We start from the raw sequence: 82,937 nt of genomic DNA, 5'->3' as shown, positions 1-82,937 counted from the left end.
GGATGATCCCTTGGCAAAGAACGTCGCCGCTTCTCGCAAAAAATCGCGTTCCTTCTTCACCCGCGCCAGTTCGCGCTTGAGTTGCACAAGTTCCTCATCCCGAGGCGTCCCGGTGCCGCTGAAGGCCACCTTGCCCTGGCTCTGGGCTTCCCGCTTCCAACGGGTCAGCAAGTTGTCCCGGACCCCGAGCTCCCGGGCCACCTGGGCACAGCTCACCCCAGGCTGACTAGCCTGCTCAACCGCACCGCGCTTGAACTCCGCACTGAACTTCCTTCGCTTCGACATGAACACTCCTCATGGCCCTGCATCGGCCTTCTCGTAAGTGTCCGTGAAAACGGGGGTGAACCCCCTCGACCGATTCCACGTCCAGCGGCTTGCGGTTGATGGTGTTGACGATGGGGCGCAGCAGGGTGTTGGCTGCCAGCACGAACAAGGCACCTAATACTGCCTCCACGATCAGGTCGGCACCCGCTGCCGCACCGACTGCCGCTGACCCCCATAGGGTGGCGGCGGTGTTCAGGCCGCGCACATTGCCCTCTTCGCGCATGATCACGCCCGCACCGAGGAAGCCGATGCCGGACACCACATAGGCCATGACATGCACGGCCCCATCGTGACCGTGCAGCCGATTGGCCAAATCAACGAACAAGGCCGCGCCCACGGCCACCAGTACGTTGGTGCGCAGGCCCGCCGTGCGTTGCCGGTACTGCCGCTCGAAGCCGATCAGCCCACCGAGCACGAAGGCTGCGGCCAGGCTGATCAGGGTGTCGAGCAGGGAGGTCAGGTTGATGTTTTGAATTGCCTCCATGCTCGCCTCCTTATTGCCAGCCGTAGCGGCGGAAATAGATGCCCTTCATGGCCTGAGTCAGCCCCATGTATGCCAGCAGGATCATGGGCAGAAACACGAAGTACAGCGGCGGCAGGGCTTGCAGCTTGAAGTAGTGCGCCAACGGCCCCATCGGCAGGAAGATGCCGATGGCCATGATCACCGCCGTCATCACCAGCAGCGGCGTCGCTGCCCGGCTCTGGATGAACGGGATTTTCGGCGTGCGGATCATGTGCACGATCAAGGTCTGGGTCAGCAGGCCGACGATGAACCAGCCGGACTGGAACAGCGTTTGCTCGGCGGGTGTGTTGGCGCTGAACACGAACCACATCATGGCGTAGGTGGTGATGTCGAAGACCGAGCTGATCGGCCCGAAGAACACCATGAAGCGGCCCACATCGCCCGGCTGCCAGCGCTGCGGCTTCTTCAGCAGTTCGTCATCCACATTGTCGAAGGGGATGGCGATCTGGGAGATGTCGTACAGCAGGTTCTGCACCAGCAGGTGCATCGGCAGCATCGGCAGGAAGGGGATGAAGGCCGAGGCCACCAGCACCGAGAACACATTGCCGAAGTTCGAGCTGGCCGTCATCTTGATGTACTTGAGCATGTTGGCGAAGGTGCGGCGGCCTTCCAGCACGCCCTCCTCCAGCACCATCAGGCTCTTTTCCAGCAGGATGATGTCGGCGGCTTCTTTGGCGATATCCACCGCCGTGTCCACCGAGATGCCGATGTCGGCTGTGCGCAGCGCCGGCGCGTCATTGATGCCGTCGCCCATGAAGCCAACGACATGGCCGTTGGCTTTGAGTAGGCGCACGATGCGCTCCTTGTGGGAGGGCGTGAGCTTGGCAAAGACGTTGTGGCTTTCCACGGCTTCGGCCAGCACCTTGTCGCTCATGCGCTCGATGTCGCTGCCCAGCAGCACGCCCTGCTGATCCAGCCCGACCTCGCGGCAAATCTTGGCCGTCACCAGCTCGTTGTCGCCGGTCAGCACTTTGACGGTGACGCCATGCTCGGCCAGTGCTTTGAGCGCAGGCGCGGTCGATTCCTTTGGTGGGTCGAGGAAGGCCACATAGCCGATCAGGGTCAGCTCGCGCTCATCGGAAATGCCGTAGGTGTCTTGGGTCGGCGGTACCTCCTTCATCGCCACTGCCACCACGCGCAGCCCCTCTTCGTTCAGCGCGGCGGTGACTTCGCGGATGCGGGCCAGCAGATCGGGCGTCAGCGGCTCCACGGCGTCGCCATGGCGCACCTGCGTGCACACGCTCAGAATTTCTTCGACAGCGCCCTTGGTGATCAGCTCGTGGTGGTCCTCGCGCTCACTTACCACCACCGACATACGGCGGCGGTTGAAGTCGAACGGGATTTCATCGACCTTGCGGTAGTTGTTGGCCGGGTTCAGTTCCTGATGCACTTCCACGTGTTCGAGCACTGCCACGTCCAGCAGATTTTTCAAGCCGGTTTGGTAGTAGCTGTTGAGGTAGGCCGCTTCCAGCACCTCGTCGGACTCCTCGCCCCAGACATCCACATGCCGGGCCAAGAAAATCTTGTCCTGCGTGAGCGTGCCGGTCTTGTCGGTGCACAGCACATCCATCGCACCGAAGTTCTGGATCGCGTCCAGGCGCTTGACGATGACCTTCTTGCGCGACAGGATCACCGCGCCCCTGGCCAGCGTTGAGGTCACGATCATCGGCAGCATCTCGGGCGTGAGGCCCACCGCGATGGACAGCGCGAACAGCAGCGCTTCCATCCAGTCACCTTTGGTGAAGCCGTTGATGAAGAGCACCAGCGGGGCCATCCCGAACATGAAGCGGATCAGCAGCCAGCTCACCTTGTTGACGCCGGACTGGAATGCCGTGGGTGCGCGGTCGGTCGCCGTGACGCGGGAAGCCAGCGCGCCGAAGTACGTGGCGTTACCGGTGCCGAGCACCACGGCCGTGGCCGAGCCGGACACTACGTTGGTGCCCATGAACAGGATGTTGTCGAGTTCCAGCGGGTTGATCGCCTTGGCGTCGCGTTGGGTGGCGAACTTCTCCACCGGCATCGATTCCCCGGTCATGGCGGCCTGGGCCACGAACAGATCCTTGGCGCTGAGCACGCGGCAGTCGGCAGGGATCATGTCGCCCGCCGACAGCACAATCAGATCGCCAGGCACCAGCAGCTTGATCGGCAGCTCGATGCGCTTGGCATCTTTCACATGCAGATGCGCGCCGTAGTACTGCTCGAAGATCGGCGCGGCATCCTCGGACAGATCACGGCGGATGACGGTGGCCGTGTTGCTGACCATGGCCTTGAGCGCATCGGCGGCCTTGTTGGACTTGGCTTCCTGCCAGAAGCGCAACAAGGTCGAGAGCACGACCATGGTGCCAATCACCACGGTGGCCTTCATATCCTCGGTAAGGTAGGAGATGACGGCCAGCAGCGTCAGCAGCAGGTTGAACGGGTTCTTGTAGCAGTGCCACAGGTGGGTCCACCAAGGCAGCGGCTTCTCGTGCTCAACCTCGTTCAGGCCGACGCGGGTCCGAACGGCCTCGGCCTGCGATTCGGACAAGCCATCGGCGTGGCTGTCCAGTTGCCGCAGCAAGGTGGCGGGGGCAGCCGTCGCGGCGCTGACCAGGGTCTGGGTCAGCTCTGGCGGCACTTCGCGGCTGACGCCGGTCTGCGCGAGGGTGTCCAGCAGCGCCAGGCGGCGGAAGTGTCTGGCGAGGTGACGGGTACGCAGGAAGCCTGCGAACAGCTCTTTCAGCAGTGTGAAGTTCATTCTTGTTCTCCGGGGCGGCCTGCCCGATCCACACTGTTGAAAGCGTGCTCAGGCAGGCAGCCGATATTCAGGGTCTGGCATAGTTTGCTAAGGTTTTGTGACGGTCATGGCATCACGGCAGGAACGGCACCGACAGCAGGCGCAGGCCGATGGAAAACCATCGTTCGCCGCCGCCGTTGCGGTTGCCGTAAGTCGCATCGAGCTGGATGCGATCCGGCACCAGCCAGTTCGAGTTGATGAAAGGGCTTGCCCTGGTTCTGACCGAAGGTCTCGGCGATCAGCCAGGTGCGTTCAGTGAGCTGGGCTTCGGTGCCCAGGCCCCAGGTCAAACGGTTGCGCCGGGTCTCCCCCTCGCGCAGCCAGCCCACATTGGTATGAACGACCACGGCATCGTCGCGGAAGGAAAAGCTGGTCGGCACATAGGCATACCAGTCGCGGGTATCCGCTTGCGGGTGGCGAACCGTACCGGCGGCCAAACCAATGCCCCAGCCATTGCTGTCCATGGCTTTGAACAGGGTCTTGCCCTGCATGACGACATCTGTGGTTTTGGCACTGCCCGCTTCGCGGGTGGAGGCTCCGCCCAAGGTCAGCTCCAGATTGCCGGTGAAATTGCAGGCCGGAAGCGCCCAGAATTCGGTGCTGTCCGGGTTCTTCTTGACCCAGCTTTCGAGCTGGCACGCCTTGGCATCGACGATGCGGGCGTCGTCGGTAATCATGGGGCGTGCCGCATGGGCGGTGCTGCCTGCCAGCAAAGCGGCACTCAGCAGCGCCGAGCGGAGTGGCGGGTAGGCCGCGCCGAAGCGGCCGGGGTGTCGGAAACGGGTCATACGCACAGCGTTCTCCTCTTGGATCGAGGCGAAGCCCTGTCGCGTGCACGGCTCATCGCGTGGCACCTTGGTTGATGCACACGGCAAGCGATGTTCGTGGCCGATCACCCTGGGGCGATCAGCCAATCAGTCGTCTGGGAGGCGAATGACGTGCAGCGGATGCTGCGACGGGTTGCCGCCTCTCGCGTTCGGCGAGACAGCGGCAGGGAGAACCTGCGCGTTATCTTGCCGAGAGGGTGCCGGCGCTTAAAACCGGCTGACTACTGTTACTCGAACAAGTGCCCACTTGGGAACTCCGCAGTTGATGAAGGTCGTAATTCTACTCTCACGGCATTGACTGGACAATTCCCGAACCCAAGAGGTGGAGCAAGCTTCTCCTATTTGCCATAGTGCAGTGCACTTTTGAAAATGTGTGCAATCGCCTTCTGAAAACGACACCGGTGGCCATCACCATGCTGAAATAGCCCGGCGACAGGTTCTCGGTGGACGCGCGGACGTGCTGGAGCAGGGCAGGCATGGCGGTTCTCCCGTGGCGGGCTTGGGCGGTGGATCGGTGCCGTGGGGAGGCTGATCGAGACTAGTGGCGGGGGCGTGCAGGCCGTTTGATCGGGATCAAGTCGGGGCATGCGGATGTTGCCGCTCACACCAGCAGCGCCACCGCCTTCACCTGCGCCCACAGCGGCATGCCCGGTTGCAGCCCCAGCCGTTCCACCGAGCGGTGCGAGATGCGCGCCAGCAGCGCCTGGCCCTGCACCTCCAGCCGCGCCTGCACCTGCCCGCCGGGCAGGTCGGACAGTGCCACCAGCGTGGCCGGCAGCAGGTTGAGCAGGCTGGAATCATCGTGCCGGCCCAGCGCCAGGCTGACGTCGCGGGCCTGGATGCGCACCCGCAGGCGGGTGCCGGGCGGGTGCGCGCCGCCGTGCGCGTGCAGGGTGCCGGCCGACGTGTGCAGCGAGAGCAGGCCGTGCGCATCGCGCGCGCTGACTTCGGCTTCCAGCACCACCCCGGCATCGTCGCGCAGCGCCAGCGGCAGGTCGTCGCGGTTGAGCACGTCCAGCGCGGGCCCGGCGGCGCTGACCCGGCCGGCGTCGAGCAGGATCAGATGGTCGGCCAGGCGCGCGACCTCCTCGATCGCGTGGGTGACGTACAGCACCGGGATGCCGGCTTCGCGGCGCACCGCTTCCAGGTACGGCAGGATCTCGGTGCGACGCGGCGCGTCCAGCGCGCTCAGCGGTTCGTCCAGCAGCAGCAGGCGCGGGTTGCTGACCAGCGCGCGCGCCAGCGCCACCCGCTGCCGTTCGCCGCCGGACAGCGAGTCCGGCTTGCGCGACAGCAGCGGCGCCAGCGCCAGCCGCTCAATCCAGCGTTCGAGCAATTCCGGCGCGGCGCGGGCGCGCTTCCAGCCGAAGCGCAGGTTGTCGACGACCGACAGGTGCGGCAGCAGCGCGCTGTGCTGGAACACCATACCGATCCCGCGCCGATGCGCCGGCAGCGCGCTGCGTGCGTCCTGCCAGCAGGCCTCGCCCACGCGGATTTCGCCGTGTGCGCGTGGCTCCAACCCGGCGATGGCGCGCAGCAAGGTGCTCTTGCCGCAGCCGGACGGGCCGAACACCACGCTGCAGCCGCTGCCCGGCAGGCGCAGGTCGAGGTCCATGCGGAAATCGCCGCGGGCAAGCCGCAGCGCAATGTGGATATCGTCGGCGCGCTCAGCCATGCGCCACCGCCGTGCGTCGGCCCAGCCACTGCATCAGCAGCAGCAGCGCGAACGAGAAACCCAGCAGCCCGGCCGCCAGCACGTGCGCATCGGCATAAGCCATGCCTTCCACCTGGTCGTACAGCAGCACCGACAGCACCCGCGTCTCGCCCTCGATATTGCCACCCACCATCAGCACCACCCCGAACTCGCCCACGGTATGGGCGAAGCCGAGCAGGCTGGCGGTGATCAGCGACGGCCGCGACAGCGGCAGCACCACGCTGAAGAAGCGATCCAGCGGCGAGGCGCGCAGGGTGGCAGCGGCCTCCAGCAGCGATGGCGGCAGCGCGGCGAAGCCCGCCTGCAGCGGATGCACCACGAACGGCAGCGAGTACAGCACCGAAGCCAGCAGCAGGCCTTTGAAGGTGAACGCCAGCGTGCCCAGCCCCAGCGCGGTGGTGAGCTGGCCGACCGGGCCATCGGGGGCGAAGCCGATCAGCAGGTAGAAGCCCAGCACCGTCGGCGGCAGCACCATCGGCAGCGCCACCACCGCGCCCACGGGCGCGCGCCAGCGCGAGTGCGTATGCGCCAGCCACCACGCCAGCGGCATGCCCATCACCAGCAGGATCAGGGTGGTCAGCCCGGCCAACTTCAGGGTCACCCAGCTGGCGGCCAGCCAGGCCGGCGCGGCGGCATCCATCGCGGATCAGTCGTAGCCGAAGGCGCGGATGCGTTGCTTCGCTGCCGGGCTTTGCAGGTACATCAGGAACCCGCGCGCGGCCGGATTGCGTTCGCCGCGCTTGAGCAGCACGGCGCTCTGCACGATCGGCGCATGCCAGCTGGCCGGCACCTCCCAGCCGGAACCGCGGTGGGTCTTGCGCGCTTCCTGCACCAGCGAGCGCGGCAGCAGGCCTAGCGGCGCGGCGCCGCTGACCACGAACTGGGCGGCCTGGCCGACGTTTTCGCCCAGCACCAGCCTGGGCCGCAGCTCTTCCCAGCGGCGCAGATAGTCCAGCGACTCGCGCGCCGCCGCGCCGTACGGGGCAAGTTCGGGATTGGCGATTGCCAGCCGCTCGACTTCGCCCTTGCGCAGCAGCGCTTCGCCGTCCTTCACCCGCGCAGGATCGCGGCTCCACAGCACCAGCCGGCCGATGGCGTAGTCGTGCAGGGTGTCGCCGTCGGCCAGGCCTTCTTCCACCAGCATCCGCGGCGTTTCCGCATCCGCCGACAACAGCGCGTCGAACGGCGCGCCGTGGCGGATCTGCGCATACAGCTTGCCGGTGGAGGCGGCGCTGACCTCGATCCGGTGCCCGCTCTGCATGCCGTAGGCGGCTGCCAGCTGTTTGGCGGCGTCGGCGAAATTGGAGGCCACCGCTACCCGCGCCACCATCGGTGCGGCCGGCTTCCTGGCCCGGGCCTGGGCCTGCGCGGCGATGGGCAGGAGGCCAGCAAGCGCCAGCAGCAGGCCAACGAAGCGGTTGCGGGACATATCCGTTCCTTGGGGATGAACGGCGCAAGTGTAGGGCAAGGCCATGCCGGCGAAGCGCGCGCGGCCGGCGGATGCGCGCACCGCTGGGCCGCCGCCGCATGGCCTTATAATTCGCGGTCCCCGTTTTCCCGTCGAAGGCCACGCCGCGTGTTCGAATCCCTGACCCAGCGCCTGTCCGGCACCGTCGAGCGCCTGCGCGGCCGCGGCCGCCTGACCGAATCCAACATCAGCGAGGCCGTGCGCGAGGTGCGCATCGCGCTGCTGGAAGCCGACGTGGCGTTGCCGGTGGTGCAGGCGCTGATCCAGCGCATCAAGGTGCGCGCGCTGGGCCAGGAAGTGATGCGTTCGCTCAGCCCCGGCCAGGTGCTGGTGAAGATCGTGCGCGACGAGCTGGCGCTGGTGATGGGTTCGCAGGCCGCGGAGCTCAACCTCAACGTGCCGGCGCCGGCGGTGATCCTGATGGCCGGCCTGCAGGGCGCAGGCAAGACCACCACCGTGGCCAAGCTCGCCAAGCACCTGAGGGACAAGCGCAAGAAGAAGGTGATGGTGGTCAGCGCCGACGTCTATCGCCCGGCCGCGATCGAGCAGCTGCAGACGCTGGCGGGGCAGGTGGGCGCGGTGTTCTTCCCGTCGCAGGCCTCGCAGAAGCCCGAGGCCATCGTCAGGGCCGCCATCGACGAGGCGAGGAAGACCTTCGCCGACGTGCTGATCGTCGATACCGCCGGCCGCACCAGCATCGATGACGCGATGATGGCCGAGATCAAGGCGTTGCACGCCGCGGTCAATCCGGTCGAAACCCTGTTCGTGGTCGACTCGATGACCGGCCAGGACGCCGCGGTCACCGCCAAGCACTTCGGCGAGGCGCTGCCGCTGACCGGCGTGGTGCTGACCAAGACCGACGGCGACGCCCGCGGCGGTGCGGCGCTTTCGGTGCGTTACATCACCGGCAAGCCGATCAAGTTCGTCGGCGTGGGCGAAAAGCCCGACGGTCTCGACGTGTTCCACCCCGACCGCGCCGCCGGCCGCATCCTCGACATGGGCGACGTGCTGTCGCTGGTCGAGCAGGTCGAGGCGCAGGTCGACCAGGACAAGGCCAAGAAGCTGGCCGAGAAGGTCGCCAAGGGCAAGAAGTTCGACCTCAACGACATGCGCGACCAGCTCGAGCAGATGCAGAACATGGGCGGCCTGTCCGGGCTGATGGACAAGCTGCCGGGCGTCGGCCAGCTGCCGGAGCACGTCAAGCAGCAGGTCACCGGCAAGGAAGTGCCGCGGATGATCGCCGTCATCAACTCGATGACCAAGAAGGAACGCCGCAATCCCGACCTGCTCAACGGCTCGCGGCGCGCGCGCGTGGCGCGTGGCAGCGGCCAGACCCCGGCCGACGTCAACAAGGTGCTCAAGCAGTACCAACAGATGGAAAAGATGATGGGCAAGCTGGGCCGCGGCGGCATGAAGGGCATGATGCGCGGCCTGTCCGGGATGATGGGTGGGCGCGGCGGGCTGCCGTTCCGCTGATCGCCTGATGGACAAGGCCCGGCACTTCCACACGCTGCACCGGGCCGGCCGGCCACTGCTGCTGCCGAACGCCTGGGATGCCGGCAGCGCGGCACTGTTTGCCGGGATGGACTTCGCCGCCATCGCCACCACCAGCGGCGGGCTGGCGTGGTCGCTTGGCCATGCCGATGGCGAGCAGCTGCCGCTGCGGGAACTGCTGGCGGCCGTGCGCCGGATCGTGCGCGTGGTCGACGTGCCGGTGACGGTGGATTTCGAAGCCGGTTTTGGCACCACGCCCGCACAGGTGGGTGAGAGCGTGCGCGCGTTGCTGGACACCGGCGCAGTGGGGTTGAACCTGGAAGATGGCATCGCCCACGCCAGCCTGCGCAGCCTGGACGATGCAGCGGCGCGGATCGCGGCGGCGCGGTCCGCGGCGGAGGGGGTGGGCATTCCCGCCTTCATCAACGCACGCGTGGATGGCTGGATCGTCGGCGGGATGACCGCGGATGCGCTGTTCGAAGACGGCGTGCGCCGCGCCCGCGCCTATCTGGACGCCGGTGCCGACGGCATCTACCCGATCGCGCTGGCCGAGCCGGCCACCATCGGCGAGTTCTGCGCTGCGGTTGCCGCGCCGGTGAACATCGGTGCGCGTCCGGGCCTGCCGGATCTGGCCGCGCTGGGCCGGCTGGGCGTGGCGCGGGTCAGTACGGCGACGCGGCTGGCAATGCTGGCGCTGTCGGCCGCGCGCGATGCCGCGCAAGCCATGCGTGATACCGGCGGTTTCGATGTGCTGGCGTCAGGCGTTAGCTATGACGATGTGCAGCAGTGGTTTGACTGAGTCGCACGGAGGGAAACACCCATGTCGCAACGCCTCGATTACAAGGCCGCGTCCGCGGACGCCTTCAAGGCCATGCTGCAGCTGGAACACCAGGTGCATAAAAGCGGGCTGGAGCCGCTGCTGCTGGAGTTGGTGAAGTCGCGCGCCTCCCAGCTCAACGGTTGCGCTTGGTGCCTGGACATGCACAGCAAGGACGCGCGGGCGCTGGGCGAAACCGAGCAGCGCCTGCACCTGCTCGTCGCCTGGCGCGATGCCCCCTGCTACAGCGAGCGCGAGCGCGCAGCGCTGGCGTGGACCGAAGCGCTGACTCGGCTGGCCAGTGCCGCGGACGTGCCGGACGAGGTGTATGCGCAGGCACGCCGGCACTTCGATGAAAAACAGCTGGTGGACCTGACCCTGGCCATCATCGCCATCAACGGCTGGAACCGCCTCAATGTCGCCTTCCGCACCCGCGTCGGCGACTACGTCAGCCCGCACGCGCCGGCCGGCTGATCCCGCACGCCATTGCCAATCATTCGCAGCGCTGCCGGAAGCCTGCGGTTAAGCTTCGCCGTCGCGTCGGGGGACGCATGCATGGGGAGGCTGCAATGTTCGAAGGGGAATCCGGTACGCCGGAGCATGTATCTGCCGCGCCTGCGGAAACGCCGGTGGTTCGCCAGCAGCCGGAGTTCTCCGGCCGCGTCGGCGAGTATTTCGGCATCTGGTTCGTCAACCTGCTGTTGGGCATTGTCACCCTGGGCATCTATTCGGCCTGGGCGAAGGTGCGCACCGAGCGCTACTTCTACGGCAATACCCGGCTGGCGGGTTCCAGCTTCGATTACCTGGCCGACCCCATCGCCATCCTCAAGGGGCGTCTGGTCGCCTATGCGGTGGTGATCGCGCTGGCCCTGTCGTCGCATTTCCTGCCGCTGCTGTACGCGGTGATCCTGCTGGCGCTGGGTGCGCTGATGCCGCTGATCATCGTGCTGGGGCTACGCTTCCGCGCGCGCAATTCGGCTTGGCGCGGCTTGAGCTTCCGCTTCGACCGCACGGGCGGCGCGGCCTACGGCCCGTTCCTGGGCTGGCCGATCCTCAGCGGCCTGACCGCCACCCTGCTGTATCCGCTGATGAAGCTGCGGCAGCACGAGTTCGTTGTTGCCGGTCACGGCTTCGGGCGCCAGCGCTTCGTCTACGCCGGCGATGCCGGGCGTTACTACCTGCCGTACCTGATCGCGCTGGGAATCGGCGTCGGCCTGATGGTGCTGTTCTTCCTGGTCTTCGGCGCGGTGATCGCGGCCGGTGTGGTCGCCGGCAAGGGCGAGGCCAATGGGGCCGGCGGCGCGGCGCTCGGGGTCGGCATGGTGGCGGCGCTGCTGCTGCTGTACGCCGGCATGTTCGGCGTCGGCATCTTCCTGCGGGTGAAGTTCGCCAACCTGCTGTGGAACAGCGCGCGGCTGGGCCCGCACCGCTTTGAATCCACCCTGCGCGTGCGCGACATGCTGTGGATCTACTTCAGCAACCTGGTCGCCATCGTCTGCACCCTGGGCCTGGCGGTGCCGTGGGCGATGATCCGGCTGGCCCGCTACCGCGCGGCCCACTTCGCGGTGTGGGTGGAAGGCAATCTGGAGGAATTCGTGCGCGACAACGAGCGTGACCACGGCGCCACCGGCGCGGAGCTGGTTGATGCGCTCGACGTGGGCGTCGATCTGGGCTTCTGATGGCGCTCGCCGCGCACTGCTACGACGGCCAGTCCAGCCGCATGCGCGCGGCGCGGCTGGACTGCGCCGACGGGTTCCTGCAGCTGGCGTTCGAGGACGGCCAGTTGCAGCAGTGGCCGCTGGAAGCGGTGCGGATCCGGCCGCGGCTGGGCAATACCCCGCGGGTGCTGCAGCTGCCCGATGGCGGCCGCGTGGAAGTGGCGGACAGTCCCGAGATGGAGCGCTGGTTCCCGGATGGCGGTAGCCGCATCGAAGGCTGGGCCGACTGGCTGGAGCGCCGCCGCGGCGCGATCCTGGGGTCGGCGCTGCTGGTGCTGGCGGCGACCGTGCTGTTCCTCCGTCACGGCATGCCGTGGCTGGCGCGCGAGGCCGCCGAGCGCATGCCGGCGGCGGTCGAGCGGCATGTCAGCGAGCAGGTGGTCGTGCTGCTCGCGCGGCTGCATTTCGACCCGAGCAAGGTGCCGGCCGCGCGGCGGACGGCGCTGGTGCAGCGCTTCCGGCAGCTGGTGCGGGGCGAGCCGCGTTCGGAGCAGATGCGGATCGTGTTCGTCGACGCGGAGGGAATCGGGGCGAATGCATTCGCGCTGCCGGACGGGCGCATTTTCGTCACCGATCAATTGCTGGAACTGGGCGGCAGTGACGACGAGGTGCTGGCCGTGCTCGCCCACGAGGCCGGGCACCACGTGCACCGGCACGGCATGCGCAGGGCCTTGGAGCAGTCTTCGGTTTTCGTCGTTGCCGGCTTGCTGTTCGGCGACGCCTCGGGCTCGTCGCTGGCGGTGTCGATTCCGGCCACGCTGCTCGGCAGCGGATTTTCCCGCGGCCACGAGCGCGAGGCCGACGCCTACGCGTTCGACCTGCTGCGCCGGCACGGGCAATCGCCCAGGACGTTCGCCGCGATGATGCGGCGGCTGTCGGCGCAGTTACCGGAGGCGCTGGAAAAAGGCCCGATGGGTTACCTGTCCACCCATCCGCCCAGTCCCGAGCGGATCGGGGCGGCCGAACAGGCGGCCATGAACGCTGAAGCGGGGGCGGCTTCCCCGTAGCGGCCGGTGCGGCTATACTTGGCGGCTTACCCGGCCATCCCGGCCGCTGGGCAACACCGAGAAAGCACCATGGTCAAGATCCGCCTTACCCGTGGCGGCGCCAAGAAGCGCCCCTTCTACCACATCATCGTCACCGACAGCCGCAGCGCCCGCGATGGCCGCAACATCGAGCGCGTGGGCTTCTACAACCCGGTGGCGCAGGGCCAGGAAAAGCGCATCGAGCTGAATGTCGAGCGCATGAAGTTCTGGCTCGACAACGGCGCGCAGCTGACCGACAAGGTCGCCGACCTGTACAAGCAGGCCGCCAAGGCCGCCTGACGGTTTCGGGTCGCGTAGCGCGGCCCGTTGCATCGAACGCATGAACGCACCGGACGCCGGCCAGCGGAAGAATCCAGAACGGATGATCCCGATGGGCCGGTTGCACGGTGCGTTCGGCGTGCGCGGTGAAGTGAAGCTGGAAAGCTACGCCGATCCGCTGCGCGCCATCGCCCGCTACCAGCCGTGGACGCTGCGCGACGCGCGCGGCAACGAGCGGCTGTGCGAGGGCGCGAAGGTGCGCGAGGGCGTCAAGGGACTGATTGCCATCTTGCCGGACGTGGAAGACCGCGACGCCGCCGATGCGCTGCGCGGCACGGAAATCCTGGTGCCGCGCTCCGCGCTGCCGCCGCCGGCGCCGGGTGAGTATTACTGGATCGACCTGGAAGGCCTGCGCGTGGTCAATCTGGATGGCGCGGATTTCGGCGTGGTCTCGCACCTGTTCAACAACGGCGCCAACGACGTGCTGGTGGCGCAGGGCGAGCGCGAGCGGATGATCCCGTTCGTGCAGCCGGCGTACGTGCATGGCGTGGATTTCGATGCCGGCGTGGTCACCGTCGACTGGGACGCGGACTTCTGAGGCGGATGCCGATGCGTTTCGACATCGTCAGCCTGTTCCCCGAATTCGTCGCCCAGATCGCCGCGCATGGCGTGGTGGGGCGTGCCGGCGAGCGCGGGCTGCTGTCGCTGCACGGCTGGAACCCGCGCGACTACGCCGAGGGCAATTACCGCCGGGTCGATGACCGCCCGTTCGGCGGCGGCCCGGGCATGGTGATGATGATCGACCCGCTGCGCGCGGCGATCCGCGCGGCGCGCGAGGCCGACTCGGCCCCGGCGCGGGTGGTCTACCTCAGCCCGCAGGGCGGCCGGCTGGACCAGCGCAAGGTCCGGGAGCTGGCGGCACTGCCGCGTCTGCTGCTGCTGTGCGGCCGCTACGAGGGCGTCGACGAGCGCCTGCTGCAGGCCGAGGTGGACGAGGAGATCTCCATCGGCGACTACGTGCTGTCCGGCGGTGAGTTGGCCGCGGCGGTGCTGGTGGACGCGGTGGCGCGGCTGCAGGAGGGGGCGCTGAACGACGCCGAATCCGCGGTCCAGGACAGTTTCGAGGGCGACGGCCTGCTGGATTGCCCGCACTACACCCGGCCGGTCGAGCACGCGCTCGGCGCGGTACCGGAGGTTCTGCTGTCCGGCAACCACGCCGGGATCGCCCGCTGGCGCCGGCAGCAGTCGCTGGGCCGCACCTGGCTGCGCCGCCCGGACCTGCTGGACGAGGCGGCGCTGTCGAAGGCCGATCGGGCGCTGCTGGATGCATTCCGCGCGCGCTGGCTGCAGGCGGTGGGCGAACCTCCCGCAGGCGACGCCTGACCCCGGCACCGCGGCTGGATTTCCGCTACAATGCGCGGCTGGGCCCTGCCCATGTACCACGCTGCACCGAGCCATGACGCGGGTCCACGTGCACTCGCGCAACAACGACACCAACAGGCGCGTGCCAATGCACGCAACAAAAATCCAAGGTTGATCCCATGAACAAGCCCTCGATCCACACCCTGCTGCAGGACTTCGAAACCGCGCAGATCTCGCGCAAGCTGCCCGACTTCGGCCCCGGCGACACCGTCGTCGTCAACGTCAAGGTGAAGGAAGGCAACCGCGAACGCGTGCAGGCCTACGAAGGCGTTGTCATCGGCAAGAAGAACGCCGGCCTGAACTCCGCGTTCACCGTGCGCAAGATTTCCCACGGCTTCGGCGTGGAGCGCGTGTTCCAGACCCACAGCGCCGCCATCGACTCGGTGGAAGTGAAGCGCCGTGGCGCCGTGCGCGCCAGCAAGCTGTACTACCTGCGTGGCCTGGAAGGCAAGAAGGCGCGCATCAAGGAAGACCTGGCCGGCAACGCCAAGGCGCGTGCCAAGGCTGCTGCCGAAGCCGCCGCCGCCGAGTAATCCGGCGCAGCTTCCGCACGACGGCCACCTTCGGGTGGCCGTTTGCGTTTCCGGGGCCGCAAGATCACGCCATGCCGATACAGATGCCAGACGAAGCCGCCAGCGTCCGCCTTGACCTGTGGCTGTGGGCGGCGCGCTTCTTCAAGACCCGCGCGTTGGCCAAGCAGGCCATCGATACCGGCAAGGTGGAGATCGGCGGGCAGCGCGCCAAACCCGCGCGCGGGGTGCGGGTGGGCGACGCGCTGCAGGTGATGCGTCTGGACGAACGCTTCGAAATCGAGGTGCTGGCGCTGTGCGATGTGCGCGGCCCGGCCAGCATCGCGCAGACCCTGTATCGCGAATCCGAAGCCTCCCGGCTCGCGCGCGAGCAGGCCCGCGCGCAGCGCGCCGCCGAGCGCGCCGGATACCACCCGCCCGACACCAAACCCGACAAGCGCGCGCGCCGGCTGATCCGCGCGCTGGGCGATATCGACGCCTCGTGACCGTTGCGCGCACGGCGGTCGCGACCGCTATGCTGCGGGGCCTTTTTTCGCGTATCGCCCGATGACGCAGCGCGCCACCCGTCTGCTGCAGCTGCTGGATGATCTCCGGCGCCGGCGCCGCCCCGTTCGCGGCGCGCAGCTGGCGGAGCAGCTGGGGATCAGCCTGCGCACCCTGTACCGCGATATCGAAGCCCTGCGCGGGCAGGGCGCCGACATCGCCGGCGACCCCGGCATCGGCTACCTGCTGCGCCCCGGCTTCCTGCTGCCACCGATGATGTTCTCGGAAGAGGAGCTCGAGGCGATGGTGCTGGGCACCCGCTGGGTGGCCTCGCATGCCGATCCCGAGCTGGCGGTGGCGGCGCGCGGCGCGATGGACCGCATCCTCGGCATCCTGCCGGAGGCCCTGCGCCTGCAGGTGGAAACCGGCGGCCTGTTCGCGCCGGACTGGTGCCCGAAGACCCCCGAACCCTGGCTGCCCACGCTGCGTCGCGCCATCCGCGAGCAGCGCGTGCTGCACCTGGCTTACGCCGATGCCGGCGACCGGGTCTCGCAGCGCACGGTCTGGCCGTTCGCGATGGCCTTCCTCGACGACCGTCGCCTGCTCGCGGCCTGGTGCGAGCTGCGCGGCGACTACCGCCATTTCCGCGCCGACCGCGTGCTGGGACTGGAGGATGCCGGCCGGCACTACCCGCAGACGCGGCATGGCCTCCTGCAGCGCTGGCGCGAACACGAGCGAATCCGCCAGCGCGATTGAGGGCTGCTGCCAGCAGCTGTCAGCAGGGCCCGCGCAGACTGCGCGTCCACCCAACCCAGGACCCGCCATGACCCCACAGCTGCGCTTCTACACCAACCCGATGTCGCGCGCCCGCATCACCCGCTGGATGCTGGAGGAAACCGGCCTGCCCTACGAGGAAGTGCAGCTGGAATTCGGCACCAGCATGAAATCGCCGGAATTCCTCGCCATCAATCCGATGGGCAAGGTGCCGGCGCTGGTGCATGACGGCATTGCGATCACCGAGAACGCCGCGATCTGCCTGCACCTGGCCGACCTGTTGCCGGAGCTGGGCCTGCTGCCGCCGCCGGGCACGCCGGAGCGTGGCGCCTGCTATCGCTGGATGCTGTTCGCCAGCCCGCTGGAGTTCTTCATCACCGCGCGCCGCCACGGCACCATCGCGCCGTCGATGGAAGCAGGTTACGGCAACGAGGCCGACCTGCTGCGCACGCTGGAAGGCGCGGTGGCGGGCAAGCGATATCTGGTCGGTGACCGCTTCACCGTGGCCGATCTCTACATTGCCGCGTTCATCGGTTACTACATCCAGATTGGCGAGCTCGAGCCCAAGCAGGTGCTCCAGGACTACGCGATGCCGCACCTGCAGCGCGCCGCTGCCCGGCGTGCGAACGACCGCGACGACGCGCTCGCAAGGCCGGCATCGAAGCCGGCGCAGGACGAAGCCCACTGAAGGCGTGCACTCGCCCGGCCGGCTTCCCGTGCGCGGGAAGCCGGCTGGCGTAGGCGTGCGGGTGCCGCACCGGCTCCGCGCGCAGGACAGCGGCGTGGTGCCGCTGCGGAATGGATTAGGCGGAATGCGCTAGGCCCGGCGGCCGCGGTTAGTGCTTCCAGCAAATGGCGGTGCGTGCCGTGCATTGCCAACATGCGCTGGAAGCACTGGAGGCAAGGAGCCGCGCCATGGCCGTTACGGTATTGAGGATGGGGTCGAAGGGAAGCGAGGTAAGGCGCCTGCAGGAGGCGCTCAACCGCAAGTTGCCGGGCTGCAATCTCCGCCCGGACGGCGACTTCGGCAACAACACCCGCAATGCCGTGCGTCGCTACCAGGACCAGGCCTGGCTGGTGGTGGACGGCGAAGCGGGCCAGTGCACGCAGAACGCGCTGTTCGATGCGGAAGCCTATCCGCCGGCCCGCCACCAGCGCACCTTCATCCCCCAGCCCACCAACAGCACCTGCTGGGGCCATGCTCAAGAGCAGCAGCGTCGCCGCGGTGAAAGCGGCGACGCCTGCCGACATGTGGGATGACGCCAACGGCCTGTACAACCAGTCGGACGTCGCCAACTGGGTACCGCAGACCGAGCGCTATGCGCGGGTGCATGGCTTGCGTTCATACCCGCCGGCGTCGTGGATGCCGCAGGCCTTCGCGGCGATGGTGCGGCAGGGGCCGTTGATGGTGGATACGCTGTGGAATCCTGGCGGTTACCTGCAGCGGATTCCCGGCGGCTACCAGGGCAGCCCGGGGCACATGACCCTGGTGGTGGGGATCCGCGGCGACAACGATCCGACCGGGCGCGGCACCTCCCTGATGGTGTACGACCCGTGGGAGCCGAACATCGGGCGGCAGTGGCGGGTGAGTTATCTGCGCTGGGTCTCCGAGGTCAGCACCCGCACCTACCGGCTGTTCCAGTGAAGGGACGGCAGGTCACGCCCCGGTTTCCCGCGCCGGCAGCTCCACGTTGCGCTGGAACTCGAAGATCAGTCGCGTTTCGATATGCGCCACTTCCTCCCGCTCGGTGAACGCGGTCAGGGTGAAGTTGCGCAGGTGCTCGCTGTCGCGTACGCCGACGTGGGCAAGGAAGTCGTCGGCTCCGGCCACGTGGTAGCAGGCCAGCACCTCGGGCAGGCCCAGCAGGTGTTGGTGGAAGCCGTCGACCAGTGCACGCGAGTGCCGGGCCAGCCGCACCGAGATCATCGCCTGCAGACCCACGCCCATGGCTTCGGGTGCGATCTCGGCGTGGTAGCCCAGCAGGATCTTCGCCTCGCGCATCCGCCGCACCCGCTCCAGCGCGGTGGATGGCGCGATGCCGACCTTTTCGGCCAGATCCTTGTTGGGCAGCCGCGCATTCTTCCGCAGCAGGCGCAGGAGGGCGTAGTCGATTCGGTCCAGCATGGCGATTTCCTGCCTTGGCAAAATATCCTTCGGCGTGACTGTTTCATGCCGAACAGGGTTCTAGGATAGCGGGATCCCATCGCACCCGAGGCCGCCATGCACCGTTTCCAGACCACTGCCGTCCACGCCGGCCGCGAGGACTTCGGCGACCTCTGCGTGCACGCGCCGCCGCTGGACCTGTCCACCACCTATCCGATCGCCGACCTCGACGTCGGCAGCGCCAGTTTCGATGCGCTGGTCGGCGGCCACGCCAGCGCCGCCAACCCGATCTACGCGCGCCTGCACAACCCCACCGTGGCCCGCGCCGAAAACGCCATCGCCGCGCTCGAGGGCACCCAGGCCTGCGTGGCCTACGCCTCCGGCATGGCGGCGATGACGGCCGTGCTGCTGGATCGCGCCCAGCACGGCAAGCACGTGCTGGTGGTGCGCCCGCTGTACGGCACCGCCGACCACCTGCTGGCCACCGGCATGTGCGGGCTGGAGGCGGAGTTCGTGAAGGCCGAGGACATCGCCGCGCGTCTTCGCCCCGATACCGCGCTGGTGGTGATCGAAACCCCTGCCAATCCCACCCTCAACCTGGTCGACATCCGGGCGGTGGTCGCGGCTGCCGGCAGCGTGCCGGTGCTGGTGGACTCCACCTTTGCCACCCCGGTGCTGCAGCGCCCCGCGGAGCTCGGCGCGGCCTATGTGCTGCACAGCGCCACCAAGTTCCTCGGCGGCCACGGCGACGTGATTGCCGGGGTGGTCTGCTGCGATGAAGCCCGCGCCGCGCCGCTGCGCACCGTGCGCGCGGCCACCGGCGCGCTGTTGCACCCGCTGGCCGCCTACCTGCTGCACCGCGGCCTGCCCACGCTGAAGCTGCGGGTGGAAGCCGCGCAGGCCAATGCGCAGGTGCTGGCGCAGCGGCTGAGCGAACACCCGGCGGTGTCGAAGGTGTTCTATCCGGGCCTGCCGGGCGCGCACGGCGCGCACCTGGTCGGCACCCAGATGCGCGGGCCAGGCTGCCTGATGGCGTTCGAATTGCGCGGCGGCCATGACGCAGCCGCCAAGGTGATGGCGTCGGTGAAGGTGATGACCGCGGCGGTGAGCCTTGGCTCGGTGGACAGCCTGATCCAGCATCCCGCCGGCCTGACCCACCGCATGGTGGACGAGCAGGTCAAGGCCGCCACCGGCATCACCGCCGGCCTGCTGCGCCTGTCGGTGGGGATCGAGGACGTGGAAGACCTGTGGGAAGACCTGGCGCAGGCGCTGGCGGCCAGCGCGGCCTGAGTATCAACACAGGCCGACGCCCCGCGCCGGCGCCGGCGACTCAGCTGAACCGGCGACCGACCGGTGGCAGTACGACAATCAGCAGCGTCGCCAGCGGCCCGCCAAGCAGCGAGCCCAGCCACCAGCCGAAGCCGCTGCGGCCCTTGGATTGGGCCAGGCCGGCATTGATCAGTGACAGGGTTCCCCAGCCGACGAAAAAGCTGGAACCTGCTTGCGGAAGGGGCATGCGTTGCGCTCCATTCGGGGAGGACGTGCGGGGTGGGGTGCGCGGACGGGGAGGTCCGCGCACCCAGCGGGGCGTCAGCGCCCGCCGCCGAGCAGCCCGCCGCCGATCTTCATCAGATCGCCCAAACCCAGCTGGCCGTCGCCGTCCTGGTCGAGCACGGCGCCCAGCAGTCCGCCGCCGAGGCCGCCGGCCTGCCGCACCTGCGCGTGTTCCTGGCCGAGGATGTCGCCCAGCGCCTGCGGCGATGCCGCTTCCTGCTGGCCGCCGAACATGCGCTTGGCCAGGTAGGCCATGACGATGGGGGCAAGGATCTTCAGCAGCATCTGTGCCTTGTCCCCGCCCAGCCCGGTGGCCTGGCCGAGGCCGCTTTCCGCACGCGGCAGTTGGCCGCCGAAGATGTGGCCGAGCTGGCCGAGGCCGTCGGTCTGGCGGCCCTGCTGGCCACCCAGCACCGCGCCGAGGACGTCGCCGAGCCCGCCGCCGCCGTTGTGGTCGCGGCCCAGCGCGCCGAACAGGGCTTCCGCGCCGCCCGGCTGGGCGGTGTTGCGGCCCATCGCGCCGAGGATCATTGGCAGCGCGGCGGCAATCGCCCCCGAGGTCTGCGCGGGGTTGGTGCCCAGTTGCTGGCTGATCTGCTGCAGGGCGGGGCCGGAGAGCTGGGAAAAGAGGTCATCGGTCAGGGACGGCATGCGGGACTCCTGCGCGGTCGCCGGTTGGCGGGTGCGGCTAGGGTAACCCCGCAACGGAAACGGCGGCAGGCGAACCTGTCGGCGTCCAGGCGGGATGGTGAAGTCTTCAGCCCAGGCTGTTCGGGGATTGCTCGCCGGCGAAGGCGCCGAGCTTGCGCAGGGCGGCCTCCACCCCGGCGCCGTAGGCCGGGTCGGCCTTCGTGCAGTTGTCCACGTGACGGCGCTTGATGAAGTCGGGCGCGTCGCCCATGGCACGGGCGGTGTTGTCGAACAGCAGTTGCTGTTTTTCCGGCGTCATCAGGCGGAACAGGTCGCCGGGCTGCTTGAAGTAGTCGGCATCGTCCTCTCGGTAGTTGAACCAGTCGGCGAGGTCGCCGCTGATCTTCAACGGCGGTTCGCGGAACTGCGGCTGCTCCTGCCACTGCTGGAAGCTGTTGGGCTCGTAATGGGGCATGCCGCCGTAGTTGCCGTCGACACGGCCGATGCCGTCGCGGTGGTTGCTGTGCACCGGGCAGCGTGCGGCGTTGACCGGGATCTGCTGGTAGTTGGTGCCCAGCCGATAGCGCTGCGCATCGGCGTAGTTGAACAGCCGCGCCTGCAGCATCTTGTCGGGCGACACGCCGATGCCCGGCACCAGGTTGCTGGGCGCGAACGCACTCTGCTCGACGTCGGCGAAGAAGTTCTCCGGGTTGCGGTTGAGCTCGAACTCGCCGACCTCGATCAGCGGGTAGTCCGCTTTCGGCCACACCTTGGTGAGGTCGAACGGGTGGTAGGGGACCTTCTCGGCGTCGGTCTCCGGCATTACCTGCACGTACATCGTCCACTTCGGGAAGTCGCCGCACTCGATGGCGTCGAACAGGTCGCGCTGGTGGGTCTCGCGGTCGTTGCCGATCGCTTCGGCGGCCTCGGCGTCGGTGAGGTTCCTGATGCCCTGCTGGGTGCGGAAGTGGAACTTCACCCAGAAGCGCTCGCCGGCTTCGTTCCAGAAGCTGTAGGTATGGGAACTGAAACCGTGCATGTGGCGGTACGACTTCGGAATGCCACGGTCGCTCATCACGATGGTGATCTGGTGCAGTGCCTCCGGTAGCAGCGTCCACCAGTCCCAGTTGTTGGTAGCGCTGCGCAGGTTGGTGCGCGGGTCGCGTTTGACCACCTTGTTGAGGTCGGGGAACTTGCGCGGGTCGCGGATGAAGAACACCGGGGTGTTGTTGCCCACCATGTCCCAGTTGCCTTCCTCGGTGTAGAACTTCAGCGCGAAGCCGCGGATGTCGCGCTCGGCGTCCGCCGCGCCGCGCTCGCCGGCCACCGTGGTGAAGCGGGCGAACATTTCCGTCTTCTTGCCGACCTGGGAAAAGATCGCGGCGCGCGTGTACCTGGTGATGTCGTGGGTGACGGTGAAGGTGCCGAACGCGCCGGAGCCCTTCGCGTGCATGCGCCGCTCCGGGATCACCTCGCGCACGAAGTTGCCGAGCTTCTCGTGCAGCCACACGTCCTGCGCAAGGAGCGGGCCGCGCGGGCCGGCGGTCAGGCTGTTCTGGTTGTCGGGCACCGGCGCGCCGAAATCGGTGGTCAGGAAGCTGGGCTTGGGGGGATCGGTGGGCTTGCGCATCGCACTGGCTCCGTGGCGGGTGATGCGGCCACTCTAGGAGCCCTGATCGATCTTGGGAAATCGATTGGCGGGATCGGCGCCATCGATGCTGGCTATGCGCCAGAAGTGGGGGTCAATCTGCGCCTGGCCCGTCGATGCGCCGGCTCCAGTCCTCCACCGCGCCCTGTTCCATGCGCCGTTCGATCAGCTTGCGGTGCGATGGCACCAGCGGCAGTGCCAGCGCGGGTTCCAGCTGGGCCGGATCGAGCACGCGCCGTGACAGCAGTTCGCCCAGGCGCTGCAGCGTCCAGCCCGGATGCGGGCGTTCGGCCAGCGCCAGCACGTCGCCGGCGCGCGCCGTGCCGGGCCGCAGCACGCGGTAGTACCAACCAGTGCGGCCGGTGGCCTGCACCCGGCGGGCCATGTCGGCCACGCCGAAACGGTCGTTGAGCTTCCAGCACGGTTGCCGGCCCTGGCTGACTTCCAGCAGCGCATCGCCCAGCGCGAAGCGGTCGCCCAGGCAGACCTCGGCTTCGGTCAACCCGCGCGTGCTGATGTTTTCGCCGAACGCGCCGGGCGACTCCAGCAGGGCCAGGGCACCGAGGTCATCGCGCCAGAGCGCGTAGTGATCGAAGGCGTAATGGTGCACCGCCTTGTCCACGCCGCCGTGCACGCGCGGGTCGCCCTGCTCATCGCCTTCGATGCCCAGCTCACCGATGCGCACCTTGCCAGCCAGCGGTCGCTTGTCGATGGCGCTGCAGGAGCCGGGTCGCGTGTAGGCGCGGGCCTTGCCGGTCAGCAGCGCTTCGACAATCACAGTGGGCGCAACGCTCATGCCAGCGCCTTCAGCCGGTACAGCGCTTCCAGCGCCTGCTTCGGGGTCAGCTCGTCGGGATCGATGCCGGCCAGCGCGTCCAGCGCGGCGCTGGAGGGCGCGAACAGGCCGAACTGCTGTGGCTGGTCCAGCGCCGCTGCGCTCAGCGGGACGTGCGGCGCATCGCGGCTTTGCGCTTCCAGCTCAGCCAGCCGCGTTCTTGCCTGCTGCAGCGCTGCCTTCGGCAGGCCGGCAAGCGCCGCCACCTGCAGGCCGAAGCTGCGGTTGGCCGGCCCGGGGCGCACCGCATGCATGAACACCAGCGCCTCGCCGTGCTCCACTGCGTCCAGATGCAGGTTGGCGATGCCGCTGCCGGGCTCGGCCAGCGCTGTCAGCTCGAAGTAGTGGGTGGCGAACAGGGTGTAGCTGCGGTTCGCCGAGGCCAGCTGCCGCGCCACCGCGTCGGCCAGGGCCAGACCATCGTAAGTCGAGGTGCCGCGTCCGATCTCGTCCATCAGCACCAAAGATTCTTCGGTGGCGTGGTGGAGGATGTAGGCGGTCTCGCTCATCTCCACCATGAAGGTGGACTGGCCGCGGGCGAGGTCGTCGCCGGCGCCGATGCGGGTGAGGATGCGGTCGATCGGCCCCAGCTCCGCCTTCGCCGCCGGCACGAAGCTGCCGATGCAGGCCAGCAGCACGATCAGCGCGTTCTGGCGCATGAAGGTGGACTTGCCGCCCATGTTCGGGCCGGTGATGACGTACATCCGGGTGGCGTCATCGAAGACGAGGTCGTTCGGCTCGAACGGCGCGTCGCGAAGCGCTTCCACCACCGGGTGGCGACCGCGTTCGATGCGGATGCCGGGGTCGTCGTGCAGCGTCGGCCGGCTCCAGTCCAGCGCCTGCGCGCGCTCGGCGAAACCGGCCAGCACGTCCAGTTCGCTCAGCGCCAGCGCGCAGTGGCGCAGCGGTTCCAGCACGGCGTTCAGTGCGTCCAACACCCCTTCGTACAGCAGCTTCTCGCGCGCCAGCGCCCGCTCGCGCGCGGACAGCACCTTGTCCTCGAAGCCCTTCAGCTCCTCGGTGATGTAGCGCTCCGCGCCGGTCAGGGTCTGGCGGCGGGTGTAATGCACCGGCGCCTTGTCGCTCTGGCCCTTGCTGATCTCGATGAAATAGCCGTGCACGCGGTTGTAGCCGACCTTGAGGTTGGCGATGCCGGTGGCCTCGCGCTCGCGCGCTTCCAGGTCGATCAGGAACCGGTCGGCATTGGTCGAGAGCTGCCGTAGTTCGTCGAGTTCGGCATCAAAGCCCTCCTCGATCACGCCGCCGTCGCGCGCCAGCAGCGGCGGCTGGCCGACGATGGCGGCGCGCAGCATGCGCGCGGTGTCTTCGTGTTCGCCGAGTTCGGCGTGCAGCGCGGCCAGCCGCGGCGAATCCAGAGGAGCGAGGATCCCGCGCACGGCCGGCAGCAGCGACAGTCCGTCGCGCAGGGTGGACAGGTCGCGGGGGCGGGCGCTGCGCAGGGCGACGCGTGCGAGGATGCGCTCCATGTCGCCAAGGCTGCGGAAGGCCTCGCGCAGGGCGTCGTCCGCGCGATGTTCGATCAGCGTCTGCACCGCGTGGTGGCGTTCACCGACCACCCGGCGGTCGCGTAGCGGGCGATGCAGCCAGCGCCGCAGCAGGCGCCCGCCCATCGGCGTGACGGTGGAATCCAGCACGCCCAGCAGGGTGGCTTTGACATCGCCGTCGACGCGCGAATCCAGCTCCAGGTGGCGGCGCGTGGCCGCGTTCATGGCGATGGCCTCGGAGCTGGTCTCCAGCGCGATGCTGCGCAGGTGCGGCAGCCGCTGCTTCTGGGTTTCCTCGATGTAGCCCAGCACCGCCGCGGCGGCGGCGATCGCCAGCGGGCGCTCGTCCAGGCCGAAGGCGGTGAGGTCATGCACGGCGAAGAACTGCAACAGCTGGCGGCGGCCTGAGTCGGCGTCGAACAGCCACGGCGCGCGCCGGCGCAGCCCGCGCGATTCCAGCGCGCAGGCGGGCCAGCCGTCCTCGTCGGCGAGCAGCGTTTCCGCCGGCTGCAGGCGCGCCAGCTCGGCCTCCAGCGCATCCTCGCCGACCACTTCGTTGGCGCGCAGGCGGCCACTGGCAAGGTCGGCCCAGGCGAGGCCGTAACCGTGCTTGCCGCGGCTGATCGCCAGCAGCAGGGTGTCGCGGCGTTCGTCCAGCAACGCTTCGTCGGTGACGGTGCCGGGGGTGACGATGCGCACCACCTTGCGCTCCACGATGCCCTTGGAGGTCGCCGGGTCGCCGATCTGCTCGCAGATCGCCACCGACTCACCCAGCGCCACCAGCCGTGCCAGATAGCCTTCGGCGGCGTGGTGCGGCACCCCCGCCATCGGGATCGGCTGGCCGGCCGAATTGCCCCGCTGGGTCAGGGTGATGTCGAGCAGCCGCGCCGCCTTGCGAGCGTCATCGAAGAACAGCTCGTAGAAGTCGCCCATGCGGAAGAACAGCAGCACGTCCGGGTGCTCCGCCTTGGCGGCGAAGAACTGCTTCATGAGCGGGGTGTGTTCCGCGGCTGGCGCGGGTTTCCTGGATTGTTCTTTGGTGTCGGGCATGTGCCGCGGTTGCCGGGATCGAAAGGTGGCTGCGCATTCGCAGCAGGGGGCAGCCATCTTAGTGGGCAACGCCGGCGAAGGGGACGGCTGCGCGCCCGCCACAAGGCGCGGGCTTGCCGGATCGGCGCGGCTCCGCGAGGACTTCAGCCGCGCGGCCGGCGCGGCCGCACCGAGACGTGGCGATGGTCGGGCACGTGCCAGCGCCAGGGGAAATCGGTGGCCTTGCTGATGCCGATGCGCGGGCCCGCGATGGGGTGTTCCGGCGGCGGCGTGCCGTCGCCGACGATGCGGATGCCGCGATCGCCCAGCACCAGGTCGGCGCCATCCAGTTCGCGGGTGATGCCGAACGCCTGCGACAGCTTGCCCGGGCCACTGGCCAGGTCGGTGTCGCGGCGGGCGGCGGGTCGCGCCGCCCGCATGGCGTCGATGCCGCGCAACGGTTCGGCGGCGCGCAGCAGCACGCCCACGCCTTCGCCCACTTCGCCGCAGACGGCGTTGCTGCCCCAGTGCATGCCGTAGCTGAAATAGACATACAGGTGGCCGGGCGGGCCGAACATGGTGGCGTTGCGCGCGGTCTGGCCGCGGAAGGAATGCGCGGCCGGGTCTTCGTGGCCGGCATAGGCCTCTACTTCGACAATGCGGGCGACGCGTCCGTCGGCCCGCACCAGCAGCTTGTTGAGCAGTTCCGGCGCCACCAGCGCGGGATGCCGGCGGTAGAACGCGCGTGGCAGCACCGTCCAGCTGTCTTCAATGGAGTGCGGCACGGTCCACCGTGGTGGCGGCGAGGGCGTCGGGTTGCTGCCGCGGGTTCGCGGCTGGCCCCGCTTCCGGACAGGGCTGGCCGTCGCGGCGATCGATGTCCGCGAACACCCGCTGCATGTCCTGGCGGAAGCGCGGCATCTGCGCAGCGATGACGTCTAGCCGGGCGCCGAGGTCGGATCTGCTGGTCATGAGGGCCTCCTTTTGTTTGCGCACGAGTGTATTGCCACCGTGCGCGGAGATGGTTCACGAGGCATTGACGGGTGCGGCGCTGAGCGCAGACCGATGCGCTCCGCACACGTCCTGCGATCCGCTCCCGTCCACTACCGCGGGCGCGCACGCGGCGGCTGTTCGCCCTGTTGCAGGTGTGCTAGCGTCCTTGCCATGCGGCCATACCCCCACGTGGCCGCGGCAACAGGCAGCTATCCATATCGATTCAATCGAAACCACCAGCTGGGGGGAAGGTCATGCTTCGCAAGCAACCGCAACGTAGTCCGCTGTCCATGGCAGTCATCGCCGGACTGGTCTCCACGCTCGCCCTGCCTGCCTTCGCGCAGGATGCCGCCCCGGCGGCAAAGCAGGAAGCCAAGACCCTCGATACCATCGTCGTCACCGCGCAGAAGCGCGAAGAAGTCATGCAGGACGTGCCGATCGCGGTCACCGCACTGTCCCAGCAGACCCTGCAGGACACCGGCGTCCGCGACATCAAGGACCTGCAGATCCTGGTGCCGGGGCTGACCGTCACCAGCACCCAGAGCGAGACCATCACCACCGCGCGCATCCGCGGCATCGGCACGGTGGGCGACAACGTCGGCCTGGAATCCTCGGTGGGCGTGGTGATCGACGGCGTGTATCGCTCGCGCAACTCGACTGGCTTCGGTGACCTCGGGGAGCTGGAGCGCATCGAGGTGCTGAAGGGCCCGCAGGGCACCCTGTTCGGCAAGAACACCTCCTCCGGCGTGATCAACGTGGTCACCCGCAAGCCGGGCTTCGAGCGCTCCGCCGACGGCGAAGTCACCTTCGGCAATTATTCCGCGCTGGGGCTGGCCGGTTCGTTCAATACCCCGCTGGGCGACTACGCCGCGCTTCGCGTGTATGCCGCGCATCGCAACCGCGATGGCTGGATGTCGGTGAAGACCGGCGCCGGCCCGCGCAGCGAGGATCGCGACTACGACCAGGACTTCGACACCTTCCGGGCGAAGCTGCTGATCGCCCCGACCGACAACGTGGAGATCATCCTGTCGGCCGATTCCACCCGCCGCGACGAGAACTGCTGCACCGCCGTGCAATTGGTCAGCGGCCAAAGCTCGACCCTGATCAACGCGCTGGCCGGCGGCGGTGCCATCGCCCCCACCGGTCAGGCCGATCCGTGGTCGCGCATTTCCTACAGCAACCGCAGCACCGCGCAGAAGATCAGCGACCGCGGCGTGCAGGCGGAGGTCAACATCGACCTGAACATGCTGGGCGGGACCAGGCTCACCTCGATCACCGCCGGCCGTGACTGGGACGCGGTCAACGGGCGCGACTTCGACTTCACTACCGCCGACATCCTTTACATGGATCCGAAGGAGGACGAGTCGTACGCGCGCTTCAAGAACTTCAGCCAGGAATTCCACCTGACCGGCGCCACCGACAAGGTCGACTGGCTGTTCGGCGGCTTCTATACGAAGGAAACCATCAACCGCACCGAAAGCTACCGCATCGGCGCGCACTACGAGCCCTACCTGTCGATCGGGTTGCTGTCGATGATCAACCCGGCGCTGGCGGCGCTGCCAAACGCGGCGACCTTCCTGGCCAATGCCACCGGCAAGCCCTACGGCACCACGTTCGCCGGGCTGGGCTCCCTGGATCGCTACACCCAGGATGCCAAGAGCACCGCGCTGTTCGGCAACACCACCTGGCACGCCACCGAAGCGCTGGATTTCACCCTGGGCCTGCGCTACACCCGCGAGACCAAGGACCTGCACTCGGTCTACAGCAACCCCAACGGCAGCCCCGGCTGCGCCTCGTATTTCGGCCCCACCGGGGTCAGCGCCGCTGCAATCGGCCGCATTGCCGCTGCCCTGACCGCGCGCGGCGTGCCGTTTGCCTCGCTGCCGGCCGCCAACCAGCAGGCGCTGATCAGCAACATCGTCGGCTACAGCTGCCTGCCGTGGGCCAACGCACTGCATAACGGCCGGGTCACCGACCAGTCGCGCAGCGAGAACGAATGGTCCGGCACGGTGAAGGCGGCCTACCGCTGGAACGAGCACGCCATGACCTACCTGTCGTACGCGCGTGGCTACAAGGCGGGCGGCTTCAACATGGACCGCGTGCAGTCGTCCACCGGGCTGTCCAGCGGCGGTGCCGGCATCACCCCGGTCAACGACACGTCGTTCCCGGGTGAATTCGTGGACAGCTGGGAACTGGGCGCCAAGACCACCTGGGCCGGCGGCAACCTGCTGCTCAACGCGGCGCTGTTCCACCAGACCTACAGCGATTTCCAGCTCAACAGCTTCCTCGGCACCAGCTTCGTGGTGCGCTCGATCCCGGAAGTGGTCTCCAAGGGCCTGGACGCCGAGCTGCTGTGGCAGGCCACGCCGGGCCTGATGCTGCAGGCTGGCGCGATGTACGCCGACACCAAGTACGGCAACGACATCCCGGGTGCGGACTTCACTTATCCGGGCGCGCTGTACAAGCTCCCGGGCGCGCAGATGAGCTTCGCGCCGAAGTTCTCCGGCTCGCTGTCGGCGACCTATGAATGGGACATCGGTGCGAATCTGGAAGGTCGCTTCAACATCGGGGCCAAGTACATGTCCAGCTACAACACCGGCTCCGACCTGGACGCCGAGAAGGCCCAGGACGCGTACACGGTGGCGAACGCACGCCTCGGCATCGGTTCCCGCGACCGCAAGTGGCAGCTGGAGCTGTGGGCACAGAACCTGTTCGACGAGGACTACGTGCAGGTCGGTTTCGACGGCCCGCTGCAGGCGCTGGGCACGCCCGAGCCGGGCAACCCGAAGAACACCTACAACGCCTTCCTCGGCGCCCCGCGGATGTACGGCGCCACCCTGCGGTTCCGCTTCTGAGGCCAGCCGCCAGCGATCCAGCCCACCGGCCCGCGCAAGCGGGCCGGTTTTGTTTTCGGCCGCGGATGCGCTACAACGCCCGCAGGTCTTCCTCCGGTTCCGTTGATGACAGCCCCCACCGACGCCGAGCTTGATGCCCTGTCCCGCGCCACCGGCGAGCGCCTGCTGGCGATGCGGCACATGCTGGTCACGGCCGAAAGTTGCACCGGTGGCTGGATCGCCAAGTGCATGACCGACGTGCCGGGATCCTCCGGTTGGTTCGATTGCGGCATGGCGGCCTACAGCTACGAGGCAAAGCAGGCGCTGCTGGGCGTGCGCCCGCAGACGCTGGAGGAGTTCGGCGCGGTCAGTCGCGAGACCGTGGTGGAAATGGTGTCCGGTGCGCTGGTGCATTCCGGTGCGACCATCGCGGTAGCGGTGACCGGCATCGCCGGACCCGGTGGCGGCAGCGAGGACAAGCCCGTGGGCACCGTCTGGATCGGCTGGAAACGCCGTGGTGGCTACGCCCGCGCCGAAATCTTCCATTTCGAGGGCGACCGCGACGCGGTCCGCCGCCAGACCGTGGCCGCCGCCCTGCGCGGCTTGGAGTCGCAGCTGGCCTGACCGGGCGTTGACGGCCGGGGTTGTTAGTAGTATTACTACTAACCATGAGCCTGACCGAAACCCAGCGCGCCATCCACGCATTTCTCGCCGAGCGCATCGAAGCGGACGGCTTCGCCCCCTCGCAGGCGGAGATCGCCCGTGCCTTCGGCTTCAAGGGCGTGCGCGCCGCCCAGTACCACCTGGAAGCCCTGGAATCGGCCGGCATCGTGGAGCGCAGCCCCGGCCGCGCGCGCAGCCTGCGCCTGCTGCAGCTGCCCGGCGGCCCGCGCCAGCTCGACCTGCCCGCCAACGACGATGCCTTGCAGCTGCCGGTGTTGGGACAAGTGGCCGCCGGCGTGCCGATCGGTGCCGATATCGGCAGCGACCAGATGGTGCTGATGGACCGCGCGCTGTTTTCGCCCACGCCGGACTACCTGCTCAAGGTGCGCGGCGACTCGATGCGCGACGAAGGCATCTTCGACGGCGATCTGATCGGCGTGCACCGCACTTCCGAGGCCCGCAGCGGCCAGATCGTGATCGCCCGCATCGACGACGAGATCACGGTCAAGCTGCTTCGGATCGGGCAGGGCCGGATCCGCCTGCTGCCGCGAAATCCCGATTACGCACCGATCGAGGTGAAGCCGGGGCAGGACTTCGCCATCGAAGGCCTGTACTGCGGCCTGGTCCGCCCCAATGCGTGAAGCGCCGAGCCGGCGGCAGGGCATTCCCCGATGCCCGGCGTGCGGTGCGGATGCGATTTTCATCCTGCGGTCCGGCGCGTCGCAGTCCGTGCGACCGGCCCCGCCTAAGCTGACCCCAATCCAGAGATCACCGACTTGAGGAGCACCACGATGGACGAGAACAAGAAGCGCGCGCTTGCGGCGGCCCTGGGCCAGATCGAACGCCAGTTCGGCAAGGGTTCGGTGATGCGCATGGGCGACCGCACCGTGGAAGCGGTGGAAACCATCGGCACCGGTTCGCTGATGCTGGACATCGCGCTGGGCATCGGCGGTTTGCCCAAGGGGCGCGTGGTCGAGATCTACGGGCCGGAGTCCTCGGGCAAGACCACCCTGACCCTGCAGGCCATCGCCGAGTGCCAGAAGGTCGGCGGCACCTGCGCCTTCATCGATGCCGAGCACGCGCTGGACCCGATCTATGCGCAGAAGCTGGGGGTGAACCTCGACGATCTGTACCTGTCGCAGCCGGATACCGGCGAGCAGGCGCTGGAGATCGCCGACATGCTGGTGCGCTCAAACGCCGTCGACATGGTGGTGGTGGATTCGGTGGCCGCGCTGACCCCCAAGGCCGAAATCGAAGGCGAGATGGGCGACCAGCTCCCCGGCCTGCAGGCCCGCCTGATGAGCCAGGCGCTGCGCAAGCTGACCGGCAACATCAAGCGCAGCAACACGCTGGTGATCTTCATCAACCAGCTGCGCATGAAGATCGGCGTGATGATGCCCGGCCAGAGCCCGGAAGTGACCACCGGCGGCAATGCGCTGAAGTTCTACGCCTCGGTGCGGCTGGACATCCGCCGGATCGGCTCGATCAAGAAGGGCGAGGAGATCATCGGCAACCAGACCCGGATCAAGGTGGTCAAGAACAAGCTGGCGCCCCCGTTCAAGCAGGTGGTCACCGAGATCCTGTACGGCGAGGGCATCAGCCGCGAGGGCGAACTGATCGAAATGGGCGTCAACGCCAAGCTGGTGGACAAGGCCGGCGCTTGGTACAGCTACGACGGCGAGCGCATCGGTCAAGGCAAGGAGAACGCCCGTCAGTACCTCAAGGAGAACCCGGCCTCTGCCGCAAAGCTCGAAGCCGCACTGCGCGAGCAGTTCGTGCCGGAAGAGTCCTCGCGCGACGAGGGCGGGGCCGCCGAAGAATGACCGGGTCGGGCGGCGGTGACGACGGGGTAGCCTCGTCAGCGCCGAAGCGTCGCCGCCGCCCGGAGCCCACGCCCCTGCAACGCGCGCTGGGCCTGCTGACCCGGCGCGAGCATTCCAGGCTGGAGCTGGCGCGCAAGCTCCAGCAGCGCGGGGTGGAGCGCGCCCAGGCCGACGTCGCCATCGGCAAGCTGACCGAGGCAGGCTGGCAGGACGACGGCCGCTTTGCCGAATCGCTGCTGCGCAACCGCGCCAGCGGGGGCTACGGCCCCGCCTATATCCGCGCGGAGCTGGCCACTCACGGTCTGGGCAGCGAAATCATTGCCGCCGTCATGGGGGGGTTCGAGAGCGATTGGGTCGAGAACGCCCGCGACCTGCTGCAGCGCCGCCATCCGCAGGCGCTGGCCGGCGATCGCGACGCCCGCCGCAAGGCCGCGGATTTCCTGCTGCGCAGGGGCTTCGGGATGGAGCATGTGCGCGCGGCAATGGAGGCCGAACAGGGCTGATCGCCTGTAAACTTGCGGCCTTGGGTTGCCAACTCGGTTTCGCGGCTGCATCTTGAGCGGTTCGCGGGCGCAGCGCTGCCCGCCACCTCCCCGATGCCCGCATGAACACTCCAGCCAAGACCACCTCCGAGATCCGCCGCGACTTCCTCGATTTCTTCGCCTCCAAGGGCCACACCATCGTGCCGTCGGCACCGCTGGTGCCAGGCAACGACCCGACCCTGCTGTTCACCAATTCCGGCATGGTGCAGTTCAAGGACGTGTTCCTTGGCGCGGAGAAGCGCAGTTACGTGCGCGCGGCGGACGTGCAGCGCTGCCTGCGCGCGGGCGGCAAACACAACGACCTGGATTCGGTGGGCTACACCGCGCGCCACCACACCTTCTTCGAGATGCTCGGCAACTGGTCGTTCGGCGATTACTTCAAGAAGGACGCCATTGCCTGGGCATGGGAGCTGCTGACCGAGGTCTGGAAGCTGCCGAAGGAGCGCCTGCTGGCCACCGTCTACCACACCGACGACGAGGCCTATGCGATCTGGCGCGATGACATCGGCTTGCCGGAAGACCGCATCATCCGCATCGGCGACAACAAGGGCGCGCCGTTCGCTTCCGACAATTTCTGGCAGATGGCCGATACCGGCCCCTGCGGGCCGTGCAGCGAGATCTTCTACGATCACGGCCCCAGCCATTTTGGCGGCCCGCCCGGTTCGCCGGATGAGGATGGCGACCGCTACATCGAGATCTGGAACAACGTTTTCATGCAGTTCGACCGCGGCGCGGACGGCACCCTGACGCCGCTGCCCGCGCCCTGCGTGGACACCGGCATGGGCCTGGAGCGCATCACCGCGATCCTGCAGCACGTGCATTCCAACTACGAGATCGACCTGTTCCAGGCGCTGATCAAGCATGCCTCCCGGCTCACCGGCACCGCCGACCTGGAGAACAAGTCGCTGCGCGTGATCGCCGACCACATCCGCGCCTGCGCGTTCCTGATCGTCGATGGCGTGCTGCCGTCGAACGAAGGGCGCGGCTACGTGCTGCGCCGGATCATCCGCCGCGCCCTGCGCCACGGCTGGATGCTGGGCGTGCGCGAGCCGTTCTTCCACAAGCTGGTGGCGACCCTCGACGAATTGATGGGCGAGGCTTACCCGGTGCTGCGCGAAGGCCGCGCCACCGCCGAGCGCGCGCTCAAGGCAGAGGAGGAGCGCTTCGCCGAGACGCTGGATTCCGGCATGAAGATCTTCGAGGACGTGGCTGGCCGGGTCGGCGACAACGTCATCCCCGGCGTCGATGCGTTCCGCCTGTACGACACCTACGGCTTCCCGCTCGATCTGACCCAGGACATGGCCCGCGAGCGCGGCATGTCGGTGGACGTGGCCGGCTTCGATGCGGCGATGGAGCACCAGAAGGAAACCGCCCGTGCCGCCGGCAAGTTCGGCGGCGGCGTGCAGCTGCCGGCGGATCTGGTCGCCAAGCTCGCGCCCACCGTGTTCCTCGGCTACGACGAACTGGCCGCAGGCAGCCTGCACGTGCTGGCGCTGCTGAAGGCCGGCAAGCCGGTGGAAGTGGTGGAAGCCGGCGATGACGCCATCGTCATCCTCGACCGCACGCCGTTCTACGCCGAATCCGGCGGCCAGGTCGGTGATACCGGCGACCTCGACGGCGTTGAGAGTCGCTTCAACGTCGCCGACACGCTCAAGCTGGCCGGCCAGTTCCACGGCCACGCGGGCCGCCTGCAGTTCGGGCGCCTGCGCGTGGGCGACCACCTGCGCGGCGAAGTCGATGCAAGCCGCCGCGGCGCCACCATCCTCAACCACAGCGCCACCCACCTCCTGCATGCCGCCCTGCGCAACGTGCTGGGCACGCATGTGCAGCAGAAGGGCTCGCTGGTTGCGCCGGACCGGCTGCGCTTCGACTTCTCGCATTTCCAGCCGATGACCGCGGCTGAACTGGCCGAGGTCGAGCGCCGCGTCAATGCCGAGGTGCGCGCCAACCACGAGGGCGAAGTGCGCCACATGGGCATGCAGGAAGCGCTGGATTTCGGCGCGATGGCGCTGTTCGGCGAGAAGTACGGCGAACATGTGCGCGTGCTGCGTTTCGGCCCGACTTCCACCGAACTGTGCGGCGGCACCCATGTCGGCCGCACCGGCGACATCGGCCTGTTCAAGATCGTGTCCGAAGGCGGGGTGTCTGCCGGCGTGCGCCGCATCGAGGCGGTGACCGGGCAGGGCGCGCTGGATTTCGTGGCCGAGGAAGAGCATCGCCTGCACGAAGCCGCGCACCTGCTGGGCGGCAACGCCGCCGATCTTTCCGGCAAGCTGCATGCGCTGCTTGACCGCCAGAAGAAGCTGGAGCGCGAAGTCGAGGCGCTCAAGGCCAAGGCCGCTTCCAACGCCACCGGCGACCTCGCCGCGCAGGCGCAGGAGATCGCTGGCATCAAGGTGCTGGCGGTGCGGCTGGAAGGCTTCGACGCCAAGGCCCTGCGCGACGCGATGGATCGGCTCAAACAGCAGCTGGGCGATGCAGTCGTGGTGCTGGCCGGGACCGAGGGCGGCAAGGCCGCCCTGGTGGCGGGCGTCAGCGGTGCGGCGCTGGGCAAAGTCAAGGCCGGTGATGTGCTGGGCGAAGTCGCCCGCCGGATCAACGGCAAGGGCGGCGGCCGTCCGGACATGGCGCAGGGCGGCGGCGAAGACGGCCCCGCGCTGGTCGCCGCGCTGGAAGGCGTACCGACCAGGGTACGCGAGACCCTGCAGGCGTGAGAGCTGCAGTACTTGAGTTGGGTTGTGGATCCCGAAACCGCACCAGTATCATCGGGTAGACTGGATGTCTGTGCTCCCGTATGGTCGGCAGCGCATGAATACCAGCGACAGGGGAGTTGCGCGATGTTGATCTTGACCAGACGGGTAGGTGAAACCTTGATGATCGGTGATTCGGTAACCGTCACCGTGCTTGGGGTGAAAGGCAACCAGGTCAGGATCGGCATCACCGCACCCAAGGACGTCGCCGTGCACCGCGAGGAGATCTATCAGCGGATCCAGGGCGGCGAGGACAACCGGGACGAAGAAAAATCGTCCTGAGGTTTGCCGGATCGGCTTGTTACCTGTATTCTTGCCGGCTCGCGTTTCGCCTCACGGAGACTTGCCCGAGAGGCCGAAGGGGCTCCCCTGCTAAGGGAGTATGGGGTCAAAAGCTCCATCGAGGGTTCGAATCCCTCAGTCTCCGCCACTTGCGGCGAAACGCGAAAAACCTGCGCTGACACGGAAGTTTCCGTTGACGTGCAACTAGTGGATCTGCATAATTCCGCTTCTGCGCCCGTAGCTCAGTTGGATAGAGCACCAGGCTACGAACTTGGGGGTCGGGAGTTCGAATCTCTCCGGGCGCACCATCCAAAAAGCACAAGGGTCAATGAGTTAGCGCTCGTTGGCCCTTTTGCTTTTGGGGCGCTTGGGGCATTCCGTGCCACATCCGTGCCATGTCCGTGCCATGTTCTTGGGGCGGTCGTGTCGGGTCAGGTGAACAGGGGTCATTTCGCTTGGTGGTTGCTTGGCATGAGATCGCAACGCCAGATCCTCGGACATGATTTCCAGTTTTCCGCATTCGTCCTGCGAAATGGATCGCACCGTCGGCCACTGCGCCTCATCCAAAACCTCATCGGGCCGAAAACGTCCTCGACAAGCTGCGCGCCACGGGCGACACGATCAATTGGCGATAGCTTCCCAGGAACGAGCCGGGAACCCGAGAGAGTCCGAGCTTCGTGAAGGCCACGGTGTGGCGCGAGACCCAGCCCTCTCTTCGTGAGACCCACATCATGTCGCCATGATCGGCGATCGGGACTAGGCCGAACTGGGGTTGTCATTGTTCGCCAAGCTGCACCGGCAGAACTGGAGCCGCTATCGGGTTTCGTCCACGTCGTCGTCTTGGCTTACGCCGGGGTTATCCGGAGTGCGGGCTCCAAAAAAGGCTTTCATATAAGCCATTTTGCTTGATAAGGCTTATAAAAAATCCTATATTGGACGCATGGCAAAGCCAATCGTCCGCACCTATTCCCGCTACAGCCTGCATGCGCTCAGCTTGCTGGGGGGCTTGCTGCGTGCCGCGCGGATCGAGAAGAAGATGGGGGTGCAGGTATTGGCCGAGCGCGCCGGGATTTCACGCGATATGTTGCGACGGATCGAAAAAGGGGATCCGCGCTGCGAAATCGGCGTGGCATTCGAGCTGGCCGCCATCCTCGGGGTACCGCTGTTCGAGCCGGACCTGGGAGCACTGCACAAGCGCAACCGTGAGATCGAGGATCGATTGGCGCTGTTGCCCAAAGCCGTGCACGCGCCACGCGGGGAGGTGAAGGATGATTTCTGATCCCGGCAGCGCCCCGCGCGAGGCCTATGTCTGGACCTGGCTGCCGGATCGGGCCGAACCGGTGGTGGCCGGGCGGCTGGCCACCACACCACTGGGACTGCAGTTCAACTACGGTCGCAGCTACCTTGCCCGCGAGGACAAGCTGCCGCTTTATTTGCCGGAACTGCCGCTCCAGCCGGGTCTTCTGCCCTTGCCAACCGGTCTGTCCATGCCGGGCTGCCTGCGTGACGCCGCGCCGGATGCTTGGGGGCGTCGCGTCATCCTCAATCGTCTGCTGGGCCGCGCCGGTCGGGATGCAGATACGGCGGTGCTGGACGAGCTGAGCTATCTGTTGCAGTCGGGGTCAGACCGGATCGGCGCGCTGGACTTCCAGGTGTCGGCCACGCAATACCGCTGCCGTGAGGGAGGCGAGGCCTCGCTGGAAGAGTTGCTTGAAAGCGCTGTGCGGGTCGAGCAGGGGCTGCCGTTGTCCCCGGCGTTGGCGCAGGCCATCCAGCACGGTACCGAAATCGGCGGCGCGCGCCCGAAAGCAACGCTTGATGGGGGCGGGCGCAAGTGGATCGCCAAGTTCTCCAGCAGTACCGACGTGATGCCGGTGGTGAAGGCCGAGTTCATGGCGATGCGCTTGGCGGCTTTGGTGGGCTTGTCCGTGGCCCCGGTGCAGCTGGTGCAGGCGGCAGGCAAGGACGTATTGCTGGTTGAGCGTTTCGACCGCGAGCACCATGCGAGCAGCCACTGGCGGCGGCGTGCGCTGGTGTCCGCGCTGACCTTGTTGAGCCTGGACGAAATGATGGCGGCGTATGCGAGCTATGAGGAGCTGGCAGACATCGTCCGGCACCGTTTCACCGAACCGCGGGCCACCCTGCGCGAACTGTTCGCGCGCCTGGTGTTCAACATCCTGTGCGGCAATACCGATGATCACGCGCGCAATCATGCTGCGTTTTGGGACGGCCGGCAGTTGGTACTGACGCCCGCCTTCGATATCTGCCCGCAACCGCGGGCGGGACAGGAGGCTACCCAGGCGATGAAAATCCTTGGCGACAACCGATTCAGCCGGCTGACGGTGTGCGTGGAAGCCGCTGCACGCTTCCAACTGTCAGCCGAGGAGGCCCGCGGCATCATCGATGCGCAGTTGCAGGCACTGCGGCGGCATTGGCCGTCGGTGTGCGACGAAGCGAGACTGGGTGAAGCCGAGCGCAACGCCTTTTGGGGGCGTCAGTTCCTCAATCCATTCGCTCTGCAGGACTACATGGAAGGTTGAGGGAGCCGCCCGCACTACGGGAGAGGGGGCGGCTGGGTGCCGGCGTCAATTAGAGTTCGAGAGGCCCAACCCGCAGCGGCTGAGTTTCTACTGAACTCTGGTCGGTCCAATTACCCCCGGCGAAGCCGCGCACCTCAATGCGGGTGGCGCTTGAGCGACACCGGTTCGTCGCGATAGCGCCAAGTCATCCACATGCCGACCGCAATCGCGTAGCAGATGTTGGGGATGAAGGCGCGATCAAGCGTGGTGATACGCGTGGTGAGCGCGATGAAATTGGTGTACGCGGCCTGCGAAAGCGTGAACGCGGCGACGATCAGCATGAAGCGGATCGGGATTGGCTGGCGTGTTCTCAGCGCCAGTACGGTGCCTTCGGATACCAAGATGCCAACCAGTACCGGCATCACGCCGCCCATCATCACCATCCACAGCAGGCTGTCCTGTTGGTGCATGCGCACCATCATGTCTGCAAAGGTGACATGCAGTGGGCGGCACAAAAGGAAGATCAACAACCCCGTACTGAAGGCCATCAGCCTGACGTAGCGTTCGTTGCCTACCGTCGCAAGGATCACCTTGAACGATACCCATGTCTGCCCGACGATTGTCATCAGGATCAGCATCTGCTGGATGATGGTGAAGGCGTCCCACTTCACGGCGCGGCGCAGTTCTCGGGCAACGGCGCCCGAGCATACGTGGCTATACCTTGGTTGGGAAGCATGGCACCATCGGCCGCGCCAACGGAACGTCGCGTCAGGGAGGGCGCACCGATGAATGCCGCGAAAGTCGTATTCTTGCTTGTCCTACTCGTTGCCGCGTTGCTGGCTGGCGCGTATCTATCGGGCTTGTTTGTCGGGTTGCTCATCGGTGTGGATGTGCCGCTTGGACCCAAGACCTGGTGGTCGTACTGGCAAGCCATAGACACCGTGCGCATGCAGCCGTATGTCACCAAGGTCAAGGTTGCGGGGGCGCTGGGTTTCGGCAGCACGATGGTGGCCTGGTTAGGGTTTCTGATCTTGGCGTTCAAGCGTCAGCAGAAGTCTGCGCATGGCGAAGCCCGCTTCGCGAGCCGGGGCGAAGTTGCACGCCATGGATTGCTCGACGACAAACCCGGTACCGGCATCGTGGTTGGGCGCCTGGGCGGGAAGCTGGTGACGTTGCCGGGCCAGCAATTCGCCATTTTGGCTGCTCCGACGCGCTCGGGTAAGGGCGTCGGCGTGGTGATTCCCAATCTCCTGGAGTATCGCGACTCGATCGTGGTGCTTGACATCAAACAGGAGAATTTTCGGCTCACGTCGGGCTGGCGTCGGGAAATCGGGCAGAGCGTTTACCTTTTCAACCCGTTTGCCGAGGATGGGCGTACGCATCGCTGGAATCCGCTGAGCTATGTTTCCCGCGACCCGGCATTCCGCGTATCCGATCTGCTTGCCATCGCGGCAATGCTCTATCCGGATGTCGGTGAAGAGCAGAAGTTCTGGGTCAGTCAGGCGCGCAACGCATTCCTCGCCTTTACGCTTTATCTGTTCGATTTTCACGATCACGAGATCGCCAGCGGGTTGCCCGCTGCCAAGGCGACGTTCCCTACGTTCGGGCATGTCTATCGGGTTTCGACCGGTGACGGCCGCGATCTCAAGGCTCAGTTCAAGGAGATGCTGGAGCGCCCGTTCGTCAGCCCGGCATGCCGCAATGCGTTCGCGGGTCTGGTGTCGCAGGCCGAGGAGACCTTCGCGTCCATCATCGGAACGTTCAAAGAGCCACTCAACCCCTGGATCAACCCGGTGCTTGATGCGGCCACGTCCAGCAATGATTTCTGGCTGACCGACCTTCGCCGCAAGCCCATGACGATCTACATCGGCATCACGCCAAACAAGTTGGCGGAAGCGCGTCTGATCGTGAACCTCTTTTTCAGCCAGCTGATCAACGTCAATACACGTGAGTTGCCTCAGGACAACCCGGCACTGAATCATCAGTGCCTGCTGTTGATGGACGAGTTCACCAGCATCGGCAAGGTGGACATCATTGCCAACGCGGTCAGCTACATGGCGGGTTACAACCTGCGTCTGCTGCCCGTCATTCAGTCGATGGCGCAGTTGGACGCCACCTATGGTCACGAGACTTCACGGACCTTGATCACCAACCACGCGATGCAGGTGATCTTCGCGCCGCGCGAGCAGCGCGACGCCAACGACTATTCTGAAATGCTCGGCTACACCACGCAACGCAAGCGAAACCTGAGCCGATCGCGTGGTGCCAATGGGAGCGTTACCCTCACCGACGTCGAGGAGCGCCGCGCGCTCATGCTCCCGCAAGAGCTCAAGGCGATGGGGCGAGAGAAAGAGGTCATCCTCTGCGAAGGGCTGGCCAACCCGATCATGGCCCAGAAAATCCGCTACTACGAGGATCCGCATTTCACCGAGCGCCTGCTCCCGGCCGTGGATGTGGAGCCACTTGCCTTCATGCAGCGCATCAACCGCACGTTCTGAGCCCCTTGATGGGCCCAAGACTACTTGGCGGTCGCGATGTGACGCAGGGGGTTGAAATGTGACGTAGAGCGTTGCATCATTGCGAAAATTGGACGCAGCGCACTGTCTTTCCAGCTGCCGTTCACCCCTTCTTAAGCAATGCGCGGGAAAGGAATCCTCCGTTGAAGTCTCTTTTGCTATCGCTAGCCACGCTGTTTGCGATCTCCGCATGGGGGGCAGACGCCCAGCAGAAGCCCGCCCCGCCTTGCATGGGGGCTTCGATGGACAAGGGCTGTTACACCGAACTCAGGGATTCCAGCGGCAAGTTGTTCCGCGACGACGATCCATTCCTGTTCTGCGAGGACGGGATGAAGGAGCGCCCACGTGCGTGGAACCCGGTCTCGCCCGCACAGGGGATATGGGCGCCCACGCCAGGCTATTGCCCGTACCCGCTGCAGACCTGTCCCTATCCGCTGACGATGCTGAGGGGGTGGTCACAGCGGGAAATTGATGGCGTCTACCTGTTTATGCGCGTGTGTCCCGCAGCCGGGGGCACGGGCAAGTGGGAAGGGAATGGGCGTCCCGAAAACACGCCGCATAGCCACTGAGTCGACAAGCGTAGCCAAGCTTTGAAGGGGAAGTACACGTGGGGTTCTACCGTAGTGTTTTACCGCTGGTGCTCGCACTGGCGGCCAGCGCATGCCAGACCCAACCGCCGCCGGAATTCCACGGGCGTTGGCGTCCGGTCAACAGGTTGCCTGAGAAGACGCAGGCGATTCCGCTCAATCCAGCTTACGTGTTCTACGCCACGCCTGTGGACGGCACGCTGAAGGCGCTGCTGACTCGCTGGGCGCGTGACAGTGGGCTTCAGCTTCGTTACGGCATCAGCACTGACTTCTCACTGCACGCGCCGGTGGCACAACTGCATGCAGTCACGGTGGATGACGCGGTGAGCCAGTTGTCTGCCATCTATGCCGAGCAGGGCATAGCCATCACCACGTCAACGGGCGCCATCGCGGTGGACGCTCGCCCAACGGCGGCCTCCAACTGAGGCAGGGCGCAACGGCGGCGCAATGGCCGTCGCATCACCGGAATGGGCACTATGTTGAAGCGCAAAACCACGGGCGAAGCGATCGATAAGGCGGTCAAGCGCTCCTTAGATTTCGAGAACACCATCGCCGACATGGCCCGCCGCAGCGAGAAGCGCGCTTGGCGCGTCGCGGGTGCGTCACTGGTGATGTCTTTTGTCTTGGCGGGCGGCGTCATCTATTTGATGCCGTTCCTGGAGCGGCGTGAGCCGTACCTCATCATGGCCGATGCATACACCGGCACGGCCTCCGTTGCGCGGCTTTCCAGCGGCAGCGACTTCGTCAACATGCGCGCCAGTGAAGCGGTCAACCGGAGCAACATCGTGCATTACGTGCTGGCGCGCGAGTCCTACGATTCCGGGGCTATAAGCGAACGCGACTGGCGGACCGTTTACACGATGTCGGCGCCGAAGGTGCGAGAGCAGGTTCGCACTGAACGCAATCCCTCCAATCCACAGAGCGCTGCCGCGATGTATGGCCCGAACCGGGCGTTGCGCGTTCGCATCCTCAGCGTCACCCCGCTGGGCGCCTCGCAGGGGCGACCGCCGACCAGCGCAACGGTCCGGTTCCAACGCGTCTTGTTCGAGAAGGCATCGGGTAACACGCGCGTACTCGACAACAAGATCGCGACGATGGAATTTGAATACAAGCCTGACATTCGCATGAACGACGCGGACAGCGTCGAGAATCCGCTGCGTTTCCAGGTCACCAGCTACCGCGTCGACAACGATGCCTCGACTCTGGTGCCAACCGAAACAGCCTTGGCCCCAGCGGTTGCTTCGCCGCTCCCGGCTGCTCCGTCGGTTGAACCCGTCGGCCAACCCATCGACCCGGCAGCCCTCCCGGCAACCGCTGCTCCCGCCACCGTAAACAGGTCCCCGGCGCCGGCCGTGGCCACCGAGTCCCCATGATGAGTGCGATGAAAGCAACGAGGCTCGCCTCGGTCCGCCTGCTGCTGTTGCTAGCCATGGTGGCTGGCACGGCCAATGCCCAGGTGATGAAGGAATACATGCATGTGCCGGACGGCATCTACGCCGTACGCACCGGGCTTGGCATCACCACGATGATTGAGCTGAGCCCAAGCGAAACCGTTCTGGATTACAGCCTGGGTTTCAGTAGCGGCTGGGACGTGAGCCGCCGCGACAACATCTTCTATCTGCGCCCCAAGAATGTGGACGTCGATACCAACCTGCTGGTGCGCACGGAAACCCACTCTTATGTTTTTGAGCTGAAGGTCGTTGCGACCGACTGGCGTGACCTGGAACAAGCCAAGCGTGCCGGGGTCAATTACAAGGTGATCTTCAAGTACCCGGCCGATGCGCGCTTTGTTGCCAAATCGGAGGACAAGCCGGCGATGCTCAATACCGGCATCCAAGCCGGCCGCGTGTACAGCTTCGACTACGAGTATGCGACCTATTCGCGTGCCGCTTGGCTGATTCCGGCGCACGTCTATGACGATGGCCGATTCACCTATATCCAGCTCAAAGACATGCGCGGCCTGCCTACCGGCAGCTTTCCAGCGGTGTACGCGAGAGAGAAAAAGCGTTCGGAAGAGTTCCTGCTCAATACGACGGTAGAGGGCAACACCATCATCGTTCATGGGATATATCCCTACATGGTGATGCGTCAGGGAGACAACGTGATTGGCCTGCGTAGAGGGTTTCTGAAATGAGCAACAACTTCCCTCCGGATTACGATGAACCCGCGCGGGGTACACAGTCCGCCGGCGATCAACGGTCGCCCGCCGCGGACGGCAATCCGTATATGCGCCAGGGCGAGCAGGCAACACCCGACCTTGACGCAGCGGCGCCGACCCTGACCGTCAACGAAGTCCGCCAGCTCAACCGGAAGGCCATGCTCTTCCTTGGCGGGATTGTGGGTCTGCTTTTGTTGATGGCGTTCTGGTTCATGAGCTCGTTGTCCAATCGTGAAAAGGCAGCGCCGAAGAAGGCAGGCGCCGAAGTGGTCACGACGCCGGATCTTCCACAAGCGACGCCGCAGCCCGCGTTGGTGGAGCCGGCACAGCCAATCGACGTGGTCCAGAACGCGCCGCCGTTGCCGCCGCCGCCGCAGAGTTCATACGATGATGATTACGGCGATGACATGGGTGCGTCGCGCGCGCCGCCACCGCCGCCCAGCCTGACCGAACGGCGTATCGCCGATGGCGGCGGGCAGGCAGGCCAGGGGAGCGGCGCGACGCAAGGGATGGTGCCCGGCATGATGCAGCCAGCGGCGCCCATCCAAGCTGAAGTGACCAAGCCCCGCACCGTGGCCAAGCTGCTCAACAACCCGGATGCGCTGATGGCGCGAGGAACCTATATCCGCTGCGTTCTGGAGACGCGGATCGTTACCGATGTGCCGGGTTATACGTCTTGCCTGGTTGCGGAGCCGGTGTACTCGGTCAACGGCCGGAGCCTGCTCTTTCCCAAGGGCACCAAGCTGCTCGGCCAGTATGGTGGTGGGGGTGGTGGCGCCCGGGAACGGGTAGCCGTGGTTTGGGATCGCGCCATCACGCCGCAGGGCGTCGACGTGACCATGGCCAGTCCGGGCATCGACAACCTGGGTGGCGCGGGTCATCCGGGCCAATACGACGCCCATTGGGGCAGCCGCATCAGCTCCGCCATTTTGATCAGCATGGTCAGTGACCTGTTCAAGTACATGGGCGAGAAAAATGGTCCGACCACCGGCGTGGTCTACCCCCAGTCCGGTGTGGTGATCGAGCAGCCGTACCAGAGCAATACCGCTCAGACCGTTCAGCAGCTGGCCCAGCAAGCGTTGCAGGAAGGCGCCAATCAAAGGCCGACGATCACCATCAACAATGGTTCGATCCTGAGCGTCTACGTCTCCCAAGACGTCGATTTCACCGGCGTGCTCCGCAGCCGTTGATGCAGACTGATCATCGGCATGGATGAAGACATTTCCCCGGTCGCAAGGATCTCCAACGAGTTCCTGGAGTACCAGTACGCGGTGTTGGGCGTGCAGGATTTCCTGCGCTCGGAACGAGTGACGGAAATCTGCATCAACCGACCGGGTGAGTTGTATCTGGAGACACTGGATGGCTGGGAGCGGGTCGACGTGCCGACGCTGACTTTCGAGCGGGCCCGGCAGTTCTGTACCGCGGTGGTCAATGAAAGCAATACCGGTCAGCGCATCACTGATGCGGATCCGATGGTGTCACTGACCTTTCCTACCGGACAGCGCGCGCAGTTTGTCATTCCGCCGGCCTGCGATCCGGGCAAGGTATCGATCACCATCCGCTTGCCGGCGCGGCAGACGCGGAGCCTTGAGCAGTACGAGTCCCAGGGGTTCTTTGCAGAGATCCTTGAGGGGCATCGTCAATTGAGCGAGCACGACGAGCATCTACTGCAGCTGCGCGCGCGGCGCGAGTACGGTGACTTCTTCCGCCATGCCGTCGCCTACCGTAAGAATGTGGTGGTCGCCGGTGCGACGGGCAGTGGCAAGACCACTTTCATGAAGTCGCTGGTGGATCACGTCTCCGCGCAGGAGCGCCTGATCACCATCGAGGACGCGCGCGAGCTATTCATCTCGCAGCCCAATGTGGTGCACCTGCTCTACTCAAAGGGTGGCCAGAGCGCCAGCAACGTCACCGCAAAGTCATGCATGGAAGCGTGCCTCCGGATGAAGCCGGACCGCATCATCCTGGCCGAGCTGCGCGGCGATGAAGCGTTCTATTTCATCCGCAATTGCGCGTCCGGCCACCCCGGCTCCATCACCAGTTGCCATGCGGGGAGCATCGAGCAGACCTGGGACCAGATGGCGCTGATGGTGAAGGCCTCGCCGGAAGGTGCTGGTCTTGAATTCAGCACCATCAAGCGGCTGCTCATGCTGACCATCGACATCGTTGTTCATATCAAGGCGCATGCAGGTCGTCGCTTCATCACCGGCATCGACTTTTCGCCCGATCGCGCTCTGGGCGGCGCTGGTGGGGCTTTGCAATGACAGGTTCGCAAAACGCGCTGTCGCACTTGCGTACCAGCGGACGTGGCTCGAAAAGGACCAAGAGAAACGGGGAGGGGAGATGTTGCCGGGAATGGAATTGATGGGTTGCGCGTTGGAAGTGCCTGCCAATGTGATGCACCACGTCGTCAAGGTGGAGTCGTCCTACAACCCCTTTGCGATTGGGGTGGTGGGCGGCCATCTGGCGCGTCAGCCGCGCAATCTGCCTGAGGCCATTGCCACCGCCGAGATGCTCGAAGACCGGGGTTTCAACTTCTCGCTGGGCCTCGCGCAAGTCAATCGCCACAACCTCAAGAAATACGGCATCACCAGCTATCGCGCCGCATTCCAGCAATGCCCCAACCTGCTGGCGGGTTCGCAAATTCTGCGCGAGTGTCATGGTCGTGCCGGAGGGCAGTGGGACAAGGCTTTCAGCTGCTACTACTCCGGCAACTTCACCACTGGCTTCCGCCACGGCTATGTGCAGAAGGTGCGGCAATCGATGCTTGCCCAGCATGGACCTGAAGCGCCGTCGCTGGCCATTCCTGTCGTGGATACGCGCAAACCCGCCGGCAAGGCCCTCGGGGCGCCGGCGAGCCGGGCGGTAGCCGTTCCCAACCGCGCCATGCAGGCAGGCCTCGCCGGTACGCCGGGCGACAGCCTCCTGCAGCGGCGCATGCAGGTCGGCGTCGCGTCCACGCCCCCCGTTGCTGAGGCGCCTGCGCCCGTTGCGACCGCGGCTGCGGACGTTGGAGTACCGGCACCTCCCGCTGTCGCCGTCTTGACGTCCTCAGCACCAGCGCAACCCGTTCCCCCCAACCCACGTCCATCGAATCCCGATTCGGCGTTCGTGTTTTGATCCCTGGCCCACCACCCAAGCGAAAGGAAACTGCAATGAAGAATCGTAAGAACTCCGTTGGCCGCAAGCTCAAGCTCGCCTCTCTCCTGATCCTGTTGGCCTACCTGGTCCTGCCTGCGGTCGCCATGGCGTTTGGTCAGGATCCGTCGCCGGGTGGTACCGAAGCGCAAGCCAAGCTGTGCGGCGTGATGGGCAATGTGCATTCGATCCTGAAAGTCGCATCCATCCTCATCGTGACTGTCGCCATCATCTTCGCCGGCTATCAGATCGCATTTGCCCACAAGCGCATCTCCGACGTCGCTCCGATTCTCATCGGCGGCCTGCTCATTGGTGCGGCTGGCCAGTTGGCGGTGATGGTCATCGGCAATGGTGATTTCAGCCAGGATTGCGGCACCGCGATGGTGATGCCCGCCGATCAGGTCTGGAATGCGTAAGCACACCGTATTTCGCGGTTGCACACGGCCCCCCATGTTCATGGGGGTGCCGTATGTGCCGTTCTTTGTAGGCGCGGGTAGCGTGCTGCTACTGGCGATGTACAGCGGCCAGCTATTGCTGCTGCTGCTGGCGCCCGCCGTCATCTTTGTGATGCGGATGATGGCCAAGCGTGACGAGCTGATCTTCCGCCTCTTGGGGCTGTCCATTCTATTCCGCATGCGGGCACGCAACCTGCGTGAACACGGCGGTCTGCTGGTACTCAACCCCAATCCCTACCGGGAAAAGCCGGCTCGGAAGAGCTGACCAACCCACCAGGAACACCTTTCTTCATGTTCAGCCCGGATACTTCGACCAGCGAGTTCCTCCCGTTCTCGACCCATGTGTCGCCCACCGTGGTCAAGACCACCGATGGTGATTTCATGGTGTCCTGGGAACTGGCGGGCATGCCCTTCGTTGGGCGGCTCGAGGAGGAGTTGGAACACAAACACGGCGTGTTCAACCGGCTGTTGCAAACCTTGCGTGCACCGGATTTTTCCAACGTGGCGTTTTGGGTACACGACGTGCGTCGCCGTCGCACCATCGGTGATGGCGGAAAATTTTCCGCCGTGTTCAACCAGGACCTGTCCGACCGCTACTACAAGCGCTTGTCCGGCGAACGCATCATGCAGAACGAGCTGTTTCTGACAATGATGTATCGGCCAATGCCGGAGGGTAAGCGCCTTCGTGAGAAGACCGCGGACATCAGGCGTTTGGCCGCGTTGCAGCAGGATGCCATCGACAAGCTCGACGAGATGTCGATCAACCTCGAAACCGTACTTCGCGACTACACGCCAAGGCGTTTGGGCATGTACGAGGCCGAGAACGGCGTGGTGTTCTCGGAGTTGCTGGAACTCTACGGTTTCATCCTCAACCGCGTGGATGAACCGGTCCCGGTGCTGGATGCGCCAGTGCGCAACTACTTGCCGGTCAGCCGCCACATGTTTTCCAGCAAGAGCGGTGATTTCGTCGTCAACACGCCGGACAATCGCAACCACTTCGGCGCCATCCTGAACATCAAGGAATACGCCGAGGGCACCTATCCGGGCATTCTCAACGGAATGAAGTATCTGGATTTCGAGTACGTCATCACCCACTCGTTCAGTCCCAAGGGGCGACACGACGCGCTGAAGACCCTTGAACGCACCCGCGGCATGATGATCTCTTCGGGCGACAAGTCGTTCACCCAGATCGAAGAACTCACCCACGCCATGGACCAGCTGGCCTCCGGCAACTTCGTCCTTGGCGAATACCACTTCATCGTCACTGTTTACGCTGACAGCCAGGAGAAGCTGGCGCAGCAGATCGCACAGACCCGCGCCGAGCTGTCCAACGCGGGGTTCGTCTCCTCCAAGGAGGACATTGCGGTTGCTTCGTCGTTTTTCTCGCAGTTCCCGGGCAACTGGAAGTACCGCACCCGGCTGGCCAACCTCAGTTCCCTTAATTTTCTGGGGCTGTCGCCGCTGCACAATTTTGCCACCGGCAAGCGCGACCAGAACCCGTGGGGTGAGTGCGTCACCACCCTGCAGACGACGAACGGCCAGCCCTACTTCTTCAATTTTCATGCCACCCTGCCGGGCGAGAACTCGTTTGGCGAAAAGGCCATCGGCAATACGATGGTCATCGGCAAGTCGGGTACGGGCAAGACCGCCCTCATCAATTTCCTGCTCAGCCAAACGCAGAAGCTGGACCCCGCGCCCACGATATTTTTCTTCGACAAGGATCGCGGCGCCGAGATTTTCGTGCGCGCCTGCGGGGGCAACTATATGACCCTGCAGAACGGGGAGCCGACCGGGTTCAATCCGTTCCAATGCGAACGCACGGAAGCCAATGCCCAGTTTCTAGCAGATCTGGTGAAGGTGCTGGCCGGCAAGCCCACTTATACCGCGCGCGAAGAAGAAGACATCTTCCGAGCCGTCGCGGCCATGCTGGACATGCCCATGCATCTGCGCAGCATGAGCAACTTCCAGAAGAGCCTGCCCAACCTGGGCGATGACGGCCTGTACGCTCGGCTCCGCAAGTGGACGCAAGGCAACTCGCTGGGTTGGGTTTTCGACAACCCGCGCGACACCATCGATCTGACCCGCGCCAACATCATCGGCTTTGACTACACCGAGCTCATCGAGAACGAAGAAGCGCGCGTGCCGGTCATCAACTATCTGATCTACCGGTTGGAATCACTGATCGATGGGCGTCGGCTGATCTACGTGATGGACGAATTCTGGAAGATCCTTGATGGCAAGGGCGGCCTCAAGGAGTTTGCCAAGAACAAGCAGAAGACGATCAGAAAGCAGAATGGCCTGGGTATCTTCGCCACGCAAAGTCCCGAGGATGCGCTGAAGAGCGATATCTCCGCGGCGCTCATCGAGCAGACCGCAACCCTGGTCCTGTTGCCCAACCCCAATGCGAGCCGCGACGACTACGTGGAAGGTCTCAAACTGACGGACGCCGAATATCAGGTGGTGGTCAATCTGGATGAGCGTTCACGCGCCTTTTTGGTAAAGCAGGGGCATGCGGCCAGCATCTGCCAGCTCAACCTGCGCGGCCTGGACGACCAGCTTGCGGTGATTTCCGCCAGTACCGACAACATTGAAGTGCTTGACCGCGTCACCGCACAGGCCGCCATGGACGCAGGGATTGGCGTGGACGAATTGCAACCCCGGCAGTGGTTGCAAGATTTCTATGACCAGCGAAAGGGATCGGGCAAGACGCCGCGCATCCTGCGCGTGCCGCGCGCCATCCTGTCCAACCCAGTCACCACCCACGATGCAGTCTGACCAGAATTCCGGAGGAAAGACATGACCCGTACCGCCCAATCCAAACCTGCAAACCACCCGCGCCGTCCCCAGCGAGCCCTGCGCACTGCTTTGTCGATGTTGATGGGTGCCGCGCTGACGGTCAGCCTGTCCGCTTCCGCCGACTGGCGCGTCTACGACGATGACGTGCATGACGAACTCAAGGAAGTCAACAAGAAGCTTGATGCCAGAAACAAGGTGGGGCAAGGCGATTTTGAGCAGAATCCCACGATTGGCGAGCAACAGGGACGTTACAAGGATCCGCCGCGCATGTTCACCCAAGCCGAGCAGGACTCGATTTCCCAGGTGAGCATGACCGAGGGCGATCGTTGCCCCGAGCCCCCAACCCCGGAAGCCCCTGATGTGGAAAACGTGTCGATTCCCTCGGTACCATCAAGTGCCAACGGGATTGCGCAGCAGCAATGGACGATATGCAAGGAGTTGCTGGAAACCGAGAAGGCCCAGTTCAAGTACAACGTGATGATGAGTGACTTGGCGCAGAAGCGCTTCGATCGCCTGCAGGTCATCCAGCGTGAGCGCAGGAATAACATCGACGATGACAATGCGGGGCGGATCGAAAGCAACACCAACAAGATCCTGGCGTTGTTGACGTTGATTCAGATCGATCAGCAGCAACAGAAAGCCTACAACGACGCCTACACCGCCCGCATCGCCTATCTCCGGGCAATGCAGAATCGCTTGGGACAGAAAGCCTTCAAGGGCACGGGAGGCGAGGGCGTCGTAGGTCCCGGTGGCTCGGCGAACCACCTGGCCGGCGATATCGCCGCCTTCAGCGTCATGCAATTGGCATTTTCGGATGGGTCGCCCATTCATGCTGCGCGTCGCGACTAAACACTTGGGCATGCCTCGCAGCCACCTGGAAAAAATATAATGGAAAGCATAGGTCAGTGGCTGTTCTTCAAGCTGATATTCGATTTCATTGATACGGAAATCGAGACCTTCCGTCACAACCTGATGACCGGGCTGATCGAATGGATCCTCCTGTTCGGAACGATCATGATCACGGTCTGGATCATTTTCCAGGGGTGGCTCATCGTCACCGGCCGCTCGCGCGAGCCGATGATGGCGTTGGTGACCCAGGCCATGAAGGTGGTGATGATTACCCTGCTGGCCACCAGCTTCAGCTTTGGCGGACAGAGCATTTCCAATCTACTGAGTAACACCTTGCCCAAGGCCGTCACCGGGCTGGTGAGTACCGAAGAGGACAATCCGGCGGTCGAGATTGACCGCAATCTCGCCTATATGCAGCTGATAACAGGCTTGATGGACGGTTACGCCGCCACGTCCAGCGGCGAAGGCTGGAAGGAGCAGATCGACAAAGCATCCAACATGAGCGCAATCGGCGTGGCAGGACCGGCGGTCATCGGTGGTGCGCTGCTGCTCACCTACAAGGTCGCCTTGGCTCTGTTCGTTGGGTTGGGGCCATTGTTCATCCTGACGCTGCTATTCAATAGCACCAAACCCATGTTCACCAAATGGCTGACATACGGGATAGGCACGATATTTTCGCTGGCCGTGCTTTCGTTCATGGTGGCCGTGGCCATGAAACTGGTGGGTGTCGTGGCGGTCGCGATGTTCGTCAAGTACCAGATCATCATGGCTACCTCGGCGGGCGTGGGTTCCGCCGGCATTAGCAGCGTGGCCATGCAACAAGCCGGCTTGGGGGTCATCTTGACCGTATTGCTCATTGCCACCCCGCCCATTGCGGCGATGTTCTTCCAGGGCACGTTGGCCAACTTCTCTGCGTATTCGCAGTTTGGACAGGCGCAGGCGAGGGATTCGGCGGGGAATCCGGTGGGGGTGGGCGCGGGGGGGGCGCGACAACCAGCTTTGGATCCGAAGGCGGCTGATGGTGGCAGCGTGCCTAATATTCATAACCGGAGCGTCGGATGAGCGGATTAGATACGGGATTTGGGATTATCGCGAGCCCGTTACTCAGGGTCTATACGAGTTCGCTGATACTAGTGGGTGCGCTCGGCTCGACTTTCCCCGCAAACTCGCAAGCGCCGCCTCCTGGGCGGGGACCTTGCGGTATGGGGGCGCCTATCAACGGTAGCTGCGGCTCGCCCTCAAATGCCGGAAATAGACAAATTGCGGCGCCCGCCGAAGTATGGCGCAGCCGCTACGGTGCTATTGCCAGGGATGCGGACGGTAATACTGTTTCTACCAAGGACCAAGAAAGTCGGAGAATTGCGAGGCGGAAGGTCCTGGAGGAGTGTGGAAAGGGTTGTGAGATTATCGCGGAAACTCGAAATTCATGTTTGGGAATTGTCAACGGCTACGGTCGCTTGTACTCCGGCGGAGCGGCTGACCCAGAGGCGACACGTAACCTGCTTCTGTCAAATTGTGCTTCGGATAGTCGACCAAGCTGTGAGGTGGTGTACGTGGGCTGTAGTTATCCTGTGCGTGTGCGCTAGTCTCGTTTTTTTAGGCCGAAAGGTTGGATGAAATGATATATCTCTTGCAACATAAGCATGGGTAAATCAGGAGCTCCGTTGCGACTGTTCTCCAGCCATGCTTGCGGTTTGGAAGGGGATGGATATGAGGGATGCGAAGATGCGCTTGGCTTCTATTTTATTCGCCGTCGGGCTCGCGGTTACCCTGGGTGCCTGTGATGCGCCAGCTGGGCGCGTCGATACCGCTTCGACGCAAGCGGCGTCCAAGTCCGGGGTTCGTGGCGCAGGAAAGCAAGAAGGAAGGGTCATGGAAAACGCCATGAACGAAGATGCGAACGCTTTGGTGGAAGAGCAGCCGCCGTCGGTGCCCACCATTCTCTATCTTCTCTACGGTCAGGATGGGGATGGCGCGCACGCTTACGAGATCGCCAACCACATGCGGGTGTCGGTATGGGGACACCATGCGCTGCGCGTTGGGGGGCGGCAGTTCTATACAGCTTTTGCGCAGGATACCCCGGCCAAGTATGGCAACCCACCTCAACCTGAAGATCCAGCGGAGGGTGTAATGCTCTCGGCAGCGACCTTCGAACTGGTTCGCCCTGGTACGGAGAAGCCTTGGAAATTCGTGGGCGGTGAACGGTCTGTGGGGATGTATGGTTCGTATGGTCGCGAGATCCGGATTGATCCGTCGCGCCTCATGGTAGAGCACAGGGTTGACGATAAGCGTTTGTTGCTCGCGATCCCCACCGTACAAACCTCACTTGCCGGGGATTCCGAAGATTTCGAAATGTCGTTGTTCTCATTCGATCTGCCTGACGATAGTGCAGAACGCAAGCATGCGTGGCGCTATCTCGGAAGTGTATTGACCGGCGTTGACAATTCCCGGCTCTGCAAAACCAACCCCAAGGCCGACTGCACCAAATGGTCCGGCACATTTGAGGTCGTTCCTGCTCCCGGCAAAATGCCGACGCTGCGGGTGGTCAAAAAGGGCACGACCATCGACGACGCGACCGGCAGCATCCGGACTGTGGGTGCCAGCGATACCTCGGTGTACGTGTACGACCAGGAAGAGAAGCACTATCGCTACAAGTGAATTGGTATTGTCTTGCTGACTGCCTGTATCTGGCGCAAGGACGCGCCCTGTCGGCTCCCACGCGGCCATGGCCGTTCAAGCAGGAGCTGGTGATGAAACTGAAGTTTGAAGTGCAAGAACTGTCCCGGATGGAGGTGGTCCGTGGCTGATCCCGTGATCGTAAGGGTGACGCTACCCACCGACCAGCGCCGCACGTACCAAATGAGTGACGGCAGTATCGTGGTCCGCGATGGCGGTACGGTTGCATGGCGCAATAACAACCCCGGCAATCTCAAGTTCGAGTACAAGGGAGATGCCGACCAGACCCACAACGTATCCCGGTCCAGGGAACAGGCCTTGGCCTCCGCGCAGCGCCGCTATGACGGCGTAGTGGATCTTGATCAGTGGGGCAACGCCATTTTCGCAACGCCCGAGCAGGGCCGGGCAGCCAAGATCAAGCTGCTGACCAACAATGGCGACCTGACTGTCAGGGAATTGTTGCCGAAGTATTCGACGGCCGATTATTCCGGTAATACCAATCATGCTGCGCAGGAGCGGGCGATCTACGCGGTTGGTGACGCCCGTGGAGTGAACCTGCGGGGCAAGCAGATTTCCCAGATGACGCCCACCGAGATTTCTGCACTCGCCGACGGTATCGGCCAGTTCGAGGGCTTGCGTGTTGGAACCGAGTCGGTGATTCGTGGGCCCACGGCACAGGTTGCGGCAGTCGCCAAGCCGGTGTTATCGCAGGAGGGGACTGGCCAGAGCCCAGGCATCCAGCTGACTGCCGCGTATGCGATGGGTGTGAAGTACGACGATGTGAAATACGCAATCAATGTTCCGGGACATCGTTTGTATCACGCGGGCGTCAGCGGCAAGAACCTGTCACAGGGCTATATCGACTGCTCCGGCTGGGTTAGCAACCTGCAAAACGCGACCATGGAGGAGATTAACAAGAAGGCCGGGCGTACCGTATTTTCGAAAGCCGATATTCTGGATCCGCACATGGTTGGGTCCGGCGGCATAGTGAAGCTAGGTTACGACCGCGCCAAGATCCTGCTCAACGACGCTCAGGTCCGCGCCGGTACAGACCTGAAAGAGGGCATGGTGATTGGCGTGGACAGCGGCCGCACGCGGCATGAACACTGGAAGGGCATCGACCATATCGTGATGGTGGTGCGGGATCCCCAGAGCGGTGCCCTGCTGGCCAGCCAGTCCTCCGGCAGCAAGGGAGTACACACCATGCCGCTGACCGAGTACCTGCGGGGCGTGCCTGCGAGCTACACACTCGTGGCCAGCGACCCGTTGGCAAAGGCGCGTGGGCTGTTGCAAGGCAAGGTGGAGTCGCGTGACCAGATGTCTGAGAATCAGGCCGTCACCGGCCGCGCGCAGCAGGCCGCCCCCGTGAGCGCAGGCGCGCGTGGTGGCGTCCTTGATCGCAACGACAGTGGCCGGGCGGTGATTGAGCTGCAGCAGCGCCTGAGTGCATTGGGATATGACGGAAAGGACGGCTATCAACTGCGCGGTACCGGCAATTTTGGTGTCAACACCGAGAACGCCGTACGCGAGTTCCAGCGTGCACACGGCCTGGCGGTGGACGGGATCGCCGGACCCAAGACCCTGGCGGCGCTGGAGCGAAGTGTCGCGCACCCCCTGCTGTCCGAGCGAGCGCACCCCAACAACGGGCTATATCAGGCGATCGCCAGTCAACTGCCAGCCGGTACGCGGCGGGAGGTGATCGCCAACGTGGTTGGGCAAGCTACGGTGAATGGCATCACTGACGCCTCGAAGCTGCGCGATATCGTCCAGTTGGACAACGGCGCCCTGCTGGTGCGCGGCACCACGATTGGCACGGCGACACGCGTGGATCTGGACGCGCCCACCCCTGGGTTCCAGGCCATGAGCGAGCAACTGTCACGCGAGTCGGCCCAGCGCCTGCATCAGGCCGCCGAGCAGGAGCAGAGGCGCCAGCAACAGCCGGCATTGCAACCGGCCGGTCAATAAAAGTGGCCATGGGCCCGGAAAACCGGGCCCATTTTCCTTCACGCGCCATTTTCAATCAGGTGCAGTCGTAGCGCGCATCAATCAATTTTCTATTTCCCGCCCCGCGATGATCTCAATGCTCCCAGCCTCACGCATCTTCATGATCAGCGTCGTCATTGCGCTGCTGGCCGCCTGCGCCGCCGACGCCGTACCGCCCAGAAACCGACCCAGAATGACCGCCATGAACGAGCCGCTGATCGTCGGCCCCACCGATGGGAATTTCACCTATACCAACGAGCCGCAGTTGACCAAGTTGGGGCCGCACCGGTTCATGATCCCGGCCAACTACTTCACGGATCAGATCGGTCCGGACTTTCAGGGCGGAGCGATATTGGAACTGGTGTGGCCCAAGCTGGAAGCGGCCCCGCCGGGCTGGACGCGGATCACGAATGCCCTGCAACAGGCGCATCTGGTACGAGCAAATCTGGACTACATCGACAAATGGCCATTGCAGAACGCCATGGACAGCTCGTTGCGCACCGGCTCAGAGGATCCGATCCTGCGCCAGGATCCAACGGACAACATCGATTACCGCACCCGCAGGGAAGACGTGTTGGGCCTGGAACGCTGGGTGGTCAGCGAAGAAGACAAGACGCGCTACCTCAAGCTGACCGAAGGGCAGCGCGATCGTTACGGATTGCCCGCAGATCCCTGGGATTTCGAGGATTGGTATCTGCGGCGGGATTCGCATGGTCATGTACTGACCCATATAGAGTGCGCTCCGGCGACCCAGCCTGATGGCTTGATCATCGTGAATGATTCCTTGATCCGAGAGGACACCACCCGGGTAGCTCTATGTTCGCACGCGTTCTCTGTTCCGAAATACGGTGTGTCGCTCAACGTCACCTATCCCCGCGTCGTGATGCATGAGTGGGAGCACATCGAAGCGCGCTATCGAGCAGTGATGGATCGGTACTACATCGGCACTGAGCGCAATGGTGACAAACCATGAACGGATTATCTTGGAACGGAGTTCTGCCCCAACCGCCACGGATTCTCATCACCTTGGTTGCAGCCGCGATTCTTGCCGCCTGCGCCGCCGACGCCGTGCCCCCCCAAAGCAAACCCCGAATGACCTCCATGAACGAGCCGCTGATTGTTGGCCCCACCGACGGGAATTTCACCTATACCAACGAGCCGCAGTTGACCAAGTTGGGGCCGCACCGCTTCATGATCCCGGCCAACTACTTCACCGATCAGATCGGTCCGGATTTCCAGGGCGGAGCGATATTGGAACTGGTGTGGCCCAAGCTGGAAGCGGCACCGCCGGGCTGGACGCGCACCACGAACGCCCTGCAGCAGGCGCATCTGGTAGTAGCCAACCTGGACTACATCGATAAACGGCCTTTGCAGAACGCGATGGACAGCTCGTTGCGTACCGGGTCGAATGACCCGATCCTGCGCCAGGATCCAACGGACAACATCGAGTATCGCACCCGCGTGGACGACGTACTGGGTCTCGAGCGCTGGGTGGTGAGCGAAGAGGACAAGGCGCGCTATCTCAAGCTGACTGAAGGGCAGCGCGATCGGTACGGATTGCCCGCGGATCCATGGAATATCAAGGATTGGTATCTGCGCCGGGATGCGCAAGGTCATGTGTTGACCCGCATGCGCTGTGATCCGCTAGCCAAGCCAGATGGCTTGGTCATTCAGGGCGACACCTTGGTCAAAGACGGCAACCCGCGGGTAGCGCTATGCACGCATACATTCTCGATCCCAAGCTATGATGTGATGTTAGTCGTGGACTATCCTCGCGTCGTGATGCATGAGTGGCAACGCATCGAAGCGCGCTACCGGGCACTGATGGATCGGTACTACATCGGCACCGAACGCAATGGTGACAAACCATGAGCGGTTTGACGCGGAAGGATTTGAACATCCTCAAGCACTATGCGTACAAAGCTGAGAACCGTGAGCTTTACTGGAATTACCTCGCCCAACTGCCGGGCAACGATGGGTACGGATTGCTGGCCTTGGGCGTTGTCCGCAACGACAACATGCCCGGTGCCGTCGCCAATGCCTATGCGCAACACAACGGCGGGCGCAGGCTGAGCGAGCGCGAGTGGGAAGCCTTCGGCCAACAGCTCATCAGGGAGGACTTTGAACGCAGACGCATACAACTGGAGGACAACGGCAACCCAAAAGCGGCCCTGAATCTGCCAGTCAAGGACGTTCAGCGCGTACACGACAAGACGTTCACCGATCGCAACCTCGAACGCGACGCCTGGACCCCTCGTCGTCTGCTGGAAGCCGCGCGCAAACAGGGCGGTGAGCAGGCCGCAGAACATGTCTGGTCAAACATGCTGGACAACTCGTGGAAGGGGCTGTCGCGCGGCGGAGACACGGTCAACGCCATTCGGCGCTACATGCCGGTATCCGAGGCGGCTGGCTATACGGCAAGACTCGGCGTGGCCACCCTCATGGCCAAAGACAGCCGCGACGCGGTCAACCCGAATGTCATTGGCGGGGACGCTTTCCACTATCGCTACAGTCCACGCGACCGCAGTTGGTCTTCCATCACGGAGCTCAGTCAGGGAGGCTTGCCGGTAATCCAGACCGTCACCGACCCGCGCACGCTGCGCGAACTCAACGACGCCCGGCAGCTGCGTCTGGAACGGCAGGAAAAGGCGGGGCAGTTCCATCCGGACGACCCCTACCGGGAGATCGCACAGAGCCCGCGGACCATTGCACAGCGGGAGCCGGCTGACACCGACCTGCCAGGGCGAGCTTCGCTCACGCGCAGCCTTCCCACTGACTTCGCGCCTGCGCTGCAGGCGCCTGCCGACATCCGCCATGCGGGGCATCCAGGGCACCACGCCTTTGCCGACGCGCTGGACGCGGTGCGTCGCATGGAAGGGAGCAGCAGAATCACCTCCGGTGCGCACAGCGAAGTACTGGCGGCACGTCTTGCGGCCGAAGCCGCCGAGCGCGGACAGGGCATCACCCATGTGGAGCTTGGCCGCGATGGGCAGATCCACGTGATCGAGCGGCATTTCGCATCGGAGCCCGGCAAGCGCTTTTCCATCCCCGGCAGCGCAGCCATCCGCGACAACATCGAGCAGAGTTCCAGCCGATGGCTGGAGGCCAGCTCGCCACACCATGCCGCGACGCCGGCGGGTGCGCGCAGCGCTGAGCAGACGGAAGCGCTTGCGCGCCTGAGCCCTGAGGACAGGGTGTTGTTCGCTCATATCCGTGCTGCCGTCCCGGCGCGCATCGATGACGACATCGTGTCACGGAGCATGGCCGAGGCGAAGCGGGCCGGCATCCATGGTCCCGGCGACATCCGCCTCATGGGTTTGAATGGCAACGCGCTTTACATATCGGGCAACTTCCCCGGACGCAGCGCGATTACCGATGTCTCGCAGCCCGCTCCGTCATTGCCGCATGCGGTCGAAGCCAGTTATGCGTTCAGCGAGCAACGAGGGCAGCGCGTGGCCCAGTCATCGCTACCCCATGAACAGGAGCGCGTGCAGACGCAGGCACGCGGCCTTTCGATGGTTTGAGCCTTCTGGGTACGACACGGGAGCGGGGCTACGCGAATAGTTCGTTTGCAAGGTCGATGTGAATGACGCTGCCCTGTTTGGATTCTCCAGCCCTTCTGGGCGGCAGCGGTTTTCCGCGCTGCTCTAGCGTTCGCTTCCCGGATCCATGCGCCGTGTGGCGAGGAGGACGGGGAGTTCGTCATGCAGCTGGGCAAGGGCGTCGGCCAACCGGCTCGCGCAGCTGTCCAGGCCGCCCGCGTCCTGGCGGCGGCAGGCGTCTTCGATGTCGGCGCAGAGGTCCGCGATCAGCGCGGCGCCCATCGCGCGCGATGAGGACTTCAGCCGGTGGGCTTCGGCGGAGGCCCGCGCATAGTCCCGCACGCGGGCCATCGCCAGCATGTCCTTGATCGACGGCGGCGCCATCGTGCAGTACGCCGACAGCAGCTCCTGGATCGCGGCCTCGTCGTCGCCGATCAGGTTCCTCAGCACGGCCAAGTCGATGATGGGGCCGTCGCTGGCGTGCGCGGGCGGCGCCGGGGCGGCGGGTGCGGCGCCGGCGCCGGCGCTGTCCGCCAGATGTTTTTCCAGCGCGGCCTCCAGCTGTTTCAGCCGCAGCGGTTTGGTCAGGTAGTCATCCATGCCCGCGGCGAAGGCGGTTGCGGCCTCGCCGCGCAGTGCGTTCGCGGTCAACGCGATGATCGGCATCCGCCCGTCGCCGGATTCTTCTTCGCGGATGCTGCGGGCCAGCGTGTAGCCGTCCATCAGCGGCATGTGGAGATCGGTGATGAGCATGCCGAAACCGCCCTTGCGCCACAGCGCCAGGGCCTCCTCGCCATTGCCCGCCACTTCCGCGGCGTACCCCAGGATATCCAGCTGGCGCAGGATGACCTTCTGGTTGATGGCGTCATCCTCGGCCACCAGCACCAGCTGGCCCGCCGCGCGCGCCGCCGCGACGCTCGGCGGCAGGGCGGGCTTCGTCCGCGAGGGCGCCGCAGGAATCCATGCCGGCTTTGTGATGGTGAAGTGGCCGGTCGCGGCGGCCACCGCGCGGATCAACGCATCGCGCCTGAGGATGTTGCTGTCCAGCGACACGATGCCCTCGGCTTCCAGGCGCGGTGCCCTGCGGTTGCCGCGGGTGATGATGACCCTGGCCTGGGTGCCGGATCTGGCGCGGGCGTTCTCCAGCAATCGGCCCTGCTCGGCACGGTTGGCGATGCCCTCGATGGCAACGCGTTGTGAGGGGGATTCGGACAGGAACGCGTCCAGGTCGTCCACCGGGCCGATGACGTCGGCGCCCGCCGCCCGCAGATAGTCGCCGATGTCGATGAGTTCATCCACGTCGCCATCTGCAAGGACGCAGGTGATGCCGTCCAGCCGCAGCGCCTTGGCGTCTTCCTCCACGGCGTCCACCCGCGCCATCGGCAGGAACACGGCGAAGGTGGACCCGATCGACAGCCGGCTGGAGACCTTGATGCTCCCGCCCATCAGGTCGACCAGGCGTTTGCAGATCGCAAGCCCGAGGCCGGTGCCGCCGAAACGGCGGGTGGTAGAGGCTTCGCCCTGCTTGAACGGGCTGAACAGCCCGGCGATCACCTCGTCCGACATGCCGATGCCGTTGTCGGAAACCGAGATCGAATAGGAATCCGACAGCGCATGCATCCGCACCTCGACCCGGCCCTGTTTGTCGCTCCCGCTGGGGCTGAACTTGATGGAGTTGCCCATCAGGTTCACCAGCACCTGCCGCAGCCGCACCGGGTCGGTGTAGATCCAGGCGGGAAGCGACGGGTCCACGTACAGCGAGAGCTGCGTGCCACGATGCCGGGCAACCGGCAACAGGTTGTCGCATACCTGCTCGGCCAGGTCGCGAAGGTTGACCGGCTCGCATTCCAGCTGCATGTGGCCGGCTTCGATCTTGGAAAAGTCCAGGATCTCGTCGATCAGGCCCAGCAGCGAAAACGCGGATTCGCGGATGGTCTGTACCGCATCGGTCTGCGTGTCGTTCAGTGCGCTGTGCGCGAGCACCTCGATCATGCCGATCACGCCATTCATCGGCGTGCGGATCTCGTGGCTCATCGCGGCAAGGAATGCCGACTTCGCGTGATTGGCCTGTTCCGCCTCCACCCGCGCCCGCGTCAGGTCCTGGATCAGCCGTTCGCGTTCGCTCAGGTCGCGCAGGGTGCCGATGAAGAAGCGCTCCCCGTGCGCGCTGTACTGGCTGATCGACAGCTCCAGCGGCACCGTCTTCCCGGACCTGTGGATCGCCCGCACCGAGTGCGCATCGAAGGCCGGCGCTGTTCCGGCACGCGAGGCCTGCAGCCGCAGGAAGCCGCGGTATCGCATCCGATCCTCTGCCGTCATCAGCATCGAGACATTGCGGCCCACGACTTCGTCGATCCGGTAGCCGAGCATCCGGCTCACCGCGGGATTGGCGCTGCGGATCGTGCCGGCCTGATCGATGGAAATGACGCAGTCGTTGAGGTTGTCGAGAAGGGCGCGGTGTTCCTGCTCCTTTTCGTTGAGTTCGGCCAGTGCGCCCTGGTGTTGCCTCACCCGCAGCGCGAGATCCGCGGCGAGTGCCTGGGTGCGCAGCTCCGCGTCGTGCTGGCCGGTGATTTCCCTGGCCACGGCGAGGACCTGGCCGGGAGGCGACGGGTCGGCCCCCAGTGGACTCGTCTGCACGTCCCACCAGGCGAAGCTTCCGTCCCAGCGCCGCACGAAGGCCCGGAACCGGCCGACTTCACCGGCCAGGGCCTGGTCAAGCGCGGCCTGGGCCGCATGTCCCTCATCGGCGCTCCACAGGTCGAACCAGCTGCCGCCGGCCGGCTCCTGTCCCGCGGGCACGCGCAGCATGTCGCGGGCGGCACCTTCGACCTGGACGATCCTGCCTTCGGCGTCCAGCACGACGATGCAGTCTTGGCTGGCCGCTGCGATCTGCTGCGCGGAAACCGGCGCTCCCGGCGAACAGCTGGCCGCCGGACGCTGCGCCGCCGGCACAAGGCCCTGGCTGTCGGCGTCCCTGGTCATTGCCGCATCGCCTGTGTTCGGCGCGGCGTCAGGGCCCGGCCGCGGTCGCGGGCGATGGGCGTTGCGCCCAGTCCGCCAGCCAATGGCCGAGTTCGGCGATGGGCAGGCCGGGTGAGATCAGGAACCCCTGCGCGCGCGAGCAGCCCCGTTGTGTGCAGGCCTGCCACTGCTCGGGCGACTCGATGGCAACGGCCGTGCAGCGGAGCCCCTGGTTTGCGGCCAGCGTCGCCATGGCGTTGAAGCCTTCCTGCTCGGCCACCGCGTCCGAGGTGCCGGTGTGCGCTCCGATGCGGATTTTCACCTCGTCGAAGGGCGTGCTGCCCAGGGCCGCGGAATCCAAGCCGCCGCTGCCGAACCGGTCGATGGCCAGGCCGACGCCCTGCATCGCAAGCCTTGCCAGATTGGCGAGGAGGGTGGTGTTCGGGCTTGACCCCAGATCCGCTTCCTGGATTTCGATCCTCAGGGCAGCTGCAGGCACGCCGGCGGTGACCAGGAGCTCGGAGAGACGATCGGGAAAATCCGTCGTGCCAGCCAGGGCCGCGGACACGTTCACGCTCACGAACGCTTCCTCGACCAGCCCGCGTACTGCCGACAGGTCGGATGCGACGTGCAGGAGGACCTGCCAATCCAGCTGCGCCACGCCATCCGCCTGCATGGCCGGCAGGAACTCGTTCGGCAGCGCCAGTCGCCCGCCGGGCACCGGCAGTCGCGCCAACGCCTCGAACCCCGCCGGCCGATCGCTGGCGACATCGATGATGGGCTGGTAGAGGATGCGCGCCTGGTGCATCGCCAGCACCCTGCGGATGTCATCCGCGTCGATCATTGGACTCGGCGCGGCATCGCCGCGGTAGGCCTGCAGCAGGTGCGTGAGCACATCGGGAGGTACCGGCTTTTCGGCGTACGCCACCATGTTCAGCCCATACGCCTTGCCCACCGCAAAAGCGGTCTTCAGCGTGGCCGCGCCCGCGCCAGAGAGCAGCACCACGCCGCCGCGGAAACCGATGTCGGACAGGTGCCTGAGGAACTCGATGCCGTCGATTTCGGGCATGACCAGGTCGCAGAAGAGCAGCCCGACGTCGTGATCCGCGTTGGCCAGCAGTTCGATGGCGGGCCTGACCCGGTCCAGCGAAGTCACCCCGGTAAAGCCGCGGTCTTTCAGCCGCAGGTTGCGCAGCTGGATGTCCAGAAGCCGGGGAAGAAAGGGGTCGTCGTCGACGATGAGGATCTTCATGGATGCTGTCCTTGACGCTGTCAAGTTTGAGGCGGGGTGCAACAGCTCTGCCAGCATGACCATAACTCCGGGCCGGTGATAAGGACAGCAGGGCCGCCCATCAAGCATTGCCGCGCCAGGCAGTTCGCGCCGGCAGGGCAGCCGGTCGCGGGGCCGGGATCGGGGATAATCGCGGGCACTGGATGGGATCGCGTCCGCGCCGCCGTGGTGCGCGGCGGGCATGGAACGGGAGGGCGGTACACACGATGCAAGCAAGCGCGCCCCTGTTCGAGCTGGTGCCGGCCGGCCTTTTCGGTCCGCTGGCCTCGGCCAACCGGCAGCACCACTGGGCGCTGCTGTGCCGGCTGTACGACGAATTCTTCGGGCCGGACGCGCCGCTGGCGCCGCCGATCGGGTTCCAGCGCCGCGAGATCACCGCCGCCATCGAGCGCTACCTGCTCAGCGATGATCCGTGGGAGGACGAGGACGGGCAGGCACCGGACGCGCCGCTGAATGTCCGCGCCAACGCGATCCACGAGCGTTTCCGCGCGGCCGGCTGGCTGCGCCAGGAGCGGGTGGGCGCGCGCGAGATGGTCAGCATGCCGCCGCTGGTGGCGCAGTTCCTGGCTACGCTGGTGGAGTTCGCCGAGCACGGGCCGACCTTCGTGTCGGTGAAGGTCCGCTCGATCGAATGGCAGCTGCGCCAGGTGGTGGAGGGCCGGGCCGGCGGCGACGCGCTGGACGAAGCCGCCGACCAGGCGCGGCGGCTGCTGGTGTCGCTGAGTTCGATGAGCCTGAAGGTGCGCGACCTGATGCCCGAGCTGTCGCGCGCCGAGAGCACCGCGCAGTTCGCACGGCTGTGGTTCGAGCGCTACGTGTCCAGCTTCTTCGTCGGCGACTACGCCGAGCTGCACAAGGCCGACCACCCGCTGGCGCGGCGCGGCGCGATCCTCGGGATGGCGCGCGAGATCGAGACCGGCGACCGGCGCGCGGCGGTGCTGGGCTGGTACGCCGAGCACCTGACCTCGGGCGACGCCGGGCGGGCCGAGGCGCGATTGGCGCGCAGCCTGCGCCGGCTGCACGAGCTGGAACGCATCGACGAATATCTGGGCCGGCTGGACGAGGACATCCGTCAGGCCAATCGCCGCGCGCTGGCGTTCCTCGACTACCGCCTGCGCGCGCCGGCCAAGCTCGATGTGCTGCTTGCGCGCGCGATCCGCGGCGCACTGGCGGCGCCGGACGATGCGCTGCGGCTGCCGGTGGCGCCGGGTGCATTGATGGACGAGGAGCAGCTGCGCCCGCCGCGGCGCAAGCCCGCCGCCATCGCCCGCAGCGCCAATGCCGTGGCCCGGCCCACGCCCGAACAGCAGGCGCGGTTGGCGCTGCTGCGGCGGATCAAGCGCGCGCGGCTGGTGACGGCGGAAGACATGGCCCGCTACGTCGGCCGCCACTTGCCAGCGGACGGGCGGGTGGACTCCGCCGAGCTTGCCATCGACAGCATCGCCGACCTGCGCGCCTACCAGACCCTGCTCACCCTGGCCCTGCGCAGCCACCGCATCGGCGGCCTGCGCCGCGACGACCCGTTGACCCGGCTTGCCAAGGGCTTCCGGGTGGAGCTCGTCGACGCCGGCGAGCGCAACGACAACGGCTACCTGCGCGCCCCGCGCTTCGCCATCCACCGCATCCGAAAGACCGCATGAAACGCAGCTGGAACGTCCTCTCGCAACTCTCGAACGGCATCCACGCGGTGGCGGATTTCGAGCGCGCCGCCTATCGCCTGGTCACCGAGCAGGTGCTGTATGCCAGCGACCGCGGCACGCGCACCGCCTACCACCTGGTGGAGGACCATTTCGACGATTACGTGGCCGCGCTGGCGCCGCTGGGCATCCGGCTGGAGCGCAACGCGCATTACCGATACGTCGTCGCGCTGCCGGCGCACGCCGAGGGCGTGCCGGTGACGCTGGAGGAAACCCTGCTGCTGCTGGTGTTGCGCCAGCGCTACGACGCGGCGGCGCGGCAGGGCAACATCGAGGAACTGGGCGAGGTGGTGGTGGAGCTGCCCGAGCTGCAGGAGGCCTATCAGGCACTGATTGCGCGGCCGATGCCGGAAGTCGGCACGCTGCGCGCGCTGGCGCGCACGGCCAGGCGCTGGGGCGTGGCGCGGCTGGTGGACTCCGAACCGGACGACCCGCAGCCGTTCCACCTGCGCGTGCGCCCGGCCATCGTGGACATCGTGGGCGAGACCTGGCTGCAGCGGCTGGACCAGCACAACCGCGACGACGAGGCCGACGACGCCGAAGTCGCGGGCATGGAGGACGACGATGCAGCTGCTTGAGCGCGTGCACCTGGTGCAGTTCTTCCTGTTCGAGGCGCAGACGCTGGAGCTGTCGCCCACCAGCGCCATCATCGCGCCCAACGGCGCCGGCAAGAGCGCGCTGCTGGACGCACTGCAGGTCGTGCTGCTGGGCGGCGACCGCTCGCGCATCCGCTTCAACGCCCAGGCCGGCGGCAGCGCCCGCGCCCGCTCGATCCGCGACTACTGCCTGGGCACCTGGCGCAGCGGCGAGGAAGGGCGCAAGCGGCGCACCGCCACCACCTACATCAGCCTGGTGTTCCGCGACCAGGACAGCGGCCTGCCTCTGACCGCCGGCATCGCGCTGGGGGCCAGTGCCGACGAGCCCGAGCACCGCGTCTACGGCCAGTACATCGTGCCGGGCGTGGCGCTGACGCTGGACGACCACCTGGAACGCGCCAACGGCCGCGACCTGCCGCTGGCCTGGGGCGGCTTCAAGGAGCTGCTGGCGAAGCGCTGCCGCGACGCCGGCAGCGGCGCGGGGCCGGAGCTGCACGCCGGCAGCGAGCGCTTCCTCAAGGACCTGCTGCTGCGCCTGCGCGCCGCGCCCGCCGGCCAGCCCGATGTCAGCGCCTACCGCAAGGCGTTCCAGAACGCGCTGAACCTGCAGCGGGTGGAGGACGTGGACCTGTTCGTGCGCACGCTGGTGGCCGAGGACCGGCCGACCGACATCGCCCGTTTCCACGCGCTGCTGGATACCTTCCGCCAGCTCAAGGAGAAGATCGAACAGGTGGTGGCGCGGATCGCCGCGGCCGAGGGCGTGGACGCGCAGTACGAGAAGATCGCCCAGCAGGCCACCCGCGCCGCCAGCTGCCGCGCACTGGCCGCGGAATACGCGCGCGACCTGCTGTCGGAACAGGTGGAACAGGCCGAGGCGGCTTGTGAAGCGGCGACCCGCCAATTGGCCGACACCCGCCGCGCGCTGGGCGAAGCCAGCAGTGAACAGGCGGCCATCGAGGACGCGCACACGCAAGCCCAGGCGCGCCTGCAGGGCAGCGCCGGCTACGGCGAGCAGGCGCAGATCGACGAGCTGGCCGGGCGCGACCGCGGCGAGCTGGCGCGGCTCAAGCGCGAACTCACCCGCAGCGTCGGCATGGTGCGCGAGCAGTGGCAGGCGGCCGCCAGGCTCGAGCTTCCCGCGCTGGACGCGGCCGCGCTGGCGCAGGCGCAGGCGGCTTGGCAGCGTTGGTATGACGCGCTGGCGGCTTTGCCGGTCGATGCCGAACTGCCGTGGCAACCCGCCGCGCTGTTCGCCGAGGCGCACCAGGCGCTGGCCGCCGCGCAGCCGCTGATCGCCGCCGTCGACGGCCACGCCCGCGCCCTGCATGCCGGGGTGGACGCGGTGCAGGGCCGCTTGGCCGCGGCGCGGCAGAACCAGAAGCGCCTCGCCGCAGGCAAGGCGGAGCTGCATCCCGACGTGGTGCGGCTGATGCACTACCTGCAGGACGAAGGCATTGCCGCGCGCCCGGTCTGCGACCTGGTGCGGGTGCGCGATCCGGCCTGGCAGGGCGCCATCGAAGCCTATTTGCGCAGCAACGTCGAGGCGCTGCTGATTCCGGCCGCCGACGAGGAGCGCGCGGTGAAGCTGTATCGCGCGCTCAGCGGCGGGCGCAGCGTTTACGGCGTCAAGCTGGCGCTGTCCAGCGCGGCGCGGCGCGGTGGCGAGGACCCCAAACCCGGCAGCGTTGCCGCCTTGCTGGAGGGCGACAATGCCGAGGCGCTGGCGTTCCTGCGCCGCACCCTCGGCGAACTGCGTTGCGTGGACAGCGAAGCGGAACTGGTCGCCAGCCGCCAGGGCCTGACCCGCGACGGCCTGCTGGCCAAGGGCGGCAGCATCGAGCGCCGGCGCCTGCCCGCGGCCGACGAGCTGAAGATCGGCGCCAGCGACAATCGCGCGCGCCTGCGCGTGCTGCGCGAGGACATCGACGCCGCCGAGCGCGAGCTGCGCGAGCTTGAACCGGCGCTGCGCCGCGCCGATGCCTGCCAGCGCGGTTTGGCACCGCTGGCCGATCCCGAAGCGCTGGCGCAGGCACTGCACGATGCGGCGCTCGAACACCGTCAGGTGTTGCGCCGCTACCGCGACGCGCAGGAGGGCCGCGAGGCCGCGCAGAACCCCGATCTGCTGCGCGCTTCGGAGCAGCTGCGCGAGCTGGCAGAGCAACTGGCCTCCTGTCGCAGCCGGCGCGACGCGCTACTGGGCAGGGTGGCGCTGGACGAAGGCGCGGAAACGACCGCGCAACGCCTGCTGGACGGCCTGCGCGGCCAGGAAGACCTGGTCGCGCGGCGTGCGGTGGAAGCCTTCCGCGATGCCGACGTGGATCCCAACCGGGTCGAACGCCTGCGCGAGGAAATGGACGCCAAGTGGCCCGCGCTGGAAGAGCGCGGCGCGCGCTGCGAGGAGCGCGCGAGGGACAGCGACCGCCAGCTGGACAACCTCAAACCCGAGGCCTGGGGCACGCTGTCGCAGTACGCCAAGGACCACGGGCTGGCGCTGGCGCTGGCCCCCGGAGACTGGCGCGCAGCGCGCAGCCTTCTGGCGAAGGAACTGGCGCAGCTGCGCGAGTCCGAACTGGCCAACTACCAGCGCCAGGCCGACGAGGCCTACGCCACCGCCACCGAGACCTTCCGCAGCAACGTCGCCTCGGCGCTGTACGACAACTTCAGCAAGCTGAAGTACCAGATCGGCACGCTCAACCGCACCCTGCGCGCCAGCCCCGCGTTTTCCAACAACGAGCGCTACCAGTTCCACTACGAGGTGGCGCCCGAATACCGCGAGTTGCACCGCTTCATCCAGCGGGTGGCCGACGTCGGGGGCGAAGACGGACTGTTCGGCAGCGCCGGCGAAGTGCCGGCCGCCTTCCGCGAACTGATCGAGGACAACGCCGCGCAGCGCGGCGCCGCCTCGGCGCTGGACGACTACCGCCGCTTCTTCCGCTTCGAAGTGCAGATCCGCCAGGACGACAAGGTGATCGGCTCGCTGTCCGAACGCATGCGTTCGGGCTCGGGCGGCGAACACCGCGCGCCGCTGTACGTGATCGCCGGCGCCGCGCTGGCCGCCGCCTACGGCAAGAGCGCGGCGCATCCGGGCGGGCTGGGCCTGATCCTGCTGGACGAATTCGGCGACAAGATCGACGCGCAGAACGCACGCGCCACCGTCGACTACCTGCGTTCGCTGGGCCTGCAGCTGGTCCTGGCGGCGCCCGACACCGCACAGGGCACGCTGTCCGGCGTGCTGGACAGCTACATCGAACTGTTCCGCGACGGCGACCTGCTGCAGGCCGAACGCATCGAAGTCGGCGAAGCGGCGCGGGCACTGCTGCTCTCCGACCAGTTCGACCTGCACCCGCAGCTGCTGGCCGAGGAGGCCGCGCGCATCGCCGCCGGCAAGGGCGAGGCGTGAGCGCGGCGGGCTCGGCGGACGCGCTGCTGGCACGCCTGCTGCGCCGCGCGGAGAGTGCGCGGCGACGCGGCGATAACCGTCCCGTCGCCATCAACATGGTTCGCATCGATGAATCCATCGCCTTGCGTACGTTGGCGGAATTTGAAACCTTCCACGCTCGTATCGGCCTGGCAGAACGCGCCGGCGCAGTGCGAGTGCAACGCGACGTGCATGGCGGAGATGGCACAAAGCTGCTGCGGCTGAGCGTGTGCGATGTAGCCGCATTGGCGAGGCACCTTGGCGTCAGCCTGTTGGACGAACGCATGGATGCGGCCGAAAGTCGACTGGATCCGTGGCGCGCGCGCTTCCCGGTGCTGGAGGAAGTGCTTGCCGCATGGCGCAGCAATCGCAAGTTGCGCGGTGCTGGCCCCGAAGCTGCGCTGGATTTGGCCGATGCCGCCGGTGCGGTTGCCGCGCGTCTGGACGATGTCGGGGCAGAGCGGGTTCTTCGCCGCGAGAGCGCGCGGCTGTTCGGTGACAGCAAGCGGCTGGAGAAACTCACCCGTTGGCTGGAACTATTGGTCACCGGCGAGGTGGCAACCAGTGATCTTTGCGATGTCGAGGTCTGGGCGATGCTGGGCCTGCGTCGCGAACCACAACCATTGCTGCTCGCCGGAACCGGCTCGGCTACGGTGGGCGAGGCGGTGCTGCCGCTGCCGCGGCCCTTCATTGGCCTGCCAGTGGAGCAGCTACGCGCTTTGGCTACCGATGCTCGCTGCCTTGTCAGCATCGAAAATCTGGCCAGTTTCCACGACGCCACCCATGCAGCCGGTGCGCAACACGCCCTGTTGCTGTACACAGGCGGCATGCCGTCGCCGGCCTGGCGCGCGGCCTACGCCCGCATTCTTGCCTGTCTTGCACCGGAGTTGCCGATCTATCATTGGGGCGATATCGACGAAGGCGGATTCCGCATTGCCGCCAAGCTTGCGGAAACCGCGGCGGCGGCCGGACGCCAGCTGCAGCCGTGGCGGATGAGTCCCGACGCATTGGCGGACGTGGCTTGCGCGGCGGTCGCGACGCCAACCCCCGCGCAGCTCGCGCGGATGTGCGCCTGGGCCCGCCGCGCCGGCTGGGATGAGGCGGCTTCCGCCCTGCAGGCAAGGCCGCTGCGCCTGGAACAGGAACAGCTGGAGCCGCAGCTTCCGGCATAGGCCGTCCGTGCCGGCGGGCGCGCAGCCGTTGCTACACTCCGGCCATGACTGAAGCGCGCCGCTCCCGCAAGAAAACCCGGGTTACCTCGCTGGACATCGCCCATCGCGCCGGGGTCTCGCAGGCCACGGTGTCGCGGGTGCTGGCCGGGAGCCCGCTGGTCAACGCGGAGACGCGGCGGCGGGTGGAACTGGCGGTGCGCGAGCTGAACTACAAGGTGGACCGCCACGCCTCCAGCCTGCGCACGCAGCGCGCCGGCACGCTGGCGCTGCTGCTGTTCGAGGATCCCACCCAGGACGATTCGCACATCAACCCGTTCTTCCTGTCGATGCTGGGGTCGATCACCCGCGCCTGCGCCCGCCACGGCCACGACCTGCTGGTGTCCTTCCAGCAGCTGTCCGACGACTGGCACGCCGACTACGAGGACAGCATGAAGGCCGACGGCCTGATCCTGCTGGGCTACGGCGATTACCTGGCCTACCAGGCCAAGTTGGCGCGGCTGGTGGAGCAGGGCACGCATTTCGTGCGCTGGGGCCAGGTGGAGCAGGGCCAGCCGGGGATTTCCATCGGCTGCGACAACCACGCCGGCGGGCTGTTGGCGGGCCGGCACCTGCTGGCGCAGGGGCGACGCAGGATCGCGTTCCTCGGCGATGCTTCCAACCGCTTTCCGGAGTTCTTCGCCCGCTACCAGGGCTGCGACGCGGCGCTGCGCGAGGCCGGAGCGGCGATGCTGCCGGAGCTGCAGGTGGACGCCGACAGCACCGAACAGGCCGGCGCCGACGCCGCCAATGCGCTGCTGGCGCGCGCGCTGCCGTTCGACGCGGTGTTCGCCGCCAGCGACCTGATCGCGATCGGCGCGATGCATGCGCTCAAGCAGGCCGGGCTGCGCATTCCCGAAGACGTGGCGGTGGTGGGCTTCGACGGCACCTCGATGGCGCTGTATGCCAACCCGCCACTGACCACGGTGGTGCAGGACACCTCGAGGGCCGGCGAGCTGCTGGTGCAGGCGCTGCTGCAGCAGGTGCGCGAGCAGCCGGCGCAAAGCGCGATGCTGCAGCCCGCGCTGGTGGTGCGGGCCTCCAGCGGCGGCTGACTATCGCGGCAGCCGCGCGCCCGCCATTGCCGCGTCCAGCGCCGCCGCCAGCACCGGGTCGGTGACCGGCGCATCCAGCAGGTAGACCTGCACGCCATGCGCCGGCACGCTGGCTTCGAGCGTCCCACCCGCAGCGATCTCGACCACGCCGCCATCCAGTGCCGATGTCCAGCGTCCCGCCTGCAGCATCGAATCGATCGCAAAACGTTCCGCAGCATCGCCCTTGTTGAGCAGCACCAGCGCGATCTGCGCGCTGCCAGCGTGCTGGTACACCCGGTAGAACGCCGCGCGCGTGCCCTGCAGCTCCAGGTTGACCTGCAGGCCGCGCTGCAGCGCCGGCGAGGCCTCGCGTACCTTGGCGATGCGCGCAAGCGCGGCGCGGATCGGGCTGGCCTTGGCCGCGGCGATGCCCTCCACGCCGAAGTAGTTGCGGTTGCCGCCGTGCTCGGGCCGGCCGCGCATGAAGCCCATCTCGGAGCCGTAATAGACCACCGGGATGCCGCGCGCGGTGAACAGCCAGTTGTGGGCATCGATGAAGCCGGCATCGCTGGCGTCCATCCGCGGCATGTCGTGGTTGTCGTAGAAGGTGGCCAGATCGTAGGGGTTCGCATACGGCCCGCCGGTCAGGTGCAACGCCGGCGCCAGCCGTTCGAAGCCGGCCTGCTTATGGCCGAAGGCCTCTTCCATCGCCTGCTTCATCGGGAAGTCCAGCACGCTGGTTTCGCCGTGGCCGGGCAGGGTGTGGCGGGCGATGGTGGCGGCGTTGTAATCGAAGGCTTCGCCGAACATGAAGAAGCCGGGATGTTTCGCGCGGATGCGACTGGTGAACTGCTGCCAGAACGCATCCGGCATCCACGCGATGGTGTCGATGCGGAAGGCGTCCGCGCCCTGTTCGATCCACTGCTCGTAGGCGCCCGCCAGATAGTCCAGCACCGCGGGGTTGCGTTCGTCCAAGTCGGACAGCTGGGCGAGGTTGCCGCTGGCGTATTTCTCGCCATCGACCGGGCCGATGTTGTTGTAGAAGCGGTGCAGCGGGTTGCGCGTGGGGTCGAGCTGCTGCGGCGGCAGGTTCTGGTGGTCGGCAAGCAGCTTGCCGTCACGGTCGTAAATCTTGCCGAAACCGGGCTGGTCGCGCTGCATCCCCCACGCCGGCGAGCCGTGGTTGCCCACGATGTCCAGCACCAGCTTCATGCCCTTGGCGTGCACGGCGTCGGCCAGCCCGCGGAAGTCCAGCCCGGCGCTGGGCAGGTGTTCGTCCAGTTCGTGGAAGTTCACGCCCCAGTAACCGTGATAGCCGGTCTTGCCCTTGTCGGCGAGGCTGCCACCGCAGGTCGGCGCGGTGCCGCCGGTGAACGGCTCGTCGGGGTTGTCCACGACGGGCGTGATCCACACCGAGGTGAAGCCCATTTCGCGGATGTAGCCGAGGTTGTCCGCCAGCCCGCGGAAGTCGCCGCCGAGGTAGCCGATGTTGCCGGCCACGCCGTTGCAGGGCGCCAGCGGGATGTCGAAGGTGCCCTGGCCGCGCTGGTCGTTGGCGGCGTCGCCGTTGACGAAGCGGTCGGTCACCACGAAGTACACCGCCTCGCGCGCGAACGGTTCCAGCGTGCCGTAGTAGTCGCTGGCGGTACGCGCGGCGGGCGGCGAAGTGCTGGCGCAGCCGCTGGCGGCGGCGAGCAGGGCGAGGGCGAGGAGGGTGCGGATCGGGCGCATGGCGGGCCTCAGGCGTGGGCGATGGGTTCGGGCACGCGCAGCACGCAGGCCCCGGCGACGAGCATGCTGGCGCCGCCCAGCACGAGGATCTTCGCCGGATCGTCGGCGAACAAGTGCTTGAGGATGTAGCCCAGCGTGGCCACCGCCACCAGCTGCGGGATGACGATGAAGAAATTGAAGATGCCCATGTACACGCCCATCTTTTGAGCGGGCACGCTGTCGGACAGCAGCGCGTACGGCAGCGACAGGATCGAGGCCCAGGCGATGCCGACGCCGGCCATCGACAGCAGCAGCCAGTTCTCGTCGGGCATGAACGGAATTGAGGCCAGCCCCAGCCCGCCCAGCGACACGTTGACCAGGTGGCTGCCGCGCAGGCCGAAGCGGCGCGCCATCCACGGGATCGCGATCGCCGCCAGCGCGGCGAAGCCGTTGTAGGCGGCGAACAGCACGCCCACCCAGTTGGCGCCGGTGTTGTAGGCGGCCGAGGCGGTGTCGGTGCTGCCGTAATACACGCTGGTGACGGTAGCGGTGGTGTAAATCCACATCGCGAACAGCGCGAACCACGAAAAGAACTGCACCACCGCCAGCCGGCGCATGGCGTGCGGCATGGCGTAGATGTCGTGCATGACGTGGGCAAAGCCGTTGTCGCGCCCCACTGTGTTCAGTGCCAGCAGGGCTACGCCGTAGGCGGCCAGCAGCGCGCCCAGCAGGTACAGCTCTCGCGGCAGGCCCTGCCAGGCCACGCCGGCAAGACCCAGCGCGCCCACCGCCAGCCACAGCAGGCCGAAGCGGGTAGCGCGCGGCCGGTCGAGCGGCGCGCGATCCAGCGGCGGCGCCTGGTCGAAGGCGTGCAACGCTTCCGGCGGATATTCGCGGGTGCGCAACACCGTCCACGCGATCGCGCCCAGCAGCACGCCTGCGCCTGCATAGAAGGCATAACGCACGGTGTCCGGCACTTCGCCGGGCCCGGCGGTATTGGCCACGCCCCATTTCTCCAGTATCCACGGCAGCAGGCTGGCCACTACCGAGCCGATGCCGATGAAGAAGCTCTGCATCGCATAGCCCTTGGCGCGCTGCGATACCGGCAGCTGGTCGCCGACGAAGGCGCGGAAGGGTTCCATCGACACGTTGATGGACGCATCCAGCACCCACAGCAGCCCGGCGGCGATCCACAGTGTCGGCGAGTCGGGCATGAACAGCAGTGCCAGCGAGGCGAGCAGGGCGCCGGCGAGGAAGTACGGCCGGCGCCGGCCCAGCCCGGTCCAGGTGCGGTCGGACAGGTAGCCGATCACCGGTTGAACCAGCAGGCCGGTCAGCGGCGCGGCGATCCACAGGCCCGGCAGCGAATCCATTTCCGCGCCCAGGGTCTGGAAGATGCGGCTGACGTTGGCGTTCTGCAGGGCGAAACCGAACTGGATGCCAAGGAAGCCGAAGCACATGTTCCAGATCTGCCAGAACGACAGCTGCGGTTTGGCGTTGGTGCCGGTGGTGGGCATGCGGTCCCCTGTGCGCGCGGTGGCCGGCCGGAACCGGCGGCGGGGTAGATATACCGCACCGCTTCCATCACCCCGTGCATGTAAACGTATTCACGCATCGCCAGTGCCGCAGCCGCGGTGGCGCGCGGCATAGTCCGGGCTGGTTGCAGGGGCGTGGAGCGGGAATGGCTGGACAGAACTGGTGGCGCGGCGCGGTGATCTACCAGATCTACCCGCGCAGCTTCCTGGACACCAATGGCGACGGTGTGGGCGACCTGCCGGGCATCCTGGCGCGCCTGGACTACATCGCCTCGCTGGGCGTGGACGCGATCTGGATCTCGCCATTCTTCACCTCGCCGATGGCCGACTTCGGCTACGACATCGCCGACTTCCGCGGCGTCGACCCGCTGTTCGGCACGTTGGCCGATTTCGACCGGGTGCTGGAGAAGGCGCATGCGCTGGGCCTGAAGGTGATGATCGACCAGGTGCTCAGCCATTGCTCGGTCGACCACGCCTGGTTCCAGGAGAGCCGGCAGGACCGCGACAACCCGAAGTCCGACTGGTTCGTCTGGGCCGACGCGAAGCCGGACGGTACCCCGCCCAACAACTGGCTGTCGATCTTCGGTGGGGTGGCGTGGACGTGGGAAGCGCGCCGTGGCCAGTACTACCTGCACAATTTCCTGTCGTCGCAGCCGCAGCTGAATTTCCACAATCCCGAGGTGCGCGCGGCGCAGCTGGACAACCTGAAGTTCTGGCTGGACCGCGGCGTCGACGGCTTCCGCCTGGACTCGATCAACTTCCCGTTCCACGACGCGCAGCTGCGCGACAATCCGCCCAAGCCAGCGCACCTGCGCACCGGGCGCGGCTTCAGCGCCGACAATCCCTACGCCTTCCAGTACCACATCCACAACAACACCCAGCCGGAAAACCTCGGCCTGCTGGAGGACGTGCGCGCGCTGCTGGACCGCTATCCGGACGCTGGCGCGCTGGGCGAAATCTCGTCCGAGGATTCGCTGGCCACCACCGCCGAGTACTGCACGCCGCAGCGGCTGCACATGGGTTACAGCTTCGAGCTGCTCACGGCGGACTGCAGCCCGGCCTATATCCGCGCCACGGTGGAAGCGCTGGAAGCGAAGATGACCGGCGGTTGGCCGTGCTGGGCCATCTCCAACCACGATGTGCAGCGCGCGCTGACGCGTTGGGGCGGGGGCGACGATGCGGCGATGGCCAGGCAGCTGATCGCGCTGGTCTGCTCGCTGCGCGGCTCGGTCTGCCTGTACCAGGGGGAGGAGTTGGGCCTGCCCGAGGCCGAGGTGCCGTTCGAGGCGCTGCAGGATCCCTACGGCAAGGCCTTCTGGCCCAACTTCAAGGGGCGCGACGGCTGCCGCACGCCGATGCCGTGGACGGCCGCGGACGATGCCGGCTTCAGCAGCGCCGCACCGTGGCTGCCGGTGCCGGCAACGCATCGCACACTGAGCGTGGAGGCGCAGGAGCGCGACCCGGCATCGGTGCTGCACGCCGCGCGCGCCTTCCTGCGCTGGCGCAAGGCGCAGCCGGCGCTGGTGCAGGGCACGATCCGCTTCCTCGACGCGCCGGCGCAGGTGCTGGCGCTGGTGCGCGAACACGCCGGCCAACGGCTGCTGCTGGCGTTCAACCTGTCCGCACAGGCCTGCGACTGGGCGCTGCCGGCGCCAGCGACCCTGCTGGACGTACCGGGCCTGCCTTCACCCGCCGTGGAGGCTGGCGTGCTGCGGCTGCCGCCGCGCGGCGTGGCCTGCGCGTTGCTGGCCGACTGAACGGAGGAGCGGGGCATGCAGGCGAAGACGATGGATATGCCGGTGCGCGTTTCGCTGCTGGCGATCGCGCTGGCACTGGCGCTGCCGGGCACCGCCAGCGCCGAACAGGTGGCGCAAGTGAAGTCGCCGGATGGCCGCATCGAGGTGCAGCTGGACCTCAATGGGGAAGGCCGGCTGGCCTATCGGGTGCTGCGCGACGGCAAGCCGGTGCTGAAGGATTCGCGGCTGGGCTTCATCTTCCGCAACGGCCGCCAGCTGCTGCGCAACCTGGCGCTGGAGAAGCAGGCGCAGCGCAGCACGGACCACACCTGGGAACAGCCCTGGGGCGAGCGCCGCTACGTGCGCGACCACTACAACGAGCTGCGCGCGGGCTTCGTCGAGAAGGACGGCGACCATCGCCGCTTCGACATGGTGTTCCGCGTGTTCGACGACGGCATCGGTTTCCGCTACGACGTGCCCGCGCAGCCGAAACTGCAGGAAGCGCAGATCGTCGAGGAGTTGACCGAATTCGTTGTCGCGCGACCGGCCACCGCGTGGTGGATTCCGGCGCTGGAATGGAACCGCGAGGAATACCTCTACCACCGCACCCCGCTGTACGAGGTCGGAGTGGTGCAGACGCCGATCACCCTGCGCACCGACGATGGCCTGCACCTGAGCATCCACGAAGCGGCGCTGGTGGATTACGCCGGCATGAACCTGATGCGCGGCGGCGATGGTGAACTGCGCGCGCTGCTGACGCCGGGCAGCCCGGCGCCGGTGGTGCGGAGGACGCCGTTCGTCACCCCGTGGCGGACGATCACGCTGGGCGAACGCGCCGGCGCGCTGGTCGAATCCAACCTGGTCCTCAACCTCAACGAGCCGAACAAGCTCGGTGACGTGGGCTGGTTCAAGCCGTCGAAGTACGTCGGCGTGTGGTGGTCGCTGCACCTGGACAAGGAGAGCTGGGCGACCGGTCCCAGGCATGGCGCCACCACCGCCAATACCAAACGCTACATCGACTTCGCCGCCGCCAATGGTTTCCGCGGCGTGCTGGTGGAAGGCTGGAACGTGGGCTGGGACGGCGACTGGTTCGCCAACGGCTGGGGCTTCGATTTCAGCAAACCCACCCCGGACTACGACCTTGCCGCACTGGCGAAGTACGCCGGCGGCAAGGGCGTGCACCTGATCGGCCACCACGAAACCGCCTGCGCGGTCAGCCACTACGAGCGGCAGATGGACGCCGCGTTCGCGAAGTTCGCAGCGCTGGGCATCGACGCGGTCAAGACCGGCTATGTCTGCGATGCCGGCCAGATCGAGCGCCAGGACGCGCCCGGCGCGCCGGTGCTGCGCGAATGGCACGAGGGCCAGTGGATGAGCAACCACCACCTGCGGGTGGTGCGCGACGCGGCCAGGCACCACGTGGCGATCAATGCCCACGAGCCGATCAAGGACACCGGCCTGCGCCGCACGTATCCCAACTGGATTTCGCGCGAGGGTGCGCGCGGCATGGAGTTCAACGCCTGGGGCAACCCGCCGAACCCGCCGGAGCACGAGGTCACGCTGGTGTTCACCCGCCTGCTGGCCGGGCCGATGGACTACACCCCCGGCATCGTCAGCCTGACCGGCCGCAACGGGCAGGAGATCCAGAGCACGCTGGCGCGGCAGCTGGCCCTCTACGTCGGCATCTACAGCCCGATCCAGATGGTGGCCGACCTGCCGGAGCATTACGCCGCGCATCCCGAAGCGTTCCGCTTCATCAAGGATGTCGCGGTGGACTGGGATGAGTCGAAACTGCTGGCCGGCGAGGTGGGCGAGTACGTGGCGATCGCGCGCAAGGCGCGTGGAAAGCCCGAGTGGTTCGTCGGCGCGATGAACGACCGCAATCCGCGGACGTTGGCACTGGCGCTGGATTTCCTCGAGCCCGGAAAACGCTACCGCGCGCAGATCTATCGCGACGGCGAAGGTGCCTCGTTCCAGGGCGATGCGCGCTTCCGTTTCGTCAGCGAGGAAACAATCGTGGCCCTCGGCGACGTGCTGCCGCTGTGGCTGGCCGGCGGTGGCGGCGCGGCGGTGCGCTTGCTGCCGGTTGCGCCGGAAGCGGTTTCCGCGGCGTCGCCCTGAGCCTTGCGCGGACGCTTCGGCGGGCGCGCCGGCGCGCCTGCGGGCGCCATTGGTTTTTTGCTGCAAGCCAGCATTGGCGCGGGCTGCACGGCATCCGCCGGAAGCTGCAATGAATACGTATGCAGCATCTTCTGTTGGCCGATGGCGCGACTACCATCGCAATGTTCATGTGATGCGCGCGGCGCAGGCATGAGGAGCGGGCGACCACAGCCCGCCATTTCCGAAAACCATTTCTGGAGGGGAACATGGTCCACTTGAAGCGAAATATGTTGAGCGTGGCGTTGGCGTCGGCCGCGCTGCTGTTGACCGCGCAAGCGGCCGCACAGGACGCGCCAGCGGGCGCCCAAGACGCACGGGCCAGCGTGAAGAAGAAAGACGACGCCAAGAACCTCGACACCGTCGTGGTCACCGGCATCCGTGGCGGCATCGAGCGCGCCATCGACATCAAGAAGGATTCCACCTCGATCGTCGAGGCGATCTCCGCCGAGGACATCGGCAAGCTGCCCGACGTCAGCATCGCCGAATCGATCGCGCGCCTGCCCGGCATTGCTGCGCAGCGCGTGGCAGGCCGTGCGCAGGTGCTCAGCGTGCGCGGCCTGTCGCCGGACTTCTCCACCACGCTGCTCAACGGCCGCGAGCTGGTCAGCACCGGCGACAACCGCAGCGTCGAGTTCGACCAGTATCCGTCCGAGCTGATGGCCGGCGTCACCATCTACAAGACGCCCGACGCCGCGCTGGTGGGCCAGGGCCTGTCCGGCACGATGAACATGCGCACCGTGCGTCCGCTGGACTACGACAAGCCGGTGATCGCGATCAGCGGCCGCTGGCAGCGCAACTCGCTGGGCTCCGCCGCCAACCAGGGCGCCACCGGCAACCGCTTCAATGCCAGCTATATCGGCCAGTCCGCCAGCCGCACCGTCGGCTACTCGATCGGCTATTCGCACTCCGATACGCCGATCCAGGAGAACCAGGTCGGCCTGTACGAGCCGTGGGAAAAGATCGGCGACAACTGGCGCCCCGGTGTCGCGGCGGGGACCTTCTACTCCAACGGCATCAAGGCGCTGCGCCGCACGGGCTACACCAAGCGCGACGGCGTGATGGCTACCCTTGAGTTCCGTCCGTCCGATGCGTGGATCAGCACCTTCGACGCCTTCCATTCGCAGGCCAAGCAGGAAGACACCGCCAACCAGTTCGAAGTCAACCTCGGCGACTACAACGGCGGCTATGGCCGTCTGAACGTGGTGGGCGCCCAGATCAACGGCAACGGCACCTTCACCGGTGGCACCGCCGAGAACGTCTATCCGCTGGTGCGCGGGATGTACAACCGCCGCAAGGACGAGATCAACGCGTTCGGCTGGAAGAACGAGATGTTCGTCGGCCAGGCCAAGCTGCTCGCGGATGTCAGCTGGTCTAAAGCGAAGCGCAACGAGACCAACCTGGAGAACAACACCCAGCTGGTCCCCGCGCCGCAACTGGATTCCGTGGTGCTGGACTACACCGGCGGGAATTTCCCGCAGCTGAACCCGGGCCGCGATTACTCGAACCCCGACGCGCTCTACCTGCGCGGCACCATCTACGGCTCGGGCTACGGCAAGACCCCGCGCGTCGAGGACGAGCTGAGCAGCTTCCGGCTCGGCGGCGAGTTCCCGGCGCCTGCGGCCATGGCGGACGTGTTCTCCGGCATCGACGTGGGCTTCAACTACGCCGACCGCCAGAAGCAGAAGTGGCAGCCGGAAGGCGGCATCAACGTCGGCGCGCAGGGGGATACCACCATCGCGTCCGACCTGCAGTACGGGCTGGTCGACTTGGGCTTCGCCGGTGTCGGCATGATCCCGTCCTGGAACGTGCCGGGCGCCGTCGCCCGCTACATGACCTTCAATCCGGTCGATGACCTCGACTACCTGATCCCGAAGGCCTGGACCGTGACGGAGCGGATCACCACCGGCTACTTCAAGGCGAACATCGACACCACGTGGGGCTCGGTGCCGGTGCGCGGCAACGTCGGCGTGCAGGTCCAGTACACCGACCAGTCGTCCGACGCGCGCTACTGGGATTCCACCAGGCCGGTGGGCAGCCGTGCGCTGCCGATCCACAAGGGCACCAAGTACACCGACGTGCTGCCCAGCATGAACCTGGCCTTCTCGCTGGCCAACGACCAGACCGTGCGCGTGGCCCTGGCCCGCCAGGTGGCGCGTGCCCGCGTCGACCAGATGCGCGCCTCGCTCGACTTCGGCGTCGATACCACCACTGGCAAGCCCGGCGGCGGCGGCGGCAACCCGGAGCTGGCCCCGTGGCGCGCCAACGCGTTCGACCTGTCGTGGGAGAAGTACTTCGGGTCCAAGGCGTACATCGCCGCGGCGTACTTCTACAAGGATCTCACCAGCTACATCTTCACCCAGACCCGCGACGGCTATGACTTCACCGACCAGGTGGCGTCGTGGCTGGAAGTCAACGGCAGCACCCTGCCGCCGGGCGTCACCGTGAAGAACACCGGCAACTACAGCGCGCCGTTCAACGGCAAGGGCGGCAAGCTGCAGGGCCTGGAGCTGACCGCGTCGATGCCGCTGGACCTGATGTTCGGCGATGCGTTCACCGGCTTCGGCATGGTGGCCAGCGCCAGCTTCACCGACAGCAGCATCAAGATCCTGGCCCCGGAGAATTCCAGCAGCATCGGCAACGACCCGATCACCCTGCCGGGCCTGTCCAAGCGCGTCTACAACTTCACGGCCTACTACGAGCGCAACGGCTTCGAGTTCCGCGTCAACAACCGCCGTCGCTCGGACTTCATCGGCGAAATCGGCAATTTCGATGGCGCCCGTTCGCTGCGTTACGTGGTCGGCGAGAACATCACCGACGCGCAGGTCAGCTACAGCTTCAGCGACGACAGCAGCCTGAAGGGCCTGAGCCTGCTCCTGCAGGCGAGCAACCTGGGAGACGAGTCCTATCGCACCTATGCCGGTACCAAGGACCGCCCGCTGGAAACCATCAAGTGGGGCCGCACCCTGCTGCTGGGCGCCAGCTACAAGTTCTGAAGCCAGCCGCATCCCTGGGCCAAAAGCCAACCCCGCCGGTGCGAGCCGGCGGGGTTTTTTCTTGCCGGCTGGCCGGCGTGACTACGGTGCGTGGATGGCGTGGACGGTCAGCGCCGCAGCGCCGCCGCCTCGCGCGCCAGCTTGCCGATGCGTTCCCAGTCGCCGGATTTGATGGCATCGGCAGGCAGCATCCACGAGCCGCCCACGCAGGCGACGTTGGGCAGCGCCAGATAGGCCGGTGCCTTCGCGATGTCGATCCCGCCGGTGGGGCAGAAGCGCGCCACCGGCAGCGGGCCGGCGAAGCCCTTGAGCGCGGCCACGCCGCCGCTGGCCTCGGCGGGGAAGAACTTAAAGCGCTGCCAGCCGTGTTCCAGCCCGCGCATCAGCTCGGAGGCTGTCGCTATTCCGGGAATCAGCGGGGTTGCGCACGCCTTCGCGGCTTCATACAGCGCATCCGTGCAGCCGGGCGAGATGGCGAACCGGGCGCCGGCCGCTTCGACGCGGCGCAGGTCGGCTTCGCCCAGCACGGTGCCGGCGCCGATGCAGGCCTGCGGCAGTTCGCGCGCCAGCAGGGCGATGGCGTCCAGTGCGCAGGCGGTGCGCAGGGTCACTTCCAGCACCGGCAGGCCGTTGTCGGCCAGCGCCCGGCACAGCGGCAGGGCGTCTTCGAGGCGTTCGATGGTGATCACCGGCACCACCGGCGCGCGGGCGAACACGGCGTCGACGAGCTGGCTGTGGCGGGCGCTGTCGAACATGCTCAGAACTCCGTGGCGCGCAGCGCGCAGGCGGCGCCGAGCAGGCCGGGATGGGGATGGGTGATGACCTGCACCGGCAGGGATTCCAGCAGCGGCGCCAGCCGGCCCTTGGCGAGGAAGCGTTCGCGGAACGCGCTGCTGCGCAGGAACGGGATGAAGCGCGGCACGATGCCGCCGGCGATGACCACGCTGCGCGCGCCGTGGATCAGCGCGCAGTCGCCGGCCACGCTGCCCAGCACCGCGCAGAACCGGGCCAGCGCGCGGCGCGCGGACTGGTCGTGGCCGTCCAGCGCGGCCGCCACGACTTCAGCCGGATCGCGCAGCACGGGCGCGCGCAGCGTGGTTTCGCCGGGTTGCGGCAGCTGCCCCGGCAGCACCGCGCCGGAACCGCGCAGCACCGCATCGATTTCGGACAGGCCCTTGCCGCACAGCAGGCGTTCGGTGGAGGTGCGCCCGTGCTGGGCGGTCAGCCACGCCGCGATCGCGCGCTCCTCGTCGCCGATCGGGGCGAAGCCGACGTGGCCGCCTTCGGTTTCCACCACGTGCCAACCGTTCGCTTCCGACCCCACCAGCATCGCAACGCCCAGTCCGGTACCGGGGCCGAGCACGCTGACCGGGCCGCGCTGCGGCGGTTCCGGCGCGCCGTGCAGGGTCACCAAGTGTTCGGGCGACAGCGCGGGGATCGCCCAGGCCACCGCGCCGAAGTCGTTGAGCATGCGCAGCTCGGACAGGCCCAGGGTGCGCTGCAGTTCGCTGCGCGAGAACGACCAGGCGCGGTTGGTCAGGCGGATCTCGTCGCTGCCCACCGGGCAGGCCACCGCCAGCGCCGCGCGCGCGGGTTTCTCGCTGACCCCTGCCAGATAGCGTTCGATGGCGTGTTGGAGGCTGGCGAAGTCCGCATTGGGCAGCGCTGCGGATTCGCGCAGTTCGATCTCGGGCGCATCCAGGTCGACCAGCGCGAAACGCGCATTGGTGCCGCCGATGTCGCCGACCAGGGCGAGGCTGGAATGGCTCATGCGCCGTGGTTCCCGAACAGCGAGCAGGCACCGCTCTCCGCCGAGCCGACGCTGCCGCGCATCAATGCGAAAAGCTCGCGGCCCATCCCGGACTGGTTGCCGGCCAGATCCGGCAGCACCACGTCCCGCGCCTGCCATTCGGCGGCATCCACCAGCACATCCATGCTGCCGGCTTCGGCATCGATGCGGACCAGGTCGCCTTCGCGAAGTTTCGCCAGCGCGCCGCCATCGGCGGCTTC

General features: G+C 66.4%; 72 protein-coding genes, 2 tRNA genes and 3 pseudogenes (1 of these 77 only partly in view). 53 read left to right on the top strand and 24 right to left on the bottom strand.

All coding sequences use genetic code 11. From position 1 onward, the window contains the following. The 7 genes and pseudogenes from G582_RS17455 to modA form a co-directional block, all read right to left on the bottom strand. A pseudogene (locus G582_RS17455) lies at nt 1-285 on the bottom strand (transposase); the annotation flags it as partial. Nucleotides 286-367: 82 nt separating this feature from the next. Further along, nucleotides 368-808 (bottom strand): annotated as a pseudogene (locus tag G582_RS15535) (MgtC/SapB family protein); the annotation flags it as partial. Nucleotides 809-818: 10 nt separating this feature from the next. Beyond that, complete coding sequence (gene mgtA / locus G582_RS0104725; RefSeq protein WP_028838849.1) at nt 819-3,584, bottom strand: magnesium-translocating P-type ATPase; 2,766 nt, start codon at nt 3,582-3,584, stop codon at nt 819-821. A gap of 104 nt (nt 3,585-3,688) precedes the next feature. Beyond that, the gene (locus G582_RS15530) at nt 3,689-4,411 is read right to left on the bottom strand and encodes a hypothetical protein (protein WP_248642678.1); all 723 of its coding nucleotides are present in this window, start codon (nt 4,409-4,411) and stop codon (nt 3,689-3,691) included. A gap of 640 nt (nt 4,412-5,051) precedes the next feature. Continuing rightward, the gene (gene modC / locus G582_RS0104715; RefSeq protein ID WP_028838848.1) at nt 5,052-6,125 is read right to left on the bottom strand and encodes a molybdenum ABC transporter ATP-binding protein; all 1,074 of its coding nucleotides are present in this window, start codon (nt 6,123-6,125) and stop codon (nt 5,052-5,054) included. After that, complete coding sequence (modB, locus tag G582_RS0104710) at nt 6,118-6,804, bottom strand: molybdate ABC transporter permease subunit (protein WP_028838847.1); 687 nt, start codon at nt 6,802-6,804, stop codon at nt 6,118-6,120. Before modB ends, modC begins: the two co-directional genes overlap by 8 nt. Nucleotides 6,805-6,810: 6 nt before the next feature. Next, nucleotides 6,811-7,593, bottom strand: coding sequence for a molybdate ABC transporter substrate-binding protein (modA, locus tag G582_RS0104705; protein WP_028838846.1), 783 nt, complete (start codon nt 7,591-7,593; stop codon nt 6,811-6,813). 147 nt (nt 7,594-7,740) lie between these two features. On the opposite strand from modA, the gene ffh reads away from it, so the two are divergent. The 14 genes from ffh to G582_RS0104635 all read left to right on the top strand — a co-directional run bounded on the left by ffh (nt 7,741) and on the right by G582_RS0104635 (nt 17,819). Next, complete coding sequence (gene ffh, locus G582_RS0104700) at nt 7,741-9,108, top strand: signal recognition particle protein (RefSeq protein ID WP_028838845.1); 1,368 nt, start codon at nt 7,741-7,743, stop codon at nt 9,106-9,108. A gap of 7 nt (nt 9,109-9,115) precedes the next feature. Then, complete coding sequence (locus tag G582_RS0104695) at nt 9,116-9,925, top strand: isocitrate lyase/PEP mutase family protein (RefSeq protein ID WP_038052961.1); 810 nt, start codon at nt 9,116-9,118, stop codon at nt 9,923-9,925. A 21-nt stretch (nt 9,926-9,946) separates the two neighbouring features. Beyond that, nucleotides 9,947-10,417 (top strand): carboxymuconolactone decarboxylase family protein, encoded by a 471-nt coding sequence (locus tag G582_RS0104690; protein ID WP_028838843.1) that lies wholly within the window; start codon nt 9,947-9,949, stop codon nt 10,415-10,417. 95 nt (nt 10,418-10,512) lie between these two features. Beyond that, nucleotides 10,513-11,622 (top strand): YjgN family protein, encoded by a 1,110-nt coding sequence (locus G582_RS15525; RefSeq protein ID WP_051246699.1) that lies wholly within the window; start codon nt 10,513-10,515, stop codon nt 11,620-11,622. Continuing rightward, entirely contained in the window at nt 11,622-12,668 is a 1,047-nt protein-coding gene (locus G582_RS0104680) for a M48 family metallopeptidase (RefSeq protein WP_028838842.1), read from the top strand. The genes G582_RS15525 and G582_RS0104680 overlap by 1 nt, the downstream gene beginning before the upstream one ends. A 69-nt stretch (nt 12,669-12,737) precedes the next feature. Continuing rightward, nucleotides 12,738-12,986 (top strand): 30S ribosomal protein S16, encoded by a 249-nt coding sequence (gene rpsP, locus G582_RS0104675; protein WP_028838841.1) that lies wholly within the window; start codon nt 12,738-12,740, stop codon nt 12,984-12,986. Between the two features lie 40 nt (nt 12,987-13,026). Next, nucleotides 13,027-13,563, top strand: coding sequence for a ribosome maturation factor RimM (rimM, locus tag G582_RS0104670; protein WP_051246694.1), 537 nt, complete (start codon nt 13,027-13,029; stop codon nt 13,561-13,563). 11 nt (nt 13,564-13,574) lie between these two features. Continuing rightward, nucleotides 13,575-14,348, top strand: coding sequence for a tRNA (guanosine(37)-N1)-methyltransferase TrmD (gene trmD, locus G582_RS0104665; RefSeq protein ID WP_028838839.1), 774 nt, complete (start codon nt 13,575-13,577; stop codon nt 14,346-14,348). 158 nt (nt 14,349-14,506) lie between these two features. After that, on the top strand, nt 14,507-14,920 hold the full coding sequence (rplS, locus tag G582_RS0104660; RefSeq protein WP_028838838.1) for a 50S ribosomal protein L19: 414 nt from the start codon (nt 14,507-14,509) through the stop codon (nt 14,918-14,920). 71 nt (nt 14,921-14,991) lie between these two features. After that, a complete protein-coding gene (locus tag G582_RS0104655) occupies nt 14,992-15,402 on the top strand; it encodes an RNA-binding S4 domain-containing protein (protein ID WP_028838837.1) in 411 nt (136 codons plus the stop codon). 61 nt (nt 15,403-15,463) lie between these two features. After that, complete coding sequence (locus G582_RS0104650) at nt 15,464-16,156, top strand: helix-turn-helix transcriptional regulator (RefSeq protein ID WP_028838836.1); 693 nt, start codon at nt 15,464-15,466, stop codon at nt 16,154-16,156. Nucleotides 16,157-16,223: 67 nt separating this feature from the next. After that, on the top strand, nt 16,224-16,862 hold the full coding sequence (locus tag G582_RS0104645; RefSeq protein ID WP_028838835.1) for a glutathione S-transferase family protein: 639 nt from the start codon (nt 16,224-16,226) through the stop codon (nt 16,860-16,862). Between the two features lie 227 nt (nt 16,863-17,089). Further along, nucleotides 17,090-17,434 carry a peptidoglycan-binding domain-containing protein gene (locus tag G582_RS0104640; RefSeq protein WP_211219296.1) on the top strand — a complete coding sequence of 115 codons (345 nt, stop codon included), beginning with the start codon at nt 17,090-17,092 and terminating at the stop codon, nt 17,432-17,434. After that, nucleotides 17,373-17,819, top strand: coding sequence for a papain-like cysteine protease family protein (locus G582_RS0104635; protein WP_169380561.1), 447 nt, complete (start codon nt 17,373-17,375; stop codon nt 17,817-17,819). Before G582_RS0104640 ends, G582_RS0104635 begins: the two co-directional genes overlap by 62 nt. A gap of 12 nt (nt 17,820-17,831) precedes the next feature. Here the strand turns inward: G582_RS0104635 and G582_RS0104630 are convergent, their stop codons facing one another. Further along, nucleotides 17,832-18,299, bottom strand: coding sequence for an Lrp/AsnC family transcriptional regulator (locus G582_RS0104630; RefSeq protein WP_038052902.1), 468 nt, complete (start codon nt 18,297-18,299; stop codon nt 17,832-17,834). A 96-nt stretch (nt 18,300-18,395) separates the two neighbouring features. On the opposite strand from G582_RS0104630, the gene G582_RS0104625 reads away from it, so the two are divergent. Continuing rightward, nucleotides 18,396-19,568 (top strand): trans-sulfuration enzyme family protein, encoded by a 1,173-nt coding sequence (locus tag G582_RS0104625; RefSeq protein ID WP_028838831.1) that lies wholly within the window; start codon nt 18,396-18,398, stop codon nt 19,566-19,568. A gap of 40 nt (nt 19,569-19,608) precedes the next feature. Here the strand turns inward: G582_RS0104625 and G582_RS0104620 are convergent, their stop codons facing one another. From G582_RS0104620 to G582_RS0104590, 7 genes and pseudogenes are all read right to left on the bottom strand, one after another. Further along, entirely contained in the window at nt 19,609-19,794 is a 186-nt protein-coding gene (locus G582_RS0104620; RefSeq protein ID WP_028838830.1) for a hypothetical protein, read from the bottom strand. Nucleotides 19,795-19,868: 74 nt separating this feature from the next. Next, complete coding sequence (locus G582_RS0104615; RefSeq protein ID WP_028838829.1) at nt 19,869-20,483, bottom strand: DUF937 domain-containing protein; 615 nt, start codon at nt 20,481-20,483, stop codon at nt 19,869-19,871. Nucleotides 20,484-20,549: 66 nt separating this feature from the next. After that, nucleotides 20,550-22,092, bottom strand: a pseudogene (locus G582_RS0104610) (catalase); the annotation flags it as partial. Between the two features lie 112 nt (nt 22,093-22,204). Further along, entirely contained in the window at nt 22,205-22,906 is a 702-nt protein-coding gene (locus tag G582_RS0104605; RefSeq protein WP_028838827.1) for an MOSC domain-containing protein, read from the bottom strand. After that, a complete protein-coding gene (gene mutS, locus G582_RS0104600) occupies nt 22,903-25,500 on the bottom strand; it encodes a DNA mismatch repair protein MutS (protein WP_051246692.1) in 2,598 nt (865 codons plus the stop codon). The genes G582_RS0104605 and mutS overlap by 4 nt, the downstream gene beginning before the upstream one ends. Nucleotides 25,501-25,643: 143 nt before the next feature. Then, nucleotides 25,644-26,264: a DNA-3-methyladenine glycosylase gene (locus G582_RS0104595; protein WP_028838825.1), complete on the bottom strand. Its 621-nt coding sequence runs from the start codon at nt 26,262-26,264 to the stop codon at nt 25,644-25,646. Then, nucleotides 26,248-26,451 carry a hypothetical protein gene (locus G582_RS0104590; RefSeq protein ID WP_156880265.1) on the bottom strand — a complete coding sequence of 68 codons (204 nt, stop codon included), beginning with the start codon at nt 26,449-26,451 and terminating at the stop codon, nt 26,248-26,250. The genes G582_RS0104595 and G582_RS0104590 overlap by 17 nt, the downstream gene beginning before the upstream one ends. A gap of 311 nt (nt 26,452-26,762) precedes the next feature. Here G582_RS0104590 and G582_RS0104585 point away from each other — a divergent pair, with 311 nt between their 5' ends. The 11 genes from G582_RS0104585 (at nt 26,763) to G582_RS0104535 (ending at nt 37,906) form a co-directional block, all read left to right on the top strand. After that, nucleotides 26,763-29,327, top strand: coding sequence for a TonB-dependent receptor (locus G582_RS0104585; protein ID WP_248642677.1), 2,565 nt, complete (start codon nt 26,763-26,765; stop codon nt 29,325-29,327). Between the two features lie 105 nt (nt 29,328-29,432). Further along, entirely contained in the window at nt 29,433-29,930 is a 498-nt protein-coding gene (locus G582_RS0104580) for a CinA family protein (RefSeq protein ID WP_028838822.1), read from the top strand. A 44-nt stretch (nt 29,931-29,974) separates the two neighbouring features. Further along, a complete protein-coding gene (lexA, locus tag G582_RS0104575; RefSeq protein WP_028838821.1) occupies nt 29,975-30,610 on the top strand; it encodes a transcriptional repressor LexA in 636 nt (211 codons plus the stop codon). Between the two features lie 150 nt (nt 30,611-30,760). Then, nucleotides 30,761-31,792 (top strand): recombinase RecA, encoded by a 1,032-nt coding sequence (recA, locus tag G582_RS0104570; RefSeq protein WP_028838820.1) that lies wholly within the window; start codon nt 30,761-30,763, stop codon nt 31,790-31,792. After that, entirely contained in the window at nt 31,789-32,295 is a 507-nt protein-coding gene (locus G582_RS0104565; protein ID WP_028838819.1) for a regulatory protein RecX, read from the top strand. The genes recA and G582_RS0104565 overlap by 4 nt, the downstream gene beginning before the upstream one ends. Before the next feature lie 101 nt (nt 32,296-32,396). Further along, nucleotides 32,397-35,048, top strand: coding sequence for an alanine--tRNA ligase (alaS, locus tag G582_RS0104560; protein WP_028838818.1), 2,652 nt, complete (start codon nt 32,397-32,399; stop codon nt 35,046-35,048). A 123-nt stretch (nt 35,049-35,171) separates the two neighbouring features. Next, nucleotides 35,172-35,366, top strand: coding sequence for a carbon storage regulator CsrA (csrA, locus tag G582_RS0104555; protein ID WP_028838817.1), 195 nt, complete (start codon nt 35,172-35,174; stop codon nt 35,364-35,366). Between the two features lie 55 nt (nt 35,367-35,421). Next, a tRNA-Ser gene (locus tag G582_RS0104550) sits at nt 35,422-35,514 on the top strand. A gap of 83 nt (nt 35,515-35,597) precedes the next feature. Then, a tRNA-Arg gene (locus G582_RS0104545) sits at nt 35,598-35,674 on the top strand. A gap of 593 nt (nt 35,675-36,267) precedes the next feature. Further along, nucleotides 36,268-36,645, top strand: a complete 378-nt coding sequence (locus tag G582_RS0104540) for a helix-turn-helix domain-containing protein (protein ID WP_211219295.1) — start codon at nt 36,268-36,270, stop codon at nt 36,643-36,645. After that, the gene (locus tag G582_RS0104535; protein WP_028838815.1) at nt 36,635-37,906 is read left to right on the top strand and encodes a type II toxin-antitoxin system HipA family toxin; all 1,272 of its coding nucleotides are present in this window, start codon (nt 36,635-36,637) and stop codon (nt 37,904-37,906) included. Before G582_RS0104540 ends, G582_RS0104535 begins: the two co-directional genes overlap by 11 nt. A 134-nt stretch (nt 37,907-38,040) precedes the next feature. Here G582_RS0104535 and G582_RS0104530 read toward each other — a convergent pair whose 3' ends face one another. Further along, nucleotides 38,041-38,556, bottom strand: a complete 516-nt coding sequence (locus tag G582_RS0104530; protein ID WP_028838814.1) for a hypothetical protein — start codon at nt 38,554-38,556, stop codon at nt 38,041-38,043. 114 nt (nt 38,557-38,670) lie between these two features. Between G582_RS0104530 and G582_RS0104525 the strand changes: the two genes are divergently transcribed. From G582_RS0104525 to G582_RS15485, 16 genes are all read left to right on the top strand, one after another. Further along, on the top strand, nt 38,671-40,383 hold the full coding sequence (locus G582_RS0104525; protein WP_028838813.1) for a type IV secretory system conjugative DNA transfer family protein: 1,713 nt from the start codon (nt 38,671-38,673) through the stop codon (nt 40,381-40,383). A gap of 260 nt (nt 40,384-40,643) precedes the next feature. Then, nucleotides 40,644-40,970: a hypothetical protein gene (locus tag G582_RS15520; RefSeq protein ID WP_038052894.1), complete on the top strand. Its 327-nt coding sequence runs from the start codon at nt 40,644-40,646 to the stop codon at nt 40,968-40,970. A 38-nt stretch (nt 40,971-41,008) separates the two neighbouring features. Continuing rightward, a complete protein-coding gene (locus G582_RS0104515) occupies nt 41,009-41,413 on the top strand; it encodes a hypothetical protein (RefSeq protein WP_156880263.1) in 405 nt (134 codons plus the stop codon). 51 nt (nt 41,414-41,464) lie between these two features. Further along, nucleotides 41,465-42,361, top strand: a complete 897-nt coding sequence (locus tag G582_RS15515) for a VirB8 family type IV secretion system protein (RefSeq protein ID WP_169380559.1) — start codon at nt 41,465-41,467, stop codon at nt 42,359-42,361. Further along, nucleotides 42,361-43,122 carry a TrbG/VirB9 family P-type conjugative transfer protein gene (locus tag G582_RS0104505; RefSeq protein WP_038052953.1) on the top strand — a complete coding sequence of 254 codons (762 nt, stop codon included), beginning with the start codon at nt 42,361-42,363 and terminating at the stop codon, nt 43,120-43,122. Before G582_RS15515 ends, G582_RS0104505 begins: the two co-directional genes overlap by 1 nt. Further along, nucleotides 43,119-44,336, top strand: a complete 1,218-nt coding sequence (locus tag G582_RS0104500) for a TrbI/VirB10 family protein (protein WP_028838809.1) — start codon at nt 43,119-43,121, stop codon at nt 44,334-44,336. The genes G582_RS0104505 and G582_RS0104500 overlap by 4 nt, the downstream gene beginning before the upstream one ends. 18 nt (nt 44,337-44,354) lie before the next feature. Next, nucleotides 44,355-45,410 carry a P-type DNA transfer ATPase VirB11 gene (gene virB11 / locus G582_RS0104495; RefSeq protein ID WP_038052891.1) on the top strand — a complete coding sequence of 352 codons (1,056 nt, stop codon included), beginning with the start codon at nt 44,355-44,357 and terminating at the stop codon, nt 45,408-45,410. A gap of 91 nt (nt 45,411-45,501) precedes the next feature. Further along, nucleotides 45,502-46,266: a lytic transglycosylase domain-containing protein gene (locus G582_RS15510; protein ID WP_051246687.1), complete on the top strand. Its 765-nt coding sequence runs from the start codon at nt 45,502-45,504 to the stop codon at nt 46,264-46,266. Nucleotides 46,267-46,301: 35 nt separating this feature from the next. Next, a complete protein-coding gene (locus G582_RS15505) occupies nt 46,302-46,700 on the top strand; it encodes a TrbC/VirB2 family protein (protein WP_038052885.1) in 399 nt (132 codons plus the stop codon). Next, nucleotides 46,693-47,004: a VirB3 family type IV secretion system protein gene (locus G582_RS0104480; RefSeq protein ID WP_038052882.1), complete on the top strand. Its 312-nt coding sequence runs from the start codon at nt 46,693-46,695 to the stop codon at nt 47,002-47,004. The genes G582_RS15505 and G582_RS0104480 overlap by 8 nt, the downstream gene beginning before the upstream one ends. Nucleotides 47,005-47,030: 26 nt before the next feature. Further along, entirely contained in the window at nt 47,031-49,514 is a 2,484-nt protein-coding gene (locus tag G582_RS15500) for a VirB4 family type IV secretion/conjugal transfer ATPase (RefSeq protein WP_051246686.1), read from the top strand. A gap of 21 nt (nt 49,515-49,535) precedes the next feature. Continuing rightward, nucleotides 49,536-50,384, top strand: coding sequence for a hypothetical protein (locus G582_RS0104470; RefSeq protein WP_156880261.1), 849 nt, complete (start codon nt 49,536-49,538; stop codon nt 50,382-50,384). Nucleotides 50,385-50,423: 39 nt separating this feature from the next. Beyond that, on the top strand, nt 50,424-51,446 hold the full coding sequence (locus G582_RS15495) for a TrbL/VirB6 family protein (protein ID WP_038052947.1): 1,023 nt from the start codon (nt 50,424-50,426) through the stop codon (nt 51,444-51,446). Beyond that, nucleotides 51,443-51,970, top strand: a complete 528-nt coding sequence (locus tag G582_RS18640) for a DUF4189 domain-containing protein (protein ID WP_083960953.1) — start codon at nt 51,443-51,445, stop codon at nt 51,968-51,970. The genes G582_RS15495 and G582_RS18640 overlap by 4 nt, the downstream gene beginning before the upstream one ends. A 286-nt stretch (nt 51,971-52,256) precedes the next feature. Then, complete coding sequence (locus G582_RS17130) at nt 52,257-53,042, top strand: hypothetical protein (RefSeq protein ID WP_156880259.1); 786 nt, start codon at nt 52,257-52,259, stop codon at nt 53,040-53,042. 141 nt (nt 53,043-53,183) lie between these two features. After that, nucleotides 53,184-55,025, top strand: a complete 1,842-nt coding sequence (locus G582_RS15485) for a peptidoglycan-binding domain-containing protein (RefSeq protein ID WP_156880257.1) — start codon at nt 53,184-53,186, stop codon at nt 55,023-55,025. Between the two features lie 81 nt (nt 55,026-55,106). On the opposite strand, the gene G582_RS17835 is transcribed toward G582_RS15485, so the two are convergent. Next, the gene (locus G582_RS17835) at nt 55,107-55,247 is read right to left on the bottom strand and encodes a hypothetical protein (protein ID WP_156880255.1); all 141 of its coding nucleotides are present in this window, start codon (nt 55,245-55,247) and stop codon (nt 55,107-55,109) included. On the opposite strand from G582_RS17835, the gene G582_RS0104445 reads away from it, so the two are divergent. From G582_RS0104445 to G582_RS17125, 3 genes are all read left to right on the top strand, one after another. Continuing rightward, complete coding sequence (locus tag G582_RS0104445) at nt 55,246-56,016, top strand: hypothetical protein (RefSeq protein WP_028838805.1); 771 nt, start codon at nt 55,246-55,248, stop codon at nt 56,014-56,016. The two genes, G582_RS17835 and G582_RS0104445, sit on opposite strands and share 2 nt — an antisense overlap. Nucleotides 56,017-56,144: 128 nt before the next feature. Next, complete coding sequence (locus G582_RS0104440; RefSeq protein WP_038052879.1) at nt 56,145-56,915, top strand: hypothetical protein; 771 nt, start codon at nt 56,145-56,147, stop codon at nt 56,913-56,915. Beyond that, nucleotides 56,912-58,567 carry an XVIPCD domain-containing protein gene (locus tag G582_RS17125; RefSeq protein ID WP_051246679.1) on the top strand — a complete coding sequence of 552 codons (1,656 nt, stop codon included), beginning with the start codon at nt 56,912-56,914 and terminating at the stop codon, nt 58,565-58,567. Before G582_RS0104440 ends, G582_RS17125 begins: the two co-directional genes overlap by 4 nt. Before the next feature lie 123 nt (nt 58,568-58,690). Here the strand turns inward: G582_RS17125 and G582_RS15475 are convergent, their stop codons facing one another. Further along, nucleotides 58,691-61,570, bottom strand: a complete 2,880-nt coding sequence (locus G582_RS15475; RefSeq protein ID WP_051246676.1) for a PAS domain S-box protein — start codon at nt 61,568-61,570, stop codon at nt 58,691-58,693. 28 nt (nt 61,571-61,598) lie between these two features. Further along, nucleotides 61,599-62,801, bottom strand: coding sequence for an EAL domain-containing response regulator (locus tag G582_RS0104425; RefSeq protein ID WP_028838803.1), 1,203 nt, complete (start codon nt 62,799-62,801; stop codon nt 61,599-61,601). A gap of 245 nt (nt 62,802-63,046) precedes the next feature. On the opposite strand from G582_RS0104425, the gene G582_RS0104420 reads away from it, so the two are divergent. The 5 genes from G582_RS0104420 to G582_RS0104400 are packed head-to-tail and all read left to right on the top strand — an operon-like array spanning nt 63,047 to nt 70,814. Then, a complete protein-coding gene (locus tag G582_RS0104420; RefSeq protein WP_028838802.1) occupies nt 63,047-64,480 on the top strand; it encodes a Wadjet anti-phage system protein JetA family protein in 1,434 nt (477 codons plus the stop codon). Further along, the gene (locus tag G582_RS0104415; RefSeq protein ID WP_028838801.1) at nt 64,477-65,115 is read left to right on the top strand and encodes a DUF4194 domain-containing protein; all 639 of its coding nucleotides are present in this window, start codon (nt 64,477-64,479) and stop codon (nt 65,113-65,115) included. Before G582_RS0104420 ends, G582_RS0104415 begins: the two co-directional genes overlap by 4 nt. Beyond that, a complete protein-coding gene (locus tag G582_RS0104410; RefSeq protein ID WP_028838800.1) occupies nt 65,102-68,533 on the top strand; it encodes an SbcC/MukB-like Walker B domain-containing protein in 3,432 nt (1,143 codons plus the stop codon). The genes G582_RS0104415 and G582_RS0104410 overlap by 14 nt, the downstream gene beginning before the upstream one ends. Then, nucleotides 68,530-69,723: a Wadjet anti-phage system protein JetD domain-containing protein gene (locus G582_RS15470; protein WP_051246670.1), complete on the top strand. Its 1,194-nt coding sequence runs from the start codon at nt 68,530-68,532 to the stop codon at nt 69,721-69,723. Before G582_RS0104410 ends, G582_RS15470 begins: the two co-directional genes overlap by 4 nt. Nucleotides 69,724-69,767: 44 nt before the next feature. Beyond that, nucleotides 69,768-70,814, top strand: a complete 1,047-nt coding sequence (locus G582_RS0104400; protein WP_028838799.1) for a substrate-binding domain-containing protein — start codon at nt 69,768-69,770, stop codon at nt 70,812-70,814. Here G582_RS0104400 and G582_RS0104395 read toward each other — a convergent pair whose 3' ends face one another. Together G582_RS0104395 and G582_RS0104390 are read right to left on the bottom strand one after the other, a co-directional pair. Next, nucleotides 70,815-72,524, bottom strand: coding sequence for an alpha-amylase family glycosyl hydrolase (locus G582_RS0104395; protein WP_038052875.1), 1,710 nt, complete (start codon nt 72,522-72,524; stop codon nt 70,815-70,817). 8 nt (nt 72,525-72,532) lie between these two features. After that, nucleotides 72,533-74,020: an MFS transporter gene (locus G582_RS0104390; RefSeq protein ID WP_028838797.1), complete on the bottom strand. Its 1,488-nt coding sequence runs from the start codon at nt 74,018-74,020 to the stop codon at nt 72,533-72,535. A 164-nt stretch (nt 74,021-74,184) separates the two neighbouring features. Between G582_RS0104390 and G582_RS0104385 the strand changes: the two genes are divergently transcribed. The 3 genes from G582_RS0104385 (at nt 74,185) to G582_RS0104375 (ending at nt 80,927) form a co-directional block, all read left to right on the top strand. Further along, nucleotides 74,185-75,795 carry an alpha-glucosidase family protein gene (locus G582_RS0104385; RefSeq protein ID WP_028838796.1) on the top strand — a complete coding sequence of 537 codons (1,611 nt, stop codon included), beginning with the start codon at nt 74,185-74,187 and terminating at the stop codon, nt 75,793-75,795. A 30-nt stretch (nt 75,796-75,825) separates the two neighbouring features. Continuing rightward, nucleotides 75,826-77,895, top strand: a complete 2,070-nt coding sequence (locus G582_RS0104380) for a glycoside hydrolase family 97 protein (protein WP_028838795.1) — start codon at nt 75,826-75,828, stop codon at nt 77,893-77,895. A 245-nt stretch (nt 77,896-78,140) separates the two neighbouring features. Continuing rightward, nucleotides 78,141-80,927, top strand: a complete 2,787-nt coding sequence (locus G582_RS0104375) for a TonB-dependent receptor (protein WP_028838794.1) — start codon at nt 78,141-78,143, stop codon at nt 80,925-80,927. A 107-nt stretch (nt 80,928-81,034) separates the two neighbouring features. Here G582_RS0104375 and G582_RS0104370 read toward each other — a convergent pair whose 3' ends face one another. The 3 genes in view from G582_RS0104370 to edd are tightly spaced (at most 2 nt apart) and all read right to left on the bottom strand, a layout consistent with a single transcriptional unit that may run on beyond the window. Further along, the gene (locus G582_RS0104370) at nt 81,035-81,682 is read right to left on the bottom strand and encodes a bifunctional 4-hydroxy-2-oxoglutarate aldolase/2-dehydro-3-deoxy-phosphogluconate aldolase (protein WP_028838793.1); all 648 of its coding nucleotides are present in this window, start codon (nt 81,680-81,682) and stop codon (nt 81,035-81,037) included. Between the two features lie 2 nt (nt 81,683-81,684). Further along, a complete protein-coding gene (glk, locus tag G582_RS0104365; RefSeq protein WP_028838792.1) occupies nt 81,685-82,698 on the bottom strand; it encodes a glucokinase in 1,014 nt (337 codons plus the stop codon). Continuing rightward, on the bottom strand, nt 82,695-82,937 hold the final stretch of the coding sequence (edd, locus tag G582_RS0104360; protein WP_028838791.1) for a phosphogluconate dehydratase. Its footprint extends 1,596 nt past the window's final position; only the last 243 of its 1,839 coding nucleotides appear in the window; its start codon lies off the right edge, out of view — the gene reads right to left on this strand; it ends in the stop codon at nt 82,695-82,697. The genes glk and edd overlap by 4 nt, the downstream gene beginning before the upstream one ends.

Source organism: Thermomonas fusca DSM 15424, assembly GCF_000423885.1.
GTDB lineage: Bacteria > Pseudomonadota > Gammaproteobacteria > Xanthomonadales > Xanthomonadaceae > Thermomonas > Thermomonas fusca.
Note: the sequence above shows the minus strand (reverse complement) of the source record. Positions and strands in the feature narration are given on the sequence as shown.

Bases quoted from the DNA above. Each gene is read 5' to 3' on its own strand.
- mgtA (WP_028838849.1), bottom strand. From the start codon at position 3,584: ATGAACTTCACACTGCTGAAAGAGCTGTTCGCAGGCTTCCTGCGTACC.
- G582_RS15530 (WP_248642678.1), bottom strand. From the start codon at position 4,411: ATGACCCGTTTCCGACACCCCGGCCGCTTCGGCGCGGCCTACCCGCCA.
- modC (WP_028838848.1), bottom strand. From the start codon at position 6,125: ATGGCTGAGCGCGCCGACGATATCCACATTGCGCTGCGGCTTGCCCGC.
- modB (WP_028838847.1), bottom strand. From the start codon at position 6,804: ATGGATGCCGCCGCGCCGGCCTGGCTGGCCGCCAGCTGGGTGACCCTG.
- modA (WP_028838846.1), bottom strand. From the start codon at position 7,593: ATGTCCCGCAACCGCTTCGTTGGCCTGCTGCTGGCGCTTGCTGGCCTC.
- G582_RS0104695 (WP_038052961.1), top strand. From the start codon at position 9,116: ATGGACAAGGCCCGGCACTTCCACACGCTGCACCGGGCCGGCCGGCCA.
- G582_RS0104690 (WP_028838843.1), top strand. From the start codon at position 9,947: ATGTCGCAACGCCTCGATTACAAGGCCGCGTCCGCGGACGCCTTCAAG.
- G582_RS15525 (WP_051246699.1), top strand. From the start codon at position 10,513: ATGTTCGAAGGGGAATCCGGTACGCCGGAGCATGTATCTGCCGCGCCT.
- G582_RS0104680 (WP_028838842.1), top strand. From the start codon at position 11,622: ATGGCGCTCGCCGCGCACTGCTACGACGGCCAGTCCAGCCGCATGCGC.
- rpsP (WP_028838841.1), top strand. From the start codon at position 12,738: ATGGTCAAGATCCGCCTTACCCGTGGCGGCGCCAAGAAGCGCCCCTTC.
- rimM (WP_051246694.1), top strand. From the start codon at position 13,027: ATGAACGCACCGGACGCCGGCCAGCGGAAGAATCCAGAACGGATGATC.
- trmD (WP_028838839.1), top strand. From the start codon at position 13,575: ATGCGTTTCGACATCGTCAGCCTGTTCCCCGAATTCGTCGCCCAGATC.
- rplS (WP_028838838.1), top strand. From the start codon at position 14,507: ATGAACAAGCCCTCGATCCACACCCTGCTGCAGGACTTCGAAACCGCG.
- G582_RS0104655 (WP_028838837.1), top strand. From the start codon at position 14,992: ATGCCGATACAGATGCCAGACGAAGCCGCCAGCGTCCGCCTTGACCTG.
- G582_RS0104650 (WP_028838836.1), top strand. From the start codon at position 15,464: ATGACGCAGCGCGCCACCCGTCTGCTGCAGCTGCTGGATGATCTCCGG.
- G582_RS0104645 (WP_028838835.1), top strand. From the start codon at position 16,224: ATGACCCCACAGCTGCGCTTCTACACCAACCCGATGTCGCGCGCCCGC.
- G582_RS0104640 (WP_211219296.1), top strand. From the start codon at position 17,090: ATGGCCGTTACGGTATTGAGGATGGGGTCGAAGGGAAGCGAGGTAAGG.
- G582_RS0104635 (WP_169380561.1), top strand. From the start codon at position 17,373: ATGCTCAAGAGCAGCAGCGTCGCCGCGGTGAAAGCGGCGACGCCTGCC.
- G582_RS0104630 (WP_038052902.1), bottom strand. From the start codon at position 18,299: ATGCTGGACCGAATCGACTACGCCCTCCTGCGCCTGCTGCGGAAGAAT.
- G582_RS0104625 (WP_028838831.1), top strand. From the start codon at position 18,396: ATGCACCGTTTCCAGACCACTGCCGTCCACGCCGGCCGCGAGGACTTC.
- G582_RS0104620 (WP_028838830.1), bottom strand. From the start codon at position 19,794: ATGCCCCTTCCGCAAGCAGGTTCCAGCTTTTTCGTCGGCTGGGGAACC.
- G582_RS0104615 (WP_028838829.1), bottom strand. From the start codon at position 20,483: ATGCCGTCCCTGACCGATGACCTCTTTTCCCAGCTCTCCGGCCCCGCC.
- G582_RS0104605 (WP_028838827.1), bottom strand. From the start codon at position 22,906: ATGAGCGTTGCGCCCACTGTGATTGTCGAAGCGCTGCTGACCGGCAAG.
- mutS (WP_051246692.1), bottom strand. From the start codon at position 25,500: ATGCCCGACACCAAAGAACAATCCAGGAAACCCGCGCCAGCCGCGGAA.
- G582_RS0104590 (WP_156880265.1), bottom strand. From the start codon at position 26,451: ATGACCAGCAGATCCGACCTCGGCGCCCGGCTAGACGTCATCGCTGCG.
- G582_RS0104585 (WP_248642677.1), top strand. From the start codon at position 26,763: ATGGCAGTCATCGCCGGACTGGTCTCCACGCTCGCCCTGCCTGCCTTC.
- G582_RS0104580 (WP_028838822.1), top strand. From the start codon at position 29,433: ATGACAGCCCCCACCGACGCCGAGCTTGATGCCCTGTCCCGCGCCACC.
- lexA (WP_028838821.1), top strand. From the start codon at position 29,975: ATGAGCCTGACCGAAACCCAGCGCGCCATCCACGCATTTCTCGCCGAG.
- recA (WP_028838820.1), top strand. From the start codon at position 30,761: ATGGACGAGAACAAGAAGCGCGCGCTTGCGGCGGCCCTGGGCCAGATC.
- G582_RS0104565 (WP_028838819.1), top strand. From the start codon at position 31,789: ATGACCGGGTCGGGCGGCGGTGACGACGGGGTAGCCTCGTCAGCGCCG.
- alaS (WP_028838818.1), top strand. From the start codon at position 32,397: ATGAACACTCCAGCCAAGACCACCTCCGAGATCCGCCGCGACTTCCTC.
- csrA (WP_028838817.1), top strand. From the start codon at position 35,172: ATGTTGATCTTGACCAGACGGGTAGGTGAAACCTTGATGATCGGTGAT.
- G582_RS0104535 (WP_028838815.1), top strand. From the start codon at position 36,635: ATGATTTCTGATCCCGGCAGCGCCCCGCGCGAGGCCTATGTCTGGACC.
- G582_RS0104525 (WP_028838813.1), top strand. From the start codon at position 38,671: ATGAATGCCGCGAAAGTCGTATTCTTGCTTGTCCTACTCGTTGCCGCG.
- G582_RS15520 (WP_038052894.1), top strand. From the start codon at position 40,644: ATGGACAAGGGCTGTTACACCGAACTCAGGGATTCCAGCGGCAAGTTG.
- G582_RS15515 (WP_169380559.1), top strand. From the start codon at position 41,465: ATGTTGAAGCGCAAAACCACGGGCGAAGCGATCGATAAGGCGGTCAAG.
- G582_RS0104505 (WP_038052953.1), top strand. From the start codon at position 42,361: ATGAGTGCGATGAAAGCAACGAGGCTCGCCTCGGTCCGCCTGCTGCTG.
- G582_RS0104500 (WP_028838809.1), top strand. From the start codon at position 43,119: ATGAGCAACAACTTCCCTCCGGATTACGATGAACCCGCGCGGGGTACA.
- virB11 (WP_038052891.1), top strand. From the start codon at position 44,355: ATGGATGAAGACATTTCCCCGGTCGCAAGGATCTCCAACGAGTTCCTG.
- G582_RS15510 (WP_051246687.1), top strand. From the start codon at position 45,502: ATGGAATTGATGGGTTGCGCGTTGGAAGTGCCTGCCAATGTGATGCAC.
- G582_RS15505 (WP_038052885.1), top strand. From the start codon at position 46,302: ATGAAGAATCGTAAGAACTCCGTTGGCCGCAAGCTCAAGCTCGCCTCT.
- G582_RS0104480 (WP_038052882.1), top strand. From the start codon at position 46,693: ATGCGTAAGCACACCGTATTTCGCGGTTGCACACGGCCCCCCATGTTC.
- G582_RS15500 (WP_051246686.1), top strand. From the start codon at position 47,031: ATGTTCAGCCCGGATACTTCGACCAGCGAGTTCCTCCCGTTCTCGACC.
- G582_RS0104470 (WP_156880261.1), top strand. From the start codon at position 49,536: ATGACCCGTACCGCCCAATCCAAACCTGCAAACCACCCGCGCCGTCCC.
- G582_RS15495 (WP_038052947.1), top strand. From the start codon at position 50,424: ATGGAAAGCATAGGTCAGTGGCTGTTCTTCAAGCTGATATTCGATTTC.
- G582_RS18640 (WP_083960953.1), top strand. From the start codon at position 51,443: ATGAGCGGATTAGATACGGGATTTGGGATTATCGCGAGCCCGTTACTC.
- G582_RS17130 (WP_156880259.1), top strand. From the start codon at position 52,257: ATGGAAAACGCCATGAACGAAGATGCGAACGCTTTGGTGGAAGAGCAG.
- G582_RS0104445 (WP_028838805.1), top strand. From the start codon at position 55,246: ATGAACGAGCCGCTGATCGTCGGCCCCACCGATGGGAATTTCACCTAT.
- G582_RS17835 (WP_156880255.1), bottom strand. From the start codon at position 55,247: ATGGCGGTCATTCTGGGTCGGTTTCTGGGCGGTACGGCGTCGGCGGCG.
- G582_RS0104440 (WP_038052879.1), top strand. From the start codon at position 56,145: ATGAACGAGCCGCTGATTGTTGGCCCCACCGACGGGAATTTCACCTAT.
- G582_RS17125 (WP_051246679.1), top strand. From the start codon at position 56,912: ATGAGCGGTTTGACGCGGAAGGATTTGAACATCCTCAAGCACTATGCG.
- G582_RS15475 (WP_051246676.1), bottom strand. From the start codon at position 61,570: ATGACCAGGGACGCCGACAGCCAGGGCCTTGTGCCGGCGGCGCAGCGT.
- G582_RS0104425 (WP_028838803.1), bottom strand. From the start codon at position 62,801: ATGAAGATCCTCATCGTCGACGACGACCCCTTTCTTCCCCGGCTTCTG.
- G582_RS0104420 (WP_028838802.1), top strand. From the start codon at position 63,047: ATGCAAGCAAGCGCGCCCCTGTTCGAGCTGGTGCCGGCCGGCCTTTTC.
- G582_RS0104415 (WP_028838801.1), top strand. From the start codon at position 64,477: ATGAAACGCAGCTGGAACGTCCTCTCGCAACTCTCGAACGGCATCCAC.
- G582_RS0104410 (WP_028838800.1), top strand. From the start codon at position 65,102: ATGCAGCTGCTTGAGCGCGTGCACCTGGTGCAGTTCTTCCTGTTCGAG.
- G582_RS0104400 (WP_028838799.1), top strand. From the start codon at position 69,768: ATGACTGAAGCGCGCCGCTCCCGCAAGAAAACCCGGGTTACCTCGCTG.
- G582_RS0104395 (WP_038052875.1), bottom strand. From the start codon at position 72,524: ATGCGCCCGATCCGCACCCTCCTCGCCCTCGCCCTGCTCGCCGCCGCC.
- G582_RS0104390 (WP_028838797.1), bottom strand. From the start codon at position 74,020: ATGCCCACCACCGGCACCAACGCCAAACCGCAGCTGTCGTTCTGGCAG.
- G582_RS0104385 (WP_028838796.1), top strand. From the start codon at position 74,185: ATGGCTGGACAGAACTGGTGGCGCGGCGCGGTGATCTACCAGATCTAC.
- G582_RS0104380 (WP_028838795.1), top strand. From the start codon at position 75,826: ATGGATATGCCGGTGCGCGTTTCGCTGCTGGCGATCGCGCTGGCACTG.
- G582_RS0104375 (WP_028838794.1), top strand. From the start codon at position 78,141: ATGGTCCACTTGAAGCGAAATATGTTGAGCGTGGCGTTGGCGTCGGCC.
- G582_RS0104370 (WP_028838793.1), bottom strand. From the start codon at position 81,682: ATGTTCGACAGCGCCCGCCACAGCCAGCTCGTCGACGCCGTGTTCGCC.
- glk (WP_028838792.1), bottom strand. From the start codon at position 82,698: ATGAGCCATTCCAGCCTCGCCCTGGTCGGCGACATCGGCGGCACCAAT.